The 115343-nt window shown below is 70.9% G+C and carries 101 protein-coding genes and 1 pseudogene (2 of these 102 cut by a window edge); 52 read left to right on the top strand and 50 right to left on the bottom strand.

Annotated features, from left to right (window positions below; translation table 11 throughout):
• Positions 1–199: the 5' portion of a hypothetical protein gene (locus ACIOKD_RS26285; RefSeq protein WP_402088667.1), read on the bottom strand. It extends 8 nt beyond the left edge of the window; the window shows 199 of its 207 coding nt (coding positions 1–199); the start codon lies at positions 197–199; its stop codon lies off the left edge, out of view.
• 199 nt (positions 200–398) lie between these two features.
• Between ACIOKD_RS26285 and ACIOKD_RS26280 the strand changes: the two genes are divergently transcribed.
• The 7 genes from ACIOKD_RS26280 (at position 399) to ACIOKD_RS26250 (ending at position 8603) form a co-directional block, all read left to right on the top strand.
• Positions 399–1511, top strand: a complete 1113-nt coding sequence (locus ACIOKD_RS26280; protein ID WP_402088665.1) for a substrate-binding domain-containing protein — start codon at positions 399–401, stop codon at positions 1509–1511.
• A gap of 127 nt (positions 1512–1638) precedes the next feature.
• Positions 1639–2970 carry an ABC transporter substrate-binding protein gene (locus tag ACIOKD_RS26275; protein WP_402088663.1) on the top strand — a complete coding sequence of 444 codons (1332 nt, stop codon included), beginning with the start codon at positions 1639–1641 and terminating at the stop codon, positions 2968–2970.
• A gap of 26 nt (positions 2971–2996) precedes the next feature.
• Positions 2997–3983 (top strand): carbohydrate ABC transporter permease, encoded by a 987-nt coding sequence (locus tag ACIOKD_RS26270; RefSeq protein ID WP_402088660.1) that lies wholly within the window; start codon positions 2997–2999, stop codon positions 3981–3983.
• Positions 3980–4843, top strand: a complete 864-nt coding sequence (locus ACIOKD_RS26265; protein WP_402088656.1) for a carbohydrate ABC transporter permease — start codon at positions 3980–3982, stop codon at positions 4841–4843. Before ACIOKD_RS26270 ends, ACIOKD_RS26265 begins: the two co-directional genes overlap by 4 nt.
• Before the next feature lie 62 nt (positions 4844–4905).
• Positions 4906–5886 carry a hydroxyacid dehydrogenase gene (locus ACIOKD_RS26260; protein WP_402088756.1) on the top strand — a complete coding sequence of 327 codons (981 nt, stop codon included), beginning with the start codon at positions 4906–4908 and terminating at the stop codon, positions 5884–5886.
• A gap of 2 nt (positions 5887–5888) precedes the next feature.
• Positions 5889–7784 (top strand): DUF2264 domain-containing protein, encoded by a 1896-nt coding sequence (locus tag ACIOKD_RS26255; protein ID WP_402088753.1) that lies wholly within the window; start codon positions 5889–5891, stop codon positions 7782–7784.
• 138 nt (positions 7785–7922) lie between these two features.
• Positions 7923–8603, top strand: a complete 681-nt coding sequence (locus tag ACIOKD_RS26250) for a hypothetical protein (RefSeq protein WP_402088653.1) — start codon at positions 7923–7925, stop codon at positions 8601–8603.
• Between the two features lie 73 nt (positions 8604–8676).
• On the opposite strand, the gene ACIOKD_RS26245 is transcribed toward ACIOKD_RS26250, so the two are convergent.
• Positions 8677–9573 carry a LysR family transcriptional regulator gene (locus ACIOKD_RS26245; RefSeq protein ID WP_402088651.1) on the bottom strand — a complete coding sequence of 299 codons (897 nt, stop codon included), beginning with the start codon at positions 9571–9573 and terminating at the stop codon, positions 8677–8679.
• A gap of 95 nt (positions 9574–9668) precedes the next feature.
• Between ACIOKD_RS26245 and ACIOKD_RS26240 the strand changes: the two genes are divergently transcribed.
• Complete coding sequence (locus ACIOKD_RS26240) at positions 9669–10850, top strand: nuclear transport factor 2 family protein (RefSeq protein WP_402088648.1); 1182 nt, start codon at positions 9669–9671, stop codon at positions 10848–10850.
• Between the two features lie 213 nt (positions 10851–11063).
• On the opposite strand, the gene ACIOKD_RS26235 is transcribed toward ACIOKD_RS26240, so the two are convergent.
• Together ACIOKD_RS26235 and ACIOKD_RS26230 are read right to left on the bottom strand one after the other, a co-directional pair.
• Positions 11064–12173: a hypothetical protein gene (locus tag ACIOKD_RS26235; RefSeq protein ID WP_402088646.1), complete on the bottom strand. Its 1110-nt coding sequence runs from the start codon at positions 12171–12173 to the stop codon at positions 11064–11066.
• A 32-nt stretch (positions 12174–12205) separates the two neighbouring features.
• Complete coding sequence (locus tag ACIOKD_RS26230; protein WP_402088643.1) at positions 12206–13273, bottom strand: hypothetical protein; 1068 nt, start codon at positions 13271–13273, stop codon at positions 12206–12208.
• 408 nt (positions 13274–13681) lie between these two features.
• On the opposite strand from ACIOKD_RS26230, the gene ACIOKD_RS26225 reads away from it, so the two are divergent.
• Positions 13682–14179 carry a peptidylprolyl isomerase gene (locus ACIOKD_RS26225; RefSeq protein WP_402088639.1) on the top strand — a complete coding sequence of 166 codons (498 nt, stop codon included), beginning with the start codon at positions 13682–13684 and terminating at the stop codon, positions 14177–14179.
• 377 nt (positions 14180–14556) lie between these two features.
• On the opposite strand, the gene ACIOKD_RS26220 is transcribed toward ACIOKD_RS26225, so the two are convergent.
• The 5 genes from ACIOKD_RS26220 to ACIOKD_RS26200 form a co-directional block, all read right to left on the bottom strand.
• On the bottom strand, positions 14557–14979 hold the full coding sequence (locus ACIOKD_RS26220) for a hypothetical protein (RefSeq protein WP_402088636.1): 423 nt from the start codon (positions 14977–14979) through the stop codon (positions 14557–14559).
• Positions 14980–15179: 200 nt separating this feature from the next.
• Positions 15180–15743 carry a dihydrofolate reductase family protein gene (locus tag ACIOKD_RS26215; protein WP_402088632.1) on the bottom strand — a complete coding sequence of 188 codons (564 nt, stop codon included), beginning with the start codon at positions 15741–15743 and terminating at the stop codon, positions 15180–15182.
• A gap of 213 nt (positions 15744–15956) precedes the next feature.
• Positions 15957–16568: an HAD family hydrolase gene (locus ACIOKD_RS26210; protein WP_402088629.1), complete on the bottom strand. Its 612-nt coding sequence runs from the start codon at positions 16566–16568 to the stop codon at positions 15957–15959.
• Positions 16569–16863: 295 nt separating this feature from the next.
• Positions 16864–18312 (bottom strand): WGR domain-containing protein, encoded by a 1449-nt coding sequence (locus ACIOKD_RS26205; protein ID WP_402088624.1) that lies wholly within the window; start codon positions 18310–18312, stop codon positions 16864–16866.
• Between the two features lie 146 nt (positions 18313–18458).
• The gene (locus ACIOKD_RS26200) at positions 18459–18794 is read right to left on the bottom strand and encodes a hypothetical protein (RefSeq protein ID WP_402088621.1); all 336 of its coding nucleotides are present in this window, start codon (positions 18792–18794) and stop codon (positions 18459–18461) included.
• Between the two features lie 105 nt (positions 18795–18899).
• Between ACIOKD_RS26200 and ACIOKD_RS26195 the strand changes: the two genes are divergently transcribed.
• On the top strand, positions 18900–19229 hold the full coding sequence (locus tag ACIOKD_RS26195; RefSeq protein WP_398292268.1) for an antibiotic biosynthesis monooxygenase family protein: 330 nt from the start codon (positions 18900–18902) through the stop codon (positions 19227–19229).
• A gap of 292 nt (positions 19230–19521) precedes the next feature.
• Positions 19522–21612, top strand: coding sequence for an NAD-binding lipoprotein (locus ACIOKD_RS26190; protein WP_402088616.1), 2091 nt, complete (start codon positions 19522–19524; stop codon positions 21610–21612).
• Between the two features lie 147 nt (positions 21613–21759).
• Here ACIOKD_RS26190 and ACIOKD_RS26185 read toward each other — a convergent pair whose 3' ends face one another.
• The 5 genes from ACIOKD_RS26185 to ACIOKD_RS26165 form a co-directional block, all read right to left on the bottom strand.
• Positions 21760–21963 (bottom strand): cold-shock protein, encoded by a 204-nt coding sequence (locus ACIOKD_RS26185; RefSeq protein WP_107014587.1) that lies wholly within the window; start codon positions 21961–21963, stop codon positions 21760–21762.
• Positions 21964–22306: 343 nt separating this feature from the next.
• Entirely contained in the window at positions 22307–22543 is a 237-nt protein-coding gene (locus tag ACIOKD_RS26180; protein ID WP_402088612.1) for a hypothetical protein, read from the bottom strand.
• Positions 22513–22725, bottom strand: coding sequence for a hypothetical protein (locus ACIOKD_RS26175; protein ID WP_402088609.1), 213 nt, complete (start codon positions 22723–22725; stop codon positions 22513–22515). Before ACIOKD_RS26175 ends, ACIOKD_RS26180 begins: the two co-directional genes overlap by 31 nt.
• 181 nt (positions 22726–22906) lie before the next feature.
• The gene (locus tag ACIOKD_RS26170; protein WP_402088606.1) at positions 22907–23566 is read right to left on the bottom strand and encodes a DUF1707 domain-containing protein; all 660 of its coding nucleotides are present in this window, start codon (positions 23564–23566) and stop codon (positions 22907–22909) included.
• Positions 23567–23633: 67 nt separating this feature from the next.
• Complete coding sequence (locus ACIOKD_RS26165; RefSeq protein ID WP_402088602.1) at positions 23634–24170, bottom strand: sigma factor-like helix-turn-helix DNA-binding protein; 537 nt, start codon at positions 24168–24170, stop codon at positions 23634–23636.
• 495 nt (positions 24171–24665) lie between these two features.
• Here ACIOKD_RS26165 and ACIOKD_RS26160 point away from each other — a divergent pair, with 495 nt between their 5' ends.
• Positions 24666–25061: an STAS domain-containing protein gene (locus tag ACIOKD_RS26160; protein WP_402088599.1), complete on the top strand. Its 396-nt coding sequence runs from the start codon at positions 24666–24668 to the stop codon at positions 25059–25061.
• 247 nt (positions 25062–25308) lie between these two features.
• Here the strand turns inward: ACIOKD_RS26160 and ACIOKD_RS26155 are convergent, their stop codons facing one another.
• The 4 genes from ACIOKD_RS26155 to ACIOKD_RS26140 all read right to left on the bottom strand — a co-directional run bounded on the left by ACIOKD_RS26155 (position 25309) and on the right by ACIOKD_RS26140 (position 28890).
• Positions 25309–25974, bottom strand: coding sequence for a response regulator (locus ACIOKD_RS26155; protein ID WP_402088596.1), 666 nt, complete (start codon positions 25972–25974; stop codon positions 25309–25311).
• The gene (locus ACIOKD_RS26150; protein WP_402088593.1) at positions 25971–27182 is read right to left on the bottom strand and encodes a sensor histidine kinase; all 1212 of its coding nucleotides are present in this window, start codon (positions 27180–27182) and stop codon (positions 25971–25973) included. Before ACIOKD_RS26150 ends, ACIOKD_RS26155 begins: the two co-directional genes overlap by 4 nt.
• A 2-nt stretch (positions 27183–27184) precedes the next feature.
• On the bottom strand, positions 27185–27727 hold the full coding sequence (locus ACIOKD_RS26145) for a hypothetical protein (RefSeq protein WP_402088590.1): 543 nt from the start codon (positions 27725–27727) through the stop codon (positions 27185–27187).
• A gap of 623 nt (positions 27728–28350) precedes the next feature.
• Positions 28351–28890 (bottom strand): hypothetical protein, encoded by a 540-nt coding sequence (locus ACIOKD_RS26140; protein WP_402088585.1) that lies wholly within the window; start codon positions 28888–28890, stop codon positions 28351–28353.
• A 102-nt stretch (positions 28891–28992) separates the two neighbouring features.
• Here ACIOKD_RS26140 and ACIOKD_RS26135 point away from each other — a divergent pair, with 102 nt between their 5' ends.
• The 3 genes from ACIOKD_RS26135 (at position 28993) to ACIOKD_RS26125 (ending at position 31627) form a co-directional block, all read left to right on the top strand.
• Positions 28993–29685 (top strand): response regulator transcription factor, encoded by a 693-nt coding sequence (locus ACIOKD_RS26135; RefSeq protein WP_402088582.1) that lies wholly within the window; start codon positions 28993–28995, stop codon positions 29683–29685.
• Positions 29682–30986 (top strand): sensor histidine kinase, encoded by a 1305-nt coding sequence (locus tag ACIOKD_RS26130; protein WP_402088578.1) that lies wholly within the window; start codon positions 29682–29684, stop codon positions 30984–30986. Before ACIOKD_RS26135 ends, ACIOKD_RS26130 begins: the two co-directional genes overlap by 4 nt.
• A gap of 101 nt (positions 30987–31087) precedes the next feature.
• Positions 31088–31627 carry a PepSY domain-containing protein gene (locus ACIOKD_RS26125; protein ID WP_402088575.1) on the top strand — a complete coding sequence of 180 codons (540 nt, stop codon included), beginning with the start codon at positions 31088–31090 and terminating at the stop codon, positions 31625–31627.
• A 302-nt stretch (positions 31628–31929) separates the two neighbouring features.
• Here ACIOKD_RS26125 and ACIOKD_RS26120 read toward each other — a convergent pair whose 3' ends face one another.
• On the bottom strand, positions 31930–33243 hold the full coding sequence (locus ACIOKD_RS26120) for an NtaA/DmoA family FMN-dependent monooxygenase (protein WP_402088572.1): 1314 nt from the start codon (positions 33241–33243) through the stop codon (positions 31930–31932).
• A gap of 277 nt (positions 33244–33520) precedes the next feature.
• Positions 33521–33658, bottom strand: coding sequence for a putative leader peptide (locus ACIOKD_RS26115; RefSeq protein ID WP_402088569.1), 138 nt, complete (start codon positions 33656–33658; stop codon positions 33521–33523).
• A 186-nt stretch (positions 33659–33844) separates the two neighbouring features.
• Between ACIOKD_RS26115 and ACIOKD_RS26110 the strand changes: the two genes are divergently transcribed.
• The 6 genes from ACIOKD_RS26110 to ACIOKD_RS26085 all read left to right on the top strand — a co-directional run bounded on the left by ACIOKD_RS26110 (position 33845) and on the right by ACIOKD_RS26085 (position 42326).
• Positions 33845–35137 (top strand): ABC transporter substrate-binding protein, encoded by a 1293-nt coding sequence (locus tag ACIOKD_RS26110; RefSeq protein ID WP_402088566.1) that lies wholly within the window; start codon positions 33845–33847, stop codon positions 35135–35137.
• A 76-nt stretch (positions 35138–35213) separates the two neighbouring features.
• A complete protein-coding gene (locus ACIOKD_RS26105; protein ID WP_402088563.1) occupies positions 35214–36152 on the top strand; it encodes a carbohydrate ABC transporter permease in 939 nt (312 codons plus the stop codon).
• A 15-nt stretch (positions 36153–36167) separates the two neighbouring features.
• Positions 36168–36995, top strand: coding sequence for a carbohydrate ABC transporter permease (locus ACIOKD_RS26100; protein ID WP_402088560.1), 828 nt, complete (start codon positions 36168–36170; stop codon positions 36993–36995).
• Positions 36992–38074 carry a LacI family DNA-binding transcriptional regulator gene (locus tag ACIOKD_RS26095; RefSeq protein ID WP_402088557.1) on the top strand — a complete coding sequence of 361 codons (1083 nt, stop codon included), beginning with the start codon at positions 36992–36994 and terminating at the stop codon, positions 38072–38074. The genes ACIOKD_RS26100 and ACIOKD_RS26095 overlap by 4 nt, the downstream gene beginning before the upstream one ends.
• Before the next feature lie 47 nt (positions 38075–38121).
• Positions 38122–40056 (top strand): cellulase family glycosylhydrolase, encoded by a 1935-nt coding sequence (locus tag ACIOKD_RS26090; RefSeq protein ID WP_402088554.1) that lies wholly within the window; start codon positions 38122–38124, stop codon positions 40054–40056.
• Complete coding sequence (locus ACIOKD_RS26085) at positions 40053–42326, top strand: glycoside hydrolase family 3 N-terminal domain-containing protein (protein WP_402088551.1); 2274 nt, start codon at positions 40053–40055, stop codon at positions 42324–42326. Before ACIOKD_RS26090 ends, ACIOKD_RS26085 begins: the two co-directional genes overlap by 4 nt.
• Positions 42327–42350: 24 nt before the next feature.
• Here the strand turns inward: ACIOKD_RS26085 and ACIOKD_RS26080 are convergent, their stop codons facing one another.
• The 9 genes from ACIOKD_RS26080 to ACIOKD_RS26040 form a co-directional block, all read right to left on the bottom strand.
• Positions 42351–43142: a DUF4097 family beta strand repeat-containing protein gene (locus tag ACIOKD_RS26080; RefSeq protein WP_402088548.1), complete on the bottom strand. Its 792-nt coding sequence runs from the start codon at positions 43140–43142 to the stop codon at positions 42351–42353.
• 78 nt (positions 43143–43220) lie between these two features.
• Complete coding sequence (locus ACIOKD_RS26075; protein ID WP_402088545.1) at positions 43221–44420, bottom strand: NAD(P)/FAD-dependent oxidoreductase; 1200 nt, start codon at positions 44418–44420, stop codon at positions 43221–43223.
• Positions 44421–44535: 115 nt separating this feature from the next.
• Positions 44536–45480, bottom strand: coding sequence for an RNA polymerase sigma factor SigJ (gene sigJ / locus ACIOKD_RS26070; RefSeq protein WP_402088542.1), 945 nt, complete (start codon positions 45478–45480; stop codon positions 44536–44538).
• A gap of 10 nt (positions 45481–45490) precedes the next feature.
• Positions 45491–45754, bottom strand: coding sequence for a DUF3459 domain-containing protein (locus tag ACIOKD_RS26065; RefSeq protein WP_402088539.1), 264 nt, complete (start codon positions 45752–45754; stop codon positions 45491–45493).
• 164 nt (positions 45755–45918) lie between these two features.
• Complete coding sequence (locus tag ACIOKD_RS26060) at positions 45919–46164, bottom strand: DUF5133 domain-containing protein (protein WP_402088536.1); 246 nt, start codon at positions 46162–46164, stop codon at positions 45919–45921.
• A gap of 213 nt (positions 46165–46377) precedes the next feature.
• A complete protein-coding gene (locus ACIOKD_RS26055; RefSeq protein WP_402088533.1) occupies positions 46378–47832 on the bottom strand; it encodes a GH1 family beta-glucosidase in 1455 nt (484 codons plus the stop codon).
• Between the two features lie 101 nt (positions 47833–47933).
• Positions 47934–48878 (bottom strand): carbohydrate ABC transporter permease, encoded by a 945-nt coding sequence (locus ACIOKD_RS26050; RefSeq protein WP_402088530.1) that lies wholly within the window; start codon positions 48876–48878, stop codon positions 47934–47936.
• A 13-nt stretch (positions 48879–48891) separates the two neighbouring features.
• The gene (locus tag ACIOKD_RS26045; RefSeq protein WP_402088527.1) at positions 48892–49881 is read right to left on the bottom strand and encodes a carbohydrate ABC transporter permease; all 990 of its coding nucleotides are present in this window, start codon (positions 49879–49881) and stop codon (positions 48892–48894) included.
• A 140-nt stretch (positions 49882–50021) separates the two neighbouring features.
• The gene (locus tag ACIOKD_RS26040; protein WP_402088524.1) at positions 50022–51335 is read right to left on the bottom strand and encodes an ABC transporter substrate-binding protein; all 1314 of its coding nucleotides are present in this window, start codon (positions 51333–51335) and stop codon (positions 50022–50024) included.
• A gap of 283 nt (positions 51336–51618) precedes the next feature.
• On the opposite strand from ACIOKD_RS26040, the gene ACIOKD_RS26035 reads away from it, so the two are divergent.
• Positions 51619–52635 (top strand): LacI family DNA-binding transcriptional regulator, encoded by a 1017-nt coding sequence (locus ACIOKD_RS26035; RefSeq protein ID WP_402088521.1) that lies wholly within the window; start codon positions 51619–51621, stop codon positions 52633–52635.
• A 284-nt stretch (positions 52636–52919) separates the two neighbouring features.
• Here ACIOKD_RS26035 and ACIOKD_RS26030 read toward each other — a convergent pair whose 3' ends face one another.
• Entirely contained in the window at positions 52920–53897 is a 978-nt protein-coding gene (locus ACIOKD_RS26030; RefSeq protein ID WP_402088518.1) for a TIGR01777 family oxidoreductase, read from the bottom strand.
• Between the two features lie 235 nt (positions 53898–54132).
• On the opposite strand from ACIOKD_RS26030, the gene ACIOKD_RS26025 reads away from it, so the two are divergent.
• Complete coding sequence (locus ACIOKD_RS26025; RefSeq protein ID WP_402088515.1) at positions 54133–54927, top strand: hypothetical protein; 795 nt, start codon at positions 54133–54135, stop codon at positions 54925–54927.
• A gap of 105 nt (positions 54928–55032) precedes the next feature.
• Here ACIOKD_RS26025 and ACIOKD_RS26020 read toward each other — a convergent pair whose 3' ends face one another.
• Complete coding sequence (locus ACIOKD_RS26020; protein ID WP_402088512.1) at positions 55033–55560, bottom strand: DinB family protein; 528 nt, start codon at positions 55558–55560, stop codon at positions 55033–55035.
• 45 nt (positions 55561–55605) lie between these two features.
• A pseudogene (locus tag ACIOKD_RS26015) lies at positions 55606–55794 on the bottom strand (alpha/beta fold hydrolase); the annotation flags it as partial.
• 198 nt (positions 55795–55992) lie between these two features.
• On the opposite strand from ACIOKD_RS26015, the gene ACIOKD_RS26010 reads away from it, so the two are divergent.
• The 5 genes from ACIOKD_RS26010 (at position 55993) to ACIOKD_RS25990 (ending at position 65707) form a co-directional block, all read left to right on the top strand.
• Entirely contained in the window at positions 55993–56838 is an 846-nt protein-coding gene (locus ACIOKD_RS26010; protein ID WP_402088509.1) for an MIP/aquaporin family protein, read from the top strand.
• 27 nt (positions 56839–56865) lie between these two features.
• The gene (gene glpK / locus ACIOKD_RS26005) at positions 56866–58383 is read left to right on the top strand and encodes a glycerol kinase GlpK (RefSeq protein WP_402088506.1); all 1518 of its coding nucleotides are present in this window, start codon (positions 56866–56868) and stop codon (positions 58381–58383) included.
• Positions 58384–58787: 404 nt separating this feature from the next.
• Entirely contained in the window at positions 58788–61901 is a 3114-nt protein-coding gene (locus ACIOKD_RS26000) for an AfsR/SARP family transcriptional regulator (protein WP_402088503.1), read from the top strand.
• A gap of 269 nt (positions 61902–62170) precedes the next feature.
• Positions 62171–63112 (top strand): TauD/TfdA dioxygenase family protein, encoded by a 942-nt coding sequence (locus ACIOKD_RS25995; RefSeq protein ID WP_402088500.1) that lies wholly within the window; start codon positions 62171–62173, stop codon positions 63110–63112.
• Between the two features lie 228 nt (positions 63113–63340).
• Positions 63341–65707 (top strand): AbfB domain-containing protein, encoded by a 2367-nt coding sequence (locus tag ACIOKD_RS25990; RefSeq protein WP_402088497.1) that lies wholly within the window; start codon positions 63341–63343, stop codon positions 65705–65707.
• A gap of 54 nt (positions 65708–65761) precedes the next feature.
• On the opposite strand, the gene ACIOKD_RS25985 is transcribed toward ACIOKD_RS25990, so the two are convergent.
• From ACIOKD_RS25985 to ACIOKD_RS25975, 3 genes are all read right to left on the bottom strand, one after another.
• On the bottom strand, positions 65762–66448 hold the full coding sequence (locus ACIOKD_RS25985; protein WP_402088494.1) for a beta-glucanase: 687 nt from the start codon (positions 66446–66448) through the stop codon (positions 65762–65764).
• A 170-nt stretch (positions 66449–66618) separates the two neighbouring features.
• Positions 66619–67824, bottom strand: coding sequence for a PP2C family protein-serine/threonine phosphatase (locus ACIOKD_RS25980; protein WP_402088491.1), 1206 nt, complete (start codon positions 67822–67824; stop codon positions 66619–66621).
• The gene (locus ACIOKD_RS25975; protein ID WP_402088488.1) at positions 67821–69428 is read right to left on the bottom strand and encodes an ATP-binding protein; all 1608 of its coding nucleotides are present in this window, start codon (positions 69426–69428) and stop codon (positions 67821–67823) included. Before ACIOKD_RS25975 ends, ACIOKD_RS25980 begins: the two co-directional genes overlap by 4 nt.
• Positions 69429–69536: 108 nt before the next feature.
• Here ACIOKD_RS25975 and ACIOKD_RS25970 point away from each other — a divergent pair, with 108 nt between their 5' ends.
• On the top strand, positions 69537–70307 hold the full coding sequence (locus ACIOKD_RS25970) for a response regulator (protein ID WP_402088485.1): 771 nt from the start codon (positions 69537–69539) through the stop codon (positions 70305–70307).
• A gap of 13 nt (positions 70308–70320) precedes the next feature.
• On the opposite strand, the gene ACIOKD_RS25965 is transcribed toward ACIOKD_RS25970, so the two are convergent.
• Positions 70321–71856: an alpha/beta hydrolase gene (locus tag ACIOKD_RS25965; RefSeq protein ID WP_402088482.1), complete on the bottom strand. Its 1536-nt coding sequence runs from the start codon at positions 71854–71856 to the stop codon at positions 70321–70323.
• Positions 71857–71950: 94 nt separating this feature from the next.
• Between ACIOKD_RS25965 and ACIOKD_RS25960 the strand changes: the two genes are divergently transcribed.
• Together ACIOKD_RS25960 and ACIOKD_RS25955 are read left to right on the top strand one after the other, a co-directional pair.
• A complete protein-coding gene (locus ACIOKD_RS25960) occupies positions 71951–72895 on the top strand; it encodes a MerR family transcriptional regulator (RefSeq protein WP_402088479.1) in 945 nt (314 codons plus the stop codon).
• Between the two features lie 303 nt (positions 72896–73198).
• Positions 73199–74017, top strand: coding sequence for an SAM-dependent methyltransferase (locus ACIOKD_RS25955; RefSeq protein ID WP_402088476.1), 819 nt, complete (start codon positions 73199–73201; stop codon positions 74015–74017).
• 179 nt (positions 74018–74196) lie between these two features.
• Here ACIOKD_RS25955 and ACIOKD_RS25950 read toward each other — a convergent pair whose 3' ends face one another.
• Positions 74197–75117 (bottom strand): helix-turn-helix domain-containing protein, encoded by a 921-nt coding sequence (locus tag ACIOKD_RS25950; protein WP_402088473.1) that lies wholly within the window; start codon positions 75115–75117, stop codon positions 74197–74199.
• A 108-nt stretch (positions 75118–75225) separates the two neighbouring features.
• Positions 75226–75453, bottom strand: coding sequence for a DUF397 domain-containing protein (locus tag ACIOKD_RS25945; RefSeq protein ID WP_189767770.1), 228 nt, complete (start codon positions 75451–75453; stop codon positions 75226–75228).
• Positions 75454–75894: 441 nt separating this feature from the next.
• Between ACIOKD_RS25945 and ACIOKD_RS25940 the strand changes: the two genes are divergently transcribed.
• The 4 genes from ACIOKD_RS25940 to ACIOKD_RS25925 all read left to right on the top strand — a co-directional run bounded on the left by ACIOKD_RS25940 (position 75895) and on the right by ACIOKD_RS25925 (position 81461).
• Entirely contained in the window at positions 75895–76449 is a 555-nt protein-coding gene (locus ACIOKD_RS25940; RefSeq protein ID WP_402088468.1) for a hypothetical protein, read from the top strand.
• A 565-nt stretch (positions 76450–77014) separates the two neighbouring features.
• Positions 77015–79432 (top strand): beta-L-arabinofuranosidase domain-containing protein, encoded by a 2418-nt coding sequence (locus ACIOKD_RS25935; protein WP_402088465.1) that lies wholly within the window; start codon positions 77015–77017, stop codon positions 79430–79432.
• A 152-nt stretch (positions 79433–79584) separates the two neighbouring features.
• Positions 79585–80205 (top strand): hypothetical protein, encoded by a 621-nt coding sequence (locus tag ACIOKD_RS25930; protein ID WP_402088462.1) that lies wholly within the window; start codon positions 79585–79587, stop codon positions 80203–80205.
• Positions 80206–80429: 224 nt separating this feature from the next.
• On the top strand, positions 80430–81461 hold the full coding sequence (locus ACIOKD_RS25925; protein WP_402088459.1) for a hypothetical protein: 1032 nt from the start codon (positions 80430–80432) through the stop codon (positions 81459–81461).
• A gap of 56 nt (positions 81462–81517) precedes the next feature.
• Here the strand turns inward: ACIOKD_RS25925 and ACIOKD_RS25920 are convergent, their stop codons facing one another.
• Positions 81518–81997, bottom strand: coding sequence for a MarR family winged helix-turn-helix transcriptional regulator (locus ACIOKD_RS25920; RefSeq protein ID WP_402088456.1), 480 nt, complete (start codon positions 81995–81997; stop codon positions 81518–81520).
• Between the two features lie 144 nt (positions 81998–82141).
• On the opposite strand from ACIOKD_RS25920, the gene ACIOKD_RS25915 reads away from it, so the two are divergent.
• The 5 genes from ACIOKD_RS25915 to ACIOKD_RS25895 all read left to right on the top strand — a co-directional run bounded on the left by ACIOKD_RS25915 (position 82142) and on the right by ACIOKD_RS25895 (position 85188).
• A complete protein-coding gene (locus ACIOKD_RS25915) occupies positions 82142–82702 on the top strand; it encodes a quercetin 2,3-dioxygenase (protein WP_402088453.1) in 561 nt (186 codons plus the stop codon).
• 5 nt (positions 82703–82707) lie between these two features.
• Positions 82708–82854: a DUF1427 family protein gene (locus ACIOKD_RS25910; RefSeq protein WP_402088450.1), complete on the top strand. Its 147-nt coding sequence runs from the start codon at positions 82708–82710 to the stop codon at positions 82852–82854.
• Positions 82851–83192 (top strand): XapX domain-containing protein, encoded by a 342-nt coding sequence (locus tag ACIOKD_RS25905; protein ID WP_402088447.1) that lies wholly within the window; start codon positions 82851–82853, stop codon positions 83190–83192. The genes ACIOKD_RS25910 and ACIOKD_RS25905 overlap by 4 nt, the downstream gene beginning before the upstream one ends.
• Complete coding sequence (locus ACIOKD_RS25900; protein WP_402088444.1) at positions 83179–84183, top strand: amidohydrolase family protein; 1005 nt, start codon at positions 83179–83181, stop codon at positions 84181–84183. Before ACIOKD_RS25905 ends, ACIOKD_RS25900 begins: the two co-directional genes overlap by 14 nt.
• Before the next feature lie 102 nt (positions 84184–84285).
• Entirely contained in the window at positions 84286–85188 is a 903-nt protein-coding gene (locus ACIOKD_RS25895) for an alpha/beta hydrolase fold domain-containing protein (protein ID WP_402088441.1), read from the top strand.
• A 3-nt stretch (positions 85189–85191) separates the two neighbouring features.
• Here ACIOKD_RS25895 and ACIOKD_RS25890 read toward each other — a convergent pair whose 3' ends face one another.
• On the bottom strand, positions 85192–86364 hold the full coding sequence (locus ACIOKD_RS25890) for an FAD-dependent monooxygenase (protein ID WP_402088439.1): 1173 nt from the start codon (positions 86362–86364) through the stop codon (positions 85192–85194).
• Positions 86365–86837: 473 nt separating this feature from the next.
• Here ACIOKD_RS25890 and ACIOKD_RS25885 point away from each other — a divergent pair, with 473 nt between their 5' ends.
• On the top strand, positions 86838–87503 hold the full coding sequence (locus ACIOKD_RS25885) for a lytic polysaccharide monooxygenase (RefSeq protein ID WP_402088436.1): 666 nt from the start codon (positions 86838–86840) through the stop codon (positions 87501–87503).
• Positions 87504–87564: 61 nt separating this feature from the next.
• Here the strand turns inward: ACIOKD_RS25885 and ACIOKD_RS25880 are convergent, their stop codons facing one another.
• Together ACIOKD_RS25880 and ACIOKD_RS25875 are read right to left on the bottom strand one after the other, a co-directional pair.
• Positions 87565–88647, bottom strand: a complete 1083-nt coding sequence (locus tag ACIOKD_RS25880) for a sensor histidine kinase (RefSeq protein WP_402088434.1) — start codon at positions 88645–88647, stop codon at positions 87565–87567.
• Between the two features lie 56 nt (positions 88648–88703).
• On the bottom strand, positions 88704–89369 hold the full coding sequence (locus ACIOKD_RS25875) for a response regulator (protein WP_402088751.1): 666 nt from the start codon (positions 89367–89369) through the stop codon (positions 88704–88706).
• Between the two features lie 175 nt (positions 89370–89544).
• Between ACIOKD_RS25875 and ACIOKD_RS25870 the strand changes: the two genes are divergently transcribed.
• Positions 89545–90789, top strand: coding sequence for a DUF418 domain-containing protein (locus tag ACIOKD_RS25870; RefSeq protein WP_402088432.1), 1245 nt, complete (start codon positions 89545–89547; stop codon positions 90787–90789).
• Between the two features lie 135 nt (positions 90790–90924).
• A complete protein-coding gene (locus tag ACIOKD_RS25865) occupies positions 90925–92964 on the top strand; it encodes a hypothetical protein (RefSeq protein WP_402088430.1) in 2040 nt (679 codons plus the stop codon).
• A gap of 16 nt (positions 92965–92980) precedes the next feature.
• Here ACIOKD_RS25865 and ACIOKD_RS25860 read toward each other — a convergent pair whose 3' ends face one another.
• Positions 92981–93460 carry a MarR family winged helix-turn-helix transcriptional regulator gene (locus ACIOKD_RS25860; protein ID WP_402088427.1) on the bottom strand — a complete coding sequence of 160 codons (480 nt, stop codon included), beginning with the start codon at positions 93458–93460 and terminating at the stop codon, positions 92981–92983.
• A 144-nt stretch (positions 93461–93604) separates the two neighbouring features.
• Here ACIOKD_RS25860 and ACIOKD_RS25855 point away from each other — a divergent pair, with 144 nt between their 5' ends.
• Positions 93605–95680: an MMPL family transporter gene (locus ACIOKD_RS25855; RefSeq protein ID WP_402088424.1), complete on the top strand. Its 2076-nt coding sequence runs from the start codon at positions 93605–93607 to the stop codon at positions 95678–95680.
• A 117-nt stretch (positions 95681–95797) separates the two neighbouring features.
• Here the strand turns inward: ACIOKD_RS25855 and pepN are convergent, their stop codons facing one another.
• Positions 95798–98239 (bottom strand): aminopeptidase N, encoded by a 2442-nt coding sequence (pepN, locus tag ACIOKD_RS25850; RefSeq protein WP_402088421.1) that lies wholly within the window; start codon positions 98237–98239, stop codon positions 95798–95800.
• Positions 98240–98642: 403 nt separating this feature from the next.
• On the opposite strand from pepN, the gene ACIOKD_RS25845 reads away from it, so the two are divergent.
• The 3 genes from ACIOKD_RS25845 to ACIOKD_RS25835 are packed head-to-tail and all read left to right on the top strand — an operon-like array spanning position 98643 to position 101130.
• Entirely contained in the window at positions 98643–99452 is an 810-nt protein-coding gene (locus ACIOKD_RS25845) for an alpha/beta fold hydrolase (RefSeq protein ID WP_402088418.1), read from the top strand.
• A gap of 47 nt (positions 99453–99499) precedes the next feature.
• Positions 99500–100774: a PP2C family protein-serine/threonine phosphatase gene (locus tag ACIOKD_RS25840; RefSeq protein ID WP_402088414.1), complete on the top strand. Its 1275-nt coding sequence runs from the start codon at positions 99500–99502 to the stop codon at positions 100772–100774.
• Complete coding sequence (locus ACIOKD_RS25835) at positions 100771–101130, top strand: STAS domain-containing protein (protein WP_402088411.1); 360 nt, start codon at positions 100771–100773, stop codon at positions 101128–101130. The genes ACIOKD_RS25840 and ACIOKD_RS25835 overlap by 4 nt, the downstream gene beginning before the upstream one ends.
• A 17-nt stretch (positions 101131–101147) precedes the next feature.
• Here ACIOKD_RS25835 and ACIOKD_RS25830 read toward each other — a convergent pair whose 3' ends face one another.
• The 6 genes from ACIOKD_RS25830 to ACIOKD_RS25805 all read right to left on the bottom strand — a co-directional run bounded on the left by ACIOKD_RS25830 (position 101148) and on the right by ACIOKD_RS25805 (position 109211).
• The gene (locus ACIOKD_RS25830) at positions 101148–101906 is read right to left on the bottom strand and encodes an ABC transporter ATP-binding protein (RefSeq protein WP_402088409.1); all 759 of its coding nucleotides are present in this window, start codon (positions 101904–101906) and stop codon (positions 101148–101150) included.
• Positions 101903–103762 carry an ATP-binding cassette domain-containing protein gene (locus ACIOKD_RS25825; RefSeq protein ID WP_402088407.1) on the bottom strand — a complete coding sequence of 620 codons (1860 nt, stop codon included), beginning with the start codon at positions 103760–103762 and terminating at the stop codon, positions 101903–101905. Before ACIOKD_RS25825 ends, ACIOKD_RS25830 begins: the two co-directional genes overlap by 4 nt.
• Positions 103759–104628 carry a branched-chain amino acid ABC transporter permease gene (locus ACIOKD_RS25820; protein ID WP_402088404.1) on the bottom strand — a complete coding sequence of 290 codons (870 nt, stop codon included), beginning with the start codon at positions 104626–104628 and terminating at the stop codon, positions 103759–103761. The genes ACIOKD_RS25825 and ACIOKD_RS25820 overlap by 4 nt, the downstream gene beginning before the upstream one ends.
• A 35-nt stretch (positions 104629–104663) precedes the next feature.
• Positions 104664–105845, bottom strand: coding sequence for an ABC transporter substrate-binding protein (locus ACIOKD_RS25815; RefSeq protein ID WP_402088401.1), 1182 nt, complete (start codon positions 105843–105845; stop codon positions 104664–104666).
• An 88-nt stretch (positions 105846–105933) separates the two neighbouring features.
• Positions 105934–107709 (bottom strand): thiamine pyrophosphate-binding protein, encoded by a 1776-nt coding sequence (locus tag ACIOKD_RS25810; protein WP_402088398.1) that lies wholly within the window; start codon positions 107707–107709, stop codon positions 105934–105936.
• The gene (locus tag ACIOKD_RS25805) at positions 107706–109211 is read right to left on the bottom strand and encodes an aldehyde dehydrogenase family protein (protein ID WP_402088395.1); all 1506 of its coding nucleotides are present in this window, start codon (positions 109209–109211) and stop codon (positions 107706–107708) included. The genes ACIOKD_RS25810 and ACIOKD_RS25805 overlap by 4 nt, the downstream gene beginning before the upstream one ends.
• Before the next feature lie 129 nt (positions 109212–109340).
• Here ACIOKD_RS25805 and ACIOKD_RS25800 point away from each other — a divergent pair, with 129 nt between their 5' ends.
• The 5 genes from ACIOKD_RS25800 to ACIOKD_RS25780 all read left to right on the top strand — a co-directional run.
• Positions 109341–110126, top strand: a complete 786-nt coding sequence (locus ACIOKD_RS25800) for an IclR family transcriptional regulator (protein ID WP_402088393.1) — start codon at positions 109341–109343, stop codon at positions 110124–110126.
• A gap of 54 nt (positions 110127–110180) precedes the next feature.
• On the top strand, positions 110181–111383 hold the full coding sequence (locus ACIOKD_RS25795) for a CaiB/BaiF CoA transferase family protein (RefSeq protein ID WP_402088390.1): 1203 nt from the start codon (positions 110181–110183) through the stop codon (positions 111381–111383).
• On the top strand, positions 111380–112246 hold the full coding sequence (locus ACIOKD_RS25790; RefSeq protein WP_402088387.1) for a citryl-CoA lyase: 867 nt from the start codon (positions 111380–111382) through the stop codon (positions 112244–112246). Before ACIOKD_RS25795 ends, ACIOKD_RS25790 begins: the two co-directional genes overlap by 4 nt.
• Positions 112247–112440: 194 nt before the next feature.
• On the top strand, positions 112441–114624 hold the full coding sequence (locus ACIOKD_RS25785) for a PQQ-binding-like beta-propeller repeat protein (RefSeq protein ID WP_402088384.1): 2184 nt from the start codon (positions 112441–112443) through the stop codon (positions 114622–114624).
• An 89-nt stretch (positions 114625–114713) separates the two neighbouring features.
• Positions 114714–115343, top strand: the 5' portion of a protein-coding gene (locus tag ACIOKD_RS25780; protein ID WP_402088381.1) for a ThuA domain-containing protein. Its footprint extends 387 nt past the window's final position; 630 of the gene's 1017 nt are visible here — the first part of the coding sequence; its start codon is at positions 114714–114716; the stop codon falls past the right edge of the window.

Here is a 115343-nt window from a genome sequence, read left to right as displayed (position 1 = left end):
GGTACGCCCCGAAGTGGGCCGCCACGACCAGGTCGGCGTAGCCGTCGCCGTTGAAGCCGTCCTGCGCGTCCGCGGACCCGGTGGCCGCCCGGGCGGAAGCCCCGGTGAGGGCCGTCGCGCCTGATCCTCCGGCCAGCAGCACCGCTGCTGCCAGGGGCGCGCCGAGCGCGGTACGAGTACGGCGGTGTGCTCGGGACATACGTGAGCCTTTCGAGTCGGTCGTCTCTCATCGGTCGCCGGAGGGGGCACGTGTGCCTCGGTGTTCCGGCCGACCCGCTCCATGTCCTGCGTGTCCTGCGTGTCCTGCGTCTCTCGTGCCACGTCCGCCCGAGCGCCGCGGGCAGCGATCGTTATGCTGGGCCGGATCGCTCAAACGAACATTCCGGAGGTGGGGCAAGGTGCGAGAGCCGGTCGACCGCAGGCGTCAGCGCATTCTCGCTGCGGTCCAGGCCCGTGGGGCCGCGCGGGTCCGGGACCTCGCCGACGAGTTGCAGGTCTCGGTGGTGACGGTGCGCCGGGACGTGGAGGAGCTGACGCGCGAGGGCAGACTCCGCCGCGGACACGGCGTCGTCCGTTCGACGCTGCCCGCGCAGGAGATCCCCAGGAAGGACCTGGCCCATGGCGACCGGGTGGCCGTCGTGGTGCCGGAACGACACTCGTACCTGACCGAGACGCTGCACGGCGCCCGCACGGCACTGGAGGAGGCGGGGATGCGCATGGCCCTGCACATCGCCCCCCAGGTGGCCGGCGCCGAACGCCCGCTGGTGGAGCGGGCGCTGGCCGACGGCGCCCGTGGTCTGCTGCTCGCGCCCCGATGGCACACCGCGGCGGCGGAGCGGGCCGACCACGGCTGGCTGGCCGCGCTGGAGGTGCCCACGGTGCTGATGGAGCGCCGGCCGTGGCAGGGCAGCCTGGCGCACACCGTGGACTCGGTGTGCTCGGACCACTGGTACGGCGCGCACCTCGCCGTGGAGCACCTGGTGGGACTCGGCCATCGGCGGATCGTGTTCGCGACCCGGGAGGACAGTCCGACGGCACGCACACTGCGGGCCGCTTTCACGAGCATCGCCGGGGCACATCCGCTGCTTGAGGAGTGGGCGTGGGCGCTGATCTCGAAGCAGGCGGGGCGCGAAGGGCCGTACACCGCGGACGAGACGGCGGAGCTGCCGCGGCTGCTGCGCAGGACGCGGGCGACCGCGGTGGTGCTGCACAGCGACGTGGACGCGCTGATGGTCGTGCAGAGGCTGACGGACGACGGGGTGCGGGTGCCCGAGGACTGCTCGGTCGTGGCGTACGACGACGTGGTGGCCGCGCTGGCCACGTCTCCCCTGACAGCGGTGTCCCCGCCCAAGGCGGAGGTCGGCCGGGCCGCCGCCGAACTGTTGACGCAGAGACTCCGGGAGGGCGGGCAACAGCCCGCGCGCCGCGTCGAGTTGCTTCCGCGGCTGATGGTGCGCGGCTCGACACGGCGGGTCGACGGCACTGGCGAGGTCAGCACCTCGGACGAGTGAGCGTTTGAGCGTTTTGTTTTCTTCTGATCGCTCTATTGACCGTTTGGGTCGAGAGCGATGAGGATTCCCGTGACCCGAACAGTCGTGTCCGCAGGGACGTGGACATGCAGGAGCCGCGGGAGGCGCCATGCCCGGACGACCCGATCGTCGGTCCGTGCTCGCCGCGATGGCCGCCGTACCGCTGACAGGAGCCGTGGGCGCCTGCAGCGGAGGGAACGGAGCCTCGTCGGCCGGCACGGGCCGCACCACACGCATCACCTTCTGGTCCGCCCTGCGCGGCAGCCAGGAGGTGGTCGACGCCTTCAACCGCACGCACGACAATGTGCGGGTCGACTTCCAGCAGATCCCCTCCGGCGGGCAGGGCGGCTACGCCAAGCTCAGCAACGCCGCCCGCGCGGGCAACGCGCCCGATGTCGCGACCATCGAGTATCCGCAGGTGCCGGGGTTCGCCATCGACGGGGTCGCCCGGGACATCACCGATCTCGTCAGTGACTCCCTGCGCCGCAGACTGCTGCCGCAGGCGCTCGCCCAGACCACCTTCGACAAGCGGGTGTTCAGCGTCCCGCTGGACGTCGAACCCATGGTGATGCACTACCGCGCCGACCTCTTCGACCGGTACGGCCTCCACGTGGCGCGCACCTGGGACGAGTTCGCCGAGCAGGCACGCACCGTGCGCCGCAAGGCCTCCGACCGGCGGCTCGTGCTGTTCCCGACGGACGGGATGACGCAGTTCGCGGCCTACGCCTGGCAGGCCGGCGCCCAGTGGTTCGACACTTCCGAGGGAGCCTGGAACGTCTCCCTCGCCGACGCGCCCTCCCGGCGCGTCGCGGAGTACTGGCAGCGGCTCATCGACCGGGACGACGTGTTCGTGAACGCGGTCGAGAGCAGGCAGTCCGACGCGCAGATCGGCACCGGGCTGGTCCTCACCCGGCTCAGCGGCGCCTGGGACGCCGGCGCGCAGATGAACGCGCGGCCCGGGCAGAAGGGCCAGTGGCGGATCGCCCCGCTCCCCCAGTGGGACACCGGCAGCCCCTCCGTCGGCACGCACGGCGGGTCGACGTTCGCCATCACCAAGGACAGCCACCGTCCCGAGGCCGCGATGGAGTTCATCGAGTGGCAGGTCTCCCACCCCGACGCCCTGCGCGCCCGCCTCGCCAGCGGCACCAGCAGTCAGTACCCGGCCGCCCCCGGCCTGGTCGCCGTGGGCCGCAAGGCCTTCGACCGTTCGTACTACGGCGGGCAGGACATCTACCGCCTGTACGAACAGGAGGCGGAGAAGATCGGTGAGGGCTGGCTGTGGGGGCCGCGGATGAGCGCCACCCAGCGGGTCATGCAGGACTCCTTCGCCCGCGTCGGCGGCGGCCAGGGATCGCTGACCGGGTCCCTGCGCACCGCGCAGGAGGGCACCATGCCCGATCTCAAGGCCCTGGGCCTGTCCACCACCCAGCGCTCCACCTGAGCTGACGAGAAGGCAGGTGACACCGCATGACCACCACCGCTCAGACCCGGGTGCCGACCGACGCGTCACGCGCCGGCGACCCGGCCCTCTCCGCCGCCGGCCGGCGTGCCCGCCGGACCGCCAAACGCCGTCGGTTCGGCGCGGTCGCCGTCCTCATGGGGCCGTTCTTCGTCCTGCTGACGACCGTCTTCCTGATCCCCGTCGGCACGGCCGTCCATCTCAGCTTCTACAGCGACGACCAGCCGGGGCTCGGCTTCGGCCCCGAGAACACCGTCTTCGTCGGACTGCGCGGTTACGCGGCCGTCCTGACCGACCCCACCTTCCTCGGCGGGCTCGGCACGGTCGCGCTCTACTGCCTGATCTACATCCCGCTCATGGTCGTCGGGGCGCTGGCGCTGGCCCTGCTGCTGGACTCCGGGGTGGTCCGGCTGCGCGCCCTCGCGCAACTGGGCCTGTTCCTCCCGCACGCCGTGCCCGGCATCATCGCCGCACTGATCTGGCTGTACCTGTACACCCCGGGCATCAGCCCGATCATCGACCTCTTCGCCCGCGCGGACATCACAATCGACTTTCTCGGCATCCACGCCGTCGTCCCGTCCATCGTGAACATCGCCCTGTGGAGCAACCTCGGCTACAACATGGTGGTCTTCTACGCCGCTCTGCAGGCCGTACCCCGCGAGGTGATCGAGGCCTCCGTGGTCGACGGCGCGGGACCCGTGCGCACGGCGCTCCAGGTCAAGACACCGCTGGTACGCGCCTCGATCGTCATGGTGGCGATCTTCACCCTGATCTGGGCGCTCCAGCTCTTCACCGAGCCGATGCTGCTCAGCCAGTCCTCCCCCATGATCAGCTCCCGCTTCTCGCCGAGCATGTACATCTACGACGCCGCCTTCACCCGCAACAACTACAGCCTGGCGGCAGCCGCCTCGGTGGTGCTGCTGGTGTGCACGATCGCGCTGTCCTACGGCGTCACCCGCTTCACCAGCCGTGCCGACGCCGAGGAGGCCCGATGAGCACCACCGGCAGTTCCTTCCTGCGCCCTCGTCTGCTGGGGCGGGCGACGGTCAACGTGGTCGTGGCGGTCTCCGTCCTCTACACCCTGCTGCCCGTGCTGTGGCTGGTGCTGGCCGCCACCAAGGACCGGGACGCCCTGTTCAGCAGCGACCTGCTCTCCGTGAGCGGCTTCTCCCCCGTACGCAATCTCCAGGACCTGTTCGCGATGGACGGCGGGCTGTACGGCCGCTGGTACCTCAACAGCCTGCTGTACGCCGTCCTCGGCGCCGCGGTCGGCGCGCTGCTGAGCGTGGCCTGCGGGTACGCCTTCGACAAGTACCGCTTCCCGCACAAGGAGAAGCTGTTCGGCCTGGTCCTCGCGGCGGTCATGGTGCCGCAGACGGTCCTCGCGCTGCCGCTGTACCTGATGGCCTCCGAGGCCGGTCTGGTCAACACCTTCTGGGCCGTGTTCATCCCGGTGCTGTTCAATCCGTTCGGCGTCTATCTCGGCCGCGTCTTCAGCCGGGGGTACGTACCCGACGAGGTGCTGGAGGCCGCGCGGGTGGACGGGGCGGGCGAACTGACCACGTACGTCCGGGTGAGTCTGCGGATGCTCGGCCCGGGTCTGATCACCGTCTTCCTCTTCCAGCTGACCGCGATCTGGAACAACTTCTTCCTGCCCATGGTGATGCTGTCCGACCAGGACCTGTATCCCGTCAGCCTCGGCCTGTACCAGTGGAACAGCTCGGCGTCCGTGTCGCCGGAGTACTACCCGGTGGTGATCATGGGATCGTTGCTCGCCGTGCTGCCCCTCATCCTCGCCTTCGTCCTGCTCCAGCGGTTCTGGCGCAGCGGGCTGACCGCCGGAGCCGTCAAGTGACCTCGCACGCCCGCTCGACAAGGGGCCCCGGCCCCGGTTTCCGGCCCCGTGCCGCCCTCGCCATGTCCCAGGACGCCGCCGCGGCCGTCCTCGACAGCGCGTCGCTCGACGCCTTCCGCCGGGTCTGCGACCTCGCCCCTCCCCCGGTGCTGGACGACCTGTCGACGCCACGGGCGAAGTCGCTCCTGGCCGACGTCGACCTGCTGGTCACCGGCTGGGGCTGCCCGGTCCTGGACGAGGAGGTACTGCGTGCCGCGCCGCGGCTGCGGGCCGTGGTGCATACCGCGGGCAGCGTGCGCGGCCATGTCACGGACGCGTGCTGGGAGCGCGGGATCGAGGTGTCCTCCGCCGCCGCCGCCAACGCCCTGCCGGTCGCCGAGTACACCCTCGCCATGATCCTGCTCGCCGGCAAACAGGTACTGGAGCGCGCCCGCGACTTCACCGCGTCGCGGCGGAGGGACGACTGGCTGCGTACCCCGGACACCGTCGGCAACTACCGCAGCACCGTCGGCGTCCTCTCCGCGTCGCTGATCGGCCGCAGGGTCGTCGAGCTGCTGCGTCCGCACGACATCGAGGTCCTGCTCCACGACCCGTACGTCAGTGACGCGGATGCCGCCGAACTCGACGTGAAGCGTGTGGAGTTGGCGGAGCTGTTCGCCCGCTGCGACACCGTCAGCGTGCACACCCCGCTGCTGCCCACCACCCGGGGCCTGGTCGGCCGCGCTCTGATCGACTCGATGCCGGCCGGAGCCATGCTCATCAACACCTCCCGGGGAGCCGTCGTCGACCAGGAGGCACTCACCGACGCCGTCCTCGCGGGCCGGATCCGGGCCGTGCTGGACGTCACCGACCCCGAGGTGCTGCCGGCCGACCACCCGCTGTGGACCTGCGAGAACGCGCTGATCACACCTCACCTGGCAGGTTCCCAGGGCAACGAGTGGCGCCGACTGGCCGACCTCGCGCTCGCCGAGACCGCCCGCTGGGCGTCCGGCACCGGCTTCCTCCACCCCGTACGACGCGAAAGGCTGGCGTTCCTGGCATGAGCATCCGCATCCCTTTCGAACTCCCCCCCGAGGACCGTGCGTCGAGCCCGTACACCGGTTGCACCCGTGCCCACTGGGAGGCTGTCGCGGACGGTCTGCTGGCCGCCGCGTGGCGCTGGAGCACGCCGGGCCACGCCCTGCTCGACCTGCCGGGACGGCCGTCGCGTTCGGGGGTGCGCTCCGACGGTCTTGAGGGCTTCGCCCGGACGTTCCTCGCGGCCGGTTTCCGGGTCGCGGGCGCCGGTGGCGAGGACCCGCACGGCTGGCTGGAGCGCTACGCGCAAGGTCTGGCCTCGGGCACCCGTTCCCCGGGCCGCGACGACACCGAGTCCTGGCCGCTGATCCTCGACCACGACGTCCAGGGTCAGCCCATGGTCGAGTCGGCGTCGGTCGCCCTCGGTCTGCGGCTGACGGCGCCCTGGCTCTGGAAGCATCTCGACGCCGGGGTCCAGGACCGGGTCGAGGAGTGGCTGCGCGGATCACTGCGGCACGTGCCCGCGCCGAACAACTGGTACCTCTTCCCGTACACGGTCGCCGGGTTCCTGGAGTCGGTGGGCCGTGGCGACACCGGGACGGCCGCCGTACAGCAGCGGGCGCTGGAGCTGATGGAGGGCTGGTACCGGGGCGAGGGCTGGTACGCCGACGGGGACGGGCGCGCCTTCGACCACTACAACGGCTGGGCACTGCACCTGTACCCGGTCCTCGACGCCCACCTCGCCGGCGACGCGGCGCTCCTCGCCCGGTACGGCGACCGGCTGCGCGAGCACCTGGACGGCTTCGGGCTGATGTTCGGCGCGGACGGGGCGCCGATGCACTTCGGCCGGTCGCTCGCCTACCGCTTCGCCGCGTCCGCCGCCGTCGGCCTGGGTTCCCTGACCGGCCACACGCCGCTGACGCCCGGTGCCTCGCGCCGTCTGGTCAGCGGAAGCCTGCGCCACTTCCTCGACCGCGGGGCGCTGACCGACGACGGCCTGCTGAGTCTTGGCTGGTACGGCCCGCACGAGGCCACCCTGCAGTCGTACTCCGGCCCGGCCTCGCCCTACTGGGCGTCGAAAGCGTTCGTCTCCCTTCTCGCGCCCGCCGACCATCCGCTGTGGACCGCTACGGAGGAGGCCGCGCCGGTGGAGGAGGCCGACCGGGTGCTGGCCCTGGCCGCGCCCGGACTGCTCGTACAGGCGACGCGCGAGGACGGGATCGTACGGCTGCACAATCACGGCAGTGACCATGTGCGGCCGCATGAGGCGGAGTCGGCCGACGGGGACGACCCGCACTACGGCCGGCAGGCCTACTCGACCCGGACCGGGCCGACCGCGGCCGGGAACATCGCGGACAACCACCTGTCGGTCGAGGTCGGCGGCCGTCGCAGTGTGCGGCGTCGTATCCACCCGCTCGGCGCGGGACACGGCGACGGGTGGGGGTGGGCGGCGTCCTGGCACCGGCCCGTCTTCGCCGGCGGCCCTCCGATGGTTCCGGGGCTGCGGGTGGAGAGCGTGACGGTGGCGCGGGGCCCGTACGAACTGCGGGTGCATCGCGTGGTGGGCGCGCCTGCCGGGGCGCGTCTCACGCACACCGGGTGGGCGACCGGTCCCCTTGAACCCCTGGTCTCGGCGCTGCACGGTCTGCACGGCTGGAGTCCCGAGCCGGAGACGGTCCGCGCCCCGCAGGGCACCGCGTACGTGCCCTGGGCGCGGCTGCCCCGTCTGGTCGGCGAGGCGGACGGCACCTCCGTCCATGTCTGCCTGGCGGCCCTCACCGGCGAACCGGGACCCCGCCCGCTCGCGGACGCCGTCACGCACGTGGTGGCCGACGGCGCCGGTGTCGAGGTGATCTGGGCGGACGGCGGCGCCTGCACGCGCGTGTCGTTCGACCCGATCCGGGTGACGCACGAGAGGAGTTAGGCCGCCGTGTGCACCGTCCGGTGCTCCCGTGCGCCGGGGTACCTGGCCGGATTCCCTCCGCCGTCGGGGGCATATGGCCGCACGCTGGGTATTGCTCTCCCCAAGGACGGCTACTGCGGCGTTGGGGGGACTGGCACTGTGGCACGCCTGTCGTGGACGTCCGGCCCGCCCCGATCGTCCTTCTCCAGCAGGCGGCACACCGTGCGGCGGCTGCGGGACCAGGGCCTCTACGGGCCCAGGTTCCGTGATGTCCTGCCCGGTCTCGCCGGTGCGGTCGTGCTCGTGTGCGCGGTGGTCGCCGGTCTGGCCGTGGGATACCGCGTGGCCGGGCCCGTCGTGCCGGTCGCCGGTGTCGGCCTCCTGTCCCTCGTGGTCGCCGTGGAGATCCGGCGCCGGCGCCCGGGCGCCCGCCGTCGGCGCGGGCGCTACACCGCGGACGAGTTGCGCGAACTGGACGTGCAGGGGCTGGCGTTGGCGGTGGCGCGGATGTTACGGAGGGACGGCTGGCGGGTGCGGCTGCTGCCGGCACCGGACCGGCCGCGGCTGTACGCGCGGGACTCGGCGGGCAGGCAACTCGACGTGGCGTTCCGGCCGGTGGCGGAGCCGCTGCCCGACGAGGCTCTCCCCGACCCCCGCACCCGCCGGGGCGCGTCGGGCCCGCGTCTCCAACTGGTGGTGCACCGGGGGGCTTTCAGGGAGCGGGATGTCCGGTGGGCCCAGCGCCAGGGTGACACCCGGCTCCTCGACGGCGCCGCGCTCGAACGCTGGGCGGCGGGAGCCCGGTTGAGCGAGCTGTTCCAGCCGCCGCTCTGGAACTGACGCGCCGACGCTCACCGCTCTCCGGCCGTCTGCGGCACGGTGGGGGTCGCTCGTGCGGTTCAGCGCGTCGGGTTCAGCTCGTGCCAAGTGCGCCGAAGGCCGCGGCGAGTCGGTCGTGGAGGAGCGCCGCGGAGGGGTGGGGGTCGCGCCGTGGTGTGACCGTGTAGATGTCGCGGGTCGGAGGATCGACCAGGGACACGGTGGTGACGTCGGATCGCAGCGCACATGTCAGTACCCCGGGAATCAGCGCGATGGCGTGGCCGGTCGCGACCAGGGCCAGCTTTCCGGGCAGATCGGCCGCGGCGAGGTCGATGCGGGCGGCGACTCCGGCACGGGCGGCGTGCCGGCGCAGCAGCGCCGCCGAGCCGTCGTTGTCCTCGACCCAGGTCTGGTCGGCCAGAGCCTGTATGCGCACCGGCGCTGCTCCGGCCCGCGCATGGCCGACGGGCAGGACGACGACCATGTGGTCGAGGCCCAGGAAGCGCCGGTCGACCCGCGGGTCATGGGGCAGGCCGGGCGGCGCGTCGGTGACGACGGCGATGTCGAGATCGCCGCTGATCACACGGTGGTGCAGGTGTGCGCTCAGGCCGGGCCGCAGGCTCCACCGCGCGGGTCCGGTCAGCTCCAGCAGGCTCCGGACGGCCTCGGGGACGAGCCCCGCGGCCAGGGAGGGGGGTGCGCCGATCGCCAGCAGTCGGTCGGCGACCCCGTCGCGCACGTCTCGTACGGCGCGAACGGCGCGGTCTGCCTCGTTGAGCGTGGCCAGGGCGTGGCCCCGGAACACCTCGCCGGCGGGCGTCGGACGCACGCCGCGCGCATGACGCTCGATCAGAGGCACGCCGAGCTGCCGCTCAAGGCCGGCGATCTGCCGGGAGACGGCCGACTGCGTGTGATGGAGTTCGGCGGCGGCGGCCGACAGCGACCCGAGCCGGCACACCGCCATAAAAGTCCGCCACACCGTCAGATCCATGGGAACAGTATGACCAGGTGGTATGCGCTTGCCGCAGGGCAGGTCCGCTGGATCCGCGCTTGTCGCAGACCGCGCGGTGAACCACGGTGACAGGCATGACCCCACAGCACACGATCGCCGTCCTCGGTCTGGGGCGCATGGGCGAAGCCGTCGCCACACGACTCACCGCTCAGGGCCTGCATGTCCTCGGCTGGACCCGCTCGGGGCGCACTTCGGCTTCCTTCGACACGACCGGCGATCCGAACGAGGCCGTGGCGAAGGCCGATCTCGTACTCCTCGCACTGTTCGACGGCCCGGCCTGCCGACAGGTCCTCGACACCGTCCAGGACTCGCTGCGCACCGACACCGTGGTGGTGAACCTCAGCACCGTCGCCCCGGCCGAGGCCTCCGAACTGGCCCAACGCCTCGGCGCCTCCTACATCCACGCGCCCGTACTCGGTTCCGTACCCGCGGTCACCGCGGGTACCCTGCGCATCCTCACCGCCGCCGATCCGAGAACGCTCGGTCGAGTCCGACCGGTTCTGGAGGCGCTGGGCACCGTGCGACACGTCGACGACGCCTCCACCGCCGCCGCACTCAAGCTGATCGCCAACAGCAGCCTCGCCGGAGCCGTCCTCGCACTGCGCGACTCACTGCAGCAGGCGGACGCCCTCGGCCTCTCCCGCACCCAGACCCTGGACATTCTCGAACTCGGCCACCTCGGCGGGCTCGTAGCTCGCAAACGATCCTTTCTCGACGGTGCACCGGCCGCTGCCACAGCTGTCGGCACGGCCACCGGCACCGCCGACTTCACGATCGAAGCGCTGGCCAAGGACATGAATCTGCTGGCCATCGCCTCGGACACCCCGCTGCGCTGCGTCCCCGGCCTGGCCGGCACCCCCGGCGGCCCGGAGACCGACATCGCCGTAGCCGCCACGGCCCCGGCGGTGGCGGACGCCGTGCTCGCCCCGCTCCGCGCCTACATACGTGGACACGCCACCGGCGACCCCGGCCACTTCCGCGCCGCGTTCCTCCCCACCGCCCACATCGAGGGCGTACGGGACGGTGTGTTCGTCTCCTGGCCCCTGGACGAGTACTGCGCTCTCTTCCACGGCCGGCCGGCGCCGGACGAACCGGCCCGCTCCCGCCGTATCGACACCGTCGACGTCCACGGCACCGTCGCGACCGCGACGATGACGCTCCGGCACGGCGCGGACACCTTCACCGACGTCTTCCTGCTGGCCCGCGTCGACGACCGCTGGCGCATCGCCAACAAGGCGTACCACCGGCACTCCTGAAGGGCCGCAAGCCCTGTGCCTCAGCCCGACATCACCACACCCGAGGCGTGCCGGACCGGCGGCGTACGGGTACGGGTACGGGTGGGTGGAGGGTGACCTGCGGGCCCCGGTCATGGGCGCACGCGGGCCCGTCCGGCTGCTCGGGCCGGACCCTGGGCGGCGGCGCGGTGACCCGGGTCGTGAGCCCGGTGTTCCGCGCATGGTGTTCCGCGCTCAGTCGAACCGCAGGATGCGCGGGGCGAAGGTGCCCTCGGGCCCGTCGGCGCGACCGACCGACCACACCGTCTCCGTGCCCGGCACGGTGGCCAGCCGGAGCACCCAGGAGTCGCCCTCCCCGCCCACCGCCGGTTCGCTGTGCTCGGTGAACGACTGGCCGTTCCAGGCGAGGAAGTCCGGCCCGGGGACGAGCGGCGGGCTGCTGCCCACCGGGCCCCACTTCTGCGAGCGGGCCACCGAGACCCAGCCCAGCGCGCCGGACGTGGTGGGCGCCAGTGAGTCGATGGAGCCGAAGTCGGTGGGTACGGACACCTTGTTCCACGCCTGTCCGTCGAACCGGACGAGCAGTGGCGGAATCGGCCGGCCCGGCGGACCCCCGACGAATCCGGCCGTGCCACCCGCCCACACCTCCGTCGGTGAGACCGCGAGCACACTGCCCACGGCCGACCGGGGAAAGCCGTCCACGACCGTCTGCTGCCACGCCTGCCCGTCCCAGTGCGACACGGCCGCGCCCGAGACGGTGGCGCCGGCGGCCCAGACGTCGTCCGCCGCCAGGATGTGCAGGCCGTACACGGATCCGGGCGGCACCGGCATGTCCTGCCAGCCGCCCCCGTCCCGGCGCAGCAGTGCCTGCGCGCCGCCTCGCGAACCGATCAGCCAGGTCTCGCCGCCGCTGGCGACGGCTTCGGTCAGCACGACCCCGCTCGGCGACGGGCTCTCCTTCCATGCCTTGCCCTCGTACCGGAGCAGATGGGCACCGCCCGCCGAGTCGCGGCCGACCGCCCATACCGCGGTGGGTGAGGTCGCGGCGACGGACAGCAGCTCTCCCTGCCAGCGGATCCCGGGCAGGTTCTGGCGCTGCCAGGCGGTTCCGTCCCAGCGCAGCACCAGCGGGAAGCCCGGCGCCTCACGGCCGACGGCGTCGGCGCCCACGGCCCACGCCCTCTCCGGTCCGAACGCCACGGCCTCGTTCAGAGCGGCCTGCGGGCGAACCTGCGCCGGGACCGGAACACGTTGCCAGGACCGTGTCTCCGCCGCGGCCGACGCCATGCCGGCCACGATGGTCATGGCGACGGCGAGGGCCGCGACGAGAAGTCTGTGTGCCATGGGACGTCCGCAGGTCACGGGAAGTCCGCGGGTCATGGTCGGCCTCCCAGCCGCTCGCTCATCAGGTTCGGTTTCGAGCCGTAGATCTCGACGGTCCCGAAGGCCAGCAGTGAGGATCCGGTCCTGGCCAGTGCACGCGGTCCGACGTCGATCGCGTTCGTACGCTCCGGCCCGTAGGAGAAGGCGGTGCGGCGGCCGTCCACCCGTGCGTACTTCGACTGGAACGCGCGGTCGCTGCGCACCGGCAGCCACAGCGCGCCGTCCGGACCGCGCACCATGGCCTCGGTGTAGGTGTCGCCCAGCGGTGGGTAGGTGGTGCGCCAGGCGTTCCCGTCGCCGTCCCGGGTCATCAGGTAGGTGCGGGCCACGCCGTCGGTGTACTGGCTGCCGCCGATCGTGACCCGGCCGGACGGTTCGAGCAGGATCGTGTGCACGTTGCTGTCCGGCGGCAGCGGCACCTTCGCGTCCTGCCAGGCCGTGCCGTCCCGGCGCAGGACGGTGGCACCGGTGTCCGTGTCCGCCCAGGCCCAGGCGTCGTCGGCGGTACGGGCGGTGATCCCCATCAGGTACAGCACACCGTCAGGGACGGCCTGTGCGGTCCAGCCCGAACCGTCGTGGTGCAGCACCTTCAGCCCGGTGTCGTCCTCACCGACCACCCACGCGGCGCCCGGTACCGCGGCGAAGTCCTGGTAGGTCCACAGGGTCTGCGGCAGCGGGACGGCACTCCACGCTCCCGCCGACCGGCGCAGGATCTCCCCCGTCCCCTCGCGGTTGTGGAAGATCCACACTTCCCCGCCGACGAACTGCACCTTGCCCAGCGAGCCCGGCTCACCGGCGCCGGGGAAGGTCGTGTCCCGGCTCCACGCCGTGCCGTCCCACCGGTACAGCATCGGCCGCAGTCCATCGGCTGCCTGCTCGTACCCGGTCGCCCACGCCTCGCCCGGCCCTCGGGCGGCGAGATCGGTCACGGTGACCGGCGGGGCCGCCGCCGGTACCGGCAGCACCGACCAACTCGGCGTCACCGCCCCCGCCACCGTCGGCGACGTCAACGTGGCACACGCGAGCACGAGGCAGACAACGGCCGCACGAAGACTGTTCACGAGCCCTCCAGAGTCGCAAGTGCCCCGGAACGTGAAGATCCGACAGCCTAGGGGCGTTCCCGCACCGGTGAACAGGCGGCAACCGGCCGATCCCACCGATCGCGGACGGGCATCTGGTGGGCCGCTCCATCGGCGCCGCGGCCACCGTCAGAGCCGCGACCGCCCACTGCAGGTGCCGCGGCCCGCACCGCGCGGTGGACGGCCCCCGCTGGTCACCGCCCGGCTCCCGGGCGTGCCGGTCACCGTCCCCGGCTGACACATCCGCAGGACGTCGCCCGGGCCATCGGTGAGCGAACCGCTTCCCCGATCCGGGATCGCCGCGGTGGGGAAACGCCGGAAACTGGTCTTCTCGGGCGACGAGCCAGGGCGGCTCCCGGGCAGTGCGCGGCGACGTGAAAGGATCCCCCTATGTCTACCAACGTCTTCTTCGACATCACCATTGACGGCGACGCCGCCGGCCGCATCGTCTTCGACCTGTACGACGACGTCGTCCCCAGGACGGCGCAGAACTTCCGTGAGCTGGCCACCGGCCAGCACGGCTACGGATACGAGGGCTCGGGCTTCCACCGTGTCATCCCGGACTTCATGCTTCAGGGTGGCGACTTCACCCGCGGCGACGGCACCGGCGGCAAGAGCATCTACGGCGCCAAGTTCGACGACGAGAACTTCAAGCTCAAGCACGACAAGCCGTTCCTGCTGTCCATGGCGAACTCCGGCCCGAACAGCAACGGCTCGCAGTTCTTCATCACCACGGTGGTCACCTCGTGGCTGGACGGCAAGCACGTGGTCTTCGGTGAAGTGGTCGAGGGCCAGGACCTGGTACGGAAGATCGAGTCCCTGGGCTCGGGTTCCGGTTCCACCCGCGCGAAGATCGCGATCGCTTCCTCGGGCATCGTGGAGAAGTAGCGTCCGCGCCCCGGGCGGCGGGGCCGCCGGCTCGACGCAGGCTGTCCGGGTCGCGCACTCGCCCGCTCGACCCGGGGCCTGCGGGGCCCAGCACACCCCGCCCCCGGGGCTCGCTCCCGAGCCCCGGTAGCGACGGCGAGACGCGCGTCGATCGCGGTGCGCACCTGATACCCAGGCCGGTAACACGCCCGTAGCCCTCCGGACGACGGCTCCCTGAGGGCTGTCCCGTAATCCCCGGTGGATCAGCGCGCGGCGTCAGATGCGGTGCATCGCAAGGCGGAGGGCCGTCCTCATACTGGGCGTATTCGGGCGATCCGACAACGCGGCGAGGTGCCGTAGCTGTCGTCGTGCGCCCGCCGGGGATTACGGGACAGCCCTTAGGCGCAACCCGGCGGTTCCTTCCCGGACGGTACGAATTGCATGGTGGGCATCCCGGCGGCGTCGAAGTCGGCCGTGTCCGGGCCGATCAGAGTCACGTACCCGGGCAGTATCTGGCTGTCATGCGAGGGCGGCTCCCCCTTGACCTGCTCGGCGCCGGGCAACACGGAGTCAAGAACCCAATAACGGCCGCCGAAACGCAGCCCCTTGATCCCGCAGTGCGTATAGAGGTCGTACGGGTACGGCTTGTGCTGCTCGGGCTCCGCCGGCCCTTTCTGCCACGTGCCCCTCTCGGCGGTGCGGGCGGGCAAGGTGGGGCCGGAGTACCCCTCCTCACGCGGAGGGTCGTCCGAGGCCGAGCAGCCGGAGAGCGACAGCCCGGCGCCCAGGAGCAGGATGGCGACTTGGCGCGATGGTTTCACCTACCTAAGACGCCGGCGTCGCCTGTTCCGTTCGCTCCCCGGAGCCTCGACCGTCGCGAGCGCCGTATCGGCCCACGCACGTCAGGGCATCGGCGCGGCCCCCTCGAAGTGCACCTCCTGGCAGGGCTGCACCGGCGGCTGCGGGTCCTCCACCGTCCCGGAGTCTCCGGTGTGCAACGCGACCCTGCAACTCTCGCGCGTCAGCGGCGGACCAGCACCGCGTGTGTGACAGCCGGCGAGGCGACCAGTTCGGACACCCGGTAGCCGTCGATCCCGTCGCCCAGATTGTCGAGCAGCCGTTCCCCGCGCCCGATGAGCATCGGCGCGATAACCAGGTGGAGCTCGTCGATCAGCTGGGCGCGCAGGTACTGCTGGATGACCGCCGCACCGCCGCCGATCCGGACGTCCTTGCCGCCCGCGGCGTCGAAGGCGCGCTGGAGCACCGTCTCCAGCGGTTCGTCCGTGAAGTGGAAGGTCGTCCCGCCGGCCATCTCCAGCGCCGGGCGCAGATGGTGGGTGTGCACGAAAACGTCGTGATGGTAGGGCGGGTTGTCACCCCACCAGCCCGTCCAGGACTCGTCCTCCCACGGCCCGCGCTGGGGCCCGAACATGTTCCGCCCCATGATCGTGGCGCCGATGTTCTGCTCGCCGCGGGCGAGGTAGTCGGCGTCGATTCCGGTCTTCCCCGCGGCGGAGTCCTCCGCCGCGGAGACGAACCAGCTGTGCAGTCCGTCGCCGACGCCGTCGCCGAACGGGGCGTCCATACGCTAGTTCGCACCGGCCGCAAAGCCGTCGAGGGAAATCGTCACATTGTGCACGCGTACCTTGGACACGGCTTTCACCTCTCGTTGATGTCGGTCTCCTACCCCTGCGTCGAACAGAGCCTGCGCGGATCGACATCGCCACGCACATTCTTTGCGCGGGCCGTACTCGGGCGGTACTCGGGCCGTACTGGTGCCCTGCACCGCGCCCCGACGTCACGTCTCGGTGCCCAGGTGCGCCGCGATCCGGGCGATGGTCTGCTCGTTGTCCTCGAAGAGGTGAGCCCGCAGTCCTGCCGCTCGGGCCGCCTCGATGTTGACGTCGTAGTCATCGATGAAGAGGCAGTCCGCCGGGCGTACTTCCAGACGCGCACACGTCATGTCGAAAGCCCGCGGGTCGGGCTTGCGGACACCGATCTCGTGGGAGTAGAAGATCTGCTCCACCAGCTCGTCGAACCCGTACCTCGCCGTCTCCAGCTCCCGGGCGCCCACAAAGCTGTTGCTGAGGATGCCCAGCCGACAGCGGGACCGCAGCCCTCGGACGTACTCGATCAGCTCTACGTTCGGGGTCCCCAGGTACTCCTCCCAGAGGTCGGACATGAACGACTCGATCCGAGGGGTGTCGAGGCCGAGGCGGACGCCGGCCTGCGTCCGCACCTCCGTCTCGGTGATCGCCCCGATGGCCCCCGCCTGCCAGACATCGTCCAGCCGCTGGTCCACGCTCCCCGGGGGCAGTCCGAGCCGCTCGTCCCACCGGTGCAGCCACCCTGTCGGCGGGGTGATCTCCAAGACCCCACCGATGTCGAGAATGACGCAGCGCGTCTCCATACAAGGTCCCCCTCGTCCATCGTCCAGCCTCCGGCCGTGCCAAGGGCACGGAGATCGTCGGCCTGGTTGCCCTGCACACTGTCGGCCTTCACCTTCGGGAAAGGTCAAGACCGTGAGTCAGGTCCGGCATCGGTTTCGGCCCGTGGGCCCCGTCCGCCCCTGATGTGCCCCGCGGCCCGCGGCCTACGGCCTGAGGGTTGAGGGTTGAGAGTTCAGGTCGCAGGCCTCAGGTCCGGAGAGCCAGGGCTGTAGGTGGCATGTCGGGGGGCGGGGCGGGGCGGGGCGGGGCCGGCGGTCACAGCAGACGGCGGATGTCACCTCGGACCCGGTAGAAGCCGCCCGCCGCCGGGTGCAGGGCATCCACGACGTAGCGGGCTCCGGGCTCTCGTATCGTGCGCGGGAACTGGACGTTCCAGGAGTGGTCGTAGCCCTCCGACACCACGTGGACGCGCATGCGGCCGGTCGTCTGGACGCACTCGACGACGATCGCTCCGGCGGGAGCCCGGGAGACACTCGCCAGCGAGGCCGCGGCTGTGGCCGGTGCGTAGGTCGGCAGCGCCTCGGCGAGCTTGACGTCCCGGGCGACCGGCACCGTACCCTGCTGGGCCGCCGCGATGGCCGCCTCGCTCGCGTCCACGCACACCAGCGAGCCGTCCGTGGTCACCAGGTACAGCCGCTCGTCGCGGTACTGCATCGACAGCGCCGAGCCGCCGCCGGTGCCCAGCTTCCACAGACGCGTGCCGTCCCGGTCGAAGCAGTACACCGACGAGGACGCGTCCCCGGCGAAGACGAACCGGCCGCCGGGCGAGGTGGCACATGAGTAGACCGCGCTGTCGCAGGCATAGGTGGCCTCGACCGTGCCGGTCGCCTTCGACAGCCGCTGGACCACTCGGTGCGCGGTTCCCGCGAACACGGCGTCCTGCTCCTGCCAGCCGAACAGGACCCCGCCGCGGGTCGGCGTGTGCCACAACTCGCCGCTGCCGTCCGGCGCGTAGGCGCTCACCCCGCGCTGGTGGCCGTGGTAGACGGCACGGTCGTCGGCGCGGACCATCCAGCCGTGCTCGCCGGGACTGCGGCGTGACCACTGGTGCTCGTCCTCGTGGTCGATGACGGTCAGCCGGCCCTCACGGTCCGACACGTTCAGGACGCCCTCGTGAATGTCCAGCCAGAAGATGTCGACGTCCGCCGCCACGTCGTACGCCGCGAACGGCAGCTTGGAGGACAGGTCGTAGACGCGACCGTCATCGCAGCCCGCGTATATCCAGAAATCGTCGGCGACCAGACACTTCACACCGTCCGGCAGGCTGAAACGGGCCAGGACAGCACCGTCGTGGCCCAGGGTGAAGACATCACCCGCCTGATTGCCGACCCAGCAACGGTCGTCGTCGACGTGGATGCCGAACGCCGACGACCCGGTACGAAAACGCCACAGCACCGGGGCCACGGCCCGCGCGGTGGAGGGAGCCGAGGCCACCTGACGCCGGGTCACCGCACGGGGCGCACGCTGTCCGGCGATCGCCGGGGCGTATCCCTTGCGGACCTTCTCCCCCACCTTCTTCGCCGCGGCGGCGCGAGCCTTGTCCGCCGTGGGGAACGTCGTCGTCTGTGTCTGTCCGGCAGCACCGATCCGTCCGTACCGCACCGTCACCACCAACCCGTTCACGGCCACTTCGTAGAACTTGTGCGCAGCACCGTCCTCCTGCGACAGCTCCAGATACGTCGTCGACGCGGACCCACTGGACATGACAGACCCCTCCCAGAACAGGCCCCGCGGTCTCTCCGGCGGGTCCCACTGCTCACACCGTAGAGGCAGGCACTGACACTCGGCCGATCAGGCCGGTACGTCCGCCGGGGCACAGGCACGCCCGTCCTCGGGAGGAGGGTCGGGAGTCAGCCGTCCTTCTGGTCCGGCGCGTCCGCGTCGAGCCGCGCGAGGTGGTCCTCCCACCGTCGGCGTCTCTGGTCCGGGGACTGTTCCCACCAGGGTGTGCCCCGTTCCCCCAACGCGACCTTCGCGTGCTGCACGCGTGCCCGCGCCAGCCGCTCGGCCGACGCGTCGTCGGCGGTGGTCGCCGCACGCACCGCACGGCGGGCCGCCATGAGATGGCGTCGCAGACGGGCCGCGATGTCCTCGGGCAGGGAGGGGTCCGTGGCCCGCCATTTTCGCCCCTTGATGACGACGTGGTGTCCGTCGGGGGTCTTCTGCGGTTCGTCGTGCGCGTTCACGAGCGCCATCCTGTCCGTACGCCGGTCAGACGGCGCGGCGAGGCCATCGGCCGCCACCCGCACCCCGTCGTCCCACGCCGGGCGGAGTCACGGCAGGATGGGCCCATGAGCGTAGTCAAGATCAACGTCCTGACCGTCCCTGCCGAGCAGCGGGAACTTCTGGAGAAGCGGTTCGCGTCCCGCGCGGGCACCGTCGAGAACTCCGACGGCTTCGAGTGGTTCGAACTTCTCCGCCCGATCGAGGGCACCGACAGCTACCTCGTCTACACGCGGTGGCGTGACGAGGAATCCTTCACCGCGTGGATGGAGGGGAGCATGAAGGCGGCCCACCAGGGCGGCGGTGCGGAGGGCGGCGAGCGTCCCAAGCCGGCGGCGAGCGGTTCCACGCTGTGGTCCTTCGAGGTGGTGCAGCAGACCGCACCGCCCAGCGCGTAGTTCCGCGCCCCGCCTGCCATTGGGTCATCAAGGCCATCAGGTCATTGGCACCGTTGGGCCATTGGGCCATTGGGCCATTGGCGTCCGTGGGCAGCTGCCGTCGACCGCTGACAGCCGCCGCGCGAACACGACGTGTCCCGAAAGGATGAACGTCACCGTGTCCCGGCACGTCTTCGCCGTCGGACCAGCACTCTTGCAGACCAGGGCACTGCCGTTACGCGTGCGGACGGTGGTGCCCCTGGTGTGTGTCGGCGGCGCCGTCCCTGGCGGGCGGGGGAAGCAGGGGTGCGCAGTGGAGCGGCAACGGCCGACCTCTTTACGGGACCGGGCACGTTACCGGTTCGACACGACGCTGGCCCGCAGCACGGGGATGCTGGTGAGCTGGCTGGTGTTGTCCTGTCTGGCGGTGGTGGTGCCCGTCAGTGCGCTGGTGGTGTGGACGGACCCCGGCTCGCCGCGCTCGCTGTCGGGCCGGCTGTCGGCGGTGTGGCGGACCAGCGCGGAGACGCTGCGGCTCGGCGCGCCGACCGGTGCGCCGATGCGGATGGCGCTGTCGGTGCTGCTGGGGATCGTCGCGCTGCTGTGTGTGTCGACTCTGGTGGGGGTGATCACCACCGGACTGGGTGAGCGGCTGACCGAGTTGCGGCGGGGCCGCTCGATGGTGCTTGAGCAGGAGCACGCGGTTGTCCTGGGCTGGTCGGACCAGGTGTTCACGGTGGTGGGTGAACTGGTCGCGGCCCGGGCCGGCGCCCGGTGTGTGATCGCCGTTCTGGCCGACCGGGACGTCGCCGAGATGGAGGAGGCGCTCACCGCCTCACTGGGGCGCGGCTCCGCGGTCCGGCTGGTCTGCCGGAGCGGCTCACTGACCACGGTCGACACCCTGGCCCTGGTCACTCCCCGGGCCGCCAGTTCCGTACTGGTTCTCCCCTCGGAGACTCCGGACGCGGACAGCGAGGTCGTACGCGTTCTGCTGGCCCTGCGAGCGGTCCTCGGTGACGAGGCCGGTCCGCCCGTCGTGGCGGCCGTGCGCGACCGCCGTCAGCTGCCCGCAGCCCGGCTCGCCGCAGGCGAACGCGGCACGATCGTGGAGACGGACGCGACGGCGGCGAAACTGCTGGTGCAGTCGGCGCGGCGCTCCGGGGTGGGCGAGGTGCTGCGTGACCTCCTCGATTTCTCCGGCGCGGAATTCCATCTCGTGGACGTGCCCCCAGCCGTCCGGCAGGGGCCGGAGGGCTCCCGCTTCGGGGATCTGCTGCTGTGCTTCGAACGGTCCAGCGTGGTGGGACTGTTGAGTCCGGACGGCCGACCGCGGCTCAGCCCCGCTCCGGACACCGTCGTCGGCCCGGGAGACCGGCTCATCGTGATCGCGCACGACGGCATGCCGGAGGCGCCGGTCGACTGCCGTGAGTACGTCGGCCGGACGGCGTTCGCGGCGCCGCAGTCCGAGCGCTTCGGACCGGTGCGGGTGCTGCTGCTCGGTTGGAACCACCGCGCACCCCTGCTGGTGGAGGCACTGCGCGACAGCGTCGCACCCGGGTCGGTGCTCGATGTCGTCGTCGATGAGGCGCAGGCTGTTCCCGTCCTCGACCAGGCCTGTTCCCCGCAGGCCACGCAGGCCACGCAGGCCACGGCACGGCTGGCCGTCTCCTGCCGAAGCGGTGAGCTGCTGCACCCGGAAGGCCTCAAGGACCTGGATCTCTTCGGATACGACACGGTGATCCTGCTCGGGGCGGACGCCGTGGACGGGCCGGGGCATCCCGACGACAGGGTCCTGGTCACCCTGCTGATGCTGCGGGAGCTGGAACTTCAGGCGGGCCGGATCCTGCCGGTGGTCGCGGAACTCGGCGACCACCGCAACCGAGCCCTCGCGCCGCTGGGCCCGGCATCGGATGTCGTCGTCCGGGGTGAACTGACCAGCCTGCTGATGGCCCAGATCGCCCACAACCCGCACCTGTCCGCCGTGTTCGGGGAACTGTTCGCGGCACACGGCGCGTCGGTTCATCTGCGCCCGGCCCACCACTACGCACCGCCCGGGTGCGAGGCGTCGTTCGCGACCGTCGTGGCGGCCGCCCGGGACCGGGGCGAATGTGCCGTCGGCTACCGCCGCACCGACCCTCAGGCAGGCACCGGCCACCGTCATGAACTGCGGCTCAGTCCCGCCAAGACCGAACGGCGCGTGTGGGACGCGCGGGACGAGGTGGTGGTCGTGGCGAACGACTCCGCCGGGCCTGACCGGCCGCACGGCACCCTCACCGCGGTACCCGGCATGCGCCACGACCATGTGGACGACACCGCGCTGTCCGGCGGAGCACCCGGTCGGCAGCCGTCGCACGACCGCCCGGAGCAGGACCGGACGCGGCGAGAGAACGGCACAACGGGGTGACACACCCGGCACACCCGGCACGCCCGCACCCCTGTACACGGTTCGGCACACCCCGAGTGCCCGCGTACGCGGGGGTGTTGCCCGGCGGGAGACGGCGGCGGCCCCCGGAACAGGTGTTCCGGGGGCCGCAGCCGTCCGACCGCGAGATCAGGCGGGCGTGATGTTCTCCGCCTGCGGGCCCTTCTGGCCCTGCGTGACGTCGAAGTTCACGACCTGGCCCTCCTGGAGCTCACGGAAACCCGAGGCGTTGATGTTCGAGTAGTGGGCGAAGACGTCCGGTCCGCCGCCCTCCTGCTCGATGAAGCCGAAGCCCTTCTCGGCGTTGAACCACTTGACAGTTCCCTTGGCCATGCTGGTGCCTTCCAGTCGATATCGGACCCACACCGCGTGGGCCCGGAGGTGATCGCCCTGGTCCTGCACTGCACAGCAAGATGCCCGCACCGGAGCGCGGGCAGGTACTGCGAACCACGACATCTGAGGATGACGCTACACCGCGAAACTGCTTACCACCAGAGAGCAACAGGACATGATCCCGAACCATGTCGCGGACCGTCCGCCGCATGCAGGTCCGGGAACGAGGCGGCTGCCGTGCCTCGGCGTCTGCCTCACAGGCGGGCCGGGGGTTCTGGACCCTGATCGCCCAGTACGCCCGACCGCCCGGCCGCGGCCATGACCGCGTCCACGCGCTCAGGTCCTACAGGTCGAGGGTTAAGGGTCGAAGCGGCGCCGTTTGGCACACGTACAAGTCCGGTGTTTGCAGGCGACCTTGCGGCGGTAGGGCGGACATGGCGAGGGCGTACACGACGATGAGAATGCCCACACAGGATACGAGCGCGATCCGGATGTCGCTGCTGACCGGCTCATGTGCGAACAGGTCACGCAGGGTGTTGACGACGGACATCACCGGCTGGTTGTCGGCGAAGGCTTCCACCGGGCCGACATGGTGTCGGTGAGCACGAACGCCGAGCTGATGAAAGGCAGGAAGATGAGGGGACAGGCGGCGGCACCCCCGCCCTCCACGGACTTCGCTGTCAGGCTGGTCATGACGGCCTTCCAGGGCAACGTCAGGGTGAACAGGATGAGCAGGTCGGCGGCCGCGCGCCATGCCGGCACCCCAGCGCCCCAGCGCCCGCACGTGCGCCCACAGCACGCTTGAACGGGCGATCGGCATGGAGGTGGAAGCGGAGTCAGGAGCAGAGCGGCGAGGTGCGCGACCGGGTACAGCGGTCGTTCGGCGATTAACCGTGCACGCACTACCGGGCGGTGGCCGGGTTGCTGGATCAACTGACCTGAGTCACACGCCTCTGGAACGGAACGCGGGCCTGCGCAGCAGCCACTGTCCGAACGTCCGGCGCGCGGGCCGCACCACCACGTGGCCGTGGGCCTTCTGACCGACCAGTTCCACTCGCAGGATGACCGGCGTATCAGGATTCGCGGGGCCCTGACGGTACTTGACCTTGCTGTGCAACAGCTGCAGACCATCCATGTCGACCACGATGCCCGGCTTCGTGACCAGTGTCAGGGTCTTTCCCATCATGGCCACATCGATCCGCAAGGTGTCGTACGTGATCACTGCCTCGGTGAAGTCGAGTGTCACCTCACAATAGGTGACTGCGAGTTCCAACTGCCGCGGCACCACCCAGTGCCCCACGCGCTCGACCGCGCCGCTGAAGACCTGTTCGATCCGCACCATGTCCTTGGCCTCCGCCCCGGTCCCGCCGACCGTGGCCACCGTGGGCGGCAGGTCGGCGGTGAGCGTGGCCAGTTCGCCCAGGGTCCGCGCGGACAGGGCGACTTCGAGGCGCTCGTCCAACTCGTCCACGGTCAGCAGACCGTCTCCCGCCGCGATACGCAGCACGTCCACCACCCGGTCCCGGTCCGCATGAGAGGCACGCAGCTCGGGCGACGAACCGGAGCCGGAGTGCTCCCCGGTGGGCGAAATCTCTTCCGACATGCTTCCGTCCTGGTCCGGTCGAACGTCTCCGCGCGACGCGGTCAGCGGCGCGAGGAGAAGACTAGCGCTATATCGCGACAGGAATTCCGCCCGAGCCCCGCACGGGAGGGGTGGTGGTCAGCGTCACGGAAGGGGTGGTGGTCAGCGTCACGGAAGGGGTGGTGGTCAGCGCCGGTTCACGTTGTGCGCCACCCATCATGCCGAGGCCCCGTCGCGGCAACAACCGCGTCCCGCGACCAGTTCGCCGAACGGCCGCCACCTCCGTCTCGGACAGGTCCTCGAAGTAGCGCAGCACCAGCATCGTGCGCTGCCGCGGGGTCAGCCGGGCGAGCGCCTGCCCCACGGTGATCCGCAGGTCGGCGGCGGGCGTGCCGTCGGCGACGCCGAAATCAGCCGGTGGCGCCGCGAACGTGGGCTCGCGATGCGGGCGGCGCAGACGCCACCGGCTGATCTGCTGCCGGTACATCACCTTGCGTACGCAGCCCTCCGGTCCTCGATGTGCCGCCAGCGGCTGCGCCTTCATCAGGGCGATCCGCGCCAGGTCCTCGGCCTCGTGCCGGTCGCCGCCGGTGAGCAGGTTCGCCAGGCGCAGCAGAGTGCTCACCGGCTCTCGACGTAGTCCCAAATCTCTCGTAATTCTGCGGCTCCATGGGCCCTCCCCTTCCCTGACGCACACAAGGACGCGCGGACCCCTGACGATCTACGCCTCCCGGTTCGAGGTTTCTTCTCCGCATCCGCGGGGCGAGTGAGCGGCGCCGCGGCACGCGGGCACGCACACACAGGCACACTCGGGCACACGCGCGCAGGAACACGGGCACACGGCACCGCAATGCCGCGCGCCGCGGAAATCGGGAATCGGGAATCGGGAATCGGGAATCGGGAATCACAGACTCACAGACTCAGCGCAAGCCATTTGGCCATTATTCATTCGAACGGGCGACCTGGTGGACAGGCATATCGTTTCTGCGTGCCGACCGCGCCCTACCGTGCGAGTGAGGCGACCTGGACCCCGTGAGCCTGCAGCAACAGACCAGCGCGGCCTCCGCATTGCCGTGCCGCAGTGCACGGGGGCCCGGACGACGCTCATGGTGAGGCCCTCATGCCACTGCACGATTCCTGCCCTCTGCCCCGTACAGATCTGCCCGGCGCCCATGCCCGCTGCTTTCCGCTCGGCAGGGCCACGGTGGTCGAACTCCACGGGGAGATCGACGTCTTCACCGTCGCCAAGATCACCGTCGACCTCGACACCGCGACCGGGCAGCCCGTCCCGCACGTCATCGTCGATCTGCGGCAGGTGTCCTTCATGGACTCCAGCGGCCTGCACATGCTGAGCCGCGCCCACCATCGTGCCCGCGCCCGCAACGGCGGTATTCAGCTGGTCAGCGACCAGCCGCGCATCCGGCAGCTGCTGCGGCTCACCGCACTGGACCACATTCCCCTCTCGGCCACTCTCGACGAACCCGCCGTCGGGGCCCATCGGCGGGCCGGCCGGTGAACGCGGCGCCACGCGGACGGCGGCGCGGGCGAGGGCCTCGGACGAGATGTCGGCCGCGGTGACATGCCAGCCACCGGGGGGCAACCCCCGTGTCGACCTGCGTCCCATCCCCTGCGGTGACGGCTCGGTCGTCCTGCCGCTGTCCCGCAGGCCCCGGGGGGATCCATGCCTACAAGTTCGTCCTGCCGACCGCCGACCGCAAGGGACCTCACGACACAACACATGGTCGTGTGCGGGGTCCTCAGGGTCAGGCCAGGCCCGCCGCGATGGCTCGGCGGACGGCGTCGGCGCGGTCTCGGATGTCGGCCTTGGCGAACAGGTTGTTGATGTGGGTCTTGACCGTGGCCTCGCTGATGAAGAGCTTCTCGGCGATGGCCCGGTTGGGCAGTCCCTGGCCGATGAAGGTGAGCACTTCGCGCTCGCGTGGGGTCAGGTCCGGCGGCAGTGCCTGGTCCGCGGCCGGCGGACGGGCGCGGGCGGTGGCGAGGAGACGGTCCTGGACCTCGCGGTCGAGTACGGACTGTCCCGCGGCGGCGGCGCGGATCGCACGGAGGATGTCCTGACGCCCCGCGTTCTTCGTCAAGTAGCCACGGGCACCGGCGCCCAGTGCGGCGAGGATCGAGTCGTCGTCGGCGAAGGTGGTCAACACCACCACGGCGACCTGTGGATGCTCTGCGCTCAGTCGGCGGGTCGCCTCGATGCCGTCCATCACGGGCATGCGCAGGTCCATCAGGACGACGTCCACCGATGCGGCGGCCACGGCGGCGAGCACTTCGGTGCCGTCCGCCGCTGCGGCGACGACCTCGATGTCCTCGGACATGCCGAGCACCGCGGCGAGGGGCTCACGGACGGCGGCCTGATCGTCGGCGACGATCACTCTCAGCCGCTGCGGGTCGTCGGTCGGTTCACTCATCCCGGGATCACTGCCTCCACCTGCCAGCCGCCTTGGTCCGAACCCTCGGTGACCGGGCCCGCGGTAATGGTGCCACCCAGCAGGGCGACGCGCTCACGCATCCCGATCAGCCCCATTCCGCTGCCGACGCCCGCGGTCACCCCACCGGTCGCGGGCCCGTTGCGGATTCTCAGCGTCGTGGATGCCGCGTCGAAGGTCAGCTCCACCCCGGCGTCGCCGCCCGGGGCGTGCCGGGCGGCGTTGGTCAGCGCCTCCTGGGCGATGCGCAGGAGGTTCTGGGTGACCTGTGCCGGCAGTTCGCGGACGGTTCCGGTGACGGTGAGAGCATCACGGTGGCCGGAGGACTCGGCCATCGCGCTCAGGCTGTCGAGCAGCGGGAGAGAGTCCTCGCGCAGCGCGTGTACGGTCCACTGGGCCTGCTTCAGACTCTCCTTCACCAGGCTGTGTGCCTTGTTGTTCGCCTCACGGACCTTTTCCAGGTCACCGGTGTCGATCAGGGCGTCCGCCAGTTCCAACTGCATGTTGATCCCGGCCAATGAGTGCGCCAGTACGTCGTGCACGTCCCGGGCTATGCGGCCGCGTTCGGTGAGTACGGCGGTCCGGGCCTCGGCGCGGGCGGCCCGCTCGGCGGACTCGGCGGACGAGAGCATCGCCTCCATGGCGCGCTGTCTGCTGCGGCTGAGAATCCCGACCACCACCGGAGCGCCGATGGTGAGGCCGAGGGCCCAGGGCAGCGCCTCGTGGCCGGGGCCGAGGCGGAAGTACAGGACACCGCAGCAGAGCAGGCTGGTCAGAACCGCGAGCGAGAGTGCCTGCTTGAGCGGAAGCCGGTAGCCGATGTGGCCGACGAGGAAGTAGGCGAACAGGTAGCTGGAGCCGGTGCGGCTGACGGCGATCAGGGCGGCGTCCGCGACGACCCCCGTGGTCAGCCAGACGAGCGCGACGCGGGGCGGAAACCTGGCCTCGGGAAGGTGCCGCGCCAGCAGGGCCACGGAGGTGACCACGATCAGGGCGGCCACCGCCAGACCATGGCCACTCATGTCCAGCGGACGGACGGTCACGAGCGCGGCGACGACGACCGCCAGGGTGATGGCCCACTGCACACGGGGGTCCTGGCGGGGCACGGCCCGAGGGCCGGGCTCACGGTCGGGGGCCGGCCCGGGGTGCGGGGCAGGCACGGATGCGGACACGCCGCGACCATAGCCCATGGTCAGACAGTGTGGTCGAGGGCTGCGGCGGGGCGCGTGCCCACCGGGAGCTGTGGCTCGCGCGTCGCCAGGCGGCTCCTGACAAAGACGGTCGCCAGGCGGGTGACCACTTCGGTGAGCGCCATCAGCACGAACGCGGCGACCCAGGCCTGGCTGGTGGTGATGTCGTGGGTGGCGCTGAACCGGCTCACGTCGTCGGCGCCGCCGTGGTCGACCCACACCTGGAATCCCATGCGCGCACCCATGCCGAGCACCCACAGGACCGCCGATATGGCGCCCGCCTTGATGAGGAGGTGTCCGTCGGCGCTGCGGATCCGGGTGTAGGCACCACCCGCGATGCCGAGCGCCGCGCCGGCGCCGGCCAGCGCTCCGATCAGCAGCAGGTCGTTGCCCGCGGAGGGGACGGTGTGCAGGTAGTGGGAGGCCACGAAGGCCACGATCCCCAGCGGGATCAGATAGGACCTGAGGTCCAGACGGCCTTCCCGCAGCTGCCGGAAGACGACGAGTACGAGGGCGATGTCGGTGATCCAGTCGGTGGTGGTCATGCCCTCAAGGTTGTCGTTTCCCGGCCTTTCGGGCTTGGACCCACGGGTGGAAGTACGGGTGGAGTTCGGGCACGCTCCTCCTCCACCCGCGGACCGTCCGGCACGGTTGTCGAGTCGGCGTCCCGGCCACCCGTCCGGCCCACCGTCTCGCGCCGCCGAGACGGCCTGCGCGTCTTCCTGGTGGGTGAAGTTGCGGCAGTCGAGGTCCTGGGCGTGGGCGGTTCCGGCGAGTGGCGCGACGGACACGATGACACCGGCTATGCATGTGAGGGTGGCGCGGCTTGGCATGAGGACCAGGGCCAGGACGACGGCATCGCTTGCGAAGTCCTGCCCCGCCGTACCGCCGCCCTCGGCACCGCCTCAAGTGCCCCCTCCCCCGCGCTGCCCTCCCCCGCGCCGCCCACACTCGGCGCACGTGCCGGCGTCGGTGGCAGCTCCGCGTCGCATCCTTCCGGCTGGGACATCGGCATCGGCGCGAGCCACACCACTGGCGGCGGCACTCGCTGTCGGCTGCATCGCGCTGCGTCACCGCGGCCGACTCCACCGTCTCGTCTCAAGAGGCACCCGCGACAAACAGTGACCGCGTGTCCGTCGGCGCCGCCGCCCCGGAGCGCCGAACCGCGTCAGTCGTCCTGCTTCCACGATCCGGTGGGGCGGCCGTCCGTGCAGCGCACGCGGAGTTCGACCTTGCCTGCGGCACCCTCGAACTTCACCTCGGCGTGTTCGTCGTCGGGGCCCGGGTCGGCGCTCTTCACTCCGTACCCCTGGGCAGGAGCCCACGACAACAGCCGTACGGTCGTTCCCTCGCAGGTGGCGATGGCCGTGCCGCCCGGAGCGGAGAACGTCTTCCTCACCTCGGTGGCGGGACCGGCGGGTGCGGTCGTGGAAGTGGGCGGGGACGGAGACGGGGACGGGGACGGGGGTGCCCCGGTGTCAGAAGTCGCGCTCGGTGTCGCGGCGCCCGGTCCCCCGCCAGGGCCGGACGACGATGCGGCCGTCACCGCGTCGAGCTGCCGCTCGACCTGCTGCGAGCTGAGCGTCTCGCCGTCGGAGGAGCCGGTGATCCCGTCCCCGATGATCTCGACGGCGGCCAGGCCGGTGAGCGTGGCGGCGACGGCGGCGGCCGTCCAGCCGGCCAGGGCGAGGAGAGTGCGGGATGGCATGCGTACGACTATGCCCCGGCCATGGATAAGGCGAGCACCGGGGAAACCTAAGGGGTGGTTAACAGCGCGGACCTGCCCGACTGCTCGGATAGCGTGCCTGCTGTGGTTCACCTCCTGATAGTCGAAGACGACCCGACCATACGGACGCCGTTGATCCGCGCCCTGCGCGAGCGCGGTCACGCTGTCGCCGCGGCGCACACCGCGATGGGCGGGCTCCAGACGGCGCTGGACGAGCGTCCCGACCTCGTGGTCCTCGACCTCGGCCTGCCGGATCTCGACGGCATCGAACTGCTGCGCATGCTGCGGGCGGTCAGTCCCGTCCCGGTGATCATCGCGACGGCCCGGGACGACGAGGCGGAGATCGTCCGGGGGCTCGACGCCGGCGCCGACGACTACGTCGTGAAACCGTTCACCGCCGCCCAACTGGAGGCACGGATCAGGGCGGTGCTGCGGCGCGGCACCAACTCCCGGGAACCCGCTGCCGCCACCGTCGTCGGTGAACTGCGCATCGACCCGGGCACACGCGAGGCGAGCCTCGCCGGAACCGTTCTCGACCTCACACCCCGCGAATTCGACCTGCTCCACCATCTCGCCGGCCGGGCAGGACAGGTCGTCACCAAGCGGGAACTGCTCACCGAGGTGTGGCGGGTGCCGTACGGAAGCACCGACAAGACCGTGGACGTACACCTGTCCTGGCTGCGCCGCAAACTCGGCGAGAGTGCCCAGGAACCCCGTTACCTGCACACCGTACGAGGTGTCGGTGTCAAGCTGAGCGCGCCCGCGGACCGTGCGTGAGACGCCGTCTGACCCTGCTCGTCGCGGCGACCATGTGTCTGGCGCTCCTCGCGTTCGTCGTGCCCCTGGCACTGCTGCTGCGTACGGTCGCGCAGGACCGTGCCACTGTCGCCGCCGGCGCGGACGCGCAGAGCCTGGTCTCGCTGGTGGGGACCGCGGATCCGAAGACCCTGCGGACCAGCGTCGAGCACGTGGCTGCCGCGGCCCGGGGTCCGCTCACCGTCTTCCTCGCCGACGGGTCGGTCCTGGGTACCCCGGCAGCGCGGACCAGTGCCGTGCGGCTCGCGGGCCTGGCCGGGGTCAGCCGGACCGTGGAACGGACCGACGGACGAGAGATCGTCGTGGCCGTTCTCGGCCGCCCGGACGGCACCGCTGTCATCCGTGCCTTCGTGCCCTCCTCCGAACTGTCCCGCGGGGTCACGCGGGCGTGGCTCGTACTCGCCGGTCTGGGCGTCGCGCTCCTGCTGCTGGGCCTGCTCGTCGCCGACCGTCTCAGCCGCGCCCTGGTGAGCCCCATCTCGGATCTGTCCGCCGTGTCCCACCGGCTCGCGCGGGCCGACCTCACGGCGCGCGCCCGCCCCGAGGGGCCGCCCGAACTGCGGGAGGTCGCCGGCGCCCTCAACCATCTCGCCGACCGGATCCAGGAACTGCTGCGCGAGGAACGCGAACAGGTCGCGGACCTCTCCCACCGGCTCCGAGCACCCCTCACCTCGCTGCGGCTGGAGGCCGAATCGCTGGCCGGAACCGACGCCGCCCGGATCACCGCCCGCGTGGACGCCATGGAACGGGCGGTCACCGGCCTCATCAGCCAGGCCCGGCACCGCCCGGAGACGGACGCGCACGCGCAGTGCGAAGCGGCCTCGGCGCTCCGCGAGCGGGTGGCGTTCTGGACCGTCCTGGCCGAGGACACCGGGCGGGCCGTCACCTTGGACGTCACGGCGGAGGGCCCCCTGCCGGTCGGCATCCCCGCCGACGAACTCGCCGCCGCCGTCGACGCGTTGCTGGGAAACGTCTTCGCCCACACCCCCGACGGGACCGCCTTCTCCGTCACCCTGTCACCCCGCCCCGGCGGCGGAGCCGTGCTCACGGTGGCCGACGACGGCCCCGGGCTGTCGGCGGACCTGGCCCGACGGGGCGCCAGCCTCGGCGGATCCACCGGACTCGGCCTGGACATCGCCCGCCGGGCCGCCCTGTCCAGCGGCGGGCACATGATCCTGACGACCGGCCGGGCAGGCGGTGCCCGCGTGACCCTGGAACTGGGACCCCCCACGCCCGCGGCTTCCCCTCCCCCTCCTCCATGACCCATGACCGCCTTAGCGCGCTCTTAGCACTGCCGCAGCGCGGCCCTGACCCGGCCCGCGCGAACCTCTCTCCCACATCACTCATGCACAGGAGGTTCGCCATGAAGCGCGCATCACTCGTCCTGCTCACGTCGGGAGCACTCGTCGCCGCGATCGCCGGTACCGCACTCGCGGGCGGAAGCGACGACGGGTCACCCTCCCGCAGTTCGTCGTCGGCCACGGCTACGCCGACAGCAGGGGCCACGGTCTCGTCCGGGCCGTCCTCCGACGCACCGGTCTCGTCGCCGTCCCCGTGGCAGTCGCATGCGCCGTCCGGGTCGCCGACGACGGCTCCGACGGTCGACGACACGGCCGGACCGACCGCCGCCTCTCCCGCGACCACTCCCGCGAGCCCTTCGGTGGGCAGCCGGCGCGCCGGGGAGATCGCGCTCTCCCATGTGGGCAGCGGAACCGTCACCGAGGTCGAGGCCGAGACGGAGCACGGCCGTACGGTCTGGAGCGTGGAGATCCTTGGGAACGGCAGCCGGTACGAGGTCCACGTCGACCGCGGCAGCGGCGAGATCACGCGGTCACGGACCAAGTCCGACGACGACCACGGTGACGACGGGAACAGCGGCCGTCACGGCCGCCACCACGACTGAGCCCGCCCCAGGAGAGCATGAGCGCCACACCGGGCGGCGCCGGGCCCGTCGCGAGGGTGTTCGCGGTGCCGCGGTTCATCCGGGAGCGGGGCATCCGGTTCCCGCCGTTCGGGCCCGACCGTCTCAGCGACCCGCTCCGCCACCTGGCCGAACTCGCGGAAGCACGAATCGGCCGGGCTCGCGGAAGCACGAGTCGGCCGGGCTCGGTGAGCGAGGCCGCGACCGCTGCCGGCTGTGCCCGCCCGCCCGCCATCGGAGGGCAGGCGGGCACAGGACAAGAACCGCACGGCCGTCGGGTCGGTTCAGACCCCGATGGGTGCGGAGGCGCGGGCCGGCAGTTCGAGTCCGAGGTTCTCGCGCAGGGTGGTGCCGGTGTAGTCGGGGGCGACGATCTTGCGTTTGCGCAGCTCGTGCAGCAGGCCGTTGACGGCGAAGTCGTGCTGCTGCGGATCCGCGAGGCCGCTCAGCGAGATCACGTCGAGAACACCGGCCCGGAACCGTTCCTCGACCGCGTCGGCGAGCTGTTCGGGCGTCCCCGCGGCAGCCCAGTGCCCGGTGTCCTGGGCCGCGACGACGAGCTCCCGCAACGTGTAGCCCTGGCGTGCGTAGCCCGTGAAGATGTCGACGCGGCCCCGGCGGCGGTTCACCGAGGTGATGTCGGGCAGCAGACTCTCCGGCAGCTTCGAGTCGAGCGGGATCTCCGACAGGTCGACTCCGCCGCCGAGCATGTCGGCCACCTGGGCGCGGCCGCGTTCGAAGTCGATCGACTCCCGTTTCTCACGTACGAGCCGTCGTGCTTCCTCCTCCGTGGAACCGTAGGTGGCATGCAGTGAGCTGAAGATCAGCGGCAGTCCGCCGGCCCGTCCCAGCCGCTCGGCCCGGCTCCGGATCTTCCGCGTGAAGTCCACCGCGATGTCCAGGGTCGGCAGCGAGGTGAAGACGATCTCGGCGTATCGGGCGCCCAGCGCCTGCCCGGCCTCCGACTGACCGGCCTGCAGCTGTACCGGGCGCCGCTGCGGCAGCGGCGGGATGTTCAAGGGACCGGCCACGGTGAAGAACGGGCCCGAGTGGTCGATCGGACGGACCCGGTCGCGGTGCAGCACCGCCTTACCGTCCGCGCCGACGGTCAGCGCGCCGGGTTCCCAGCTGTCCCACAGGGCGTTGACCACCTCCAGGGTCTCCGCGGCACGCGCGTAACGCTCGTCGGGGCCCGGCAGCTCGCCAGGGCCGAAGTTCTCCTCACCGATCGAGGAGGTGACCAGGTTCCAGGCGGCCCGCCCGTTGCTGACGTGATCGAGGGTTCCGAACAGCCGGGCCAGGTTGTACGGATGGTGGAACGTCGTCGAGACCGTGGCGATCAGACCGATCTTCGAGGTCACCTGGCTCAGCGCCGATACGAAGACCAGCGGCTCCTGCGAGCCGATCGGGCCCTGGGCGCCGAAACTGAGCAGATCGGCGGTGAACAGGGCGTCGATCCTCGCGGCTTCGGCGAGTCCCGCCACGCGTACGGCGGTGTCCAGAGTCGATCGGGTCGGATCGATCGCCAGGTCGTAGGTCTCGGACGTGCCGCCTGCTCCGGTCACGGTCTTCAGCGTCCTGGGGCGTTCTGCACTCACGAATCGTCCATTCTCACCGGCCCGATACCGATACCGATGCCGATACCGATGCCGGTGGCGTCTGAGGGCGGGGCGGGGGAGTTCCGGCGGGGCGCGCGGACGTCGTCCGAACATGCCGGACACGGACACACCGGGACGGTTGCGACCGGGCGAGGGCTGCGGCAACACGCGACGCGCAAGGCACCGGCACGGGCACGGGCACGACAGCATGGGTACGCGACGCGCACACGCTTGCCGGAGGGACAGCCGGAACGAGAGTCAGTTCCGGACCGAGGGGTCAGCTACAGAGCGCGCCATGCGTCCGGCACAGATCCACGTGCCGACGCTTCGTCCAGACCGGCAGCGTCACCGCGCTGCGGACCGGCCTGACATGTGACGTCCTCAAGGGTGACTCCCGCGCTGGGTGGTTGCGCATGAACGTACGTTGCGGGGGTGCGCCCTTGTCAAGAGTGCACCCCCCGCATCCGGACCCCGCGCCCCTTCGGGGCGCTGTTTCCCCACCGGGTCTTGACCGCACGCGAAACCCCTCCTAAAGTCCTCGCACTTCCGCAGGTACATCGATTAACCACTCGTTAACCGCCATGGTTGGAGACACCCCGCTGTGCGCTCACCGCTGACTCGGCGCGGCTTCCTCGCCGCCGGTTCCGGCCTCACCGCCGCGACCGCCCTGCCCGCTCTGTCCGGCTGTTCCGCGCTGGCCGCGGCGGACTCCGATCCCGACACGCTCGTCGTGCACAGCCAGCTGGGCACCACCGCGCCGGGTTCGCCCACCTATCTGGCCTCCCTGGACCGCTTCCGCGAGGAGAACCCGGGGCTCAAGGTCAAGAACCTCGTCAACGGCGACGACCTCGCCCAGGTCTACGAGACCTCCCGACTGGCACGTAAAGAGCCGGACGTCGTGATGGTCAACCTCTACGACAAGACCCTGGCCTGGACGGATGTGGGCGCCACGGTCGACGTGAAGGACTACCTGGACGACTGGGGGCTGCGCGAACGGGTCCTCCCAGTGGCCCTGGACGCCTGGACCGACGGCAAGGGCAGGCTGCGGGCCTTCCCCTACTTCGCCACCAACTGGCCCGTCGCCTACAACCGCTCGCTCCTCGACAGGGCGGGCGTGGACGAGATCCCGGTCACCGGCGACCAGCTGATCGCCGCGGCCCGCAAACTGCGGGCCAAGGGCATCGGACCCGTCACCACCGGCGGAAACGACTGGACCGGGCAGAAACTCCTCGCCCAGATCATCCAGACCTTCCTCAGCGAGGACGAGGCCCGGCACGTCTACTCCACCGGCGACTTCAGCGGCAGCAGGGGCGCCAAGGAGGGCATCGAGTACTTCGTGACGCTGCGCGACGCCGGGGTGTTCGTCGACAAGGCGCAGGGCCTGACCTCGGACCTGATGACCACGCAGTACAACACGCGGTCCGCCGCCATCCAGTCGGCGATGTCGTCGGCACTCGCGAAGGTGCCCGAGTCCGTCGCCCGCCACACGGACGTGGGCGGCTGGCCGCTCGCCGAGGGCGCCGCGCACAAGCTGCCGACGATCCTGCGGACGTACACCCTGATCGGGTTCTGGATCAGTCCGAACGGCACGGAGAAGATCGACGCCGTCGAGAAGTTCCTGCGGTTCATGTACCGCCCCGACACCGTGTCCCGGTTCATCAAGGAGAGCGGCCGCGACATGGCGCTGCGCTCCAGCACGGTGAGTACGGACTTCCCGCTGGTCGCGGCGGCCCAGCGGCTGGGGGACGACGTCAGCCAGGTCCTGCTGCCCGATGTGTACGTGCCGCCCGCGGCGACCCAGCCGCTGATCACCGCGACCAGTACGTCGTTCACCCGGGGCACCGGCGCCGCGAAGGTCCGCGCCGCGCTGGAAGCCGCGTACCGATCCGCGTGAACCGCCAGGCCCTTCCCACGTACCCATCGCCGTCGCCTCCCCCGCGTTCCGCGCCCGAGTCCATCGGAGTCACCGCATGACGACGTTGACGCCCACACCGGGCGACACCACGGTCCGCCGCCCCGGCCCGCCGTCCGCCACCGCGGGGCGGCGCCCGCCCCGGCAGGGCGGCACCGTCCTCGCCGTGCCGGCCCTGATCTGGTACCTGGTCTTCATGGTCGGCCCGATGATCGCGATCTTCGTGATCGCCGCCCTGCACTGGCCGGGCATGCTGCAGCCGGTGTCGTTCGCCGGCCTCGGCAACGTCCGTACCGTCCTGGACGACCCGGTCTTCTGGGACGCGGTGCGCAACACAGCCGTCCAGCTCGCCGTCGCCCTGCCGATCATGATCGTGTGCGCCTACATGCTGGGCTACTACGTCGCGCAGAAGCCGCCAGGACACCGGGTCATCCGCTATCTGCTCTTCATCCCGGGGCTCATCTCGACCCCGGCGAAAGCCATGGTCTTCTACGCCGCCCTGTCCCCGGACGGTCTTGCCAACGGCGCTCTGGAGTCCGTCGGGCTGGGCTCGCTCACCGACGCCTGGCTCGCCTCGCCGTCCACCGCACTCGCCTGCCTGATCGCCCTGGACGTGTGGGCCGGGATCGGCTTCACCGCCGTACTGTTCGCGGCCCGGCTCGGCAGTGTGCCCGACGAACTCGGCGAGGCCGCGCAGCTCGACGGCGCCGGGCACTGGCGCACGATGTGGCTCATCCACTTCCCCGTCATCCGCGACTACGTCGGTGTCGTGACGATGCTGCAGTTCCTGTGGACGCTCTTCGGGTCCGCCCAGCACGTCCTGCTGCTCACCCAGGGCGGTCCTGGCAGCTCGTCCACCACCCTGTCGTTCCTCGTCTACCAGAAGGCGTTCATCGCGGCCGACCTGGGCTACAGCCAGACCGTCGGCGTCATCCTCTTCCTCGCCGGGCTCGTCGGACTGCTCACCATCCGCCGCGCATTGCGCCAGAACTACTGATCGGAGCCGCTCACCATGAAGCTCGGCAAGCGCTGGCTGCCCGCGCACGTCCTGGTGTGGTCCTACGCGGTCCTGCTGATCGTGCCGCTGTACTATTTCCTCGCCTCGGCCTTCAAGACGAACGACGAGATCTTCGCGCACCCCTTCGCCCTGCCCACCTCGTTCGGGTTCGGCAACTTCCGTACCGCCTTCGACAGCGCGGACCTGGGGCTCGCCGTCGTCAACTCGACGCTGGTGACGGTCTTCGCGCTCGTCCTGACGCTGGGGCTCGCGCTGCCCGCGGCGTTCGCCCTCGCCAGGTCCACCGGCCGGGCCGCGTCGATCATGGAGAAGGTCTTCTCGCTCGGCTTCCTCATCCCCACCTTCGCCGCGCTGTTCCCGACGTTCCTGCTGGCCGCGGCGACGGGTCTGTTCCACACCCGTACGTTCATGGTGCTGTTCCTGCCCGCGACCGCGATGCCGTTGTCCGTGGTGATCCTGGTGCAGTTCATGCGGACCATCCCCAAGGAGATGGAGGAGGCCGCCCGCATGGACGGCGCCTCCACGTTCGCCGTCCTGCGGCACGTCTACATCCCGATGTGCATGCCCGGCATCGCGACCGTCCTGCTGCTGAACTTCCTGACCTTCTGGAACGAGTACCTGTACTCGCTCGTGATCATCGGGCCCGATCCCGCCCAGCGCACGGTCCAGGTCGCCCTGCCCACCCTGAAATCGATCACCGGAACCGACTACGGCGTCCTCACCGCGGGCACGGTCCTCACCCTCGTACCGGTGTGGGTCGTCTACACCGTGCTGCAGAAACGCATGCAGCAGGCGCTCGTCAGTGGGGCGGTGAAGATGTGAACGCCTCCCTCGACGACACCTTCGGCACCGACGAACCCGACAGGACTGCCAGGCGTCCCACCATCAAGGCCGTCGCCGCAGCCGCAGGTGTGTCCACCGCGGCCGTCTCCCAGGCCTTCAACGACAAGGGGAGGCTGTCCTCGGCGACCCGGCGCCGCATCCTGGACACCGCGCTGGAGCTGGGGTGGTCGCCGAGCGCGCCCGCCGCGGCCCTGCGCAGCGCCCGCACCCGCACGCTCGCCCTGGTCGTCCGGCGCCCCACCGACGTGCTGGGCGCGGACCCCCACTTCAGCGAGCTGATCACCGGCATAGAGGGTGAACTCTCCCCGCGCGGCTACGGGTTGCTGCTGCACCTGGTCGCCGGGGCGCAGGAGGAGAACGTCCTCTACGAGCGGCTCGCCGCCGAGGGCAGGGTGGACGGCGCGGTACTCACGGACGCGCGTGCTGTCGACCCCCGGCCCGCGCTGCTGGCCCGCCTCGGCCTGCCCGCGGTGCTGCTCGGCGCTCCCGACCGCGCGGCGGCCGTGCCGAGCGTCGGCCTCGGACAGCAGGGGGCAGGCGTCGAAGAAGTAGTCGCCCACCTGCTGCGACTCGGCCACCGGCGTATCGCCTATGTGGCGGGCCCCGAGGAGTTGCAGCACACCAGACTGCGGCACGGCGCCTTCGACGCGGCCCTGCGCGAGGCGGGGGTACGGCCGGTCGCCGTGCTGCACACCGACTTCTCGGAGGTGTCGGCCGTCGCCGCGACCGTCGCGCTGCTGGACACCGCCGACCGCCCCACGGCCATCGTCTACGCCAACGACTCCATGGCCGTGTGCGGCATGGGGGCCGCCCAGCGCGCGGGCCTGCGCGTCCCCAGGGACCTGTCGGTCGTCGGCTACGACAACCTGCCGCTGGGCCGTTGGCTCCACCCGCGGCTGACCACCGTCGACCAGCAGGTGCAGCGGGTCGGCGCGGCGGCCGCGCGGGTCCTGCTCGCCCGCTGCGGAGAGGACGTCGAGGCCGAGCGGCTCGACGACCGGCCCCGCCTGGTCGTCCGCGAGTCCACCGGCCCGGCCCCCCGAAGACCGGCCTCCTGAACTCGACCCCCCACACCCCGCACCGCCCGATCGATCCGAGAAGGACCATGCGACGCCACAGCGCCCACCTGACCCACGACTCCGCCGTACTGCCCTGGCTCGGCGCCAACTTCTGGTCCCGCACCGGCGGCCCTCTGATGTGGCGCGACTACGACCCCAGGACGGTCCGCGAGGAACTCGGGGTACTGCGCGAGCACGGTCTGACCATGACGCGCTCCTTCTTCTACTGGCCCGACTTCCACCCCGAGCCGCACCGCGTCGACGAGACCCTGTGCGAGCGTTTCGCGGACTTCCTCGACGCCCATACCGAGGCGGGCATGGGCACGGTCCCCACCTTCATCGTCGGCCACATGTCCGGCGAGAACTGGGACCCCGTCTGGCGCGGCGGACGGGACCTGTACGAGGACGTGTGGATGGTCGGCCGCCAGGCGTGGTTCGCCTCGCAGATGACCCGCCGCTTCAAGGACCACCCCGCGGTCACCGGCTGGCTCATCACCAACGAGATGCCCGGCTACGGCCGCGTATACCAGGAGAACCCGCCCTCCTCCGACGTCGTCACGGCCTGGGCGCAGGCCATGTGCAACGCCGTACGAGCCGCCGGCGGGACCCAGCCCGTCTCCCTCGGGGACGGCGCCTGGGGCATCGAGGTGACCGGCCGCGACAACGGCTTCTCGCTCCGCGACACCGCCGAGTACGTCGACTTCGTCGGCCCGCACGTCTACCGCTCGGACACGGACCGCCCCCGTCAGCACTACCGCGCCGCCTTCGAGTGCGAGCTGGCCTCGGTGACGGAACAGCCCGTCGTACTGGAGGAGTTCGGCCTCTCCACCGACACCGTGTCCGCCGAGAACGCCGGTATCTACTACCGGCAGACTTTGCACAACAGCCTGCTCGGCGGTGCCACGGGCTGGATCGCCTGGAACAACACCGACTACGACGACCTGTGGGACCGCTCGCCGTACGACCACCACCCCTTCGAGATGCACTTCGGCATCACGGACAGCGAGGGAGCACCGAAGGCTCCGCTGCTCGAACTCGCCGCGTTCGCCGAGGTGTTGCAAGCCGTGGACTTCGCCCGCTGCCGACGGGCCGACACCGCCGCCGCCCTGGTCGTGCCCGCGTTCCTGGAGCGCGGGTATCCCTACAGCAGGCCCGCCGACCGTCCGCTGATCTTCACCTCGCTGCACCAGGCGTACGTCGCCGCCCGCGCCGCCGACCTGCCGGCCGGACTGGTCCGCGAGGCCGACCACCTCCCCGGCCGCGCCAAGCTCTATCTACTCCCCGCCACCCGGCAGTTGACCGCCCGCACCCGACGCGAACTGGCCCGGCGGGCGGCGGAGGGGGCGACGGTCTACCTGTCGTTCTGCTCCGGTGAGCACCCCGGCACGCGGGGGCCGTGGTTCGACGACCTCGACGGCTTGTTCGGGGTCGAGCTGCAACTGTCGTACGGGGTCGCCGAGCCCATCACGGACGACGTGCTGGAGATGACCTTCACCGAGGACTTCGGCCCGCTCGCGGCGGGCGAGACCCTCACGTTCCCGGTGGCGGGCAACGAGGACAGCCGGGCCTATCTGCCGGTGGTCGCGCGCGACGCCAGGGTGGTCGCCGTCGACGGACACGGCCGGCCCGCCCTGCTGGTCCGCGAGACCGGACAGGGACGCACGGTCCTGGCGACCTACCCGTTGGAGCACATGGCCGCCCGCACCGCCCACGTCAACCCCGAGCAGACCCACCGTCTGTACGCGGCGCTCGCCGACCTCGCGGGCGCCGACCGCCCGGTCACCGTCGGCAGTCCGTACGTGGGCGCCGACCTGCTCGTGCACGAGGACGGACGGCGCTTCGTGTGGCTGGTCAGCCAGTCCGCCGAGGAGCTGACCGTACGCCCGGAGGCGGCCGGGACCCTGCACGACGTGCTTTCCGGCGAGCGGGTGACGGACGTGCCGCTCGCCCCGTACGGGGTCGCCGTCCTGGAGCTGACATGACCGGCCCGCTCTACAGGGACCCGGCCGCGCCGGTCGAGGCCCGGGTGCGGGACCTGCTGGACCGCATGACCCTTCGGGAGAAGGTGGGCCAGGTCAACCAGCGTCTCCACGGCTGGGACGCCTACGAACGGACGTCGTCCGGTGGGTTCCGGCTCACCGACGCCTTGCGGACCGAGGTCGCCGCCCATGACGGCATGGGCGCCCTCTACGGGCTCCAGCGCGCGGATCCCTGGTCAGGGGTCGGCTTCGCGGACGGCATCATGGCGGCCGACGGCGCACGGGTCTCGGACGACGTGCAGCGGCACGTCGTGGAGAACACCCGCCTGGGCGTGCCGGTGCTGTTCGTGGAGGAGGTACCGCACGGCCACCAGGCCCTCGACGGCACCCTCCTGCCGGTGAACCTCGGCGTGGGCGCCACCTGGGACCCCGACCTGTACGAGGCCGCCGCCGAGGCGGTGGGCGCCGAACTGCGGTCGCGCGGGGGCCATGTGGCGCTCGTGTCGGCCCTCGACCTGGTGCGTGACCCGCGCTGGGGCCGCGCCGAGGAGTGCTTCGGCGAGGACCCCTACCTGGCGGCCCGCTTCACGCAGGCACTTGTACGCGGTATGCGCAGGGCGGACACCGCGGTCGTCCTCAAACATCTCGCCGGGCAGGGTGCCACGGTCGGCGGTCGCAACAGCGCGGCCACCGAACTGGGGCCGAGGGAACTCCATGAGATCCACCTCGCGGCAGCACGCGCGGGTGTCCGGGCCGGCGCGGCCGGGGTGATGGCGGCGTACAGCGAACTCGACGGGCTGCCCTGTGTCGCCAGCCGGCCCCTGCTGACCGGGCTGCTGCGCGAGCGGTGGGGCTACGACGGGATCGTCATGGCGGACGGCGGCGCCATCGACCGTCTGGTCCGCCTCACCGGCGACCCGGTGGCCGCCGGCGCCATGGCTCTGTCAGCGGGCTGCGACCTGAGTCTGTGGGACGCCTGCTTCCCGCGGCTGGCCGAGGCGGTCACCCGAGGACTCGTTCCCGAGGCCGCACTGGACACCGCCGTCGCGCGGGTCCTCACGCTGAAGTTCCGGCTCGGCCTCTTCGAGGAGCCCTACACGTCAGGGCGGCCCGTTCATGAAACGCCGCTGCCCGTGCGGGAGTTGAGCGAGCGGATCGCCAGGGCCTCCGTCGTGCTGCTCGAACACGACGGGGACACCCTGCCGTTGGGTCCGGCGGCCCGGCGGATCGCCGTACTGGGGCCCGACGCCGACTCCGTACCGCACCAGATCGGGGACTACACCGCACCTCAGCGGCCCGGGACCGGTGTCACCGTGCTGCGAGGCATCCGCGAGGCCGCCCCCGAGGGCATCGAGGTCACCCATGCCGCCGGGTGCGCGCTGACCGGTTCCGACCTCTCCGCGCTTCCCGAAGCCGTCGCCCTGGCCGCCGCGGCCGATGTGGCCGTGCTGGTGCTGGGCGGTTCCAGCGCCCGTGACGGCGTCACGGCCTTCGACAGCAACGGCGCCGCGCAGGTCGCCTCGGCCGCACCGAGTGGCACGACCTGCGGCGAGGGCGTCGATCTGGCCGAACTCTCCATACCCGTAGGACAGTTGCGGCTGATCGACGCCGTGGCCGCCACGGGCACACCGGTCGTCGTGGTGCTGGTCCAGGGACGCCCGCACGCGCTGCCGGACTTCTCCAGTACCGCGGGTGCCGTGCTGAGCGCCTGGTATCCGGGACCGTGGGGCGGACGCGCGGTCGCCGACGTCCTCTTCGGCCGGGCGGAGCCGGAGGGTCGTCTCCCGGTGTCGGTACCGCGCTCGGCGGCGCACCTGCCCGTCTTCTACAACGGCAAGGACCACGGCTACCGGGGATACGTCGATCAACCGGCGTCCGCTCGCCATCCGTTCGGCCACGGGCTGTCGTACACGTCGGTGTCCTACGGTGTGCCGAAGCTGTCGCGTGCGTCCGTGTCCCTGGACGCGCCTACGCTGACCTGCGCGGTCACCGTCATGAACACGGGGCGGCGGCCGGTGTGCGAGACCGTGCAGTTGTATGTGCGTCGGGTGTCGGGCGGCTCCTCGTGGCCGAGGACGAGAGAGCTGCGCGGGTTCGCACGGGTTCGGCTCGCCCCCGGCGAGTGCGCGGAAGCCGTGTTCGACATCGACGCGGACACGCTCGGTTCGGTGACGCGCGACCTCACCGCGGGTGTCGAGGCGGGCGAACTCCTGCTGGAGACCGGCCCGTCGTCCGACCGGACCAATGGGGTGCGTCTCACGGTTCGCCCCTGAGCCGCCGGCACCCGCGGTGCGTGCCTATTCCACGCCGGCCGTGACGTCGCCGTTGACGGTGGTGAGCGTCATACTGCGGTCCTCGTCCCCGGCGCCGGTGGGGACGGTGACCGAGGGGCGGCCGTTGTCGGTGGTCGCCGCGACGCGGTACGCGGGCGCGTCGTGCGGCAGCATGACCCGGACCGAGCCGTTGGTGGTGAGGGCGCCGACGCCGTCCGGCGAGGTGGCGCAGTCGAGGGTCACATCGCCGTTCACCGTCTCGGCGTGCACGTCGGCGGCGCGCAGGGTGCCGGCGCGAACGGATCCGTTGCGGGTCTCCAGCCGGACAGCGGCGTCCTTCCGACCGGACCTGGTCACGGTGACATCGCCGTTGACGGTCGTGAGGTCCAGCGCGGCGAAGACACCGGCCACGTCGATACCGGCGTTGCGGGCGGAGACGGTGACGGACGTGCCCTCCGGGACGTCGACCTCGGGCATCCGGGCGCACTTTTGGCCGGATGCCCGGCCTGACTCCTGACCGTCGGTGTCCTGCTCCGGGCACGACAGGTCGAGCACCCAGGTGTCGTCCCGGTGGGACCACTCGTGCCGGACGCGGCCTTCGACGCCCACCCGGTCGCCGTCGGCGGGGCGCAGCCGCACCCCGTTGTCGGTGGTGATGACCAGGTCGGCGCCTCGGGCCACGGCAGGCTGGGCCGCGGCTCCCCATGCGCCCTCGTCGTCGTTTCCGTCGTGCCCTCCGCCGCACGCCGCGACGAGGGGGACGATCGCCGTCAGGGCGACCAGGCACCGTGCTCGCGTCGTTGTCATTGCGTCCATACCCGGTCGGTTTCCCCCCGCCCGCGCATCCATGGCTCCTGGACACCTGGCGAATCGCGAGAACCGGTGCCGTACGCGTCAGGCCACCGCCTTGACGGCCGCTCCCGCCCGGTCCGCCTCCGCCACGAGGTGGCGGCGTCGGCCGGGCAGGCCGAGGGTCGGGTTGGCGACACCCCAGACGGCGCCCTTGCAGACCAACTCCTTGTAGAGGGCGGCCGGCCGGCCGGTCAGGGTCGCGTCGACGGCTCGGTCGTCGGCGGTGACGTACTGGATCAGGCCCTCCTTGCGGCCCAGCGAGACGCACTGGTTGTAGTAGCGCACCGACACGTTCGGGAGCTTCCCTCCGGTCAGGCGTGCCGCGATGGCGTCGGCGGCCTGCCACGCGGCGGGGGTGCCCGAGGCGCACGACATCCGCAGCGGCTTGTCGCCGGGGCCCATCGCCATGGCCGCGTCGCCGACGACGTACACATCCGGGTGTGAGAGCGAGCGCATCGTGCTGTCGACCACGATCCGGCCGGTGCCGGTGGTCTCCAGGGTGGTGGCCCGCGCGATCGGGTGGACCGCGAAGCCGGTCGTCCACACGGTGACCGCGGCGGGGACGGCCGCGCCGTCGGCGGTGGTGACCCGGTCGGCCCCGACTCCGGTCACGGCGGCGTTCTCGTGCACGGTGATGCCGAGGTTGCCGACGACCTTGCGCAGGTGCTCGCGGCCCTTGTCCGAGAGCCAGTCGCCGAGGCCGCCCCGGGCGACGAGGGCGACAGCGAGGTCCGGGCGGGCCTCGGCCAGCTCCGTCGCGGCCTCCACACCGGTGAGGCCGGCACCGACGACGACCACCGGCCGGCCGGCCTCCAGGCCGGCCAGCCGTTCGCGCAGCCGGAGTGCTCCGGGCCTGCTCGCGATCTCGTGGGCGTGCTCGGCGGTACCGGCGACGCCCTGGTCGTCCCAGCCGCTGCCGAGGGCGTACACCAGGGTGTCGTACGGCAGTTCTTCGGTGCTGCCGTGCTCCTCGGCGACGGTGACCGTTCTGCGGTCGGCATCGACGCCGGTGACCTCGGCGATCCTCAGCTCTACGCCGGTGCCCTCGAACATCTCGCTCAAGGGGCGCGGTGCGAGGTCCTGGCCGACCGCGAGCTGATGCATCCGGACGCGTTCGACGAAGTCGGGCTCGGCGTTGACGAGAGTGATGGCGACCTCGTCACGGTGCAGCCGCCTGGCGAGGCGGCCGGCCGCGATGGCTCCGGTGTATCCGGCACCGAGAACGATGATGCGGTGCTGCATGACGGTGACTCCTGTCTGGGCGGGTCCGGCCCGTGTCGAGCGCGGTTACGGCCCTTGAACCGGACAGCACGCCGATTCCTGACAGGAACACCTTGTGAAGCAGCTCACACCGGCGTCAGAAGGCGTTGAACAGCGGTTCCCCGTGGTCGGCCGCCGCCCACACCCCGGCCGCGCGTACCAGCTTGTCGGGGTTGACCTGGCTGCGGAACGCGGCGATGCCCTCGGCGGTGACCTCCAGGCACGTGATGCCGACGACCCTGCCCTCGACCACGGCGACGATGGCGAGGCCGCCATTGGCTGTCGTCAGGTGTATCGCGGCCGAACCGCCGATCAGGGCACGCTTGGCCGGTGCCGGTTTGAAGAGGCCCCGCATGAACTTCGCGACCGCGAGTGCGCCCTCGAACGGCGTGGTCCTGGCCGGGATCTTCCCGCCGCCGTCACCGACCGAGACGGCGTCAGCGGTGAGCAGCCGTACGAGGGGTTCGGTCCTTCCCGTGGTGGCGGCCGACAGGAACTCCTCGACGATCCGCCGGGCGGCGGCCCCGTCGATCTCGGCGCGGGCCCTGCCGTCGGTGACGTGCCGCTTGGCGCGGTGGAAGATCTGCTGGCAGGCCGTCTCGGTGATGCCGAGGATCTCGGCGATCTCCCGGTGCGGGTAGTCGAATGCCTCCCGCAGCACGTACACGGCCCGCTCGTTGGGCGACAGCCGCTCCATGAGGGTCAGGACCGCGTACGAGAGCGACTCGCGCTGCTCGGCGGTGCCCGCGGGGCCGAGCATCGGGTCCCCGTCGAGCAGCGGCTCGGGAAGCCACTGCCCGACGTACCGCTCACGCCGTGCGCGGGCCGAGGTGAGCTGGTTGAGGCACAGGTTGGTGAGCACCTTCGTCAGCCAGGCCTCCAGGACCTCGATACGCCCGGTGTCGGCGGCCTGCCACCGCAGGAACGTCTCCTGTACGAGGTCCTCGGCCTCGCTCGCCGAACCCAGAAGGCGATAGGCGATGGCTTCCAGACGAGGCCTCAGCGTCTCGAACCGGTCCACGTCTTCCACGGTCAGCGGCATGACCCGGATCCTAACCGGCGGGCTCCCGCACGGTGTTGGCCTCCCCCGTGGTGAACCAGACCGTGGCATCCGGAGGCACCTGGGCCGTCACCGGCTCGGACGCGGCCAGGACACGCGCCGCGGGAGGCAGCTGGACGGGGTGCTCGCCGAGGTTGGCGACGACTCCGACGGCGCCGTTGGCCAGGTGCGGGACATCGTCGACAGCGCCCAGTAGGTGTCGAGCCGCTGTACGACACCATCGCCGTGGTCCGGCGCCAGGGAGCCGTCCTGTCACCCGCCACCCGGGGAATCGCCCGCCTGGCCCGCCGCATGCTGCTCGAACGCTGAGAGCCTGTGTCATCTCGCGGTAGGGGAGGACAGACCGGCGCGGGGACACCGGCGGATGGGGAGCCGACTGTGCCCCCGCGTCGGCAGAGCCGCCGTCGGGCGGCCTCGCCCTTACGCGGCCAGGGTCTCGTCCTCCTGCGCCGCGCCCTCTCGCGTGGCGCGGTACTGCTCGATCAGCAGGTCGGCCGTACGCAGCGCCTCTTCGGCGGTGCGCGAGGCGGTCATGACGCACAGCGTGTAGGTGACGTCCTCCAGAGCGCGGCTGGTGCGTCCGGTGGGGCGCACGTCGTGCTCGATCCGCACCTCGGCGAACTGGGCCAGGACCGTACGCAGTTCCTTCTCCGCCGGCACCATCATGGTGATTCCTCTCCCACACACAGCACAGCTCGCGTGTGGGCAGGTGCCACCGCGAGAACCGGGACTTCCTCAGTGGCGTCGTTGTCACTGGGCGACACCGCTCACGGTGTCGGGTACACCCCTGGTGCCCCGTTGTGGTGGGTCCATACCTGCACATGCCCCACATCCGCCACACGGATCAGCGCTCTGGGCGCGAGTGCGCGGGCGGCCCCCTCAGTGCTCGCCTCCTTCGCCCGGCAAGGTGCCCGTGCGGGCCACGCCTGCGTACCAGCGCGCGCTGGCCTTGGGGATGCGCCTGCCGGTCGGATAGTCGACGTAGACGGCGCCGAAGCGCTTGCTGTAGCCGTAGCCCCACTCGAAGTTGTCCAGCAGGGACCACAGGAAGTAGCCCCGTACGTCGACGCCGTCCTTGATCGCCCGGTGCACCGCGGACAGGTGGCCGCGGAGGTAGGCGATGCGTTCGGGGTCGACCACCTCGCCCTCCGGGTTCACGTAGTCGTCGAACGCCGCCCCGTTCTCGGTGATCATCAAGGGCATGGCGGGGAAGTCCGCCTTGAGTCGCAGCAGCAGGTCGTACAGGCCGCTGGGGTCGACCGCCCAGCCCATCGCGGTGGTACTGCCCTCAGGACGGTGGAAGGCGACCTCGGCCCCCGGCCAGGGACTGTGCTCGCTCGTTCCGTGCCCGTCGGAGCCGTGGCTGGCCTCACCGGTGGCGGCGGAGACGACGGTGGGCGTGTAGTAGTTGACGCCCAGGAAGTCCAGCGGCTGGTGGATCGAGGCGAGGTCGCCGTCCTGCACGAAGGACCAGTCGGTCAGGGCGGCCGTGTCCTGGAGGAGGTCCTGCGGGTACCGGCCTTCCAGCTGGGGGCCCGTGAAGACCCGGTTGGCCAGCGCGTCGATCCGGCGGGCCGCGTCCACGTCCTCGGCGGCCTCGGTCAGCGCCCGGACGTGGTGGATGTTGAGCGTGATCGACGCCCGCGCGTGGGACGGCAGTTCGGCCCGCAGGGCCTGAACGGCCTTGCCGTGGGCGAGGTTCAGGTGGTGCGCCGCGCGCAGGGCCGCGACCGGGTCGGTGCGTCCGGGGGCGTGCACACCGGAGCCGTATCCGAGGAAGGCGCTGCACCAGGGTTCGTTGAGGGTGGTCCAGGTCTTCACCCGGTCCCCCAGCGCACGGGCCGCCAGGGTCGCGTAGTCGGCGAACCGGTCGGTGGTGACGCGCTCGGGCCAGCCGCCCGCGTCCTCCAGTTCCTGCGGCAGGTCCCAGTGGTAGAGCGTGACGACCGGTTCGATGCCCTTCTCCAGCAGGGCGTCGGTCAGGGCGCGGTAGAAGTCGAGTCCCTTCTGGACGGCCGGGCCGCGGCCGGTCGGCTGCACCCGTGACCAGGACAGGGAGAACCGGTAGGCGCTCACCCCGAGGTCGGCCATGATCTCGACGTCCTCGCGCCAGCGGTGGTAGTGGTCGGTGGCCACGTCACCGGTGTCGCCGTTGCGCACCCTGCCGGGCGTGTGCGAGTAGGTGTCCCAGATCGAGGGGGTGCGTCCGTCCGTGGTGGCGGCGCCCTCGATCTGGTAGGCGGCGGTCGCCGTGCCCCAGGTGAAATTCTGCGGGAACCGGACGGCGGTGGGGTTTTCCGGGGTGGGCGCGACACGTCGGGTAACGGTGGTCACGTGAGTCCTTCCAGATGTGCTGCGGGACGGGAGGGGCGAGGTGGGGTGGGACGGGGTGGTGGGCGCCGGAGGGCCCCGGCACCAGGGGGACGGCGGGTCGGTCATCCCTTGACCGCTCCCTGCATGATTCCGCCGACGATCTGCCGTCCGAAGACGATGAACATGGCGAGCAGGGGCAGCGTGCCGAGCAGGGCGCCCGCCATGATCAGCGACTGGTCGCGCACGTACCCCGCGCTCAGCTGGGTGAGGGCGACCGGCACCGTCGGATTCGACATGTCGAGCACGATGAACGGCCAGAAGAAGTCGTTCCAGGCGTGCACGAAAGTGATCATGAACAGGACGGCCATGGGAGCCCGGGCGATCGGCAGCACGATGCTCCAGAAGATGCGCAGGGAGTGCGCACCGTCCACCCGCCCGGCCTCGACGAGTTCGTCGGGCAGTGCCTCGCTCAGATACTGCCGCATGAAGAAGACCCCGACGGCGCTGACGAGCGTGGGGAAGATGACGGCGGGCAACTGCTGGCCCCAGCCCAGTTCGGTCATCATCATGAACAGGGGTACGACGCCGAGTTGGGGCGGCACCATCATCGTGCCGATCACGAGCATCAGCAGGATGTTCCGGCCCTTGAAGCGGAGTTTCGCGAACGCGAAGCCGGCGAGGGTGGCGAACAGCACCGTCGACAGGGCGATCACACCGGCCACGATCATGCTGTTGAGCATGGCCTTGCCCAGCGCGGCGTCCTGCCAGGCCTTGCCGAGGTTCTCCAGCAGGTGGGGTCCCGGCAGGAACGGCGGGGGTGTCTGGGTGACGCGCGTGTTGTCGGTGGAGGCCGCCACCATCGTCCAGTAGAGCGGAAAGAGGGAGAAGAGCGCCGCGATCCCCAGCAGGATGTAGGCGACGGGGCCCGCGTGGTGCTGACGTCCGGCACCCGGGTGCCGGAACAGCTGTCGGCTCCGGCCGCCGGGCGGGGCGCTCTTCCGTGTCTTCTTCTGTACGGTCCCTGGGCGTGCGTCCGCCGTCTCGACCGGGATGCTGTCTGTGGTCATGGTGTTCTCCCGGTCAGGCCCTGCGCGCCAGGACGCGCTTGACGACTCGTTGGACGACGAAGAGGACGATGAGCAGCAGGAACATCGCCCAGGCGACCGTGGCCGCCCGGCCCATCTGATAGTTCTTCCAGCCCTCCTCGTACAGCAGCAGGCCCAGCGTCTGGTACTGGTTGTCCGCTCCCCCGGTGATGCCGTTCGGGCCCTGGCCGAAGATCAGGGGCTCACCGAAGAGCTGGGTGGCGCCGATCGTGGACAGGACGATGGTGAACACGATGGTGGAACGGATACCCGGGACGGTGACCTTGAGGAACTGCTGCCAGCGCGAGGCCCCGTCGATGGCCGCGGCCTCGTAGCGGTCCCGTGGGATCGCCTGCATCGCCGCGAGGTAGAGCAGGGCGTTGTAGCCGGTCCAGCGCCAGATGACGATCGTGGAGATGGCCGTCTGCGCGGCCCACTTGTTGTTCTCGAAGTCGATGTTGTCGATGCCGACCAGGCTCAGCATCCAGTTGATCATGCCGAAGTCGCGTTCGAAGAGCATCGTGAACACGAGGGCCGCGGCGCCCACCGAGGTGGCGTACGGAGTGAGGGCGGCGACGCGGAAGAACGTCGAGCCCCGCAGTTGGTAGTTCAGCAGATGCGCGAGACCGAGCGCCATCATCAGCTGCGGCACGGTCGACAGGACGCCGATGGTGAACGTGTTGAGCAGCGCGTTCCAGAACCGGTCGTCGTCCCACAGAGCCGTGTAGTTGTCGAAACCGACCCACTCCATGACGTTCAGGGTCGACAGTTCGACGCGGTGCAGCGAGATCCACGAGGTGTAGACGAGCGGGTAGAAGCTGAAGGCGGCGAAGACGACGAAGAACGGGGCGACGAAGGCGTACGGGGCGCCGCGCACGTCGAGTCGGTGGAGCAGCGTGCGGCGGCGCTCGGCGCCGGAGCCGGTCCCGTCCGGCGCGGCGGTGCCGGGGGCACCGTCTGGGGGTGTCGAGGTGGAGATGGCCACCGGAAGGCGTCCTTCCTGGAGGGTGAGCTGGGGGGTGAGGGCAGGGCGGGCATGGGCCCGGCGGCCCGCACGGGCCGTGCGGGGGACGCCGGGCGGCTGCTACGGAAGCGGCAATGGGCGGTGGGCGAGGGGAGCCCAGGTCAGCCGGCGGCCTTCTCGATGCGCTTCTCCGTGGTCTTCCAGGCCTCGTTCGAGCTCTTGTTCTGCGCCTCGATCAAGGTCAGACCCTGCGAGAAGATGTCCTTGATCGTGCCGTCCTTGCGGCCGAGCACCTGCTCGTCAGGGATCTCCTTGGCCGCTTCACCGAAGATCTGCCCGATGGGAGCGCCGGCGAAATAGTCGGACTTGGCGTCGACCACTTCGGGCATCTCCAGCGCGGTCTGCGACGAGGGGAAGTTGCCGATCTCCTTGAACAGGTAGGCCTGCTGCTCGGGGGCGGTCAGCCAGGCCACGAGGTCCTGCGCCTCCTTCTTGACCGGGCTCTTCTCCATCACCCCGAGGAAGGACCCGCCCCAGTTGGCGCCCTGGGGTGCCTTGGCCACGTCCCACTTGCCCTTGTTCTTCGGTCCTGCCTTCTCACTGATGTGCGCGAGCATCCACGCCGGGCAGACGGTGGAGGCGAAGGTGCTGTTGGCCAGGCCCGGGTCCCAGCCGGGCTGGAACTGGCGGAGCTTGGCGGTCAGATCGGACGTGGCCGCCTCGGAGGCCAGCTTCCACGCGTCCTTCACGACAGGGCTCGTCTTGTAGATGAGCTCGCCCTGCTTGTCGTAGAACTGCTGGGAGTTGCCGTAGATCATGGCGTTGAACAGCCCGCTGGAGCTGTCCATGAAGGCGACCTTGTCATCCTTGGACTCCGCCTTGAACTTCTTGCCCGCCGCGACGTACTTCGACCAGTCGCCCTCCCACAGCTTGGCGACCTCGTCGCGGTCGGTGGGCAGACCGGCCTGCTCGAACAGGTCCTTGCGGTAACAGACCGCCATCGGGCCGATGTCGGTGCCGAGGCCGATGACCTTCTTGTCCGCGGTGGTCACCTGGCTCTGCTTCCACGGCAGGAAGTGGTCCGTCCCGGCCGCGCCGGCCAGGTCGACGAACTTGTCCTTCTGCGTGTCGGACAGTTCCTTGGCCCTGCCGATCTCTATGCCCTGGATGTCCTTCAGCCCGCTGCCCGCGGCCAGATGGGTCTGCAGGGCGGTGTAGTACGTCTGCTCGTCACCCGCGACGTCGGCCTTGATGACGACATCCGGGTGCTCCTTCATGTACTTGTCGAGCAGGCCGGTCTCCTTGAAGCCCATGACGCCGAACAGCCCCATGGTGATGGTGGTCTTGCCGTCCTTCTTCCCCCCGCCCGTCCCCCCGCTGTCGCTGCCTCCGCAGCCCACGACCAGGCCGAGAGCCGACACAACCGATACGGCGGCCACGGCTCGTGTACGCGACTTCCTTCGGGCCTTGCCCATTTCGTCCTCCTAGCGGCGGCGCTGACGCACCGGAGTTCGAGCCCCGCGGTCCGCTCCGCAGGCCCTATTTGTCCGGTGGGTACGTTCCCAAACGTCGATGGGAACGTGCCCACTCGGTGGCCCAGAGCGTGGCCGCCGTCACAGGGTCCTGTCAAGAAGTAGAAACCACTTCGTTGCGAGGAGATGTCGTGGCGCTGTGCCCGGACCCTTCGGACGCTCGTCTCAGGTCTGACACAATGCGCAGGTGGCAGCCGTTCGGGCGGCGCGCGAGCGAGGAGGCGGCATGCGGGGCAGACAGCGTCCGACCATCAAGACCGTGGCCGCGCGCGCCGGTGTCGGACGCACCACGGTTTCACGAGTCATCAACGGCTCGGAGCTCGTCAGCGAGAAGGCCAGGGCCGCCGTGCTGGCCGCCATCGCCGAGCTGAACTACGTCCCGAACTCGGTCGCCAGAGGCCTGGTGACGAGCCGGACGAACTCCGTGGCCCTGGTGATCCCCGAGTCCGCCAGCAGGCTGGGCTCCGAACCGTACTTCTCGGCGGTCATCCGCGGGGTCAGCACCGCTCTCGCGAAGACCCGCACACAGCTCCAACTCGTCCTCGTACGTGACCAGGCGGAGCGGGACCAGCTCACCGAGTCGGTGGCGGAGCGCCGTGTCGACGGGGTGCTCCTGGTCTCGGTGCACGAGCACGACCCGCTGCCGGGCCTGCTGGAGGACATGGGGCTGCCCACGGTACTCGCCGGACGCCGCTCCCCCGCCGAGTCGCTCAGCCATGTGCACTCCGACAACGCGGGCGGAGCCGGGACGGCCGTCGGCCATCTGCTCGCACAGGGGCGGCGGACCATCGCCACGATCAGCGGCCCCCTCGACATGGACGTGGCACGCAGCCGGCTCCAGGGGTGGCGCGAGGCGCTTGAGAAGGCAGGACACGAGGCAGCGGAGCGACTTGTGGCCTCCGGCGACTTCACCGAGGAGGGCGGCGAGGCCGCGATGCGTTCACTCCTTGAACAAGTCCCCGCGCTCGACGCCGTGTTCGTCGCCTCGGACGTCATGGCGGCGGGGGCGCTCATGGAGTTGCGCAGGCAGCGGCGCCGCGTGCCCGAGGACGTGGCGGTGGTCGGCTTCGACGACTCCATCATCGCCCGGCACACCAACCCGCCCCTGACCAGCGTGCGTCAGCCCGTCGAGGAGATCGGCGAGACGATCGCCCGCCTCCTCCTGGAGGAGATCGGCAACCCCGAGGAGCCTCGCCGGCACGTCGTGCTTCCCACGGAACTCGTCGTACGCGAATCGTCCTGAGTCCACGATCCCGCCCGCGTCCATGGTGACCCGGGCGGCCCCGGGCGCCGACGTCCGTACCGACAGGGGGCGCGCCGGCCAGGGCGGGCAGGACCATCGTCGCGTTGCGTGCGCCGGGCAGACCGGTGCGGAGGCTTCACACGCGGATCAGGGCCCCCAGTGCACGCGGGGCGGTCGCCCCGGTCGGTCGCGGTCACTCCGCATCCGTCGGGCGACGGGACACCGCCGCTCCGCCGCCGAGGCACAGGTGATTCCTCCACGACCGGTGAACCCGGGGTGGACCTCTACCGCTCCATCGACGGACCGGCGTCTCGGCCCGGACGCCTGTGCCTGGCCCCCTCGACCAGAGACAGGGCGGCCCTCCCCCACTCGGGATGCGCGAAGGCGAACCCGGCCGCGTCGAGCCGGCCCGGTACCACCCGGCGGCTCTTGAGCAGCAGTTCCGTGTCCGAGCGCAGTGCGAACGCCCCCAGTTCGGCCATCCAGCGGGTCGCCGGCAGTCCCACCGGCACACGCCACGCGGTGCGCAGCGCCCGCATGAAGTCGCGGTGCGGAAGGGGTTGGGGTGAGGCGAGGTTCACCGGTCCCTCCATGTCGTCCCGGTCGATCAGGAACTCCACCGCGCGCACGAAATCCTCGTCATGGATCCAGGAGACGTACTGCGCGCCGCCCGCCACCGGCCCGCCCAACCCGAGTCGTACGAGCCGCGACAGTACGTCGAACACGCCACCCCGGTCCGGACTCATGACCATCGCCGAGCGCAGCGCCACCTTCCGGGTCGCGGGAGTCGGCGCCTCGGCCTGCGCCCGCTCCCAGTTCTCCGCGATCTCGACGCTGTACGCCCAGTAGTCCGGCACCCCGGCCTCCGAACCGCCGATCACCCCGGTCGTCTCGTCGTGTGCCGCGTCGAGACTGTGGGCGTAGACCGTCGCCGTACTCATCTGCAACCAGACGCGCGGTGGCCGTGCGGCGGCGGCGATCGCCTCACCGACCACGCGCGCCGAGTCCACCCGGGAGTCCATCATGGCCCGCAGGTTGTCCTCGGTGTAACGGCAGGAGACGCTGCGTCCGGCCAGGTTGACGACGACGTCGCAGCCGTCGATCGCCTCGGCCCAGGGCCCGAGCGTGGTCCCGTCCCAGCCGATGTCGTGTGCCCTCGACGGCCGCCGGGTCACCACCGTGACCTCGTGGCCGGCCGCTGTCAGCGCCCGGTCGAGAATCGCGCCCACCTGTCCGGTTCCCCCGGGCAGCACTACCTTCATCGAACCCCCTCGGCTTCGTTCGAAGACAGCGTATCGCTCATTTTTGAACATGTTCAACTAGGGGTCGAGGTTGCGTGCGGGCTTCGCCGGTCGCGACCGGGTGGGTAGGCGACTCCGTCGCCCGAATGCGGAGTGCCGCAGTCGAGAATTCTGGACCCCGGCACCGGTCGCATGCGAAGATCCGCAGGCCCTTTCGGGCTCCACCCCACCGCAGTGACTATCTCTCGGAGAGCCCATGCGCCGCGCCCACTTCCTCTCCGTCGCCGTCCTCCTGGTCTGCACCGCGTGTTCCGGCGGCGCGGACAGTGACTCGGGTGAGAGTGCGAAGAAGGCCGCGGCCAACGCGGCGGCCGTGCGCGCCGCGATCGCGAGGACGAGCGCGGACAGCGCCCGCCTGGACGAGACGATCGAGATGCGGTCCACCGACAGCCACACGACGTACGTGTTCGTGATCGCCGGCGCCTTCGACCTGGCGGGCGACAGGGGCCGGCTCACGGTGGACCTTGAGGACAGCGGAATGGACCCTGTCGAGCAGGTCTTCGTCGATGACACGGTCTATGTGCGGGGCTCACGGGCAGTGGGCGAAGGCGTGTGGGCGGCAGCCGACCGGAGCGAGGCCCAGACCCGCTACTTCCTGCGGTCGCCACTGAACGACCCCGAGCATCTGCTCCGCCAGATGAAGGCGATGCGGCAGGTGACGAAAGAGGGCGAGGAGCGGGTGAACGATGCTCCGGCGGTGCACTACAGGGGAACGATCGACCACGCCACCGCGACGCTCCGGATGACGACGAAGACCAGACAGGGTCTGGACGAGATGCGCGAGGAACTCGGCGACGACGTGCCCGTCTACGCGGATGTGTGGGTCGACGGGAAGGGGCGCGCCGTCCAGGTCCGGCTGTCCTACTTCGGCGGTACGAAGGCCGTGACGACGATGACGCTCTCGGATTTCGGGACGCCGGTGGAGGCCGAGGCGCCCTCGGCCGAGGAGGTCGTCCCCGTGACGGCGGGCGAGGATGTCCTGCTGGCCTGAGCAGGGGCGCGGACGCGGCGGTGAGCGACGGGTGCCGCTGCCGCACCCGGCAGCGGCACCGACCACACACCCCCGTAGGAGCACCCCGATTACGGTTGACACCCCTTAAGTGCCGGTGACTCCGTCGATTCCCTCCCGGATGAGATCGGCATGACCGTTGTGACGGGCGTACTCCTCGATCATGTGCACCATGATCCAGCGGAGCGAGACTCCCTGATGACCGACGTGTCCCGCGTCCTGTTCGGACAGGCGGCCGGAGTCGTCCAGGGTCGCGTCGGCGATCAGCTCACGGCCCCGGGCGATCTCCGCCTGCCAGACAGCCGTCACCTCGTCCAGTCCCCGGTCCGGCTCAAGGGCGTACCCGTCGTGATTGCCCTGCCCGAAGACAGGTGGCAGGTCCTCACCCGCGAAGACGCGTTGGAACCAGTTGCGTTCCACCTCGGCCAGGTGCTGAACGAGGCCCAGCAGCGTCATCGGCGACGGCGCCACCGCGGCCAGTCGTAACCGATCGTCTCCCAGGTCCGCGCACTTCAGGGCGAGAGTCGCGCGGTGAAAGTCCAACCACGCTTCCAGCATGGCGCGTTCGCCGGCATGGGTGGGCGGGATGATCCGTCCGTCCGGTGTCGTATTCATCGCCACACCCTCGCAGGAGCGGCTGCGGTCCCACAGCCCCGCCGGTCAGGAAACGGGTGCGAAGGCGACGATCGCGTCGACCAGTCCGGCCGGGGCTTCCAGCGGGATCAGGTGGCCCGTGTCAGGCAGCACCACGAAGTCGGCTCCGGGGAGGTAGGGGACCAGGTTGTCGCGGAGCACGTCGACGGGCTCGACCCGGTCGTTCTCTCCGGCGACGACGAGGGTGGGGACACTGGCCGCCGTCGACCGACCTCGCACCCGCCCTCGAACGTGGCCCGCGACGGTACCGAAGGCACCAACCGGAATACTGCGGCCCCGCCGCCAGAACCGACCGGATATGCCTGATATGCGCTTTCGCGTGAACCGTCCTAGCCTGGCGGATATCGCTCGGGGCGGTCGACGGCCGGTACAGCCGGCGGAGGGTGAGCTTCCATGGCTCAGCGACGTATACGGCCCGGTCTGGTCGGCGAACTGTCGGCCGAGTTCGCGGGCACCCTGATCCTCATTCTCTTCGGCTGCGGTGTGGTGGCCCAGGTGTCCGCGGGAGGCGCTCTCACCGATCCGGCGGGCGGCCTGGGCGACCACGACAGCATCGCCTGGGCGTGGGGCCTCGGTGTCACCCTGGGCGTCTACGTGGCGGCGAGGCTGAGCGGCGCTCACCTCAATCCCGCGGTGACCGTCGCACTCGCCGCGTTCAAGGGATTCCCGTGGCGCAAGGTGGCTCCCTACGCGCTGGCCCAGACGGCCGGCGCCTTCGTGGCCGCGCTCCTCGTCCGGTGGAACTACAGCGAGGCTCTGGCGAAGGCCGACCCCGGACACACCATCAAGACGCAAGGCGTGTTCTCGACCCTCCCCGGCAACGGCAACCCCGCCCTGCCGGTCCACGAGTGGGGCGCGTTCCGTGACCAGGTCATCGGCACCGCCATCCTGCTCCTGCTGATCCTGGCCATCACGGACCTGCTGAACACGCCCCCGGGCGCGAACCTGGGCCCGTTCATCACCGGCCTGGTCGTGGTCGCGATCGGCATGGCCTGGGGAACGAACGCGGGGTACGCCATCAACCCGGCCCGTGACTTCGGACCCCGGCTGGCCAGCTTCCTCACCGGCTACGGCGGAGCGTGGCGAGATCAGTACGGGAACCTCTACTTCTGGGTTCCGATCATCGGCCCCCTGATCGGCGGGCTGCTCGGCGCGGGCCTGTACAAGGTCTTCATCGGCCGCTTCCTGCCGTCCGCGGAACCCGAGCAGCCGGGACGTGCCCCGGCGTCCAAGGACTGACCCGACCGGCCGGAGAGGCGGAAACCCATGGCGGACTTCATCGGCGCGGTGGATCAGGGAACCACCAGCACCCGATTCATGATCTTCGACCACGGCGGCAACGAGGTGGCGAAGCACCAGTTGGAGCACGCCCAGATCCTGCCGCGTTCGGGCTGGGTGGAACACGACCCGGTGGAGATCTGGGAACGCACCAACTCGGCGATCCAGAACGCCCTGCGCTACGGCGGCCTGACGGCGACCGACCTGGCCGCGATCGGTATCACCAACCAGCGCGAGACCACGGTGGTGTGGGATCCGCGCAACGGCCGCCCGTACTACAACGCCATCGTGTGGCAGGACACCCGCACCGACAGGATCGCGGCGGCCCTGGAACGCTCGGGGCAGGGCGACGTCATCCGCCGCAAGGCCGGGCTGCCGCCTGCCACGTACTTCTCCGGGGGCAAGATCCAGTGGATCCTGGAGAACGTCGACGGCGTACGCGAGGCGGCGGAGCGGGGCCATGCCCTGTTCGGCAACACGGACGCGTGGGTCCTGTGGAATCTGACCGGCGGACCCGACGGCGGCATCCACGCCACCGACGTGACCAACGCCAGCCGCACCATGCTGATGAACCTGGAGACCCTCGACTGGGACGACGAACTGCTGGGCTTCTTCGGCGTCCCGCGGGCCATGCTGCCTGCCATCAGGCCCTCGTCGCACCCGGAGGCGTACGGCGTCACCCGCGCCTCCCGGCCACTGCGCGCGGCCCTGCCCATCGGGGGTGTGCTCGGCGACCAGCAGGCGGCGACCGTCGGACAGGTCTGCTTCGCGCCGGGCGAGGCGAAGAACACCTACGGCACCGGCAACTTCCTGGTGCTCAACACCGGCACCGAACTCGTCCGCTCCGAGCACGGGCTGCTCACCACCGTGGCGTACAGGTTCGGTGACGAGCCGGTGGTCTACGCACTCGAAGGCTCCATCGCGGTGACCGGCTCCGCGGTGCAGTGGCTGCGCGACCAGATGAAGATCATCAAGACCGCCGCCGAGAGCGAGGAACTCGCCCGGAGCGTCGAGGACAACGGCGGCATGTACTTCGTGCCGGCCTTCTCCGGTCTGTTCGCGCCCTACTGGCGCTCCGACGCACGCGGGGCGATCGTCGGACTCGCCCGGTACAACGACAACGCGCACCTGGCACGAGCGACCCTGGAAGCCATCTGCTACCAGAGCCGCGACGTCGTGGATGCCATGGAGCAGGACTCCGGGGTCCACCTCGACGTGCTCAAGGTCGACGGCGGGGTCACCGCCAACGACCTCTGCATGCAGATCCAGGCCGACATCCTCGGCGTCCCCGTGAGCCGTCCCGTCGTCGCCGAGACGACCGCGCTGGGCGCGGCGTACGCCGCGGGGCTGGCCACCGGATTCTGGCGGGACACCGACGAACTGCGCACCCACTGGAACGAGTCGAAACGCTGGGAACCGCAGTGGTCCGACGACCGGCGCGCGGAAGGCTACGCCGAGTGGAAGAGGGCCGTGGAACGCACCCTCGACTGGGTGCGCGTCCCCTGACGGCGCGTGCGCGAGACGGGGCATCGGTTCTGTCCGGTGCTCCGCTCCGCCGCCGCTGACCCCCGTTGACAGCGGCGACGGGCGAAGCCCCACAACAGGTTCGACTCCGTGTCAAAACCTGTGGCTGATCCGGTTGACCGGCCCGGCGCGAAGGGGGGTCCACCCGCCGGGCCGACCAACCGGCTGCTCGAAGACTGCACGAGAGACCTTGTGAAAACCTTGCCGGGCCTCCCGGCCCCCGGCACGGCCGTCCCCCGGACCTGCCTGTCGTCCCTGGCTGAGCCGGGTTCACCGGACGTACCGGAACCCTCACCATCACGGCACCACCGGCCCCGCATGTGTGGAATCCTGGGCAAGATCGGGGGAGTTCGTGAAAAACAGAGCGGGCGATCGTGGGTGGGGACGTGGATCTTCGATTACTGGGCTCGTTGGAACTGTGGGCCGGCGGCCGTCACGTCGAGCTGGGACAGCCCAGACAGCGCGTGGTCCTCGCGGCGCTGGCGGCCAACGCGGGCCGGTTGATGACCGTGGACGCCCTGGTGGACCGGGTCTGGGACGACACCCCTCCCGACGCGGCCCGTTCGACGCTGTACTCCCATGTGAGCCGGGTCCGGCGCGTACTGGACGACGCGGCGCGCGGCGAGGACGGGACGGCGGACCATCCGCCGCTCCAACTGGCCCGGGTGTCGGGCGGCTACCTTCTGCGGGCGGCGGACGACAGCATCGACCTCCTGCGTTTCAGGGCGCTGGTGACCCGGGCCCGTGGTCTGCGTCCGGGTGACGCCGAGTGCGGCCGCCTCCTGCGCGACGCCCTCGACCTGTGGCGGGGCTCGCCACTGGCCGACCTGCCGGGGGCCTGGGCCGAGCGGACCCGGACGGCCTGGCTGAACGAACGGCTGGAAGCCGCCCTCCAGTGGGTCCGCGCCGAGACCGCGACGGGACACGCCTCGCAGGCGATCGGCCGGATGCGGACCCTGTCCGACGAGTTCCCCCTGGCCGAACCCCTCGCCGCCCTGCTCATCAGATCCCTGGCCCAGGCCGGCCGGACCGCCGAGGCCCTGGAGCACTACGCCGAAGTCCGCGGCCGGCTGGCCGACGAGCTGGGTTCGGTCCCCGGAGTGGAACTGGGCACCGCCTACAAGGAGGCCCTGCGCGACCGCCCCCTGGCCGCCACCGGCACGGAGTCCGGCCCCACGGCGGACGGCACGCGGACATCGCCCTCCCGGCCCGCGCAACTGCCCTTCGACGTCCGGGCCTTCACCGGACGCGAGGAGCAGTTGGACGAACTCTCGCGGCACTTGCTGTCCACCGAGGAGGGGGCCGACGCCACCAACACGGTCGTGGTGTCCGCCGTGTCCGGCACCGCCGGAGTCGGCAAGACAGCCCTGGCCGTCCACTGGTCCCACCGTGTGCGCGAGCAGTTCCCCGACGGCCAGCTCTACGCGGACCTGCGCGGCTACGACACGGACGAACCGGTGCACCCGGCCGAGATCGTCACCGGATTCCTCGTGGCCCTGGGTGTCCCGGGCTCCGAGATCCCGCTGCGTCCTGACGACCGCTCCGCCCGCTACCGCACCGAGCTGAGCGAGCGCCGCATGCTCATCGTGCTCGACAACGCCTCCTCCAGCGAGCAGATACGCCCGCTCCTGCCCGGCGCGAGCCGGTGCAGAACCGTGGTGACGAGCAGGGACGTCCTCAGCTCCCTGGTGTCCCTGCACGGCGCCCACCGGCTCGTACTCGACGTGCTGCCCCCCAAGGACGCCGTACGACTGCTGAGCAGGCTCATCGGCAGCCGGGCAGCGGCCGAACCACAGGCCGCGGCCGTCCTCGCCGAGCAGTGCGGACGGCTGCCCCTCGCCCTGCGCATCGCCGCGGAACTGGCGCTCTCCCGTCCCGCGTCGCCCCTGAGTGCCCTCACCGCCGAACTGGACGACCGGCGGGGCCGGTTGGAGCTGCTGGACTCGGACGACGATCCCCGGGCAGCCGTACGTGCCGTCTTCTCCTGGTCCTACGACCGCCTGCCCGGCGAAGCCGCCGCCGCCTTCCGGCTGCTCGGCCTGCACCCGGGACCCGATGTGGACGCGTACGCGGCGGCCGCCCTGTGCGGACGCTCCGTCGCCGACACCCGGCGGACACTGGAGCTGCTGGCCCGCAGCCATCTGATCCAGCCCACCCGCGCCGACCGTTACGGCATGCACGACCTGCTGCGGGTGTACGCGGCCTGGCAGGCCGAACGGCACGACGGGCCGGCCGACCGCGAGGCGGCGCTCGACCGTCTCCTGACCCACTATCTCGCGGCTTCCTGCGCCGCCATGGACGTACTGTTCCCGGCCGAGAGACACCTGCGGCCCCGGATCCCGGCCCCCCGGACCGAACCGCCGCCGTTTCCCGACGCGGCCCACGCCAAGGAGTGGCTGGCGGCGGAGCACGCCGTGCTCATGGCGGTCACCGCGACCGAGGCCGGGCGTGGCAGGGCCGAGCACGCCGTCGGCCTGTCCACCACCCTGCACCGCCACTTCGACAGCCGTGGGCTCTTCACCGACGCGCTCGTCATCCACGGCAACGCCCTGCGTGCCGCCCGCGCGGCGGGTGACCAGCGGGGCGAGGCCGAGGTGGGCACCTGCCTCGGCACGACCCACCGAAGGCTCGCGCAGTACGACGAAGCGGTCCGGCACCACACGGAGTCGCTCGCCCTCTGCCGGCGGATCGGGCTGCCGGTGGCCGAGGCCCGCAATCTCACCAACCTCGGTGTCCTGCACGAACTGCGCGGACAGTACCGCGAGGCCGCCCAGCGGCACGGCGAGGCAGTCGTCCTCTTCCGGAAGGTCGGGGACATCGGCGGCGAGGCCGACACGCTCAACAACCTCGGCATCGTGCACGAGTTGCTCAACGACTACGAGACCTCCGCGGAAAAGCACCGGCAGGCGCTCGCCCTCTTCCGTTCCCTCGGTCATGCCTTCGGCGAGGCCAGCGCGCTGGGCAATCTCGGCATCGTGCTCTCCCGGCTCGACCAGCACGCCACGGCGGCCGAGCACTTCGAGCAGGCACTCGCCCTGTTCCGGCGGCTCGGCCACCGCGGGGGCGAGGCGCACGCCCTGAGCAATCTCGGTGACGCCCACAACCGCCTCGGCCACCACCGGCAGGCGGCCACCCATCAACGGGCGGCTCTCGCCCTGTTCCAGCGGACCGGGGAGCGCTACGGCGAAGCGGGCAGCCTCAACGGTCTCGGCGAGGCACTGCACGGCTCGGGCCGACCGGACGAGGCCGCGACCGCACACCGCGCCGCCCTCGCACTGGCCATGGAGATCGAGGAGAAGGAGGAGCAGGCCCGCGCCCACATCGGCCTGGCCCGCCTCCACCAGGACCGCGCCGACCTGCCGACGGCCCGAGGACACTGGCAGGACGCACTCGCCCTGTACAGCGCCATCGGTTCACCGCGCGCCGCGGGGGTGAGCGAGTCACTGGCCGCCCTGGAGACACGACGGCAGGAGGACACGCACAGCCCCGACTGTGCCTGAGCCGGCCGCGGCCCTCGCCGACGTCCGTTGACAGCGGAGGGGGCACCTCCCACAATGATCAGCATGACCTGGCACTGTTGCGACGCGATGACGGGGCCTCTGCGTGCCCCGAATCGGACCGGGTGCGAACGCTCCGGCCGCTAGCCGGTTCTCCACCGAACCGAGCCGTACCACTCTCGCCGCGCCGCAGTCTATTCGTGCTGGTCATCTCCTCACGTCCCGTGCCTGTCGGCCGACGGCCATCGAGCCATGCAACGAGGAGCATCTTCATGACGGTGACCATTCCGCAGACAATCGTGCCGACACTGCGCGAAGCCCGCGTGCCGGCGGGCGGTATCCACGAGGGTGTCCGTGAGCTGCGGCGCCTGCCCGAGGGCCGGCCCGCCCGCCCCTACGACCTCTTCGAGCTGATACCGCAGGCGAGCACGATCGGGGCCGAGGTCCGAGGCCTCGACCTGTCTCGCCCGCTGGTCCCCGCCCTGCGCGAGGAGCTCGACCGGGCCCTGCTGGAGTGGAAGGTGCTCTTCTTCCGCGCCCAGCACCTCACGTCCGAGCAGCAGAGCGGCTTCGCCCGCAACTGGGGTGAGCTGGAGACCAATCCCCTGCTCGCCCGCGGCTCCAGCGCCGATGTGGTGCGCTTCGACAAGGGAGCCGGCGCCACACCGACCTTCGAGAACGTGTGGCACGCGGACGTCACCTTCCGGGAGCGGCCCGCGCTCGGTGCCGTGCTCCAGCTGCGCGAGGTGCCGCCCTTCGGTGGAGACACCATGTGGGCGGACATGGCCGCCGCGTACGACAACCTCTCGCAGGAGGTGAAGGCCCGTATCGACGGTGCCACCGCCGTGCACGACTTCATCCCCGGCTTCGCGCGCTTCTACGGCCCCGAGCGGCTCGCCCCGTTCCAGGACGCCTTCCCGCCGGTGGAACACCCCGTCGTGCGCACGCATCCGCAGACGGGCAGGAAGCTGCTGTTCGTCAACACCTCCTTCACCACCCGTATCACCGGCCTGGCCCGTGAGGAGAGCGACGAGCTGCTGCGCCACCTCGTACAGCAGGCGCATGTTCCGGAGTACCAGGTGCGCTTCCGCTGGCAGGCCGGGGACATCGCCTTCTGGGACAACCGTGCCACCCAGCACTACGCGGTGAACGACTACGGCTCGCACCGTCGCGTGGCGGAACGCGTCGCCATCGCCGGCGACCGCCCGTACTGAGCCAGGAGACCACCCTGCCGAGCAGGGCGCCCGGCCCCTGGGCGAGGACGGTCCGGGGGCCGGCGTCGAGTCCTTTCCCGCTGTTTTTGTCATGGACCTGTACAGACCGTCGGTGTCGTGCTGTCATGCGGACTATCGCTCTTTCCAACGTTGTACAGGCTGAAGCGGCGAGCCGCCGGCCTTCTCTCCGTACGTGTACGTCCTTGCCCCGACACCCAAGGAGTCACGATGCGCAGCACAACCCCGGCCCCGCACCCCCGGACGAACTGGCTGAGACAGCGGGCGAGGCGGATCACCACCGTGCTCGCCACCCTCACGCTGGTCTGCACGGCCGCCCTGACCGCCACCGGCACCGTGCAGGCCGCACCGGCCGCGTGGACGCCCAAGCCCTCCCCCATGACCACCCCGTGGACCAACCAGGTATCGGTCGACAATCCGCTGCCGGAGTATCCGCGACCTCAGCTCACCCGTCCCGACTGGGCCAATCTCAACGGCATCTGGGACTTCGCGGTCACCTCGGCGGACGCGGGCCGGCCCGCCTCGTTCTCCGAGCAGATCCGGGTGCCGTTCGTCGCGGAGTCGGCGCTCTCCGGGATCCAGCGCAAGATCACCCAGAACGACAAGCTCTGGTACAAGCGCACCTTCACCGTCCCGGCGGGCTGGAACGGCCGCCGCGTCCAGCTCAACTTCGGTGCCAGCGACTGGCGTACGACGGTCTGGGTCAACGGCAGCCAGGCCGGCGGCACGCACAGCGGCGGGTACGACTCCTTCTCGTACGACATCACCGGTCTGCTCAACGGCGGCACCAACACCGTCGTCGTGTCCGTCTGGGATCCCAGTCAGACAGGCATCGGGGCGGTCGGCAAGCAGCGCATCAACGACGTGGCCCCGCACCCGGGGGGCGGCATCTTCTACACCGCGGCCTCCGGAATCTGGCAGACGGTGTGGCTGGAGCCGACGGCGACGGCGCACATCACACGCCTCGACATGGTGCCGGACCTCACGAACAACACAGTGAAGGTCACCGTCAGGGGCGACGGTGTCTCCGGGCAGAGTGCCAGGGTGACCGTGTCCTCCGGCTCGACCACGGTGGGCACCGCGACCGGCGCGGTCGGCAGCACGATCACGGTGTCCCTACCGAACCCGCGCCTGTGGACCCCCGAGGATCCGTTCCTGTACGACGTGAAGGCCGATCTGCTCTCCGGTTCGGCCGTCGTCGACTCCGTGGGCAGCTACACCGGCATGCGTTCCGTGGGGGTCGCGCGGGTCGACGGCGTCCTGCGTCCCGTCCTCAACGGCACATTCGTCTTCCAGACCGGCACCCTCGACCAGGGCTACTGGCCGGACGGCATCTACACCGCGCCGACCGACGACGCCCTCAAGTACGACCTGCAGAAACACAAGGACCTCGGCTTCAACATGGTGCGCAAGCACATCAAGGTCGAGCCGCAGCGATGGTTCTACTGGGCGGACAGGCTGGGGCTGCTCGTCTGGCAGGACATGCCGTCCATGGACACCCGCACCCCCGACAGCGCGGCCCGCACGCAGTGGGAGGCCGAGTACGACCGCGTCATCGACCAGCACCGCAGCTCACCGTCCGTGGTGATGTGGGTCGACCAGAACGAGGGCTGGGGGCAGTACGACCAGGCCCGCATCGCCGACCACGTGAAGGCGTACGACCCCTCGCGGCTGGTGAACAACATGAGCGGCATCAACTGCTGCGGCGCGGTCGACGGCGGCAACGGCGATGTTCTGGACCACCATGTCTATGTCGGTCCGGGCACGACCGTGCCCAGTGCCACCCGCGCCGCCGTCCTCGGTGAATACGGCGGTCTGGGGTTCAAGGTCGCCGGTCACGAGTGGTATCCGGGCGGCGGCTTCAGTTACGAGGACCAGGCGGACCGGGCCCATCTCGACAACCGTCTGGTCGGGCTCCTCGACGCGCTGCGCGAGGTGCGGATGCCCGCCGGGCTCTCGGCCTCCGTCTACACGGAGATCACCGACGTGGAGAACGAGGCGAACGGCCTCCTCACCTATGACCGGCAGGTCGTCAAGGTGGACGCGGCCCGCGTCCAGGCCGCCAACCGCGCCCTCATCGAGACCTCCCGGGCTCCGACCACCCCCGTGGTCCTGCCCTCCGGCCAGTACAGGTCCCTGCGGGTGACCACCCCCGGCTACACGAACCGCTCCCTGCGGCACCGCGACGGAGCCGCCTACACCGACGTGGTCGACGCGAACAGCGCCGCCCTGCTCAGGAGCGACGCCACCTGGAAGATCGTGCCGGGCCTCGCCGACACCGCCTGCTATTCCTTCGAGTCGCGCAACTACCCCGGCCAGTACCTGCGTCACCGCGACTACCGCGTCTACAAGGAGTCGGGCAGCGGGGCCGTGTTCCAGGCCGACGCGACCTTCTGTGCCGTGCGCGGCGCGGGCGGCGGCGTCCGGTTGTCCGCGTCCAACTTCCCCGAGCAGTATCTGCGGCACCACAACGCCGAGGTGTGGCTGGCCACCCCGGGCGGCTCCCACACCTGGGACAACCCCGCCTCCTTCACCGAGGACACCACCTGGGCCGTCGAGGCACCCTGGGCACCCTGACCGCACGCGAGGGACGGCGGCCGAACCGGCTTCCGTCCCTCGCCCGTCCTGCGCTCACGGGGGCGCTTCGGCCGCCCGGTGCGGTTCCGCGGCCGGACGGCGCACGATCAGACTCTCCACGGCGTACGACATCTCCTTGGTCCCGGCTTCGGGACGAGGGTGGTAGCGCCCGGCGCTCACCGACAGGTTGACGATGAGGTGGGCGTGCCAGTTCTTCCCCACCCCGCGTCTGTCGGCGAAGACCTGCGTGCCGTTGAGCCACCAGATCACCGATCGGGCGCCGAACTCCACCCGCAGGTCGACATGACCGCCGGGACGCACGGCTTCGTCGTGGTGGTAGAGATGCCCGCCGCGCACATGGTTGGAGAACTCCAGCAGATCGGGGTTGTCGGGGTGGTACTCGAACACGTCGATCTCCTGGTTCCCGTCCCGCCAGGTCCAGATGGCCGGCCACGCTCCCACCTCGGTGGGCAGGCGCACCCGTGTCTCCAGCACGTCCCCCGCGCGCACCACGAAGTCGTCCTCGCTCCCCTCGGTGGTGAGCAGGCCCGCACTCCACAGGCCGTCCTTGCGGCGCGTGGCGCGGAACGTGCCGTCACGGGAGTACGCCGGGTCGGAGACCAGGTGGTCCAGCTTGTTGTCGGCCGGATTGACCGGACCGCCCTCGGGATAGGCCCAGGAACGGCCGGCCACCCACTGCCTTCGCGAACTGAAATCGGCTGTGAAGACGACGTCGGACACAGTCCGGCTCCTTGCGACGGAGGAACAGGGACAATGCGCGCAGTCTGTTTCTCCCCGGCCGGCCGGCGCTCATGCGCCGACCGGTCCCACCCGCCGTGCAAACAACCCGCCCGGGTGAACTCGCCCACCGGACAAGGGGTTCACGGGCGGACAGGGACTGTCGTCGGGTCTCAGGGACGAGCGAGCCGGCCGCCCCAGTCGAGGCGGAGCACGGCCAGGTCGTCGGAGTGCCGGCCGGCGTTCAGCGCATGGGTTTCCTTGATGAGAAGGTCGACATGGGCGGCCGGGTCCGCCGACGGCAGTTTCCCGATCAGCGTGAGCAGCCCTTCGACGCCGAGCCGCTCCTCCTTCGTCCCGTTGTGTCCTTCGGTGAGGCCGTCGGTGTAGAGGGTCAGGGCTCCGCTGGCCGGGAGCGGGACGACCGTGGGGGGCCAGCTGTGGACTCCGGGCACGATACCCAGCGCGATGCCGTGCGCGGCGGTCACCTCCCAGGTCCCCTCGGGTGCGGTGAGAAGGGGTTCGTGGTGGCCGGCGAGGTGGAGGGTGGCGGTGGCGGCCTCCTGGTCGAGGGTGAGCAGGGTGCAGGTGGCGAACAACTGCTGGCTGCCGCGTTCGGCTATGAGGATGCGTTCCATCAGGTGCAGCAGGTCGTCCCCGCGGTGCCCGCCGAGTACGAGGGAGCGCCAGGCGATGCGCAGGCAGACACCGAGCGCGGCGGCGTCGGGGCCGTGCCCGCTGACGTCTCCGACCACGGCGTGCAGCAGCCCGTCGTCCCCTTCGACGACGTCGAGGAAGTCGCCGCCGAGCAGGGCCATCGTGGCACCGGGCAGATAGCGGGAGGTCACTCGGATCGTGGAGGTGTCGAGGATCGGCTGCGGCAGCAGACCGCGTTCCAGACGGGCGTTCTCCTCCGCCCGCAGTTGCGCGGCCTGGGCCGCGGCGCTCGCGCGTTCGGTCTGGCTCCGGTAGACGGCGTAGCGCAGCGTCCGCTGCAGGAGGTCCGCCTCGACCTTTCCCTTGACGAGGTAGTCCTGGGCTCCGGCCGCCATGGCGTCGGTGCCCGCCCGGTCCTCGGACAGCCCGGTCAGGACGATCACCGCGGTGTGCGGGGCGAACCTGCGGACGGCGGTGACCGCGTCGATGCCCGACACGTCGGGCAGGTGCAGATCGAGGAAGATGCAGTCGATAAGGTGGCCGGCCAGTTCGGCGCGCGCCTCGGCCAGCGTGGTCCGGATGGTCAGCGCGAACGCCAGCCCGGTGTCGTGCAGGAGTTCCTCCACGAGCAGCGCGTCGCCCGGGTCGTCCTCGATCAGGAGAATGCGGTACATCGGCTGGTCGGAGGCCGCGCCCGGGGCGGCCGTCGTGGGTCCGGTCATCGTGCCTGCTCCGCCTCCGAGCGGGTGGCCTCCGGCGTGGTGACCGTGCCGGGGCTTTCCGGCGGCCGGGGCGCGAGGGTGAAGGTGATGCGGGCGCCGTCGTGGTAGGCCGGGTCGACGGAGATGGTACCGCCGTGGAACTCGACGATCTTCTTGCACATCGCGAGGCCGATCCCGCTGCCCGAGTAGGTGTCCTTGGTGTGCAGCCGCTGGAAGATCACGAAGATCTTGTCGGCGTACTCGGGTGCGATGCCGATGCCGTTGTCGGTGACGGTGAACCGCCACAGTTCGCCTTCCCGGTCCGCCGTGACATGGATCTTCGGCGCTTCGCCCGGTCGCCGGAACTTGACGGCGTTGCCGATCAGGTTCTGCCAGAGCATGCCCAGCTGGGTGGGGTCCGCGACCAGGGTCGGCAGCGGGTCGTGGGTGATCGTCGCTCCGGCCTCCTCGATACCGACGCTCATCGTGGACAGGGTCCGTTCCAGCACCTCGTCCAGGTCGACGCTCTGGTGGGCGTTGTGCAGCCGGCCGACCCGGGAGAAGTCGAGCAGGTCGTTGATGAGGGTCTGCATGCGGTTCGCCCCGTCGACCGCGAAGTCGATGTACTGGTCGGCGCGGCTGTCGAGCTGCCCTCCGTAGCGCCGCTGGAGGAGCTGGGTGAAGCTGGAGACCTTGCGCAGCGGCTCCTGCAGGTCGTGGGAGGCCACGTACGCGAACTGTTCCAGCTCGGCGTTGGAGCGCTGGAGGTCCGCGGTCTGTGCGTCCAGACGCAGCCGTGTCTCCTCGCTGAAGGCCAGTTCCCGCACGAGGCGCCGGCGCATGAAGTCGATCTCGCTGCTGAGGCGCCGCAGATCCGCGGGGCCGGTGGGGGTGATGGGATGCTCGAAGTCACCGCCGGCGATGGCACGGGCGTCCGCGCCGAGCCGCTCCAGGGGCCTGTTGATGCCGCGGCGCAGCCCCTCGAAGATCAACGCCGTGAGTACGACGATGAGCACCGCGATGGCGCTGAACACCCAGTTGCGCAGGGCCATCGTGGACATCAGGTCGTCCCTGGCCCGAACACGGTCCGCGCGCAGCCGTTCCTGCTGGCCGCTCAGGGTGGCACGCACATCGTCGAAGAGGGCCCTGCCCTCCGCGGCCCGTTCGGTGGCCAGCGGCGAGGGCGAGCCGGGCCGCTCGGCGGCGACGGGCCGGGCGATCCTCTCCTGCCACCTCGTCACGGCGTCCTGCACGGTCTGCAGGTCCTTCAGACGTGCGGGGTCGTCCCGCAGCAGCGCGGTGAGCTGCTTTCGGTCGGCATCCTGCTCGTTCACCCCCTCCTCGTAAGGGGTCATGAACGCCTTCGTACCGGTGAGTCCGTAGCCGCGGATTCCGGTCTCCTGGTTGAGCACGGCCGCTTCCAGGCGTATCGCGACGGTCAGCGCGGGAGAGCGCACGTCCACGAGGTCACGGCTGATCGTCCCGGTTCGCCCCAGGACGTAGGCGCCCGCTGCCCCGAGCACGGCCAGAACCACCAGGGACGCGGCCACCCCTACACGAAGCCACCGCCTGGTCGTCCACGCGGAAAGCCCTCGCGTACGCGATTGCCTCTCATCGCCGGTCATTCTGTGGGCTCCTCGCTGTGACTGTCGCCTTGCTTGTTTGGCCAGCACACTTTAGAGGGCGACAACCCTTGTTGTCGCGGGGCACCTCGGGGACCTAGAGTGCCGGGTATGCCAGGCAAGGACTTCGCGCTGCGGATCACTCCGCAGGAGACGGCCACCATCGCGGACGCGACGGTCGGCAATCTCGCGCAGCGCCTCGCCCACAGGCTGGTGGAAGCCACGTCGCACCCCGCGTCGGACGACCCGGCACAAGCCCTGGCCCTGCTGCACGTGCTGGATCATCTCAAGCAGGCCACTGAACGACTCCAGCAGGACGCGGCCGTGGCCGCCGCCCGCGCGGGTGCCGGATACCCGCAGATCGGTGCCGCCTGCGGCATGACCCGGCAGGGAGCACGGCGCCGCTGGCCCGGACTCTTCCACCACTCCAACGAGAAACCCACGGAGCGACCGACAATGACCACCCCCGCCCGCCCCTTCGACGTCCTGCTCGTCGAGGACGACATGGCCGACGCCATGCTCATCGAGGAAGCCCTCTCCGAGCGCGGGGCCCGCAATCTGGTCCAGGTCACCGACGGAGTCGCCGCGCTGGAGCACCTGCGGACGCCGGGCACCCCGCGACCCGACCTCATCGTCCTCGACCTGAACATGCCGCGGATGAACGGCCGCGACCTGCTGAAGGTCCTCAAGAGCGATGACGACCTGCAGACGATCCCGGTGGTCGTCCTGACGACGTCCACCGCTCCGGACGACGTCACAGGCGCGTACAGCAGTCACGCCAACGCCTACGTGACGAAGCCCGTCAACCTCGACGAGTTCGAGCAGGCCGTCCAGAGCATCGACGCCTTCTACCTCGACACCGCCGCCCGGCCCCGCCCCTGAACCGCGGGACGCGTCACGACGGCCGTTCCAGATGCGCGAGCACCGTGCGCACGGCCCGGACCACGGCCTCGCGCGCTTCGTCCGTCGGTTCGTCGGTCTCGAAGCCGTGGCGGCCGTGCGGGACGTCGATGATCTCGACCGGGGTCTTCGTCTCCTCGGCCGCGGTCACGAACGCCCGCACTGTGGCGGCGATCTGCGGTGCCTCCAGGCCCGCGCGGGTGAGTACGAGGGGCGGCGGCGTCCCGGCGGTGGCGCGGAGCGCGCCGACCGGGCCGAACCGGGGGCCGACCGCGCCCCAGCCCGGCAGCGGGGCCAGGATCGGGTAGGTGAGAGCCAGGCAGCGCAGCCACGGCGGCGGCGCGGTGATCCACTCCGCGGCGAGCAGTCCGGCTCCGGAGAAGATCCACAGGGCGATGCGCCCCGGGTCCACCCGGGGGTCGGCCCGCAACAGGGCGACAGCCTCCGCCACGTCGTCCGCCGCGCGCGCGTAGTCGGTGATGCCGTGCAGACGGTGCTCCACGACGGCCCCCACCGCGCCGAGGCTCGCCGCATACCGGGCGTAGCCGAGGTAGAACGGCGAGTCGCGCGGCGCCGGGACGAGGTCCGCGGGCACGGGCCCGCCGTGCACGAACAGCACCGCGGGCCGGCGGCCTCGCGCTTCTCCCACCACCCCTCCCTCCCCCGCTTCCGCCTCGGGCAGGTGGAGGTCCACCCGCCCACTGCGCACCCGCGGGCGCTCCGGGGTATCGAGCAGAAAGGGCCGGGCGGACGAGGACTCGTCCTCGGGTACGGTCAGCCGGTGCCCCTCGTCGGCGGCCGCGCGGAGCAGTGTCCCGGCCAGTTCGTCCGGGCAGGAGAGCATCGGCCAGTGGCCGGTGGCCAGTTCGAAGAAACCCACCTTCGGATCGGCCAGCTTCCGCAGATGCGGCGGACCGGTGCGTACCAGCGCCTCGACCAGTTCCACGGTCGTCCCGCCGGCCGTGCACAGGATTCCGCTGGTGGGCACGGCCGCGGCGGCGCCGGTCAGTCGCAGGGGCTGGGTCAGCGTGCGCGGTGGCTGCGGGGCGGCCAGTCGGCTCAGCAGCTCCAGGTGCCGCGGTGACAGGCCCTCCGTGCTGCCCCACCGCTGCCATTGCGGCGGTTCGGGCGGCGGGACCGGCCCGGCATCGCCGTCCGCGCGGAGTAGTTCATGCACCGAGGGGTCCGGCACCAGGGCGAGAGCCGCCTCGCCGTCCTGCGGCATCCCGGCGTCCAGGTGCACGACCCGTGCGACCCGTTCCGGGCGGCGGTCGGCCGCGCCCAGTACGGGGTGGATGGCGTAGTCGTGGCCGACCAGCACCACCTCCCACGACGAATCGGGGGAATCGGACGGACCAAGGGAATCGATCAGTCGGACCACGTCCTCGACGTGCGTCTCCAGATCGGCCGCGGGCCGCCTGCTCAGCGACACCGGGTGCGCCTGGGCACCGGACTCCCGCAACCGCCCGACGACTTCGTTCCAGATCCGTCCGTCGGTGAACGGGCCGGAGACCAGGACGAACACGGACATCGGTACCTCCAGGGGTGGGTTCGTGACGGCCGACCGTTCTGGCCGGCCACCGCCCTGGCTAACCTAGGAACTCCCCCTGAGGGAGGTTCAACCCTTGCCACCCGACGGCACGAGCGGCACGAGCGCCATGGACGGCATGGACGGCATGAGCGGCACCCTGGGTATCGGCGAGCTGGCCGCGCAGGCGCGGACCACGGTCAAGACCGTCCGCTTCTACTCCGACCGGGGTCTGCTGCCCGAAGCCTCGCGCAGCAGCGGCGGCCACCGGCGTTACGGTCCCGGGGCACCGGAGCGGCTGCGCATGATCCGCGCGCTGCGCTCGCTCGGCGTGCCCGTCCCGGAGATCGGGCAAGTCCTCGACCGCGGTGACACCCTGGAGGCCGTGGTGGCACGCCGGTTGGCCGACCTCGGCAGCGAACTCGCCGCCCTGCGCTGGCGCGAGGCCGCGCTGCGGGTGGTGCACGAAGGCGACCCGGCGCAGCTAACGGAGCGCCTGGAACTGATCGGGGCGGTCGGCGTCCCGCCCAGCACCTCCGCCCTCGCGCACTACTGGCGCCGGGTGTTGCCGGTCCGTCTCTCCGCCCGGCTGCGTGGCGCCGTCACCGAGGCGGCCGTCCCACAGCCCTCGGCCGACCCGACTCCTGACCAGGTCCTCGCCTTCGCCCGCCTCCACGCCCTGGCGACGGCCGCCACCGATCACTGCCTCGTGTCCCATCGGCCCGCCACCGCCGCGCACCCGGACCTGCTGTACGACGGTCTGCACGAGGCGTACCTCCTGGTGGCCGCCGCTCTGCGGGCCGACCGCGCCCCGGGTCCGGGCGAGGCGCTGGACTGTTACGTCGCCGCCCACGCCCGCGGCTCCGGTACCCGGGACAGCCCCGCTTTCCGCCGTGCCCTCACGGCTCGCCCCGCCTCGGCGGATCACCCGGTGATGGCCCGCTACTGGGAACTGGCAGCGGAGTTGACACCCGATCCGACCCTCGGCGGGGCCGACCACTGGCTCCGTGAGGCGTTGACCACGAGCGTGGCGGCGGCCTGATCCCCGCCCACCGTTGCGCTCCGACGGGCGGAACCGGCGCGGCGAGAGGCCGTGGGCGCTGCGGAAGTCCTGGCTGAAACATGCCGGGCCGGTGAACCCGGATGCCGGGTCGGCAGGAGCCAGAACCGCGACGACAGCGAGCCGATGTCCGAGCCCACGCCCGAGCCCGTGATCGTCGGACACATGTCCGACTCGTGGATTCCAAGGCCTGGTTCGGCGACAGGCTGGCCGCCGCGAACGCCAACTCCTTAGGATGTAGTTCCTGTTACGGATGCAGCTGGTGCCGATCGAACCGGGGGAACCATGAACACCGACAGGCCGCTGTCCAGGAAGATCGACGCCACCGTTCCGACGGCTGCTCGTATGTACGACCACTATCTGGGCGGCAAGGACAACTACGCCGCGGACCGCGCGGCCTGCGAAGAGCTCGACAAGGTCGTACCCAGCACCCGTCGACTGGCCCTGAACAACCGGCGCTTTCTGCAGCGGGTCGTCAGGACGCTGGCGACGGACCACGGAATCCGGCAGTTCCTGGACCACGGATCCGGTCTCCCCACACAGGACAACGTGCACCAGGTCGCCCAGGGCATCGACCCCGACACACGCGTGATCTACGTCGACAACGATCCCATGGTGCTCGTCCACGGCCGGGCGCTGCTGGAGCAGAACGACCGCACCGCGGTCATCCACGCGGACATGCGGAACACCGACGAGATCTTCTCCCATCCCGACACCCGGCGTCTGATCGACTTCTCACAGCCGGTCGCCGCGCTGTTCAACTCGGTCTTCCACTGTGTCCCCGACAGTGACACCGACGGCCCGCAGGCCGTGGTGCGGCGCGTCAGCGAGCGGCTCGCACCGGGCAGTTTCATGGTGATCTGTCAGCTGGTCAGCGAGGATCCCGAGGTCCGGGACTTCGTCACCGACTTCATGGATCAGGCGACGCAGGGCCACTGGGGACGCGTACGCCAGGAGAAGGACGTGGCAGCGCTGTTCGACGGCATGGAGATCCTGGAGCCGGGCCTGGTCGAGGTCTCCACCTGGCGCCCCGACAGCGACGTGAGGACGCGGCAACTCTCCCAGGAATGGATTGAGTTCGGCGGTCTGGGCCGGCTTCCCTAAGGGCTGTCCCGTAATCCCCGGTGGATCGGCGCGCGGCGTCAGATGCGGTGCATCGCAAGGCGGAGGGTCGTCCTCATACTGGGCGTATTCGGGCGATCCGACAACGCAGCGAGGTGCCGTAGCTGTCGTCGTGCGCCCGCCGGGGATCACGGGACCGCCCTTAGCGGTCGGGAGGCGGGCTACTCGGACCCGTAGCGCTGCTCCATCGTGGTCCGCAGCATCTGCAGGGAGTCACGTGGCGTCAGGGCCTCGTCGGCCAGCCGGTCGAGCGTGAGCCGGTATTCCTCGGTCTCGTCGCGGTCTTCGAGGAAGTGGGCGCTTCTGATGTGTTCCAGGTAGACGACGTCCGGCAGGTCGAGTCCGCCGAACCGCAGATAGGTGATCGGTATGGCGGGCGCCGAGGCGTTCGTGACGTCCAGGGGCACGATCTGCAGCACCACATGCGGGCGTTGAGCCATGTCGACGAGGTGGGCGAGCTGCTCGCGCATGGCTTCCCGGCTGCCCAGCACACGCAGCAGGACGGACTCGTCGATGATCGCCCACAGCTGCGGCGCTTCCGCCCGGTGCAGCAACTGAGCGCGGCGCATCCGCAGTTCGACCCTGCGGTGCACCTCGGCGGCCGGTGCGTTCGGCAGGCCCCGTTCCACCACGGCCCGGGTGTAGGCCGGCATCTGCAGCAGACCGGGCACGTACTGGATCTCGAAGGTCCGGATGGCGGCGGCCGCTTCCTGCAGGCCCACCAGCCGCTCGAACCACTCGGGCATGAGGCGCTTGTCGTAACGCTGCCACCAGCCGGGTTCGCCGGCCCGGTGCAGCAGCTTGAGGAGTACCGAGGCTTCGTACGCGTCGGTGCCGTACAGCCGCAGCAGGGCGCGTACGTCGGTCTCGGTCGGAGGCTTGCGGCCCTTGCCCGACTCGATGCGTGAGAGCTTGGCGCCGCTGAAGCCCAGGGAGCGCGCGGCCTGGTCCTGAGCGAGGCCGGCGTCCTCCCGGAATCCCGAGAGCTGGACGCCGACCAGCATCTTCAGCAGAGTCGGAGCCGGCTCGGAACGCTCAAGATAGGATTCGAGCCGTGCGACGCGCGGCGACTCGGCGACCATCTTCGACTCCCCCGCAATCCGGCACAAGGACGGCAACAGTATCGCACCGGACCGCGCGGCATCCCATCCCCCGTCAGTGGTCAGGATGTTGGGCCGGTGACCGGCGGCTCACAGCAGATGGTCGAACTCGCCGTCCTTCGCTCCCGCCAGGAAGGCCGCCAGCTCCGCGGACGTGTAGACGAGCGCGGGCCCCTCGGGGTCACGGGAGTTGCGCACGGCGACGCCCCCGTCGATCCGGGCGACCTCGACGCAGTTTCCCTCGGCATTGCTGTGGCGGCTCTTGGTCCAGCTGACGTCCAGCGAGCTGGCCCGTATCCCGTTCTCCACCTGTGGCACCGCGTCTCCTTGCTGTTCCGGTTGTCGCCCTGCACCGAGCCGAGCCGAAGCCCGGCGGCGTCGACCTAGCGTCTTCGGCCAAACTTCACGCAATTTCGCGTGCAATTGCACACGGCCGTGTTCAGTGTGGATAATAACTGCAGCGCCGACAACCCCAGCCAGGGCATCGCGTCCTGACGTCACATCAGGGAGATGACGTGTTGTCACCTGCGCGTCCAGAGCCCCCGTCGCTGCGGCCGACCGCATCGCCGGCAGGCGGCCTGGGCAGGTTCACCGGACTTCCGGCGCGACCGCCTCTGATGGCCGGCGGGGCAGTCGTATCGGAAGTCGCATACATCCGTGGACACCTGGGGCGCGGTACGTCCCTTCGGACCCCCGCTCCGAACGGGTTCACCGCCCCCGCCATCCAACCGATACGACACGCCGGAAAGGCCTTACCCCATGCATAGCGTTCCGCCGCAGCAGCCGAGGACCGGGCAGCGAGGACAAGAGCTGGCCCGGACAGGAAGGGCGTCGACCACGCCCCTGACGGCCATGGGCCACGTCCCCTGGAACCGGCTGCGGGACTCCACGGGCTGCGCGACCGCCATCCCCCTGCTCCTCAGCAGTGTCGCCTGGGGCGACGCGGAGACCGCGGCGACGGCGCTCAAGGAACTGCGAGAACGCGTCTGCCAGTACGGCTTCGTCGTGGAGCAGGCGACCGCCGCCACGGTCCCCTTCCTCTGGGAGCTCGCGCAGCTGCCCCAGGTGACCTGCCGGGCGCGGATCCTGCAGCTGCTCAAGAACATCGCCGACACCCGGCAGTGGGAGAGCATCGCGGACGCCTATCCGAAGCTGCTCAACCACCGCGAGAACCCGGCCGTGTGGGAGCGTGCGGCGAGGGAGGCCGTCCATGCCCATCAGGACGCGCTCGACGTGCTGGTGTCGGAGGACGACACGGAGATCGCGCACGCCACGACGGAACTAGCGCGCACGCTGGGCAGACAGACCTGCTGAACACGCGTCTCGCTGTCCGGCCAGATGGACTTCCGGGCCGCCTCGCGCCGCTGCTGCCGCTTGCCCAGCGGGGCCTTTGAGGGATCTTCGGCGGTGGACCGCAGGTTCTGGCAGCCGTCTCCGCGTGCCGTCGGCCAGGCCTCGGTCACAGTCTAGGCCGCCACCTCGGCCGCCGTCTCGGCACGTTCGGTCGCGTCGAGGAACGCCTCCCCCATTTCCCCGAGCCAGGCGCGGCCCACCGGTCAGCACCGAGCCCGTCGAAGACGACTCGAACGGTGATACGGACGGTACGAGTACGCATCGGGCGACCGCAACGAGCCGCGTGGGTGGCGTTCCACCGCATGTGTGCGCGTGCCCGCGGACCGCGACAGGCCAGTCATGTCCTTGTCATTTCTCTGGACAGTCGCCGTGTGCCGTGCTGTGATGCCGCACACCGCGTTTTCCAACGTTGTACAGCCGCTGTTCCGCCGCTGTTCCGCCGCTCACGGCCGATGTCCGACCGTCCTCCAGGCGGCCGTCGGAGCCGTCGGCGGCCACTTCCTCTCCCCCAACAGGAAGCAGTGACATGCCGATCGACAGACGCCACCTGCTGCGCACCGGCAGCCTCGCGCTCGGTGCGGGCGCACCCCTGATGAACACAGGACCCGTCGCCGCCACGCCCCGGGCGACCGCTGCGGCGGCCGACGACATGGCCGCCGACGTGGCCGCCGACGCCTTTCTCCGGCTGAAACCGGGCAGCATCGTCCCGCGCGGCTGGCTGGCCGGTCAGCTGCGGCTCCAACTGGAAGGACTCTGCGGCCGTCTCACCGAGAAGTCCCACTTCCTGGATTTCGCCACCAGCGGCTGGGTCCACCCCGAGAACAGCGCCTGGGAGGAAGTGCCGTACTGGCTGCGCGGTTACGTGCCGCTGGCCGTCGCCACCCGTGACGCCGCCGCGCTGGACCGGGCGCGGCGCTGGATCGACGCGATTCTCGCCACCCAGCAGAACGACGGCTTCTTCGGACCGCGCGCACTGCGCACCGCGCTCAACGGCGGCCCCGACTTCTGGCCCTTCCTCCCTCTCCTCCAGGCGCTGCGCAGCTTCGAGGAGTTCACCGGCGACACCCGCGTCGTCCCCTTCCTCACCCGGTTCCTCCGGTACGTGAACACGCAGGGCAAGGGCGCCTTCGACACCAGCTGGGTGTCGCAGCGGTGGGGCGACTGCATGGACATCGCGCTGTGGCTGTACCGCCGGACGCCCGAGCCCTTCCTCCTCGACCTGGTCGACAAGATGCACACGTGGGGTGCCGACTGGACCGGTGCGCTGCCGAACGCCCACAACGTCAACATCGCACAGGGTTTCCGCGAACCGGCCCAGTACGCGCAGCGCTCCGGTTCGGCGGAGCACACCCGCGCCAGCTATCGCACGTACACGGACCTCCTCGCGGCGCACGGCCAGTTCGCCGGTGGGGGCTTCGCGGGTGACGAGAACATCCGGCCCGGGTTCGGTGATCCCCGGCAGGGCTTCGAGACCTGCGGTGTCGTGGAGTTCATGGCCAGCCACGAGTTGCTCACGCGCGTCACCGGAGACCCGCTCTGGGCCGACCGGTGCGAGGAGCTGGCCTTCAACATGCTGCCCGCGTCCCTGGACCCCGAGGGCAAGGGGGTGCACTACGTGACCAGCGCCAACAGCGTGGACCTGGACAACTCCCGCAAGACGCAGGGTCAGTTCCAGAACGCCTTCGCCATGCAGTCCTACCAGCCCGGCATCGACCAGTACCGCTGCTGCCCGCACAACTACGGCATGGGATGGCCCTACTTCGCCGAGGAACTCTGGCTCGGCACACCGGACGGCGGCCTCGCCGCAGCCATGTACGCGGCCTGCCAGGTCACGACGAAGGTGGCAGGGGGCACCTCGGTCACCGTCACCGAGACCACCGACTACCCGTTCGGCGAGACGGTCGACTTCGTCGTCTCCACACCGCGTTCCGTCCGCTTCCCCTTCCTGCTGCGGATACCCGGCTGGTGCGCGGCGCCCCGCCTGTGGATCAACGGAAAGAGCGTGCCGGCGCGGAGCGGACCGGCTTTCGTACGGGTGGAACGCACCTGGGCCGACGGCGACCGTGTCTCCCTGCGTCTGCCGCAGAGCACGACCGTTCGCACCTGGCCCGGCAACCGGGACTCGGTCGGCGTGAGCCACGGTCCGCTCGCCTACGCCCTGCGCATCGGCGAGAGATACGTCCGCTACGGCGGCGACACGGCCTTCCCCGAGTACGAGGTCCATGCCACGACCCCCTGGAACTACGGGCTGGTGCCCGACGGAAGCCTGGTGGTGCACCGCGCTTCGGGGCCGGTCGCCGCCAATCCGTTCACACAGTCGGCCGTCCCTGTCTCGATCACGGCGCAGGCACGCCGGGTCCCCGAGTGGATCGCCGACGACGAGCACGTGGTGGCTCCGTTGCAGCGGAGCCCGGCCCGGTCCGCAGGTGCGGTGGAGCAGGTCACACTGATCCCCATGGGCGCGGCCCGGCTCCGCATCGCGTCCTTTCCGACCGCCTCCCCCGACGGCACACCCTGGCAGCCCGAGGCCCCGTACCGGCGGATCCGCAACAAGCACAGCGGGAAGGTGCTCGCCGTGGACGGCATGTCCACCGAGAACAGCGCCCACGTGGTGCAGTTCGACAACTCGGGGACCGGGGACCATGCCTGGCAGGTCCTGGGCCGGGACGACGGGTGGTCGCTGATCCGCAACGGCCACAGCGGGAAGGTCCTGGGCGTCGACCTCATGTCCACCCAGGACAGCGCGCACGTCGTCCAGTTCGAGGACAACGGCACCGACGACCACCTGTGGCAGTTCGTCGACGCGGGGAACGGCTGGTTCCTGATCCGCAACAAAAACAGTGGGAAGGTGCTGGGAGTGGACGGCATGTCCACCCAGAACAGCGCCCATGTCGTCCAATTCGAGGACAACGGCACCGACGACCACCTGTGGCAGTTCGCCTGACCGGTATCCCCGCCGATACCGAGCGGTTCACAAGAGAACCGCTCGGCTCCGCGCGCCGTCTTGATGGTCGAGGCGGAACTGCGACGAGAGATGACTCGTGGGGCCGCTGAGGCACATGCATGTACACAGGAAAGGCTGTTGAAGTGGTGTTAGTGGATCAAAGGGCGAGACGGATCAGCTCGATCGCGGGAGCGACGCTGGCGGCGGTCGTTGCTCTCGGGGGATGTTCGAGCGATACGGACTCCGACTCGGAGAAGAAGTCGACCGCGAGCGGCTCACCCGCGGCCGATGAGAAGAAGCCGGACTCGGACGCCTCGGCATCGTCACCGGCTTCGGCCGCCGACCGGACCACCCCCGAGGGAGCTGTCGCCGCGTGGGTCACCGCGGTCATCAAGCAGCAGCCCAAGGATGCCTGCCTGGTGATGGCGGAACCGGCCAAGGGCTCGACGCCCGCCAAGGTCGGCAGTGAGGAGACCTGCGGCGACGACGCCCCGGACCGGAAGCAGATCGACGCGACCGTCAAGCAGCTCGGTGAGTCGTTCACACCCGAGCCGCCCTCCGCGGACCCGAAGGTGGAGGTCGCCAAGGCCTCGGCCGCCGGCGACACCGTCGAGTACCCCGCCGACAAGATCACCGTCGACGGACAGACACTCGAAAAGATCGTCCTGTCCCACTCCACCGGAGTGACGGCGGACCAGCTGGACATCAAGGTCCAGTCCAGCAAGATCGAGGACTCCTGGTACGTGACGAACCTCGACTTCGACCTCGGCTGAGGCTGCCTTAGGTCCTGTCGACCGTGTGCCCGCCTCATCTCCACGTCCCTCGTCGTGGGCACGAGGCGGGCATGTCCGACGGACGGGACGGATGGACGGCCCGGCGACCGCCGGCGTGCCGTCGAGCCACGCAGCGGATTCCGTGAGCGCCGGTCCACGACTACGCGATGGCCGATGCGGGAAGGTCGCTCCTGTAGAACTGCCCTTCGGAGAAGGAGCACAGGATGCAGAACCGGCCCGAAGACATCCCGGCGCAGCCCGAACCGCAGGCGCCGCCTCCACCCGGCTCCACGGCTGCGGGTGGCTCCACCACCGGGCCCGGCTCCGCGCCCCCGCCCGGCTCCACCGCTCCGCCGGCGGACCAGCTCGCACCCGCGGCCCAGCCGCAGACGGAGACGCAGGTCCAGCCCGAGGCACACGCACAGGCAGACCGGTCGCAGGCACAGCATCCGCCGTCCTCGCCACCCCCGCCCCCGCCGCCGAGGCCCGAGCCCGCGGTGGTGCCGTACCAGAGCACACAGCCGACGAACAGTTACGGCTACGGGCTCCCTCCCGCCTACCCACCGGCGCAGCAGTACCCGTACGGGCAACCACCGGGGTCTCCCCCGCCGCCCGGTGGCAAGGGCACCGCCGGGCGCGCCGTGCTGTGGGCGGCGGTGGGCGCGGTCGTCGCCTCGGCCCTGTGGGCCGGCGGGCTCTTCCTCCTCGGCCCGCTCGACGGCGATGCGGATCTGGCGGGATACCGCGCCAGGGCCAACCTCTGCTCCTCGGTCGACTACGACTCGCTCAGAACCGAGTACACCGAGGAGGACGACGCCCCCACGCACAACGCGCTGAAGCACAAGGCCATCGATCAGAGCTACTGCAGCATCTCCCTGAAGAAGACGTCGACCTCGTCGTACGCGGACGCGTATCTCTCCGTACAGATGGATCTCCACAAGGAGACCGACCCCTCCGCCGAGTTCACCGCTCTGTGGTCCGAGTACGGCCAGCGTTACGACGACTACGAGGTGGCGAAGGTGTCCGGTTTCGGTGACGAGGCCTATCTGGTGACCGAGGACACCACGGCCGGCTCGGGGGTCGGCGGCAGCCGGGCGGTGATTCTCGCGGTGCGCGAGGGCTGGATGACGTACCAGATGAGCTGGAACGTCTACACGACCTCCTACGAGACGACTTCACCGCCCGAGATCGGCGAGGTCTCGCGGTGGGTGAAGTCCGACACGCGGTCGACACTGGAGAACCTCCGGTCGGACTGACCGAGTACCGCTCTCCAGGCGCCGAGCCGACAAGCCCGCGGGGCCGAAGTCCCTGACTACTGAGCCGCGCCTGGCGGGCCCGGCCGGCCCGCAGGCGGGATCTGCAGCGTGGGCGGGTCCCCCCGGGGCGCCTCCAGCGCGGCGCGCAGGGAGTCGACGGAACCGCGGCCGATACGCAGCGCGAGCGCGTCTTCGAGTGCCGCAAGGACGGAAACGGCTTCGAGGTGCGCCGCCGCGCCCTCACCGGTGCGGCGGATCAGCCGCCGACGCGCGGAGGAGGGATCGGGGACCTGTTCGAGCAGCCCCATGCCGATGAGGCTGTGCACGGCCTGATGCGCGGTCTGGCGGGTGACGCCCATGCGCCGGGCCAGCTCGGAGACCGTGGTGCCCTTCTCGTCCAGCGCGGCGAACAGCTGGGCCTGTGTAAGAGAGATAAGCGCCATCCCCGCCCGCTCCAAGGTCGCCACCAACGCCTCGTCGAACCAGCGGCGGGCGTCGAGGAGCAGCTGCGGGAGGGGAGTGCCAGCGGACTTCATGGGTTCCTCAGGAAAGACGCACAGGGGATTCGAGCTTAAGGGCTGTCCCGTGGGCCGGGGGTTGCCACGCGACCAATCCGCATGTCAGGCTACCTGACATACGGATCCGACCGCGTCCTCCGTGAGCCACCCCCGGGAGAGAACATGACCGCTGAATTCGCCACCCGCCACCGTTCCGTCTCACGGATTCCCTCCGATCCGGGCAAGCCGTACTTCATCGAGAAGGGCATGGGGGACCGCGCCCACCTGTTCGGCGACCTCTTCACCATCTACGCGGGCGGTGAGCAGACCGAGAACACGTTCAACTTCTTCACCGCCGAGGGCCCCAAGGGCGACATCATCCCGGCCCACTCGCACCCGGACACCTACGAGGTCTTCTACATCGCCGACGGCGCGGTGCGCCTGTTCGTCGAGGACACCGCGGGCGAGCAGTACGAGAAGCTGCTGACCGCCGGCGACTTCGGCTTCGTACCCAAGAACTGTCCGCACGCCTACCGCATCGAGCGGCATCACAGCCGCATCGTCGGCGTGGCGGCCGGCCCCGGCGGCACCTTCGAGCGGTTCTTCGAGAACCTGGGCACTCCCACCGAGGAACTGGGCCTGCCGCAGCGGCCCTTCGTGCCCGAGCCGCACAAGTTCGGCTCCGTCCCCCAGCAGTACGACGTGCGCTTCCTGCCCGACCACCAGTGGCGTACGCGGGGATGAGCGGCATGCCCTATCTCAAGGCGCTCGCGGCCGGGCTGCTCGTCGGCGCTCTCTACGCGATGATGCGGGTCAGGTCCCCGGCGCCGCCGCCGATCGCGCTGTTCGGTCTCCTTGGCATGCTGCTCGGCCAGGCACTCCTGGCGGCACTGTGAACGCCCCGAAGGCCGTCCCGAGGGCCGTCCCGGAGACCGCCCCGAGGACTGCCCCGAGATTCGTCCTGAGATTCGTCCGCGCCGGACACTTCACCCGACACGCCGCCCTCGCCCTCGTCGCGGGAGCGCTGATGGGCGCTGTCTACTGGGCCCTGTCCGTCCCCTCCCCCGCGCCTCCGCTGCTCGGCCTGACCGGGCTCGCGGGCATCGTCGCGGGTGAACGGATCGTCACCGCGGTCCGCAACCGGCCCTCCCGCCGCCGTCCGGTGTCCTGCGCCGCAGACAGCTCCGCCGCTTCGCCCACCACCTCCCAGGAGCCCACTCATGACAGCCCCTGAAGCCCCGCGACTCATCGACGTGCACGCCCACTTCGTCACCGAGTCCTACGTCCGGCAGGCCAGGGCCGCCGGACACGAACTGCCCGACGGCATGCCGGGCTGGCCCGCCTGGTCGCCCGACGCCCACCTGGACCTGATGGACCGCTGCGGTATCGGCACCGCGATGCTGTCGCTCTCCTCCCCCGGTGTGCACTTCGGTGACGATGCCGCGGCCGGGCGCCTGGCTCGCGAGGTCAACGAGGAGAGCGCACAGGTGGTACGCGAACACCCGGGCCGGTTCGGCCTGTTCGCCTCGCTGCCCCTGCCCGACGTCGACGGTGCCCTCGACGAGATCGCGTACGCCTTCGACACCCTCGGAGCCGACGGGGTGGTCCTGGAGACCAACACCCATGGTGTCTACCTCGGGGACGCGCGACTGGAGCCGGTCTTCGCGGAGCTCGCCCGGCGCGACGCCGTGGTCTTCCTCCACCCCACCTCCCCAGTGTGCTGGCAGCAGTCCGCGCTCGGACGGCCGCGCCCCATGGTGGAGTTCGTCTTCGACACCGCTCGGACCGTCACGGACCTGCTGTTCGCGGGCACCCTCGAACGCCACCCCGACCTGAAGGTCGTCGTCCCCCACTGCGGCGGCGCCCTGCCCGTACTCGCCGACCGCGTCAACGGCTTCATGAAGCTGTTCATGCCGGACGACCAAGGTGCTCCCGACGCCCTCGCCCAACTGCGCCGCCTTCACTACGATCTCGCCGGCACCCCGTTCCCCCGCCAGGTCCCCGCGCTCCTGAGCCTGGTCGACCCCGACCGACTGCTGTACGGCAGCGACTACTGCTGGACCCCGCCCGCCGCCGCCGAAGCCCACGTCGCCTCGGTCGACGCGGCCCCCATCCCGGACGCGGCTTCCGCTTCGGCTTCGGCTTCGGCTTCGGGCGAAGGCGTCACCTGGCGCTCCCTGACCACAGCCAACGCGCAACGCCTGCTCCCCCGCCTCGCCCGCTGAAGCCCGTTTCGCCGAAGCTCCCGTCGCGAAAAGCTCCGTTCACCGAAGCCCCGCTCATCGAGCCGCCGCTCCCGGCTGCGGACCCCGACCCCGGAGGAACCCATGTCCCTGGCACCCGACCTCGCCGCGCTCCTCGCCCCGCCCGACCCTGTCCGGCTGCCCCTGCCGCCCGCGGCCCTGCCCACTCCCGGCGTACGACTGCTGCGCGGCGTCCCCTATCTGGTGCCCGACGGCCACCGTCCCCTGGAACTGGACCTGTGGCTCCCCGAGAAGCCGACAGGGCCGCTTCCCGTCATCGTCTTCGTCCACGGCGGCGCCTGGCGCACCGGGCTGCGCGGCGATCCGGGCCCGGCGTTCCGCTCCTGGCGGCCCGGTCCCTTCGCCCGCCTCGTCCAGGCCGGATTCGCCGTAGCCTGCCCCGGCTACCGGCTCAGCGGCGAGGCCGTGCATCCGGCCCAGGTCGACGACCTGTCCGCCGCGTTGGCCTGGCTGCACGCGCGCTCCGGTGAACTCGGGCTGGACACCGCCCGCACCGTCCTGTGGGGCGAGTCCGCGGGCGGGCACCTGGCCGCCCTGCTCGCTCTCACCTCACACCGCCGCAGCCCCTCCGCCCCGCCCGTGACCGGCTGTGTCACGTGGTACGCCCCCACCGATCTCCTCGCACTCGTCAAGGACCCGGCGGACGGGCACACCTTCGCTGCGATGCTGGTCGGCGGTGCTCCGGCGGACGTGCCCGACCGCACCCGCGACGCCAGCCCCCTCCACCACGTCACCGCCGACGCGCCGCCCTTCCTCGTCCTGCACGGCACCGGGGACAACGTCATCCCCAGCGACCAGGGCGTACGGCTGGCCGCCGCGCTGCGGGAGGTCGGAGTGCCGGCCGACCTGCGGCTGATCGACGGGGCCGATCACCTCTGGTACGGCCTTTCCGACGTCGAGGTCGAGCGGTGCTTCACCCTCTCGCTGGACTTCAGCCGGGACCGCACCGCCCGTTCATCCCTCTGACCGTCAGGGCTGGGTGGCGTCCGCCCACCCGGCCGACTGCGGCATGAACCTGTTCCGGGCCGCGTGGGCCGCCATGCGGGCGTCGCGGGTCCGGGCCTCGGGGCCGTCCGGCAGGTGGAACTCGTCGCCCGCCCGCGCGGCCCCGGCCTGCACGCTCGTGGCGGTCGCCAGCCGTCGGCGTACGTACCGGTCGAGTGCGTCGGGCACCTCGGCCGGCGTCGCGTCCGTCAGTACGTCGCCGAGCACGGCCGCGTCCACTACGGCCTGGGCCGCGCCCTGGGCCAGGAACGGCACCATCGCGTGGGCGCTGTCGCCCAGCAGGGTCACGCGTCCGGCGTTCCACCGCTCCAGCGGGGCTCTTGTGTAGATGCCGTAGCGGAGCATCTGCCCGGCGCGTTCCAGGACGCCGAGCACCCGGGAGTCCCAGCCCTCGAACTCGCCCAGCTGCTCTCCCGGTTCGGCCCGCGCGGTCCACGACTCCCGCGTCTGCTCCGCCTCGTCCGCCGTGTGCACGGCCACCACGTTGAGCAGTTCCCCACGGCGTACCCAGTAGTGGACGAAGTGGCGGCTCGGTCCCATCCAGACGGCGAGTTCCGGCAGGTCCAGATCGGCCACCCGGTCGGCCGGGAGCAGCGCCCGGTAGGCGGCGGTCTTCGAGAAGAGCGCCCGGTCCGCGCCGAAGAGCCACTGGCGGGCCGCGGAGCGTATCCCGTCGGCCGCCACGACCAGGTCCGCACTCAGGCGCTCGCCGCTCGCCGTGGTGACATGGGCGGCCGTGTCGTCCTGATCGATTCCGACGACCGTGGTGGCCAGGCGCACCGACGCGGACGGCACCGCGCCGGCCAGTGCCTCGTGCAGATCGGCGCGGTGGAGGAGGAGGTAGGGCGCTCCGAACTCGTTCTCGACCTCGCGTCCCAGTCGGTAGCGGCAGATGTCGGTCCCGTCGGACCAGGTGCGGAAGCACACCTCGGAGGGGCGGTACGCCCGCGCGGCGATCTCGTCCAGCAGGCCCAGCCGCCGCAGTACGCGCGTGGCGTTGGGCGCGAGCTGGATACCCGCGCCGAGCTCGGTGAACCGCGGTGTCTGCTCGACCAGCGTCACCTCATGGCCGGCCCGGCGCAGGCTCAGCGTCGCCGCCAGTCCGCCGATGCCCGCTCCCACGACAATCGCTCTCACGCCGGATCCCCGCCTCGGCCCAGTCGTACACGCTCGTGCATGATGCTCGAAGTCAGGCCATTCAAGCCGCAGTTGACCAGCAGTCATAGGGGGAAGCCCGCGGCTGGCCGCCGCCGGCCATGTCGTCGTGCGTCGCGCGACGGTCGTGCTCGACGAGATCGACGCGGCCGTGTCGCCGACGGTACGCGTCCTGTCCGTGCGCGGCGGGCCCCGGAACAGCGGCGTCCGCCGCCGGCCCGTCTTCCGCACCCGCCGGCCCATCCCGTCACGCGCGTGGCAGCCGCGCTCCGCGCCGCGGCCCGGGTCCGAAACTGGCGCAAACGAGTGTTGCCATTCCGTTTCGTCGCGCAGAGCCTGGGTTGCGCGGGAGCGCTCCCACAGTTTCGACGCACTCCCACAGATCCGGTCCAGACCTGGCCCCCCACCTCAGGAAGGCACCGAAGAACTCCCCACTCATTCGAAAGGGGCACGCCTTGATTTGTCATGATCGCGTCAGCTCTTCTCGCGCGACCCTCGCCCTGAGCCTGCTCACCGCAGTGCTGCTCTGCCTGATCCCCTGGAGCGCACCCGCCCACGCCCACGGCTCGGTGGTCGACCCGGCGTCCCGCAACTACGGCTGCTGGCTCCGCTGGGGAAGCGACTTCCAGAACCCTGCCATGGCACAGGAAGACCCCATGTGCTGGCAGGCGTGGCAGGCCGACTCGAACGCCATGTGGAACTGGAACGGCCTCTCCCGCAACGGCTCCGCCGGTGACTTCGAAGCAGTCGTCCCCGACGGGCAACTGTGCAGCGGCGGCCGGACCGAAGGCGGCCGTTACAACTCCCTCGACGCCATGGGCGCCTGGAAGACGACGGACATCGGCGGCAACTTCACCGTGCAGCTGTACGACCAGGCCAGCCACGGCGCCGACTACCTCCTCGTCTATGTCACCCGTCAGGGCTTCGACCCCGCCACTCAACCGCTGACCTGGGACGACCTTCAGCTGGTCGCCCGGACCGGCGCCTACGCCCCCAGCCAGAACTACTCCGTCGACGTGAGCACCACGGGCCTCAGTGGCCGCCATGTCGTCTACACGATCTGGCAGGCGTCGCACATGGACCAGACGTACTTCCTGTGCAGCGATGTGAACTTCCGCTGATCCATCGGTCCCCGCCGGGCGCGACCCGTCCGGCGGGGGCAGGAGGAGTGACCCGCACACCTCACCGCGCCTGCTGAAGCGGCAGGCACAGGTGGAGTTCGTAACCGCCGTCGGCGGCGGGGCCGGCGATGACGGTGCCGCCCAGGAGCTCGGCTCTCTGGCGCAGGCCGGCCAGGCCGTGATGGGCGCCGGGCAGCAGCAGCGCGGGCCGGGTGGGCGCGGTGTTGGTGACCGCGGCCCGTACCGTTCCCGCGGCAAGCTGTATACGGATGGCGGCCCTGGCGCCGGGGGCGTGTTTGCGGACATTGGTGAGGGCTTCCTGCACGGTGCGGTAGACAGCGCGCTGGATGGTCGCGGGCAGGGCGTCCGGCAGGTCGGTGTGCAGTTCGGTCTCGATACCACTGGTGTCGACCAGCCGCCGCAGATCGGCCAGGGACGGCTGCGGGGTCAGTTCCGTGGGACGGCTGCCGCCCGCGCGCAGCACGCTCACCATGTGCCGCAGTTCTTCCAGGGTCTGCACGCTCAGCCGTCTGATGGTGGCCGCGGCCTCCTGCGCCATCGGCTCCTGGCTGCCCACCTGCAGCGCTCCCGCGCGGACCGCGATCAGACTGACCTGGTGGGAGACCACGTCGTGCATCTCCCGGGCCAGTTGCGCGCGTTCCCTGGCCAGCACGCTCTGGGCCAGCAGTTCGCGTCCGTGCTCGCGCGCCTGGGAGATCTCGGCCAACCGCAGCGACAGTTCGCGGCGGGCCTGCACGAGTTGGCCGAGGAAGACCGGCGCCGCCGCGGTGGCCAGGCTGTAGGTGACATTGATCAGGTCGGACGGATCGGAGAAGTCGGCGAACGTCGGCGAGGGCCACATCCACCAGGTGATGTCGCAGGCGGCGAAGAGCAGTGCGCAGACCACCAGGAGCACCCGGCTGCGGCTCAGCGAGGCGAGGGCGTACAGCGCGGCCAGAGTGGCGAACACCGCGTCGGTGACCAGGGCCGCCGGCAGGGCGCACAGGAAGGCCGCCGGCGGCAGGTGGCGGCGCAGGGATAGAGCGACCGCGGCCAGCAGGGCGACGGCTCTTCGCTGCGGTTCGTCGGCTTCGACGTGCACCCAGATGTCCAGCAGGGAGATGCCGATGAGGAGGGCGTCCATCAAGGGGGCCGGAACGCGCCCGGCCGCGACCCGTCGCCGGGGGCGCGCGGGGGGTCTCACCCTTCCGCCCGGGCGCTCGGTGGTTTGAGCAGGCCCGCGCGTTCGGCCAGCAGCGCGGCCTGGACCCGGCTGCTCACCCGCAGTTTGGACAGCAGGGCACTCACGTGGTCCTTGACCGTGCCTATGCTCAGGTGCAGTTGTGTGGCGATGGCGGCGTTGGGCAGCCCTTCCGCGATGAGGATCAGGACGGCCTTCTCACGGCCGGTCAGCTGTGCGACACGGCGCAGGGCCGCCTGCTGGGGGCCGTTGGCGAGATAGCCGTCCACGACGGTGCGGGTGACGGGGGAGGACAGCACGACTCCGCCCTGTGCCAGCGTGCGTACCAGCACGGGCAGTTGTACGGGGTCGGTGTCCTTGAGCAGGAACCCGGACGCTCCCGAGCGCAGGGCGGCGGCCACGTACTCGTCCATGTCGAACGTCGTGAGCATCGCCACCACCGGGGTCACCGGCAGGAGCCGCAGCTGGGCCAGCACGCTCAGCCCGTCCACATCCGGCATCCGGATGTCCAGCAGCACCACATCGGGCGTCAACCGCCGTGCCGCCGCCACCGCTTGGCCGCCGACGACCGCGCCGACCACCTCGATGTCGTCGGCCGCGGAGAGGATGTGCTCGAAGCCCGTGCGGATCAACGCTTCGTCGTCCACCACCAGTACGCGAATCACGTGCGCCCCCATCGACGTGGACCGCTTGTCGATTCGTACCACGCCGGAGGCTCCCCGAGGGTTCCTTCGGTGACGTTTTCCGCTGGGTGACGGAGGGCTTCCAGCCAGTCGGCTGGATGATGTCGGCCACTTGCCGGATGGGCCCGGACCGGTGTGCGACGTCAGCCTGGAACCCATGACACACGAAGCGACTTCAGCCTCCGCACCGGCCCTTCCGTCGCCGGTCCCGCGGCCGAGCCGGCCGGCCGGCGTCCCCCTCGCGTCCTCGGCCGGCCGGCTCATCGGTATCGATCTCGCCCGTGGCCTCGCGGTCTTCGGCATGTACGCCGCCCATGTGGGCCCCGAGCCGGCAGTGGGCGGGCCGGTGGGCTTCCTCGCCGAGCTGGCCCGCGGCCGGTCCTCCGCGCTGTTCGCGCTGCTCGCCGGGTTCTCCCTGGTCCTCATCACCGGCCGCCCGCAGCCGCGCACCGGCCGGGCCGGGCGGCAGGCGGTGGGCCGGATCGTGCTGCGCGCGCTGATCCTGATCGCGGCGGGCTACGCGCTCACCGCCCTGGACACCGAGGTCGACGTCATCCTCGCCTTCTACGGACTGATCTTCCTGCTCGTCCTGCCGCTGTACCGGCTGCGCGCCCGCACCCTGGCGCTGCTCGCCGCCGCGAGCGCCCTGCTCATGCCCGTGCTGCTGTACGTGATCCGACAGTCGATCCACCACGGCGACTGGGCCGACACGGTGATCGCGGCGGATCCGCTGGCGCGCGTCAGCGACACCGACGGCTTGCTCGAACTGCTGTTCACCGGCGAGTACCCGGCGCTCACCTGGACACCGTTCATGATCGCGGGGATGGCGGTCGCCCGCCTCGATCTCACCCGGGCCCGGACCCGCACCCGGCTCGCGCTGACCGGCGGCGGGCTGGCCGTACTCGGCCACGGGGGCTCCTGGCTGGCCCTGCACCTCGTCCCGGGCGCCCTCACCACGGTCGCCGCGGCCACGGACGGCGGCGGGGCGGCGTCGGCCTGGTGGTCGGACGGCGTGGGGTACCTCGAAGACGACACCCCGGCCGCCTGGCTGCTGGTGGGCGCACCGCACAGCCAGACCACGTTCTCCGTCCTGGGCAACACCGGTGCCGCCCTGCTCGTGGTGGCCGCGTGCGTCACCGTCGCCGCCCGGATGCCGGTTCTGACACGACTGGTCCGGCCGGTCGCCGCCGTCGGCATGATCGCGCTGACCGCGTACGTGGCGCACCTCCTCGCCATCCACGTGGTCGGCATGGAGGAGGAGCCCGGTCCGGCCATGGTCGCGCTGCTCGCCTTCGTCACCGCGGCCATGCTGCTGGCGACCGTCTGGACGCGGTATTTCCGCCGCGGTCCGCTGGAGTACGTGCTGCACGGCGCCACTCGCATCACGCGTCACATCAGGTAACACCCGTTGCAGCCCGCCGGGTTCGGCCGGGCCGGGGGCGTGACCGGGATGCGGCGACCGAGGTGACGGGATCGAAGATCACTCGTTTGACCGTACCGACAGAGTGTCCTCGTCCCCCGAAAGAGCTAAGCGATCATGTTTGTGCGCCGGCAGACACCCTCGGACGGCGACCCACGTGTGCTCGATGTGCGGCGCGCGGAAGCCGCGCTCATGGAGCACTACGCACGGTTGGTCCGGCTGGTCTACGTCACCCTCCCCCGCTCTCCGGGCCGCCACCGGCGGGTCCTGGCCGCCCACGGTCTCGTGCAGCGGGCGCTGCCCCACCGCGGACCCGCCCTACCGGGCCGGCGCCGCGCGGGCGGCACCCGGAACGCGGCCCCGGACGAGTACGGGGCCCTGCGGACGTCCGTACTGCGGGCGGCCATGGCCCAGGACGCGCGACCCGGTCCGCTCCCCCGCGCGTGGGGGCGGTGGGCGGGGCGCCCCGCGCTGCCGGCCGTGTGGGGGCTGCGTGTCTTCCCCCAGTCCGGGGGCGCCGAGGAACTGCTGCTGGACCGTGCCCTCGCGCAGGCCGACTGGCCGGTGCGGGCGGCCGTCGCGCTGCTCGTACTGGAGAAACTGTCCGTCGACGAAGCCGCTGCCGTCCTGCGGGACACAGGCGTGGCCGAGCCCGGAGAAGCCCTCCCGACCGCCCAGAAGCTGGTCGACGAGAGCGGCCCCCGCACGTCGGGCACCGGCGGCGGCACGGGTGCGGCGGGCGCGGCCACCGGACCTCGGCCGACGTCGGTGGCCGGCGGCTCCGGGACACCCGTATCCGCTCTGCTCGCCCCGGAGTTCGATCCCTGTCTGCTGCACGCACGGCCGACCGACCTGCTCCGCCGCAGACACCGGGTGCGCACGGCCGTGACCGTCGCCCTGCTGGCCGCGTGTGTCGGAGTCACCTCCCTCTCCCTCTCGGGCGACAGCGGTGTCCCCGCCGGGAGCGGACGTCAAGGGACGGCGTCGCAGGCGACGGACGCCGCGCTGCTGCGCCGTACGCCCGCCGACGTCTGGGCGGACACCGCTCGGGTCGACTTCACGGCCTGGCCCGCCCGCGGCGCGCGGACCCGCGACCGGGCGCTGCTGGAGCGCGCCCTGCGGGCCTGGTCGGACCCGTCCTGGCGGGGACGGCGGTCGCAGGAGGCGGGAGCGGCGTCCACCGGTACCGGCCGGGCACCGCGTCTGCTGTTCGCCGACGACGTCGACGGACGCGCGGTAGTCGTCCTGCACGACGACCCGACCACCGTGCGCTACAGCGAACCGCTGCACGGCGACGGGCCGTCCGAACTGGTGTCCGCCCTCACCGACGGCGCCGACGTGACGACCGCGGCCGCGGTCGTCGTCTCCCGCACTCCCGAGTCCGTACGGATGCTGCTGGCGCCGTGGATCGCCGAGGCGGGCACCCGCGATCTGCTGGCGCCCGACACGCCGGCCCGGGACGTGTCCCGTTCCGGCAGCGGCCTCACCGAGCCCCTGCCGGTCCCGATGCCGTCGGCCGACGGCGACTGCCGTGCCTGGCCCGTCGTGCAACTGCGGTCCTCAGCACGCATCGTCGAGAAGCACGCGTTCCTGCTCACCGACCTCGGCGGCGTCTCGCCCGTCCATCTGACCTACATGCCGCCGCCGGAGCCGGGGGTGCGTCCGCGCCCGCCCCGGGAGGCCACCGGACCGGACGCCCTGCGGGGCTGGGCACGCACCGCCTGCCGGCTGGACGGAGTGCGCGGTCGGGGCGTGCGCGCGGTGAACCACTGGGTCTTCGGCCGGCAGGAATTGCCCGAGCGCGCCGGAGAGGCCACCTGGGTGTGCGCCCGCGCCGACACCTGGCGCGGCCCCGGGCGCGTGGAGTACCTCTTCCTCGGCCCGGGCGCCGGGCCCGCCCGCTCCGCCGGTGTCCGCGAGAACACCGCCGAGTGCAGCCGGTTCGGCCAGGACGTGCTGGCCGACGTGGACTGGCGGGCCCCTTCCGGCTCCTCGTACCTGCTGGCCGCCGGGAGCAGGTCCGTCGGCCGTATCGAGACGTCGGGGCCTCTGCGCGCCAAGGCCGACGGACGCTATCTCGCCGTCCGTGCCACCAGGAACACCGACGCGGAGGTCGTCGGACACCTCCCCGGGCGTGCCGAGGTCCGGGCCCCCTGACGGGACCGTTGTCCGGTCAGCGCTCGCTGCTCAGTTCGCTGTTGAGAGCGTGGAGGAAGTCGGCGATCGTCTCCAACTGCTCGGGGGTGAACTTCTGCCGCGCGGCCTCCGTGCTGCGCGCCAGAGGCCTGAAGTACTCGCGAGCGAGCGCACGGGCGCCCGCGTTGTACGTGAGGTGGACCACCCTGCGGTCCGCGCTTTCGCGCGTGCGGCTGATGTGACCCGCGCGTTCGAGCCTGTCGAGGCAGGCCGTGACGGCTCCGGAGGTGAGGTCGAGGCGCTCCCGCAGGCGCGAGGGCGTCATCGGCTCACCGTCGGTCGCCGAGGCGTCCAGGATCGCGGCCAGCGCGTGGACGTCCGTGGCATGCAGTTCGTTGGCCTGGGCAAACGAGTGGGCGATCCGGTTGAACTCGCTGTTCAGCGCACGCAGCAGGACGGCATAGGCCTGGAGATCGCTGGCGGGGCCTTCATGGCTGTCCGAACTGTTGGGCTGCATGGGACAAGGATAGTATCTCTCAATGGTTGAGATACTTTCTCATTGAGATATATTTGGGCTTGCGCTTGCGTTTGCCCTTGCCCTTGTTCGCTGTCCGGTCCATGTCCTGCGCCACGCCTGTGGGGAAAGCTGTTGAGAAAGTCAATGAACACCGTGCGTCGACCCGCCCGATGGCTGGTCCCCCTTGTTCTCGTCGTCGTCTGGCTCGGTCTCGGCGGAGCGTTCGGCTCCTACGCGGGCAAGCTCGGCGACGTGTCCACCAACGACCAGGCTGCCTTCCTGCCCCAGAACGCCGAGTCCACCAAGGTCGTCGAGCAGCAGAAGGCCTTCGCCGAGCGGGAGACCCTGCCCGCCGTGCTCGTCTGGACCGCCGACGGCGGCGGTGAGGTCTCCACGGCCCAGCAGGACTCCGCCACCCGCGTCCTGAAGTCGCTCGCCACCGTGGAGGGTGTGGAGAGCAGGCCCTCACCGGCGCTGCGCTCGAAGGACGGAGCGGCCCTGGAGGGTGTGGTTCCGCTGCGCCCGGATCTCGGGGACCGGCTGGGCGAGGTGCTGGACGAACTGGAGCGGGCCGCCTCGGACGTGTCCGGGACACGCGTCCAGATCGCCGGGCCCGCGGCCACCCAGGGGGACCTCGGCGAGGCCTTCGCGGGCATCGACGGAATCCTGCTGGGAGTGGCCCTGGCAGCCGTTCTGCTCATCCTGCTGCTGGTCTACCGCAGTGTTCTGCTGCCCTTCACGATCATCATCAGCGCCGTCTTCGCACTCGGCATCGCCTGTGCCATCGTCTATGTGCTGGCCGACCACAACATCGTGCGCGTGGACGGTCAGGTGCAGGGCATCCTGTCCATCCTCGTGATCGGCGCGGCCACCGACTACGCCCTCCTGCTGACGGCGCGCTTCCGCGAAGAACTCGCGCGCAGCAACGACCGTTCCCAGGCCGCGTGGAAGGCGCTGCGCGACTCCTTCGGCGCGATCACCGCCAGCGCCGCGACCGTGGCCCTGGGGCTGCTCGCCCTGCTGCTCAGCGACCTGACCAACAACCGCGCGCTGGGACCCGTCGGGGCGATCGGCATCGTGTGCGCCGTGCTGACGACGCTGACGTTCCTGCCCGCGGTGCTCGCCCTCATGGGCAAGGTGGCCTTCTGGCCGGCCAAGCCCCGCTCGGCCGACGCGGAGACGGGCGGACACGGGATCTGGCGGCGCGTCGCCCACTGGGTGGACACCCGCCCCCGGCGGCTGTGGATGGCATCCGCCGCCCTGCTCGTGGCGGGCGCCGCGTTCTTCCCCGCGCTGCAGTCGAAGGGTGTGCCCCTGGACGAGCTGTTCGTCAACGACGCACCGTCCGTCGCGGCGCAGGAGACTTTGGGCAGGCACTTCCCCGGCGGCTCCGGCCAGCCGGTCGTGATCATCGCGGACGCGGACCGGCGTACGGAGGTCACGCGCGCCGCGGCCGCGACACAGGGGGTGGCCGAGGCGCAGGCGGTGACCTCGTCCGGTCGGCCCGACGGAAAGCCGCTGGTCGTGGACGGCCGGGTGCGCATCGACGCCGTCCTGGACGCCGCGCCGGACAGCGACGCGGCGAAGAACACGGTGCAGAAGCTGCGCGACCGGCTGCACACGGCCGACGCCGACGCCCTGGTCGGCGGCTACTCCGCGCAGCAGTACGACACACAGCGCACCGCGGAGCACGACCGGACCCTGATCATCCCCGTCGTCCTGGCGATCATCCTGGCGATCCTCGTCGTCCTGCTGCGCTGCCTCCTGCTGCCCGTGATCCTGGTGGCCACCGTGGCGTTGAACTACCTCGCCACGCTCGGGATCGCGGGCCTGGTGTTCCGGCACGGCTTCGGCTTCTCCGGGACGGACGCCTCGGTTCCGCTGTACGGATTCGTGTTCCTCGTCGCGCTAGGCGTCGACTACAACATCTTCCTCATGTCACGTGTACGGGAGGAGACGCTGCGACTGGGCACACGCCAGGGCATGTTGCGCGGACTGATCGCCACCGGCGGAGTGATCACCTCCGCGGGGGTGGTCCTGGCCGCCACCTTCGCGGCCCTGATCGTCATCCCGCTCGCGTTCCTCGCGCAGATCGCCTTCATCGTCGCCTTCGGCGTGCTGCTCGACACCATCGTGGTGCGCTCGCTGCTGGTCCCGGCCCTGGTACGGGACATCGGCCCGGCCGTCTGGTGGCCCGGTCGCCTCGCACGCCGACCGTAGCGAGCGTACGCGGGTCGGTATGGAGCGGCGACGGCCGGCAGGACCTGCTCGCTCACCTGCGGCAAGTGGTGCGGGAGCGCGGCCGGTTGAGCGTCCCGCACCAAGTCCCCCTGGCTCTCAGGCCGTCCGGGTGCGCGAGTGGAGCATGCGCGCCACCTCGTCCGAGCGTTCCAGGAGGGTGTTGCGCACCACCGGGACCGCCTCCCGGGACGCGTGCTCAGCCTTTTCGACGTACGTGAGGTCGATGGCGTACGGCGGGAAGAGACGGCCCGCGTAGATCATCGCCGGGATCATTCCGCCTCGGTGCAGTCGCGGAACGAGGTCCAGGTAGTGCTCGGTGTACGGCGCAAGGAGGGCGTCCTGCGCGGGTCGCCAGAACGCCGTCGCCACCTGGCCGACCGAGCTGAGCGGGACCGCCCGGTCCACCGCCAGCTGCTGCCAGACCTCCGCCTTCGCGCCGGGGTCGGGCAGCGCGGCCCGTACGGTGAGGGCGCGGACCCAGGCATCGGGGTCCGGGTCGCGGGCCAGCAGAACGGCGGTCTCCGAGTCGACCTCCCCGCCCAGTTCCGCCACCCGGGCCAGTACGCGCCAGCGCAGATCCACGTCGTCACCGGCCTGTTGGCGGAGCCGGGCCAGGTCCTCCGCGGTCGCGGCGGTGCGGGCCAGACCTCGCAGGGCGACCTGCCGGCGGCCGGGGTCCGTGGCCAGGTGTCGGCAGGCGGTCGCCACAGCGGCCGTCAGACCGGCGCGTTCGCCAGGTGGCGCCCACAGCTCGGCGATGTCCGCGGCCAGGGCCAGACAGGGCTCGATCACGGCGTCGGACGTCTCGGCGGTGAGGACCGCGGTGACGCACCGCCCGGCTTCCGCCGCCGTGGCCTCGCCGTTGACCAGCATGTCCCACACGGTCGCCGTGGCCACACCGCGGGAGATGGCTGTGGGCAGCCGCGCCGCCGCGTGGAAGAAGGCGTCCCTGGCGGTGGGATCGGGCCTGGTCGTGGCGAAGGTCAGGTCCTCGTCGTTGATCAGCAGAACGTCGAGGTCCTTTCCGGGCGGCAGGCCGGTGACCGGGGTGCGGGTCCGCCTCACCTCGACGCGTACCAGCGCCCTGCGTTCCAGTGTCTCGCCGTTCCTCCCGTACGCGCCCACCGCGAGCACCTGCGGGCGGGGGTCGCCCCCGGCCACCAGCGTGACGTCGTCGCCGTCGCGTTCCAGGGTGAAGCGGTCGGTGCCCGCCGTCGCGAGCCAGGCCGTGCGCCAGGCGTCCAGGTCCCGCCCGCCGGCTTCGGAGAGAGTGTCGATCAGATCCTGGAGCGTGGCGCTCCCCCACGCGTGACGCGCGAAGTAGGCGCTCATGCCCGCCCTGAAGCGCTCTTCACCGACGTACGTCATGAGTTGCTGGAGGACAGAGGCGCCCTTGGGGTAGGTGATGTTGTCGAAGATCGACGCGGCCTGCGCGACATCGTGGATGGGCTGGTGGATCGGATGCGAGACGGGGCCCTGATCGGACAGGTAGGCCCTGAGCTTGTCGCCCGCCAGGTGCCCCGCCCACGCGTCGGTGAACCGGGTGGCGCGCTCGGCGGCCCAGTGGCAGGCGAACTCCGCGAAGGCCTCGTTCAGCCACAGGTCGTCCCACCAGCGCATGGTGACGATGTTGCCGAACCACATGTGCGCCATCTCGTGCAGCAGCACCTTCGCGAACAGCTCCTGCTCGGCCGGCGTCGGCGCGGCCCGCCGCAGGAAGCCGTCGGACCAGGTCACACACCCGTAGTTCTCCATCGCCCCGCCGAACTCCGGCATGAACACCTGGTCGTACGTGCGCTGCGGGAACGGCATGTCGAAGACCTCGCCGAAGAAGGCGAGCCCTTGGCGGGTGAGGGTGAAGACGTCCTCGGCGTCGCGGTCGAGGACCGGGGCGAGGGAGCGGCGGGTGTAGAGGCCCAGGTCGTAACCGTCGGCCTCGCGGCGGATCTGGTGGAAGGGGCCCGCGTTGATGACGGTGTTGTACACGGACAGGGGCGGGGTGTCCGGGAAGGTCCAGCGGCGGGCCGAGTCCAGCTCCTCGACGCGCGGGCCGCCGGAGTTGCCGGTGACGGTCCAGCCGGGCGGGGCCGTGACGGTGAAGGCGTGCGGGGCCTTGAGGTCCGGCTGGTCGAAGCACGCCCAGACGAACCGGGCCTCGTCCGGTTCGAAACTCGTCCACACGTAGACCTCGCCGTCCGCGGGGTCGGTCGCCTTGTGCACGCCCTCGCCCGTCGCCGTGTCCGCCTGGACGCTCTCCACCCGCAGCACGTTGTGCCCGGCCAGGGCGGGCAGGGGTATGCGGCCGTCCCCGGTGGGGGTGAGGGGGCGGCCGTCGAGTGTCGCGCCGACCACCTGCGCCGCGCAGTCCACGAAGGTCTCGGCGCCCGGCTCACGGCAGGTGAAGGTCACGGTGGACACGCACCGCACCTCCGGCCCTTCGGGCAGGCCGGTGAGGTCGATGGCCACGTCGTACCGCTCCACCGTCAACAACGCGGCGCGGCGCCTTGCCTCGGTACGGGTCAGGCTCCGGATCTCCATACGTCCTCCGTCGTCGGGCAGCGGGCAGCGGGCGTCAGCGTATGCCGGTCTGTGCGGGCCCGGTGGGCTGCTGGGCGGGCTCGTCTACGCGCGGGCGGGCCGCGGGTACGAGCGCCCGGCGCACCGCGGCCCGCGGCCCGCGGCCCGCACGTGGTCCGGACGGTGCTCGGCGCACGCGACGGCCGCCGCACCGAACGGGGAGTGGGGGCCGCTCGTCCTGATCCGTCGGGTCACCCTCTTGGGGCGGCCGGCGGTCCACCGTCCCGCGTCACCGCTTCGGCGACGGCCTCCCGGCAGCGTACCGATGAGGGGTGCGCACGAGCTGGGTGCGGGCGTGGGCCGACCCGTACCGCACAGGTCCTCGATCCGCGGGGACCGCCCCCGGTCTGCGAGGATGTTTCGTATGGATGTGCGGCACAGAAACCATGTCACGGTGTCCGGGCGGCCCGGCGGGCCCGTCGTGATGCTGGCGCACGGGTTCGGGTGCGACCAGAACATGTGGCGTCTGGTGGTCCCGGCACTGGAGCGTGACTTCACCGTCGTGCTCTTCGATCACGTGGGCGCGGGGAACTCGGATCTGTCGGCATGGAGTCCGGACCGGTACGCGACGCTCGACGGGTACGTCGAGGACGTGCTGGAGCTGTGCCGGGAGCTCGCGCTCGGGCCCGTGACGTTCGTGGGGCATTCCGTGAGCGCGATGATGGGTGTGGTGGCCGCGGCCCGGGAGCCCGAGGCGTTCGCGGGGCTCGTGCTGCTGGCGCCCTCGCCGCGGTTCGTCGACGACCCCGAGACCGGCTACCGGGGCGGGTTCGACGCCGCGGACATCGATGAGCTCCTGGATTCGCTGGACGCGAACTACCTGGGCTGGTCGGGCGCCATGGCCCCGGTGATCATGGGCAATCCGGAGCGACCGGAACTGGGTGAGGAGCTGACCAACAGTTTCTGCCGCACCGATCCGGACATCGCCCGGGTCTTCGCCCGCGTGACGTTCCTCTCCGACAACCGCGAGGATCTCGCCCTGGTCGAGGTCCCCACGCTGGTGGCCCAGTGCTCCCGTGACGCGATCGCTCCCCGGGAGGTGGGTGAGTTCGTGCACGCCCGCATTCCGGGAAGCCGCCTGGTGACGCTCGACGCCACCGGACACTGCCCGCAGCTCGCCGCCCCGGAGGAGACCACGGCAGCGATCACCTCGTTCGTAGCGGCACTCACCTGATGTGCGGGTCCGGCGACGAGGAAGACGTGGGGGCCGAGGTGGGTGAGATGGGTGAGGTAGCCGGTGTGGCGGGCGGCTGGGACAGGAGCGACCGCGACTCCTCCGACGAGCAGGCGCAGTTCTCCGCGCTGCTGGAGGACAGTGCCGAGGACCTGTACGAGCACGCGCCCTGCGGTTATCTGTCCACCCTGCTGGACGGCAGGATCGCGAAGGTCAACACCACGCTGCTGGCCTGGCTGGGCTACGAGCGGGACGACCTGCTGGGCCGCAGACACTTCTCCGACCTGCTGACCGTCGGCGGGCGGCTCTACCACGAGACCCACTTCGCCCCGCTGCTGAGGATGCAGGGCGAGGTCAGCGGCATCGCTCTGGAACTCAAGGCCGCCGACGGCTCCCGCCTGCCGGTCCTGGTCACCTCGACGGTGCGGACGGGCAGGGACGGGCAGCCGCTGCTGATCCGTACCACCCTCTTCGACGCGCGCGACCGCCGCGCCTACGAGATCGAGCTGCTGCGCGCCCGCAAGGAGGCCGAGCGGGAACGCGAACGGCTCCAGCGCCTGGCCGCCACCCTGCAGACGACACTGCTGCCGCCGACCCTGGCCGATGTGCCCGGCCTGAACGTCTCCGCGTACTACCACATCGCCTCGGCGGACGAGGTCGGCGGCGACTTCTACGACCTGTTCCCGCTGGCCGAGGGCGCCTGGGGACTGTTCCTGGGCGATGTGTGCGGCAAGGGGGCCGCCGCGGCGGCCGTCACCTCGCTGGCCCGCTACACCCTGCGGGCCGCGGCCGTGTACAACCCCGATCCCGCCGCCGTCCTCGCCAACCTCAACACGGTCCTCAACCATGAGTACAACGGCGCCGACCCCCGCTTCTGCACGGTCATCTTCGGGCTGCTGACCCCGGACCCGGACCGGGGCGGCTTCCACATCACCCTGGCCAGTGGCGGGCATCCGCCCGCCCTGCTGATGCGCGCCGACGGGACCACCGGATATCTGCCCACCCCGGGCGGGCAGCTCATCGGTGTCCTGGCCGACGCCCACATAGCCACCACCGCCGTCCGGCTGACCCCCGGCGACACCCTGCTGCTGCACACCGACGGGCTCACCGAGGCCCATGTCGACGCCGGCGTCGACAGCGAGGACCGCTACGGCGACGACGCCCTTCTCGACTTCGCCCGCACGCTGGCTCCCACCACCGCCTCGGACACCGTCGACGCGATCCGCGACCTGCTCGACACGTTCGGCAGTGGCGTGGACGACGACACCGCCGTACTGGCCATCCATGTGCCCCGACCTCCCAGTGAAGAAGAGCTCCAGTGACCCAGCGCCTGACCCTCCGCACCCGCAACTCTCCCGCCGGAGCGGTCATCGAGCTCGCCGGGGACCTGGACCACCACAGCGCCCCCGAGGTACGCGCCGCGCTGCCCGGAGTCGACCTGCTTCCGGGCCGGCAGCTCGTCCTGGACCTCGGTGGCGTCACCTTCTGCGACTCCAGCGGTATCACCGCGTTGATCGCCGCCCGCAATCACGCCCTGGCGGCCGGTGCGGGCATCGCCCTGGCCGCCGTCCCCGAGCCCGTCAGCCGGATCTTCCGCATCGTCGGGCTGGACCAGGTCTTTCCCGTCCACCCGACAGTCCGGGCCGCCGAAGCGGCCTGGCGGCCCACCGCGGGCTGACACCGGGCACGGAGGGCTCACAGGCCGAGGTAGATCCGCCGTACCCGGGTGTCCTGGCTGAGTTCCTCGGAGGTGCCGGTCATGGCGACGCTGCCGTTCTCCATGACGAGGCAGTGACTCGTCGCGCCGAAGGTGAGTTTGGCGTTCTGCTCGACGAGAAGGAGGCTCAGTCCCTCCTCGCGCAGTCGTTTCAGCGCGCTCAGGATCTCCCCGACGAGCTTGGGCGAGAGCCCCATGGACGGTTCGTCGAGGAGGAGGATGCGCGGCCCCGCCATCAGGGCGCGGCCGATGGAGAGCATCTGCTGCTGTCCGCCGGAGAGCGCGCCGGCCAGCCGTCCGCCCATCTCGCCCAGTACGGGGAAGAGTTCGTGCACCTCGGCCAGCGTGGCCCGGGTCTCGGCGTCCCACCGGCGGGCGTACGCGCCGAGCAGCAGGTTCTTCTCCACGCTCAGGCCGGGGAACACATGCCGGCCCTCCGGTACGTAGCCGATGCCGTGCCGCACCATGTCGCGGGCCCGTACCCGGGTCAGGTCGTGTTCGCCCAGAGTGATGCGTCCGCCGCCCCGCGGTACCAGTCCCATCAGGGCCTTGAGCGTGGAGGTCTTGCCCGCGCCGTTGGCGCCGATGATGCCCACCGACGCCCCGGGCGCCACGCTGAAGCTGATGGAACCGACCGCGCGGACTCCGCCGTAGTGCACGGACAGGTCGTCGACGGCGAGGGTGGCCGGTGTGCCGGTGTCGGGTGCGGTCGTTCGCCGGAAGGGGATCGTCCTCATCGGGTCGCCTCCTTCGAAGCCTGCGGAGGCGAAGCCCGCGGAGGCCCCGGCTCAGGTCGCGGGACGTCCGCCATCGCCGAATCCCCGAGATACGCCTCGATGACCTCGGGAGCGGCCACCACCTCGGCCGGTGTGCCCTCCGCGATGACCCCGCCGCTGGAGAGCACGGTGACGCGCTCGCACAGCGACATCACCAGGCCCATGTTGTGCTCGATGAGGACGACTGTCGTGCCGCTGTCCCGGATGGACCGCACGATGCAGACGAGTTGCCGTACCTCCTCGCCGTTCAGTCCGGCGGCCGGCTCGTCGAGCAGCAGCAGCCGGGGCCGGGCGGCCATGGCGCGGGCGATCTCGATGCGCCGCTGGATGCCGTAGGGCAGGGAGCCGGGCGCCGCCTCGGCGAAGTCGGTGAGCCCGAAGCGTTCCAGGAGTTCCTGGGCCCGGCGGCGCAGTCGCCGTTCGCGGCGGACGACTCCCGGCTGCCACAGCGCGTACTGCCAGATGGTGTGTGTCCTGGTGCGGTCGAGTGCGACGAGGATGTTCTCCCGGACCGTCAACTGGCCGAACAGGCGCAGGTTCTGGAAGGTGCGGGCCACGCCGAGGAGGGAGAGGGTGTAGGGGCGGGCGGTGGTGGTGGCGCGGCCGGCGAACCGCACCTGGCCCGAGGTGGCCCGGTAGAAGCCGCTGATCACGTTGAACAGGGTGGTCTTGCCCGAGCCGTTGGGTCCTACGATGCCGCGGATCTCGCCGGGGGCGACCGTGAGGGAGACGTCGTCCAGGGCGCGCAGTCCGCGGAAGTCCTTGGTGACCGACCTGATGTCGAGCAGGGGCCCGGCAGCGGAGGAAGGGCGCTCGACGGCCTCGTACGGCTGGAAGGGACGCAGCCCGGCACGGTCGTCCGCCTCGCCAGGGCTGCGCCCGCGTCGCCGTCGGTTCACGAACTCCCGTGCGCGGGACGGGATTCCGGCGAGTCCGGTCGGTGCGAAGACGACCATGAGGACGACCACCACGCCGTATCCGAGCTGTGCGTAGGTCGAGAAGTCGGAGAGCCACTCGCGGATCAGGGTCAGCCCGATCGCGCCGACCACACAGCCGACGAGCGAGCGTCTGCCGCCGATGACGACCATGGCGAGCAGGATGAACATGTTGCCGATGGAGAAGGTCTCCGGGGCGACATAGCGGATGAGGCCCGCGTACAGCACTCCGGCCAGGCCCCCGTACAGGCTGGCGAGCAGGAACGCGGTCATGCGCAGCAGGGGGATCTCCGCCCCCATGGCGCCCGCGGCCAGGGAGTCGTCGCGCATCGCGCGCAGCCGTCGCCCGAGCGAGGTCCGGACGACGAAGAGTCCGAAGCCCAGGCCGAGCGCGCAGACCACCAACTCCAGGTAGTAGTACAGGTATTCGCTGGACAGGTCGATGCCGGGCAGGGTGGGCAGCGGGATGCCGGAGATCCCGTCGGCTCCCCCGGTGACGGAGGCGTTGGTGATCCAGTTGATGAAGCCGAGCGCCAGACCGAGGGTGACGATCCCCAGATAGTGGGACTGCATGCGCAGGGCGGGGATGCCGACGAACAGGCCCGTCGCCACGGTCGCGAACACCGCGATCACGGCCGCCGCCCAGAACCCGTATCCGGAGTCGGTGGTCAGGATGGCGAGGGTGTACGCGCCCACGCCGAAGAACGCCACCTGCGCGAGGTTGATCTGCCCGGAGATGCCCATGGCCAGGCCCATGCCGATGGCCAACAGGACATAGATGAGCGCGATGTTGACGACATGGATGGGGTAGCTGCCCAGGCCGTACGGCAGCAGCCAGGCGGCGACCGCCAGGGCCCCGAGTGTTCCGGCACGGAACTTCACGCGCGGCTCACCGTCCTCTCCCCGAAGACGCCCATCGGGCGGATCATGATGGCGGCGGTGAAGACCAGGAAGGTCACGAGCACCGAGTAGCCCTGGAAGTGGCCGGCCGCGTAGGAGTCCAGGACGCCGATCGCGAGGCCGCCGACGACCGCGCCGGGGATGGAGCCGAAGCCGCCGAGCATCGCGGCGGCGAAGCCCTTGATGCCGAGCGCGCCGCCGAGTGAGGCGTCGACGTACAGCATCGGTCCGACGAGACCACCCGCGAGGGCGGCGAGGCCCGCGCCGATGGAGAAGGCGAGGGCGTTGCTGCGGCCGACATCGATGCCGACCGCGGTGGCCGCCTCGTGGTCCATGGCGACGGCCTGCATGGCAGCACCGCGCTTGGTACGTGCGAGGAACCAGGCGAGGCCCAGCACCGCGAGGGCCGCGACGGCCATCACCAGCAGGTCGTACGTGCGCACGCGCACCCCGAACAGGTCGAGCGGGGCGGCCGGGACGGGTGAGCGGACCGCCCGTCCTGTGGTGCCCCAGATCAGGATGGCGACGGCCTGGAGGACGATGCCGAAGCCGATCGTGCCGATCAGCATCAGGTCGAAGTCCTTGTTCTCCAGGGGTCGTAGCACCCGCTCGATGACCAGGCCGATCGCGGCGGTGACCGCGATGGCGACGGCCATGGCGACGGCGAAGGGCAGTTCGTGGGTCAGGTAGAAGGTGGAGGCGGCGTAGGCGCCGATCATGGCGATGTCGGCGTGGGCGAAGTTGACCAGGCCCATGGTGCGGTAGACCAGGGAGAATCCCATGGCGACCAGGGCGTAGACCGCTCCGAGGCTCAGGCCTCCGACGAGTGTCTGCAGTGTCTCCTGCACTTCGGTGCTCCCAGTGCTCCCGGTGCTCTCGATGCCTACTGCTGCGGAACGAGTTCGCCGTCGCGGATGACTCCGATGGTGGTCCTGGTGATGCCGACGCCCGACTCGTCGTACCGGAAGTCGCCGAGCAGGCCCTTGTACCGGGTGTCGCGGATGGCGTCCGCGAGTTCCTCGCCGCTCGCTCCGTTGCTGGTCCTCAGCGCGGTCAGCAGGATGTTCGCCCCGTCGTAGGCCTTGGCGCCGTGCAGTTCCGCCTCCTTGCCGTAGGCGTCCTCGTACGCGGCGGCGAACTTCTTCGAGGCGTCGCTGACGTCGTTGCTGAGGTAGGGCGAGCTGACGATGGTGCCTTCGACGGCGGCCTTGCCGGCGGTGTCGATGAAGACGGGGGTGCCCTGGGGGGCCGCGCCCGCGAAGGGGGCGGCGATGCCCAGGTCCCGGGCCTGCTTGACGATAAGCCCCGCTTCGACCTCCTCCGAGCCGATGAAGATCACCTCCGGCTTCGTGGACCTGATCTTCGTCAGGGCCGCGCTGAACTCCTTCTGGTCGGTGGTGACCACCTGGTCGGTCGACGGGGTCACACCGAGGTCCTTCACGGCCTTCAGGAACGCGTCGTGCTCGCCCTTCCCGAAGGAGCCGTTGTTCGTGATCATGGCGATCTTCTTGAAGCCCTCGTCCTTCACCAGGTGCCGGGCGAGCGTCGAGTCGTAGGTGGTGCTGGTCGGCCCGTTGAGGAAGAGGTACGGGCTCTTCAGCGCGACCAGGCCGTCGGACTGGCCGGAGGTGATGTTGGGGATCTTCGCCTGCTGGAGCACAGGACCCATGGCGATGGTCACCGCGCTCTCCGCCGTGCCGATCATGGCGACGTACTTCTCGCTGTCCAGTCTGCGGGCGATGTTGGTGCCGGTGGTCGGGTCGCCCTGGTCGTCGAAGAGCTTCAGCTGGATCTTGCGGCCGTCGACACCGCCCTTCTCGTTCCACTCGTCGACGGCGAGCTTGGCACCCTTGTACTCCCAGTCGCCGAGCGAACTCAGCTGTCCGCTCTGCGCGTTGACGACGGCGACCTTGATGGGTCCGGAGGATGCCTTGGTGTCGTCGTCCGATTCTCCGGGCGCGCTGCACGCGGTGAGGGCGGCGGCCAGCGCGGAGGCGGCGCAGACGGCGGTCCGGGTCGTGGTGCGCATGCCGGTGCGTGGTCGTGGGGTGCTGCTGCGGGTCATGGGGTCACCTCGTTGTGAGCGGACGGTGAGCGGACGGTGAGCGGACGGGAAGGTGCGGGGCGGTGCAGGGCGGTGCGGCGAGAGGCGGTCAGTCGGCGAAGGACCCGCGGTAGATGTCCTTGATGTTCCAGTGGCCCGGCGTTGGCACAGGTTCGTTGACCATCGGTACGTCGATGACGGCGGGCCTGCGCCGGGCGACCGCGTCGGCGAGCGCCTTGGACAGGTCGGCGGGGGCGGTGACCGTGTGTCCGTCGGCACCGCAGGACCGCCCGAACGCCGCGAAGTCCGGGCTGTAGGGCCGGCCCTCGGCATCGGTGAACTCGCAGCCGTAGGACCGGCCGAACGACGAGGTCTGCAGGTCGGCGATGGTGCCGTGGGCCCGGTTGTTCATCACCACGAAGATGACGGGCAGGCCCTGTTCGACGGCCATCGGCACCGCGGGCAACTGCGCGCTCATCCCGCCGTCGCCGATGAGCGCGACCACCACGCGGTCCGGCTGGGCCAGTTGCACGCCGACCGCCGCGGCCGGGCCGAAGCCCATGGTCGAGGCTCCTCCGGGGGTGATGAAGCGCCCCGGGTCGGGGAGTTCGTAGCACTGGGCGACGCCGTTCTTGTTCCAGCCGACGTCGGTGACGAGCACCGCGTCGTCCGGTAGCGCGTCGCGCAGGTCGGCGAGGATGCGCTGGGGCCGCAGAGGGAAGTTGTCGCTGCGGCCGTCCTCGCGGGCGGTGTCGAAGACGGCCCGGCGGGCGGCGGCGACGGTCTCGCGCAGGCCCTTCCTCACCAGAGGTTCGGGCCGGACGGACCGTACGGCGGCGCCGATGGCCCGCACCGCGTCGCCGACATCCGCGACCGCGCCGATCTCGACGGGGTAGTTGCGGCCGATCTCGGCGGGGTCGATGTCGATCTGGATGAGTTTGCTGGGCGGACTGTGCCTGTCGCCGGGCGGACTGTGCCTCGCGCCGAAGGTCCAGGTGTACGCCGGGTCCCACGAGCTGGCGTCGGTCTCCGCGAACCGGGTGGCCAGCGCGAGGACCACATCGGCGCCCCTGGTGTACGCGTGGGTGGTCTCCAGGCCCCAGAAACCCGGCATGCCGAGCAGCAGGGGGTGGCTGTCGGGCAGGACGCCCTTGCCCATCAGGGAGTGGGCGAGCGGGATGTCGAGGTGCTCGGCGAGGGCCGACAGTGCCTGGCGGGCGGCCGGTTCACGCAGTCCGCCGCCGAAGTAGATCAGCGGGCGTTCGGCGTCCAGGAGTGCTCGGGCGATGCGTTCGGCGGTGTCCCGGTCGAGGCCGGGGAGCGCGGCGCCGCCGGGCAGTGGGTACGCGTCGTCGTACTCCTCGACCTGTCGGCTGAGCAGGTCCATCGGGATGTTGACGAGCACGGCCCCGGGCCGCCCGGAGGTCGCGGTCCAGAAGGCGCGCTCGGTCGTACGGGCCAGATCCTGGACGCGGCGCACGTGCCAGGTGCGTTTGGTCAGGGGCCGGTAGATCGCGCTCTGGTCGGCGTCCGCGTGGAGGTTGACCTCCTGGTGCGGATGACGGCCGGCGTAGTAGGAGGGGATGTCGCCGGAGATGACGATCAGCGGGATCGAGTCGAGGGCGGCGGTGGCCACCCCGGTGACCGCGTTCATCATGCCGGGGCCGACGTGGGTGAGCAGGACGCCGGGTTTCCCGGAGGCACGGGCGTAGCCGTCGGCGGCGTGTGCGGCTGCCTGTTCATGGCGGGCGATCACGAAGTGGACCGGGCTGGGGCCGAGCGCGTCCAGCAGGGCGATGTTGGTGTGGCCGCAGGTGCCGAAAACGTACTCGACTCCGTACGACTCCAGTTGGGCGACCAGGGCTTCGGCGGCGGTCACGGTCATGCGGTGCTCTCCCCTTCGATGGACGTCGTGTCGCCCCAGACGGACAGGTCGCGGAGCATGAGGGTCTTGACGACCGTGTAGTCGTCGATCATCGAGCGGGGTGTCTCGCGGCCGAAGCCGGAGTCCTTGACCCCGCCGAAGGGGATGTGGTCGAGGCGGTGGTTGGAGGTGCCGCCGACGATCAGCGCGCCGGTCTCCAGTTCGCGCCAGGCGGTGATGACGCGGCCCAGGTCACGGGTGAACAGCCCTGCCTGCAGGCCGTAGCGGCCGGCGTTGCAGGTGGCGACGACCGCCCCGAAGTCGTCGTACGGGAGCACGGCGACCAGTGCCCCGAAGACCTCGTGGACCACGACCGAGGAGTCCGGCGCGGGGTCGGCCACGACGGTGGGCGCCGCGGTGGCGCCGTCCCGGGTGCCGCCGCGCAGTACGCGGGCGCCGGAGGCGACGGCCTCGGCCGACCAGCGCACGACGCGCTCGGCGGCCTCCTCGTCGACCATCGAGCCCACGTCGGTGGCCGGGTCCAGCGGGTCACCGACCTGCAGGGTGTCGACGGCGGCCGTGAAGGCGTCGAGGAAAGCGGCGTAGCGGGAGCGGTGGACGTAGACGCGCTGGACGGAGATACAGCTCTGGCCGGAGTTGCTGTATCCGGCGCGGGCGCACTCCTTGGCGGCCCGCCCGATGTCGGCGTCCTCGCAGACGATCGTCGCGGCGTTCCCGCCCAGTTCGAGGACCAGTCGCTTGGCCCCAGCCGCGCGGGCGACGGCCCGGCCGGTCGCGGCGCTGCCGGTGAAGCTGATGACCGCCACCTCGTCGGCCGCGCACAGCATCGCGCCCACCTCGGCGCCGCCGTGCAGCAACTGCACCCCCTGCGGGGGCATGCCGGATTCCAGGAGGAGCGCCACGATCGCGGCGGTGGAGGCCGGTGCCTGGGGCGGGGCCTTGACGAGGGTGGTGTTCCCCGCGGCGAAGGACGCGCCGAGTTTGTGCGCGAGGAGGTTCGCGGGAGCGTTGAACGGGGTGATGGTGAGGGCGACCCCGGCCGGGGCGCGGTAGGTGAAGGCGGTGTTGCCGACGCCTCGTGCCCAGCCCGCGACGGGCAGGGTCTCGCCGCCGATGCGCCGTGCCTCCGAGGCGCACACGGCGAAGGTGTCGGCGACCCGGTCGATCTCGCCGAGCCCGTCCTTGACCGGTTTGCCCAGTTCCAGGGCGAGGAGGCGGGCCAGCCCCTCGCGGTGGGCGGACGCGGCGCGGGATGCTCGTTCCAGGACGTCGGCGCGCAGTGCGGGGGCGAGCCCGGCCACCGTACGGGCCGAGGAAAGTGCCAACGCGAGGGCGCGGGAGATCTCGTCCCCGGTCGCCGTCGAGGTCCGGCTGACAACGCGGCGCAGGTACGGGCCCGTTCGGGTCGACACCGGTCCGCTGCCGCCCCATCGGCCGGCGACGTAGGGAGGTGCTTCGACCACCGCCGCGTCCAGGCCGGCCTTGAGAAGGGAATCGAGCATGAGATCTCCCAGGAAACCGCTGAGTGGTACTGGTGGACTGCTCTGTGGGTCGGCGTGTAACGTACGGGCGCCAACTCGCGGTGACAAGAGGGCCGTTCGAGGAAGTTACGAAGCAGAGGAGGAAGGCGCGTGAGCGGGACCGACCATGAGCGGGCGGCGGCCGAGGCGACCGGAGTGCGCAGTGTGCGCAGGGCTCTGGACATCCTGGGACTGCTGACCGAGGATCAGCCGACGGTCACGCTCAGGGAGATCGTCGACGCCACCGGGCTGGCCAAGACCACGGTGGTCCGCATGGTGCAGACCCTTGAGCAGTGCGGTCTGCTCTGGGACACCCCGGCCGGCTACACCGCGGGCCCCGGCCTGTGGCGCTGGGCGCACCTCGCGCACACGAGCTGGGAACTGCCGCGCGAGACACGCAAGTTGATGCGTGAGCTGGCCGAGGAGCAGCAGGAGACGGTCAATCTCTTCATGCTGCGCGGACTGTCCCGCGTCTGCGTGGCACAGCAGGAGAGCCCGCAGCCGCTGCGTCATGTCGTACGGGTCGGCGACGAACTCCCGCTGTGGGCGGGCGCCTCGTCGAAGATCCTGCTGCGTACGGCTCCCGATGCCCTGCTGCACCGGATCGCCGCGGGCTCCCCGCACGGCGAGGGGCACGCCAGGCAGTTGCGGGTGTGGGCGGATCTGGCGGCGGAGCGGGGCTTCGCGGTCAGCCGGGGCGAGCGCGACGAGGGGCTGACGGCCGTCGCCGTACCCGTCGTGGGGCGCGGTGGGGCCGTGGTGGCCTCGCTCTCGCTCAGCGGGCCGAGCCACCGCTTTCCCGAGTCCGTCGTCGAGCGGTTCGCCACATCGCTCGCCGAGGTCGCCCGGCGGATGTCGGAGCAGGGCTTCGACCATCCGCTCAGTCCGACGAAGTGAACCAACGACCGCGGGACCCGCTCGAACCGCTGTGACCGCAGAAGGAGCCGGTGCATGCCCGAACGACCGCTCTCAGGAATCCGCGTACTCGATCTCACCAATGTGCTCGCAGGGCCGTACTGCAGTTACCACCTCATGCTCCTCGGAGCCGAGGTCGTCAAGGTCGAACAGCCGGGCAGGGGCGATCTCGCACGGAGTCTCGGGCCCGATCCCGAACTGAACCGGTCCGGTATCGGCGCCTCGTTCCTCGCCCAGAACGCCGGCAAACGATCACTCGTACTCGACCTCAAGGACCCCGGCGACCGGACCGACTTCGAGGAACTGCTGTGCGGGGCTGACGTCCTCCTGGAGAACTTCCGGGCCGGCGTACTGGCCCGGATGGGATACGGGGCCGACCGGCTGCGGGAGCTGAATCCGCGGCTGGTCAGCTGTGCGATCACCGGCTTCGGGCAGTCGGGGCCGATGAGTGCCGCTCCCGCCTACGACCAGATCATCCAGGGGCTCTCGGGGATGATGAGCATCACCGGGACCACCGACACCGCCCCGCTCAGGGTGGGCTTCCCGGTGTGCGACTCGCTGGGCGGTCTCGGCGCGGCCCTCGCGATCAGTGCGGCCCTGGTCGGACGGGAGAGGACCGGACACGGGGCCCGGCTGGACGTCTCCATGCTGGAGGTCTCCCTCTCCGCGATGGGCTGGGCCGTCTCCAACTACCTGGTCAGCGGCGTCGATCCGGAGCCGATGGGCGACCAGAACGCCACCGCGGCGCCTTCGGGGACCTTCGAGACCGCCGACGGTGGGCTGAACATCGCGGCCAACCGGCAGGAGCAGTTCGTCACGCTCTGCCGTCTCGCCGGGCTGCCCCGGCTGATCGACGACCCCAGGTTCGCCGAGCGGGAGGCACGGAAACTGCACCGCGCGGAACTCAACTCCGCACTCAACGCGGCGTTGCGCGAAAGGACCGCTCTGGAGTGGGAGGCCATGCTGTCCGCGGCCGGGGTCCCGGCGGCCCGCGTCCTGACCGTCCCCGAGGCCGTCGAGCTGGAACAGCTGGCACACCGCGGCTTCTTCACGGATCTGCCCTATCCGGACGGGTCGGGCCGCACGCTGAGAGTCAGCGGCAACGGTGTACTGGTGGACGGTGAGGCGCTCTCGCCTGACACCCCGCCTCCGCTGCTCGACCAGCACGGCGAGGAGCGGGAGCGGCTGATCGCCCGCTGGCGGGCGCACCGCCACACCACCGGGGCCCGGGCGTCATGACGGCGGCCGGGCCGCAGGACGGCCTGGTCGCCCAGTGGTGGGCCACCGCCGTCAGCCGGGTCGAGCCCGGCATCATCGAACTGCGCGAACACCCGGTACAGGACCTGATCGGCCACGCGACCTTCGTCGAGACGATCTGGCTGATGCTTCGCGGTGAACTCCCCCGTGCCGAGCAGGCCGGACTCCTGGAGGCCGCCCTGGTGGCCGGCGTCGACCACGGCCCGCAGGCCCCCTCCATCGCCGCCGCCCGGATGGCCGCCACCTGTGGGGTGGGACTCAACAGTGCCGTGGCCACCGGGGTCAACATGCTCGGCGATGTGCACGGCGGGGCCGGCCAGCAGTGTGTGGAACTACTGAGCGAGATCGTAGAACGGTACGGCAGGGGTGCCGCGCAGCCCACTCAGGGGGCCGAACGGCCTGCCCGGGACGCGGAGTTCGAGGTCGCCGTGGCGGAGGTCGTCGGCGAGTGGCGAGCCCGTTCGCGCTACCTCCCCGGCTTCGGTCACCGCTTCCACCCCCGCGATCCGCGCCGCGACCCGCTGCTCGCCCTGGTGGACCGGGCCGTGGCGGACGGTCTGGTGGAGGGCGCCCATCTGCGGGCGGCCCGTGCCGTGGAGGAGCTGCTCAACCGCGGGCGCGAGAAAAGCAGGCCCGTGCCCATGAACATCGACGGTGCCACGGCCGTCATCTACGCCGAACTGGGCTTCGCCGCACCACTGGCCCGCGGGCTGTTCGTGCTCAGCCGCAGTGTCGGCATCCTGGCGCACGCCTGGGAGGAGACCGGGCAGGGACGTCGCAACAAGAGCCCCATGCCGCCTTCCATGGTCCCGGTCCATCTGGTGGCACCAACAGCACTTCCGTAGCCCCTGGTCGGCTTCCTGGTCGACCCTGACGGCTCGCCTGGTCGACCCTGACGGCTCGAAAATCCCCTGTCACGTGTCTTGTCATGGACGCATGCCCGTCCCTAACGTGACCTCCCATCGCGCGAACCCATTCTGCGGCTTGCGCGAACCATCTAGCGGACCTTGATCGAATCGAGAATCGAGGGAACTGAACGATGGAAAGACGCACCTTCCTCCTGACGGCCGCGGCGGGCGGCACCGCCGGCGTCCCCACCCTGGCGTCCACCGCCGAAGCGGCCCCCGGCAGCACCCCGAACGGCGCCGCGAACGCGGCCCCGGACCTCGCGCTCCCGGTCCCCCGGCAGTCCGCCGCGCTTGGCACCACCGGCGCCGACTGGCCCAAGGTGGGCGGCAATTACGCCAACCAGAACCACTCCACGCTGCAGGACATCACCGCGCGGAACGTCAAGCGGCTCGGCGGGGCCTGGCACATCAACCTGGAGGGCGGCTCCACCGGCGCGTACCAGCAGTGCACGATCGTCGTGCTGAACGGTGTGCTGTACGTCGAGACCACCCAGCAGAACGTCTTCGCGATCGACGGCAGGACGGGTGAGGTGATCTGGCGGACCAGCCTCGGCACCGAGACCACCAACATGCGCGGCGTCGCCGTCGCCGAGGGCAAGGTCTTCACCATCTCCGGCGCGAACATCGTGTACGCCCTCGATCAGCGGACCGGCGCGGTCGTCTGGCGGAAGCCGCTGATCGTCGACGACAACGGCGGGGACGACGGCTGCGACAACGACAGCGGTCAGTGCGGCGGCAACAGCGGCGGCCTCGCGGGCGCGGTCGTGCACTGGGACGGCCTGGTCTACATCGGCACCGAGGGTTCGACCGCCGGCGCCCGCGGACGCGGGTACGCGCTCGACGCCCGGACCGGCGCCGTCGTGTGGACCTTCTGGGGTCCGCCGGGACCCGGCGAGTACGGACACGACACCTGGGAGGGCGACTCCTGGAAGACCGGCGGCGCCGTCCCCTGGATCCACCCGGCCGTCGACCCCGAACTCGGCCTCGTCTACTGGACCTTCGGCAACCCGTACCCTCGTACGGACGGGTCCTCGCGCGGCGGCGACAACCTCTTCGCCAACTCGATCGTCGCCATCGACGCCAAGACCGGCAAGCGGCGCTGGCACTTCCAGTCGGTCCACCACGACATCTGGGACGCCGACAACGTCATGGCACCGGTGCTCGCCGACCTCCTCGTCGACGGCAGCAAGCGCAAGGTCGTCGTCTACGGCTCGAAGACCTGCTGGTACTACGTACTCGACCGCCGTACGGGTGAGGCCGTCCACGGCATGGAGGAACGGCCGGTCCCCCAGCACACCCTGCAGAAGACCTCCCCCACCCAGCCCTTCCCCGGCGGCGAACCGTTCGTGTCCCCGTACCCGGAGCTGGACAAGACGACCCGGCCGGTGCCCTTCTATCCGACGGGCGGCCTGTACGAGGTCTTCTGGGACCGGGCCACCATCCTCTTCCCCGGAGCGGGTGGCGGAGCCGACTGGGGCTTCCCCTCCTTCAGCCCCAGGACCGGACACGTCTACGTCGGCTACGGGCTCGTGAACTCCTCCTACTCCAACACCCGCGGCGGTCGCGTCAACACGGCCCGGCCCCTCGGTGAGCTGTTCGGCGGCGGTCTGGTCGCGATGGACCCGCGGACCAACACGGTCGCCTGGCGCAAGGAGGGACCGTGGTCGCTGGCCCACGGCAACGGCGTCCTCACCACCGCCGGCCGCCTCCTCTTCCAGGGCCGCCCGGACGGCGTCCTCGAAGCGATGGACGACACCGACGGGCAGACGCTGTGGACCTGGCAGTGCGGCGCCGGAGTCAACACCGTCCCGGTCTCGTACGAGATCGACGGCGAGCAGTACATCGCCGTGCTCGCCGGAGGGAACGGGCTCCCCTTCCCCGACATCCCGCGGGGCGACCACCTCTGGGCGTTCAAGCTCGGCGGCAAGGTGGGCCAGGCTCCCGCGCCCACTCCCCCGTCCCGCCGCAACCAGATCCGTACCGCCGCCGTGACCGGCGCCGCGGCACGCGACACCGTCACGCTCGGCCGCGTCTGGAGTGCCGCGACGGGCACACCCGGCGCGACCGAGAACACGGTCGCCCAGAACGCCATGGCGCCCCAGCACCTGACGGTCCCGGCCGGCACCGCCGTCACCTTCACCAACCCCGCCGACAACACCCGGGCCCATGGCGCGGTCGCCTTCTTCGACGCGGAGTTCGACACCGGGCTGCTCATGCCGGGCCAGTCGTACACGTACACCTTCGGCAGCCCCGGCGAGTACTTCTACAACGACCCGGCCTTCCCCCAGTCCACCGGCAAGATCGTCGTCCGGTGAACCGCCGTTCAGTGAATGGCCGTTCAGGTCATGGCCATTCAGTTCATCGCCGTGCAGTGCATCGCCGTCCAGGGAGAGGGCCGGTCACCATGACACCCAGAACGCGTGCGGCGCGTACGGCCGTGTCCGTGGTCGCCACCGTCGGCGCCACGCTCCTCGTCGCACTGGCCGCCTTCTTCGGGCTGCAGCAGCAGGGGGACGCGCGGGACGGAGGCGCGCCGACAGGTGCTCAACGCACGAACAGCGCTGCGGAGTTGGGTAGTCCGGACTACGGCGTCTGCCGTGGTGTGAGCGCCAAGTGCTACCACGACTGGGGGAACTTCTCCCCAGGCACCGACGGGTACCGAGTGCTCCTCTACACGCGGACCGCCGGACCCCGCCACGCGAACCTCGGTCCCGCACTCGGCGCCGGACTCAATCCCGCGCTCGCCGACACCAATGTCGCCCAGAACGCGCTCGTCGAGATGGGCAGGGAGCACGGCTTCACCGTCGACTGGACCGAGGACGTCAGCCAACTCGCCACGCCCGCAAGGCTCTTCCGGTACAACGCCGTCGTCTTCCTCTCCACCAGCCGCGACGCCCTCGACGATGCCGCGCAGACCTCCCTGCGCCAGTACATCCGCGGCGGCGGTGGTTTCGCCGGAATCCACAACGCGTTCGGCACGGAGTACAACTGGCCCTGGTACGAGGGTCTGCTGGGCGGCGCCAACTTCTACGAC

The organism is Streptomyces sp. NPDC087844, from assembly GCF_044742785.1.
Lineage (GTDB): Bacteria > Actinomycetota > Actinomycetes > Streptomycetales > Streptomycetaceae > Streptomyces.
Note: the sequence above shows the minus strand (reverse complement) of the source record. Positions and strands in the feature narration are given on the sequence as shown.

Excerpts from the sequence above, each read along its gene's own strand:
- ACIOKD_RS26275 (WP_402088663.1), top strand. The coding sequence starts at position 1,639 with ATGCCCGGACGACCCGATCGTCGGTCCGTGCTCGCCGCGATGGCCGCC.
- ACIOKD_RS26270 (WP_402088660.1), top strand. The coding sequence starts at position 2,997 with ATGACCACCACCGCTCAGACCCGGGTGCCGACCGACGCGTCACGCGCC.
- ACIOKD_RS26265 (WP_402088656.1), top strand. The coding sequence starts at position 3,980 with ATGAGCACCACCGGCAGTTCCTTCCTGCGCCCTCGTCTGCTGGGGCGG.
- ACIOKD_RS26260 (WP_402088756.1), top strand. The coding sequence starts at position 4,906 with ATGTCCCAGGACGCCGCCGCGGCCGTCCTCGACAGCGCGTCGCTCGAC.
- ACIOKD_RS26245 (WP_402088651.1), bottom strand. The coding sequence starts at position 9,573 with ATGGATCTGACGGTGTGGCGGACTTTTATGGCGGTGTGCCGGCTCGGG.
- ACIOKD_RS26240 (WP_402088648.1), top strand. The coding sequence starts at position 9,669 with ATGACCCCACAGCACACGATCGCCGTCCTCGGTCTGGGGCGCATGGGC.
- ACIOKD_RS26235 (WP_402088646.1), bottom strand. The coding sequence starts at position 12,173 with ATGGCACACAGACTTCTCGTCGCGGCCCTCGCCGTCGCCATGACCATC.
- ACIOKD_RS26225 (WP_402088639.1), top strand. The coding sequence starts at position 13,682 with ATGTCTACCAACGTCTTCTTCGACATCACCATTGACGGCGACGCCGCC.
- ACIOKD_RS26215 (WP_402088632.1), bottom strand. The coding sequence starts at position 15,743 with ATGGACGCCCCGTTCGGCGACGGCGTCGGCGACGGACTGCACAGCTGG.
- ACIOKD_RS26210 (WP_402088629.1), bottom strand. The coding sequence starts at position 16,568 with ATGGAGACGCGCTGCGTCATTCTCGACATCGGTGGGGTCTTGGAGATC.
- ACIOKD_RS26205 (WP_402088624.1), bottom strand. The coding sequence starts at position 18,312 with ATGTCCAGTGGGTCCGCGTCGACGACGTATCTGGAGCTGTCGCAGGAG.
- ACIOKD_RS26195 (WP_398292268.1), top strand. The coding sequence starts at position 18,900 with ATGAGCGTAGTCAAGATCAACGTCCTGACCGTCCCTGCCGAGCAGCGG.
- ACIOKD_RS26185 (WP_107014587.1), bottom strand. The coding sequence starts at position 21,963 with ATGGCCAAGGGAACTGTCAAGTGGTTCAACGCCGAGAAGGGCTTCGGC.
- ACIOKD_RS26170 (WP_402088606.1), bottom strand. The coding sequence starts at position 23,566 with ATGTCGGAAGAGATTTCGCCCACCGGGGAGCACTCCGGCTCCGGTTCG.
- ACIOKD_RS26160 (WP_402088599.1), top strand. The coding sequence starts at position 24,666 with ATGCCACTGCACGATTCCTGCCCTCTGCCCCGTACAGATCTGCCCGGC.
- ACIOKD_RS26155 (WP_402088596.1), bottom strand. The coding sequence starts at position 25,974 with ATGAGTGAACCGACCGACGACCCGCAGCGGCTGAGAGTGATCGTCGCC.
- ACIOKD_RS26150 (WP_402088593.1), bottom strand. The coding sequence starts at position 27,182 with ATGGGCTATGGTCGCGGCGTGTCCGCATCCGTGCCTGCCCCGCACCCC.
- ACIOKD_RS26145 (WP_402088590.1), bottom strand. The coding sequence starts at position 27,727 with ATGACCACCACCGACTGGATCACCGACATCGCCCTCGTACTCGTCGTC.
- ACIOKD_RS26140 (WP_402088585.1), bottom strand. The coding sequence starts at position 28,890 with ATGCCATCCCGCACTCTCCTCGCCCTGGCCGGCTGGACGGCCGCCGCC.
- ACIOKD_RS26125 (WP_402088575.1), top strand. The coding sequence starts at position 31,088 with ATGAAGCGCGCATCACTCGTCCTGCTCACGTCGGGAGCACTCGTCGCC.
- ACIOKD_RS26115 (WP_402088569.1), bottom strand. The coding sequence starts at position 33,658 with ATGCGCAACCACCCAGCGCGGGAGTCACCCTTGAGGACGTCACATGTC.
- ACIOKD_RS26105 (WP_402088563.1), top strand. The coding sequence starts at position 35,214 with ATGACGACGTTGACGCCCACACCGGGCGACACCACGGTCCGCCGCCCC.
- ACIOKD_RS26100 (WP_402088560.1), top strand. The coding sequence starts at position 36,168 with ATGAAGCTCGGCAAGCGCTGGCTGCCCGCGCACGTCCTGGTGTGGTCC.
- ACIOKD_RS26090 (WP_402088554.1), top strand. The coding sequence starts at position 38,122 with ATGCGACGCCACAGCGCCCACCTGACCCACGACTCCGCCGTACTGCCC.
- ACIOKD_RS26085 (WP_402088551.1), top strand. The coding sequence starts at position 40,053 with ATGACCGGCCCGCTCTACAGGGACCCGGCCGCGCCGGTCGAGGCCCGG.
- ACIOKD_RS26080 (WP_402088548.1), bottom strand. The coding sequence starts at position 43,142 with ATGGACGCAATGACAACGACGCGAGCACGGTGCCTGGTCGCCCTGACG.
- ACIOKD_RS26075 (WP_402088545.1), bottom strand. The coding sequence starts at position 44,420 with ATGCAGCACCGCATCATCGTTCTCGGTGCCGGATACACCGGAGCCATC.
- sigJ (WP_402088542.1), bottom strand. The coding sequence starts at position 45,480 with ATGCCGCTGACCGTGGAAGACGTGGACCGGTTCGAGACGCTGAGGCCT.
- ACIOKD_RS26060 (WP_402088536.1), bottom strand. The coding sequence starts at position 46,164 with ATGATGGTGCCGGCGGAGAAGGAACTGCGTACGGTCCTGGCCCAGTTC.
- ACIOKD_RS26050 (WP_402088530.1), bottom strand. The coding sequence starts at position 48,878 with ATGACCACAGACAGCATCCCGGTCGAGACGGCGGACGCACGCCCAGGG.
- ACIOKD_RS26040 (WP_402088524.1), bottom strand. The coding sequence starts at position 51,335 with ATGGGCAAGGCCCGAAGGAAGTCGCGTACACGAGCCGTGGCCGCCGTA.
- ACIOKD_RS26035 (WP_402088521.1), top strand. The coding sequence starts at position 51,619 with ATGCGGGGCAGACAGCGTCCGACCATCAAGACCGTGGCCGCGCGCGCC.
- ACIOKD_RS26030 (WP_402088518.1), bottom strand. The coding sequence starts at position 53,897 with ATGAAGGTAGTGCTGCCCGGGGGAACCGGACAGGTGGGCGCGATTCTC.
- ACIOKD_RS26025 (WP_402088515.1), top strand. The coding sequence starts at position 54,133 with ATGCGCCGCGCCCACTTCCTCTCCGTCGCCGTCCTCCTGGTCTGCACC.
- ACIOKD_RS26020 (WP_402088512.1), bottom strand. The coding sequence starts at position 55,560 with ATGAATACGACACCGGACGGACGGATCATCCCGCCCACCCATGCCGGC.
- ACIOKD_RS26010 (WP_402088509.1), top strand. The coding sequence starts at position 55,993 with ATGGCTCAGCGACGTATACGGCCCGGTCTGGTCGGCGAACTGTCGGCC.
- glpK (WP_402088506.1), top strand. The coding sequence starts at position 56,866 with ATGGCGGACTTCATCGGCGCGGTGGATCAGGGAACCACCAGCACCCGA.
- ACIOKD_RS25995 (WP_402088500.1), top strand. The coding sequence starts at position 62,171 with ATGACGGTGACCATTCCGCAGACAATCGTGCCGACACTGCGCGAAGCC.
- ACIOKD_RS25990 (WP_402088497.1), top strand. The coding sequence starts at position 63,341 with ATGCGCAGCACAACCCCGGCCCCGCACCCCCGGACGAACTGGCTGAGA.
- ACIOKD_RS25980 (WP_402088491.1), bottom strand. The coding sequence starts at position 67,824 with ATGACCGGACCCACGACGGCCGCCCCGGGCGCGGCCTCCGACCAGCCG.
- ACIOKD_RS25975 (WP_402088488.1), bottom strand. The coding sequence starts at position 69,428 with ATGACCGGCGATGAGAGGCAATCGCGTACGCGAGGGCTTTCCGCGTGG.
- ACIOKD_RS25970 (WP_402088485.1), top strand. The coding sequence starts at position 69,537 with ATGCCAGGCAAGGACTTCGCGCTGCGGATCACTCCGCAGGAGACGGCC.
- ACIOKD_RS25965 (WP_402088482.1), bottom strand. The coding sequence starts at position 71,856 with ATGTCCGTGTTCGTCCTGGTCTCCGGCCCGTTCACCGACGGACGGATC.
- ACIOKD_RS25955 (WP_402088476.1), top strand. The coding sequence starts at position 73,199 with ATGAACACCGACAGGCCGCTGTCCAGGAAGATCGACGCCACCGTTCCG.
- ACIOKD_RS25950 (WP_402088473.1), bottom strand. The coding sequence starts at position 75,117 with ATGGTCGCCGAGTCGCCGCGCGTCGCACGGCTCGAATCCTATCTTGAG.
- ACIOKD_RS25940 (WP_402088468.1), top strand. The coding sequence starts at position 75,895 with ATGCATAGCGTTCCGCCGCAGCAGCCGAGGACCGGGCAGCGAGGACAA.
- ACIOKD_RS25935 (WP_402088465.1), top strand. The coding sequence starts at position 77,015 with ATGCCGATCGACAGACGCCACCTGCTGCGCACCGGCAGCCTCGCGCTC.
- ACIOKD_RS25925 (WP_402088459.1), top strand. The coding sequence starts at position 80,430 with ATGCAGAACCGGCCCGAAGACATCCCGGCGCAGCCCGAACCGCAGGCG.
- ACIOKD_RS25920 (WP_402088456.1), bottom strand. The coding sequence starts at position 81,997 with ATGAAGTCCGCTGGCACTCCCCTCCCGCAGCTGCTCCTCGACGCCCGC.
- ACIOKD_RS25915 (WP_402088453.1), top strand. The coding sequence starts at position 82,142 with ATGACCGCTGAATTCGCCACCCGCCACCGTTCCGTCTCACGGATTCCC.
- ACIOKD_RS25910 (WP_402088450.1), top strand. The coding sequence starts at position 82,708 with ATGCCCTATCTCAAGGCGCTCGCGGCCGGGCTGCTCGTCGGCGCTCTC.
- ACIOKD_RS25900 (WP_402088444.1), top strand. The coding sequence starts at position 83,179 with ATGACAGCCCCTGAAGCCCCGCGACTCATCGACGTGCACGCCCACTTC.
- ACIOKD_RS25895 (WP_402088441.1), top strand. The coding sequence starts at position 84,286 with ATGTCCCTGGCACCCGACCTCGCCGCGCTCCTCGCCCCGCCCGACCCT.
- ACIOKD_RS25880 (WP_402088434.1), bottom strand. The coding sequence starts at position 88,647 with ATGGACGCCCTCCTCATCGGCATCTCCCTGCTGGACATCTGGGTGCAC.
- ACIOKD_RS25870 (WP_402088432.1), top strand. The coding sequence starts at position 89,545 with ATGACACACGAAGCGACTTCAGCCTCCGCACCGGCCCTTCCGTCGCCG.
- ACIOKD_RS25865 (WP_402088430.1), top strand. The coding sequence starts at position 90,925 with ATGTTTGTGCGCCGGCAGACACCCTCGGACGGCGACCCACGTGTGCTC.
- ACIOKD_RS25860 (WP_402088427.1), bottom strand. The coding sequence starts at position 93,460 with ATGCAGCCCAACAGTTCGGACAGCCATGAAGGCCCCGCCAGCGATCTC.
- ACIOKD_RS25855 (WP_402088424.1), top strand. The coding sequence starts at position 93,605 with ATGAACACCGTGCGTCGACCCGCCCGATGGCTGGTCCCCCTTGTTCTC.
- pepN (WP_402088421.1), bottom strand. The coding sequence starts at position 98,239 with ATGGAGATCCGGAGCCTGACCCGTACCGAGGCAAGGCGCCGCGCCGCG.
- ACIOKD_RS25845 (WP_402088418.1), top strand. The coding sequence starts at position 98,643 with ATGGATGTGCGGCACAGAAACCATGTCACGGTGTCCGGGCGGCCCGGC.
- ACIOKD_RS25840 (WP_402088414.1), top strand. The coding sequence starts at position 99,500 with ATGGGTGAGGTAGCCGGTGTGGCGGGCGGCTGGGACAGGAGCGACCGC.
- ACIOKD_RS25830 (WP_402088409.1), bottom strand. The coding sequence starts at position 101,906 with ATGAGGACGATCCCCTTCCGGCGAACGACCGCACCCGACACCGGCACA.
- ACIOKD_RS25815 (WP_402088401.1), bottom strand. The coding sequence starts at position 105,845 with ATGACCCGCAGCAGCACCCCACGACCACGCACCGGCATGCGCACCACG.
- ACIOKD_RS25810 (WP_402088398.1), bottom strand. The coding sequence starts at position 107,709 with ATGACCGTGACCGCCGCCGAAGCCCTGGTCGCCCAACTGGAGTCGTAC.
- ACIOKD_RS25805 (WP_402088395.1), bottom strand. The coding sequence starts at position 109,211 with ATGCTCGATTCCCTTCTCAAGGCCGGCCTGGACGCGGCGGTGGTCGAA.
- ACIOKD_RS25795 (WP_402088390.1), top strand. The coding sequence starts at position 110,181 with ATGCCCGAACGACCGCTCTCAGGAATCCGCGTACTCGATCTCACCAAT.
- ACIOKD_RS25790 (WP_402088387.1), top strand. The coding sequence starts at position 111,380 with ATGACGGCGGCCGGGCCGCAGGACGGCCTGGTCGCCCAGTGGTGGGCC.
- ACIOKD_RS25785 (WP_402088384.1), top strand. The coding sequence starts at position 112,441 with ATGGAAAGACGCACCTTCCTCCTGACGGCCGCGGCGGGCGGCACCGCC.